At 36.3% G+C, this 115,343-nt stretch carries 92 protein-coding genes (1 of these 92 running past the window's edge); 35 read left to right on the plus strand and 57 right to left on the minus strand.

What is annotated here, in order from left to right; all coding sequences use genetic code 11:
* Positions 1–1,074 precede the first annotated feature (1,074 nt).
* The 4 genes from WH188_RS20545 (at position 1,075) to WH188_RS20560 (ending at position 6,245) form a co-directional block, all read left to right on the plus strand.
* Positions 1,075–2,580, plus strand: coding sequence for an ankyrin repeat domain-containing protein (locus WH188_RS20545; RefSeq protein WP_168128453.1), 1,506 nt, complete (start codon positions 1,075–1,077; stop codon positions 2,578–2,580).
* Positions 2,581–2,674: 94 nt separating this feature from the next.
* Positions 2,675–3,070 carry a DUF2271 domain-containing protein gene (locus WH188_RS20550; protein ID WP_021190236.1) on the plus strand — a complete coding sequence of 132 codons (396 nt, stop codon included), beginning with the start codon at positions 2,675–2,677 and terminating at the stop codon, positions 3,068–3,070.
* Between the two features lie 5 nt (positions 3,071–3,075).
* A complete protein-coding gene (locus WH188_RS20555) occupies positions 3,076–5,259 on the plus strand; it encodes a PepSY domain-containing protein (RefSeq protein WP_168128452.1) in 2,184 nt (727 codons plus the stop codon).
* Positions 5,260–5,282: 23 nt separating this feature from the next.
* Positions 5,283–6,245, plus strand: coding sequence for an FAD:protein FMN transferase (locus tag WH188_RS20560; protein WP_046792063.1), 963 nt, complete (start codon positions 5,283–5,285; stop codon positions 6,243–6,245).
* Between the two features lie 2 nt (positions 6,246–6,247).
* On the opposite strand, the gene ccoS is transcribed toward WH188_RS20560, so the two are convergent.
* The 7 genes from ccoS to ettA form a co-directional block, all read right to left on the minus strand.
* Positions 6,248–6,427 (minus strand): cbb3-type cytochrome oxidase assembly protein CcoS, encoded by a 180-nt coding sequence (ccoS, locus tag WH188_RS20565; RefSeq protein ID WP_031288414.1) that lies wholly within the window; start codon positions 6,425–6,427, stop codon positions 6,248–6,250.
* A gap of 25 nt (positions 6,428–6,452) precedes the next feature.
* Complete coding sequence (locus WH188_RS20570) at positions 6,453–8,840, minus strand: heavy metal translocating P-type ATPase (RefSeq protein WP_168128451.1); 2,388 nt, start codon at positions 8,838–8,840, stop codon at positions 6,453–6,455.
* A 10-nt stretch (positions 8,841–8,850) separates the two neighbouring features.
* Complete coding sequence (hemN, locus tag WH188_RS20575) at positions 8,851–10,224, minus strand: oxygen-independent coproporphyrinogen III oxidase (RefSeq protein ID WP_168128450.1); 1,374 nt, start codon at positions 10,222–10,224, stop codon at positions 8,851–8,853.
* A gap of 4 nt (positions 10,225–10,228) precedes the next feature.
* Positions 10,229–10,642, minus strand: coding sequence for a hypothetical protein (locus tag WH188_RS20580; protein WP_021190230.1), 414 nt, complete (start codon positions 10,640–10,642; stop codon positions 10,229–10,231).
* A 195-nt stretch (positions 10,643–10,837) separates the two neighbouring features.
* On the minus strand, positions 10,838–11,899 hold the full coding sequence (locus WH188_RS20585; protein ID WP_132772302.1) for a response regulator: 1,062 nt from the start codon (positions 11,897–11,899) through the stop codon (positions 10,838–10,840).
* 6 nt (positions 11,900–11,905) lie between these two features.
* Positions 11,906–13,096, minus strand: coding sequence for a PAS domain-containing sensor histidine kinase (locus WH188_RS20590; RefSeq protein WP_132772300.1), 1,191 nt, complete (start codon positions 13,094–13,096; stop codon positions 11,906–11,908).
* 3 nt (positions 13,097–13,099) lie between these two features.
* Positions 13,100–14,782, minus strand: coding sequence for an energy-dependent translational throttle protein EttA (ettA, locus tag WH188_RS20595; protein ID WP_132772298.1), 1,683 nt, complete (start codon positions 14,780–14,782; stop codon positions 13,100–13,102).
* Between the two features lie 182 nt (positions 14,783–14,964).
* On the opposite strand from ettA, the gene WH188_RS20600 reads away from it, so the two are divergent.
* Complete coding sequence (locus tag WH188_RS20600; RefSeq protein WP_132845910.1) at positions 14,965–17,499, plus strand: ATP-dependent Clp protease ATP-binding subunit; 2,535 nt, start codon at positions 14,965–14,967, stop codon at positions 17,497–17,499.
* A 126-nt stretch (positions 17,500–17,625) separates the two neighbouring features.
* Positions 17,626–18,039 carry a hypothetical protein gene (locus tag WH188_RS20605; RefSeq protein ID WP_168128449.1) on the plus strand — a complete coding sequence of 138 codons (414 nt, stop codon included), beginning with the start codon at positions 17,626–17,628 and terminating at the stop codon, positions 18,037–18,039.
* 843 nt (positions 18,040–18,882) lie between these two features.
* Here the strand turns inward: WH188_RS20605 and WH188_RS20610 are convergent.
* From WH188_RS20610 to WH188_RS20630, 5 genes are all read right to left on the minus strand, one after another.
* Positions 18,883–19,134, minus strand: a complete 252-nt coding sequence (locus WH188_RS20610) for a hypothetical protein (RefSeq protein WP_206368708.1) — start codon at positions 19,132–19,134, stop codon at positions 18,883–18,885.
* Positions 19,135–19,338: 204 nt separating this feature from the next.
* Entirely contained in the window at positions 19,339–19,977 is a 639-nt protein-coding gene (locus WH188_RS20615) for a hypothetical protein (protein ID WP_206368706.1), read from the minus strand.
* Between the two features lie 15 nt (positions 19,978–19,992).
* Positions 19,993–20,802: a sigma factor-like helix-turn-helix DNA-binding protein gene (locus WH188_RS20620; RefSeq protein ID WP_168128448.1), complete on the minus strand. Its 810-nt coding sequence runs from the start codon at positions 20,800–20,802 to the stop codon at positions 19,993–19,995.
* A 911-nt stretch (positions 20,803–21,713) separates the two neighbouring features.
* Complete coding sequence (locus WH188_RS20625; protein ID WP_168128447.1) at positions 21,714–22,049, minus strand: type II toxin-antitoxin system RelE/ParE family toxin; 336 nt, start codon at positions 22,047–22,049, stop codon at positions 21,714–21,716.
* A complete protein-coding gene (locus WH188_RS20630; RefSeq protein ID WP_132845921.1) occupies positions 22,039–22,254 on the minus strand; it encodes a hypothetical protein in 216 nt (71 codons plus the stop codon). The genes WH188_RS20625 and WH188_RS20630 overlap by 11 nt, the downstream gene beginning before the upstream one ends.
* A gap of 1,005 nt (positions 22,255–23,259) precedes the next feature.
* Here WH188_RS20630 and WH188_RS20635 point away from each other — a divergent pair.
* Positions 23,260–23,727: a helix-turn-helix domain-containing protein gene (locus tag WH188_RS20635; RefSeq protein ID WP_168128446.1), complete on the plus strand. Its 468-nt coding sequence runs from the start codon at positions 23,260–23,262 to the stop codon at positions 23,725–23,727.
* Positions 23,728–23,930: 203 nt separating this feature from the next.
* Here the strand turns inward: WH188_RS20635 and recN are convergent, their stop codons facing one another.
* Both recN and WH188_RS20645 read right to left on the minus strand, forming a co-directional pair.
* Entirely contained in the window at positions 23,931–25,598 is a 1,668-nt protein-coding gene (gene recN, locus WH188_RS20640) for a DNA repair protein RecN (RefSeq protein ID WP_339424590.1), read from the minus strand.
* A gap of 497 nt (positions 25,599–26,095) precedes the next feature.
* Positions 26,096–26,989 carry an alkaline phosphatase family protein gene (locus WH188_RS20645; RefSeq protein WP_168128444.1) on the minus strand — a complete coding sequence of 298 codons (894 nt, stop codon included), beginning with the start codon at positions 26,987–26,989 and terminating at the stop codon, positions 26,096–26,098.
* Positions 26,990–27,348: 359 nt separating this feature from the next.
* Here WH188_RS20645 and WH188_RS20650 point away from each other — a divergent pair, with 359 nt between their 5' ends.
* From WH188_RS20650 to WH188_RS20665, 4 genes are all read left to right on the plus strand, one after another.
* Positions 27,349–28,959 (plus strand): DUF4139 domain-containing protein, encoded by a 1,611-nt coding sequence (locus tag WH188_RS20650; RefSeq protein ID WP_339424591.1) that lies wholly within the window; start codon positions 27,349–27,351, stop codon positions 28,957–28,959.
* 101 nt (positions 28,960–29,060) lie between these two features.
* Positions 29,061–29,699, plus strand: coding sequence for a SprT-like domain-containing protein (locus WH188_RS20655; RefSeq protein ID WP_339424592.1), 639 nt, complete (start codon positions 29,061–29,063; stop codon positions 29,697–29,699).
* The gene (locus tag WH188_RS20660) at positions 29,683–31,332 is read left to right on the plus strand and encodes a M28 family metallopeptidase (RefSeq protein WP_339424593.1); all 1,650 of its coding nucleotides are present in this window, start codon (positions 29,683–29,685) and stop codon (positions 31,330–31,332) included. Before WH188_RS20655 ends, WH188_RS20660 begins: the two co-directional genes overlap by 17 nt.
* A gap of 45 nt (positions 31,333–31,377) precedes the next feature.
* A complete protein-coding gene (locus tag WH188_RS20665; RefSeq protein ID WP_021187768.1) occupies positions 31,378–31,791 on the plus strand; it encodes a hypothetical protein in 414 nt (137 codons plus the stop codon).
* 254 nt (positions 31,792–32,045) lie between these two features.
* Here WH188_RS20665 and WH188_RS20670 read toward each other — a convergent pair whose 3' ends face one another.
* Complete coding sequence (locus tag WH188_RS20670; protein ID WP_021187767.1) at positions 32,046–32,303, minus strand: hypothetical protein; 258 nt, start codon at positions 32,301–32,303, stop codon at positions 32,046–32,048.
* Between the two features lie 309 nt (positions 32,304–32,612).
* On the opposite strand from WH188_RS20670, the gene WH188_RS20675 reads away from it, so the two are divergent.
* Positions 32,613–33,140, plus strand: a complete 528-nt coding sequence (locus WH188_RS20675; protein WP_132772284.1) for a hypothetical protein — start codon at positions 32,613–32,615, stop codon at positions 33,138–33,140.
* Here WH188_RS20675 and tamL read toward each other — a convergent pair.
* A complete protein-coding gene (gene tamL, locus WH188_RS20680; RefSeq protein WP_168128440.1) occupies positions 33,137–35,482 on the minus strand; it encodes a translocation and assembly module lipoprotein TamL in 2,346 nt (781 codons plus the stop codon). The genes WH188_RS20675 and tamL overlap by 4 nt on opposite strands.
* Positions 35,483–35,488: 6 nt before the next feature.
* Between tamL and WH188_RS20685 the strand changes: the two genes are divergently transcribed.
* The 3 genes from WH188_RS20685 (at position 35,489) to WH188_RS20695 (ending at position 38,723) form a co-directional block, all read left to right on the plus strand.
* Complete coding sequence (locus WH188_RS20685; protein ID WP_168128439.1) at positions 35,489–36,238, plus strand: TrmH family RNA methyltransferase; 750 nt, start codon at positions 35,489–35,491, stop codon at positions 36,236–36,238.
* Between the two features lie 63 nt (positions 36,239–36,301).
* The gene (locus WH188_RS20690) at positions 36,302–37,480 is read left to right on the plus strand and encodes an MFS transporter (RefSeq protein WP_168128438.1); all 1,179 of its coding nucleotides are present in this window, start codon (positions 36,302–36,304) and stop codon (positions 37,478–37,480) included.
* Positions 37,481–37,526: 46 nt separating this feature from the next.
* Complete coding sequence (locus tag WH188_RS20695; protein ID WP_168128437.1) at positions 37,527–38,723, plus strand: AI-2E family transporter; 1,197 nt, start codon at positions 37,527–37,529, stop codon at positions 38,721–38,723.
* 136 nt (positions 38,724–38,859) lie between these two features.
* Here the strand turns inward: WH188_RS20695 and WH188_RS20700 are convergent, their stop codons facing one another.
* Positions 38,860–39,561: a sterol desaturase family protein gene (locus WH188_RS20700; protein ID WP_168128436.1), complete on the minus strand. Its 702-nt coding sequence runs from the start codon at positions 39,559–39,561 to the stop codon at positions 38,860–38,862.
* 78 nt (positions 39,562–39,639) lie between these two features.
* Between WH188_RS20700 and WH188_RS20705 the strand changes: the two genes are divergently transcribed.
* Both WH188_RS20705 and WH188_RS20710 read left to right on the plus strand, forming a co-directional pair.
* Entirely contained in the window at positions 39,640–40,179 is a 540-nt protein-coding gene (locus tag WH188_RS20705) for a GNAT family N-acetyltransferase (RefSeq protein ID WP_168128435.1), read from the plus strand.
* A 175-nt stretch (positions 40,180–40,354) separates the two neighbouring features.
* On the plus strand, positions 40,355–43,054 hold the full coding sequence (locus WH188_RS20710; protein WP_168128434.1) for a DNA gyrase/topoisomerase IV subunit A: 2,700 nt from the start codon (positions 40,355–40,357) through the stop codon (positions 43,052–43,054).
* 82 nt (positions 43,055–43,136) lie between these two features.
* Here the strand turns inward: WH188_RS20710 and msrA are convergent, their stop codons facing one another.
* The gene (gene msrA, locus WH188_RS20715; protein ID WP_132772269.1) at positions 43,137–43,652 is read right to left on the minus strand and encodes a peptide-methionine (S)-S-oxide reductase MsrA; all 516 of its coding nucleotides are present in this window, start codon (positions 43,650–43,652) and stop codon (positions 43,137–43,139) included.
* A 163-nt stretch (positions 43,653–43,815) separates the two neighbouring features.
* On the minus strand, positions 43,816–44,841 hold the full coding sequence (locus WH188_RS20720) for an isoaspartyl peptidase/L-asparaginase family protein (RefSeq protein ID WP_168128433.1): 1,026 nt from the start codon (positions 44,839–44,841) through the stop codon (positions 43,816–43,818).
* Positions 44,842–45,023: 182 nt separating this feature from the next.
* Between WH188_RS20720 and WH188_RS20725 the strand changes: the two genes are divergently transcribed.
* The 4 genes from WH188_RS20725 (at position 45,024) to WH188_RS20740 (ending at position 52,243) form a co-directional block, all read left to right on the plus strand.
* Positions 45,024–46,250 (plus strand): C40 family peptidase, encoded by a 1,227-nt coding sequence (locus WH188_RS20725; protein ID WP_168128432.1) that lies wholly within the window; start codon positions 45,024–45,026, stop codon positions 46,248–46,250.
* 15 nt (positions 46,251–46,265) lie between these two features.
* Positions 46,266–47,321, plus strand: a complete 1,056-nt coding sequence (locus WH188_RS20730; RefSeq protein ID WP_168128431.1) for a dipeptide epimerase — start codon at positions 46,266–46,268, stop codon at positions 47,319–47,321.
* Positions 47,322–47,443: 122 nt separating this feature from the next.
* On the plus strand, positions 47,444–50,641 hold the full coding sequence (locus WH188_RS20735) for a SusC/RagA family TonB-linked outer membrane protein (RefSeq protein WP_339424594.1): 3,198 nt from the start codon (positions 47,444–47,446) through the stop codon (positions 50,639–50,641).
* Positions 50,642–50,773: 132 nt separating this feature from the next.
* Positions 50,774–52,243, plus strand: coding sequence for a RagB/SusD family nutrient uptake outer membrane protein (locus tag WH188_RS20740; protein WP_168128429.1), 1,470 nt, complete (start codon positions 50,774–50,776; stop codon positions 52,241–52,243).
* 72 nt (positions 52,244–52,315) lie between these two features.
* Here WH188_RS20740 and WH188_RS20745 read toward each other — a convergent pair whose 3' ends face one another.
* The 7 genes from WH188_RS20745 to alaS form a co-directional block, all read right to left on the minus strand.
* Positions 52,316–52,804 carry a GNAT family N-acetyltransferase gene (locus WH188_RS20745; RefSeq protein WP_168128428.1) on the minus strand — a complete coding sequence of 163 codons (489 nt, stop codon included), beginning with the start codon at positions 52,802–52,804 and terminating at the stop codon, positions 52,316–52,318.
* 208 nt (positions 52,805–53,012) lie between these two features.
* On the minus strand, positions 53,013–54,491 hold the full coding sequence (locus WH188_RS20750) for a M14 family zinc carboxypeptidase (protein ID WP_339424595.1): 1,479 nt from the start codon (positions 54,489–54,491) through the stop codon (positions 53,013–53,015).
* Positions 54,492–54,495: 4 nt separating this feature from the next.
* The gene (locus WH188_RS20755) at positions 54,496–55,548 is read right to left on the minus strand and encodes a S66 peptidase family protein (RefSeq protein ID WP_339424596.1); all 1,053 of its coding nucleotides are present in this window, start codon (positions 55,546–55,548) and stop codon (positions 54,496–54,498) included.
* A gap of 18 nt (positions 55,549–55,566) precedes the next feature.
* Positions 55,567–56,904 carry a dihydroorotase gene (locus WH188_RS20760; protein ID WP_339424597.1) on the minus strand — a complete coding sequence of 446 codons (1,338 nt, stop codon included), beginning with the start codon at positions 56,902–56,904 and terminating at the stop codon, positions 55,567–55,569.
* A gap of 267 nt (positions 56,905–57,171) precedes the next feature.
* Positions 57,172–57,864 (minus strand): response regulator transcription factor, encoded by a 693-nt coding sequence (locus WH188_RS20765; protein WP_132844447.1) that lies wholly within the window; start codon positions 57,862–57,864, stop codon positions 57,172–57,174.
* A gap of 100 nt (positions 57,865–57,964) precedes the next feature.
* Positions 57,965–59,065, minus strand: a complete 1,101-nt coding sequence (locus WH188_RS20770; protein WP_237682888.1) for a TlpA family protein disulfide reductase — start codon at positions 59,063–59,065, stop codon at positions 57,965–57,967.
* Between the two features lie 7 nt (positions 59,066–59,072).
* Positions 59,073–61,688 carry an alanine--tRNA ligase gene (gene alaS / locus WH188_RS20775; RefSeq protein WP_339424598.1) on the minus strand — a complete coding sequence of 872 codons (2,616 nt, stop codon included), beginning with the start codon at positions 61,686–61,688 and terminating at the stop codon, positions 59,073–59,075.
* 383 nt (positions 61,689–62,071) lie between these two features.
* On the opposite strand from alaS, the gene WH188_RS20780 reads away from it, so the two are divergent.
* The 4 genes from WH188_RS20780 to WH188_RS20795 all read left to right on the plus strand — a co-directional run bounded on the left by WH188_RS20780 (position 62,072) and on the right by WH188_RS20795 (position 66,853).
* A complete protein-coding gene (locus tag WH188_RS20780; RefSeq protein ID WP_021191118.1) occupies positions 62,072–62,914 on the plus strand; it encodes a universal stress protein in 843 nt (280 codons plus the stop codon).
* A gap of 5 nt (positions 62,915–62,919) precedes the next feature.
* A complete protein-coding gene (locus WH188_RS20785) occupies positions 62,920–63,795 on the plus strand; it encodes a universal stress protein (RefSeq protein ID WP_132772250.1) in 876 nt (291 codons plus the stop codon).
* 192 nt (positions 63,796–63,987) lie between these two features.
* On the plus strand, positions 63,988–65,325 hold the full coding sequence (locus tag WH188_RS20790) for an OmpA family protein (RefSeq protein WP_132772249.1): 1,338 nt from the start codon (positions 63,988–63,990) through the stop codon (positions 65,323–65,325).
* A 184-nt stretch (positions 65,326–65,509) separates the two neighbouring features.
* Positions 65,510–66,853: a S41 family peptidase gene (locus tag WH188_RS20795; RefSeq protein WP_339424599.1), complete on the plus strand. Its 1,344-nt coding sequence runs from the start codon at positions 65,510–65,512 to the stop codon at positions 66,851–66,853.
* Between the two features lie 29 nt (positions 66,854–66,882).
* Here WH188_RS20795 and WH188_RS20800 read toward each other — a convergent pair whose 3' ends face one another.
* From WH188_RS20800 to WH188_RS20825, 6 genes are all read right to left on the minus strand, one after another.
* Positions 66,883–67,197 (minus strand): hypothetical protein, encoded by a 315-nt coding sequence (locus WH188_RS20800; protein ID WP_339424600.1) that lies wholly within the window; start codon positions 67,195–67,197, stop codon positions 66,883–66,885.
* Positions 67,198–67,271: 74 nt separating this feature from the next.
* Complete coding sequence (locus WH188_RS20805; RefSeq protein ID WP_339424601.1) at positions 67,272–68,075, minus strand: hypothetical protein; 804 nt, start codon at positions 68,073–68,075, stop codon at positions 67,272–67,274.
* A gap of 53 nt (positions 68,076–68,128) precedes the next feature.
* Positions 68,129–69,484, minus strand: coding sequence for a hypothetical protein (locus WH188_RS20810; RefSeq protein ID WP_339424602.1), 1,356 nt, complete (start codon positions 69,482–69,484; stop codon positions 68,129–68,131).
* 217 nt (positions 69,485–69,701) lie between these two features.
* A complete protein-coding gene (locus WH188_RS20815) occupies positions 69,702–73,106 on the minus strand; it encodes a TonB-dependent receptor (protein ID WP_339424603.1) in 3,405 nt (1,134 codons plus the stop codon).
* A gap of 121 nt (positions 73,107–73,227) precedes the next feature.
* Positions 73,228–74,190: a FecR family protein gene (locus WH188_RS20820; RefSeq protein WP_339424604.1), complete on the minus strand. Its 963-nt coding sequence runs from the start codon at positions 74,188–74,190 to the stop codon at positions 73,228–73,230.
* Positions 74,191–74,318: 128 nt separating this feature from the next.
* Positions 74,319–74,933, minus strand: a complete 615-nt coding sequence (locus WH188_RS20825; protein ID WP_021187940.1) for an RNA polymerase sigma factor — start codon at positions 74,931–74,933, stop codon at positions 74,319–74,321.
* Positions 74,934–75,192: 259 nt separating this feature from the next.
* On the opposite strand from WH188_RS20825, the gene WH188_RS20830 reads away from it, so the two are divergent.
* Positions 75,193–77,073 (plus strand): DEAD/DEAH box helicase, encoded by a 1,881-nt coding sequence (locus tag WH188_RS20830; protein WP_021187941.1) that lies wholly within the window; start codon positions 75,193–75,195, stop codon positions 77,071–77,073.
* Positions 77,074–77,235: 162 nt separating this feature from the next.
* Here WH188_RS20830 and rlmB read toward each other — a convergent pair whose 3' ends face one another.
* The 3 genes from rlmB to WH188_RS20845 all read right to left on the minus strand — a co-directional run bounded on the left by rlmB (position 77,236) and on the right by WH188_RS20845 (position 80,803).
* Positions 77,236–78,009: a 23S rRNA (guanosine(2251)-2'-O)-methyltransferase RlmB gene (gene rlmB / locus WH188_RS20835; protein ID WP_132772237.1), complete on the minus strand. Its 774-nt coding sequence runs from the start codon at positions 78,007–78,009 to the stop codon at positions 77,236–77,238.
* 108 nt (positions 78,010–78,117) lie between these two features.
* Positions 78,118–79,929 (minus strand): DNA polymerase III subunit gamma/tau, encoded by a 1,812-nt coding sequence (locus WH188_RS20840; RefSeq protein WP_339424605.1) that lies wholly within the window; start codon positions 79,927–79,929, stop codon positions 78,118–78,120.
* 154 nt (positions 79,930–80,083) lie between these two features.
* Entirely contained in the window at positions 80,084–80,803 is a 720-nt protein-coding gene (locus WH188_RS20845) for an MIP family channel protein (RefSeq protein WP_339424606.1), read from the minus strand.
* A gap of 878 nt (positions 80,804–81,681) precedes the next feature.
* Between WH188_RS20845 and WH188_RS20850 the strand changes: the two genes are divergently transcribed.
* Both WH188_RS20850 and WH188_RS20855 read left to right on the plus strand, forming a co-directional pair.
* Positions 81,682–82,311, plus strand: a complete 630-nt coding sequence (locus WH188_RS20850; protein WP_339424607.1) for a hypothetical protein — start codon at positions 81,682–81,684, stop codon at positions 82,309–82,311.
* 208 nt (positions 82,312–82,519) lie between these two features.
* Positions 82,520–83,677 carry a hypothetical protein gene (locus tag WH188_RS20855; RefSeq protein WP_168128416.1) on the plus strand — a complete coding sequence of 386 codons (1,158 nt, stop codon included), beginning with the start codon at positions 82,520–82,522 and terminating at the stop codon, positions 83,675–83,677.
* 47 nt (positions 83,678–83,724) lie between these two features.
* Here WH188_RS20855 and WH188_RS20860 read toward each other — a convergent pair whose 3' ends face one another.
* Positions 83,725–86,553 carry a TonB-dependent receptor gene (locus WH188_RS20860; RefSeq protein WP_168128415.1) on the minus strand — a complete coding sequence of 943 codons (2,829 nt, stop codon included), beginning with the start codon at positions 86,551–86,553 and terminating at the stop codon, positions 83,725–83,727.
* A gap of 93 nt (positions 86,554–86,646) precedes the next feature.
* Entirely contained in the window at positions 86,647–87,894 is a 1,248-nt protein-coding gene (locus WH188_RS20865; RefSeq protein WP_168128414.1) for a hypothetical protein, read from the minus strand.
* Between the two features lie 266 nt (positions 87,895–88,160).
* Between WH188_RS20865 and WH188_RS20870 the strand changes: the two genes are divergently transcribed.
* The 3 genes from WH188_RS20870 to WH188_RS20880 all read left to right on the plus strand — a co-directional run bounded on the left by WH188_RS20870 (position 88,161) and on the right by WH188_RS20880 (position 90,821).
* Entirely contained in the window at positions 88,161–88,823 is a 663-nt protein-coding gene (locus WH188_RS20870; RefSeq protein WP_339424608.1) for an ABC transporter ATP-binding protein, read from the plus strand.
* A gap of 1 nt (position 88,824) precedes the next feature.
* Positions 88,825–90,168: an ABC transporter permease gene (locus WH188_RS20875; RefSeq protein WP_339424609.1), complete on the plus strand. Its 1,344-nt coding sequence runs from the start codon at positions 88,825–88,827 to the stop codon at positions 90,166–90,168.
* A 176-nt stretch (positions 90,169–90,344) separates the two neighbouring features.
* The gene (locus tag WH188_RS20880; protein WP_132844481.1) at positions 90,345–90,821 is read left to right on the plus strand and encodes a hypothetical protein; all 477 of its coding nucleotides are present in this window, start codon (positions 90,345–90,347) and stop codon (positions 90,819–90,821) included.
* A 21-nt stretch (positions 90,822–90,842) separates the two neighbouring features.
* Here the strand turns inward: WH188_RS20880 and WH188_RS20885 are convergent, their stop codons facing one another.
* From WH188_RS20885 to WH188_RS20925, 9 genes are all read right to left on the minus strand, one after another.
* Positions 90,843–91,562, minus strand: a complete 720-nt coding sequence (locus WH188_RS20885; protein ID WP_168128411.1) for a 16S rRNA (uracil(1498)-N(3))-methyltransferase — start codon at positions 91,560–91,562, stop codon at positions 90,843–90,845.
* A 5-nt stretch (positions 91,563–91,567) separates the two neighbouring features.
* On the minus strand, positions 91,568–92,881 hold the full coding sequence (locus WH188_RS20890) for a hemolysin family protein (protein ID WP_132772221.1): 1,314 nt from the start codon (positions 92,879–92,881) through the stop codon (positions 91,568–91,570).
* Positions 92,882–92,889: 8 nt separating this feature from the next.
* Entirely contained in the window at positions 92,890–93,432 is a 543-nt protein-coding gene (locus WH188_RS20895) for an inorganic diphosphatase (protein WP_021188159.1), read from the minus strand.
* A 5-nt stretch (positions 93,433–93,437) separates the two neighbouring features.
* Entirely contained in the window at positions 93,438–94,088 is a 651-nt protein-coding gene (locus tag WH188_RS20900; protein ID WP_132772219.1) for a DedA family protein, read from the minus strand.
* A gap of 176 nt (positions 94,089–94,264) precedes the next feature.
* Entirely contained in the window at positions 94,265–94,678 is a 414-nt protein-coding gene (locus tag WH188_RS20905) for an HIT family protein (protein WP_132772218.1), read from the minus strand.
* 117 nt (positions 94,679–94,795) lie between these two features.
* Positions 94,796–95,269, minus strand: a complete 474-nt coding sequence (gene greA / locus WH188_RS20910) for a transcription elongation factor GreA (RefSeq protein WP_021188161.1) — start codon at positions 95,267–95,269, stop codon at positions 94,796–94,798.
* Between the two features lie 142 nt (positions 95,270–95,411).
* Positions 95,412–96,110, minus strand: a complete 699-nt coding sequence (locus WH188_RS20915; RefSeq protein WP_132772215.1) for a response regulator transcription factor — start codon at positions 96,108–96,110, stop codon at positions 95,412–95,414.
* A gap of 13 nt (positions 96,111–96,123) precedes the next feature.
* The gene (locus tag WH188_RS20920; RefSeq protein WP_339424610.1) at positions 96,124–97,782 is read right to left on the minus strand and encodes a sensor histidine kinase; all 1,659 of its coding nucleotides are present in this window, start codon (positions 97,780–97,782) and stop codon (positions 96,124–96,126) included.
* 7 nt (positions 97,783–97,789) lie between these two features.
* Positions 97,790–99,679: an alpha/beta hydrolase family protein gene (locus WH188_RS20925; RefSeq protein WP_168128409.1), complete on the minus strand. Its 1,890-nt coding sequence runs from the start codon at positions 99,677–99,679 to the stop codon at positions 97,790–97,792.
* 160 nt (positions 99,680–99,839) lie between these two features.
* Here WH188_RS20925 and WH188_RS20930 point away from each other — a divergent pair, with 160 nt between their 5' ends.
* The gene (locus WH188_RS20930) at positions 99,840–100,124 is read left to right on the plus strand and encodes a DUF4286 family protein (RefSeq protein ID WP_132844490.1); all 285 of its coding nucleotides are present in this window, start codon (positions 99,840–99,842) and stop codon (positions 100,122–100,124) included.
* 14 nt (positions 100,125–100,138) lie between these two features.
* Here WH188_RS20930 and WH188_RS20935 read toward each other — a convergent pair whose 3' ends face one another.
* The 6 genes from WH188_RS20935 to WH188_RS20960 form a co-directional block, all read right to left on the minus strand.
* Positions 100,139–100,549 carry a DUF983 domain-containing protein gene (locus WH188_RS20935; protein ID WP_031287100.1) on the minus strand — a complete coding sequence of 137 codons (411 nt, stop codon included), beginning with the start codon at positions 100,547–100,549 and terminating at the stop codon, positions 100,139–100,141.
* Between the two features lie 12 nt (positions 100,550–100,561).
* A complete protein-coding gene (locus WH188_RS20940) occupies positions 100,562–100,831 on the minus strand; it encodes a hypothetical protein (RefSeq protein ID WP_021188167.1) in 270 nt (89 codons plus the stop codon).
* Between the two features lie 43 nt (positions 100,832–100,874).
* Positions 100,875–101,570, minus strand: coding sequence for an RluA family pseudouridine synthase (locus WH188_RS20945; RefSeq protein ID WP_168128408.1), 696 nt, complete (start codon positions 101,568–101,570; stop codon positions 100,875–100,877).
* A 153-nt stretch (positions 101,571–101,723) separates the two neighbouring features.
* Positions 101,724–102,728 carry an MlaD family protein gene (locus tag WH188_RS20950; RefSeq protein ID WP_132772207.1) on the minus strand — a complete coding sequence of 335 codons (1,005 nt, stop codon included), beginning with the start codon at positions 102,726–102,728 and terminating at the stop codon, positions 101,724–101,726.
* Positions 102,729–102,732: 4 nt separating this feature from the next.
* The gene (locus WH188_RS20955) at positions 102,733–103,506 is read right to left on the minus strand and encodes an ABC transporter ATP-binding protein (RefSeq protein WP_132772206.1); all 774 of its coding nucleotides are present in this window, start codon (positions 103,504–103,506) and stop codon (positions 102,733–102,735) included.
* Positions 103,507–103,508: 2 nt separating this feature from the next.
* Positions 103,509–104,267, minus strand: coding sequence for an MlaE family ABC transporter permease (locus WH188_RS20960; protein WP_132772204.1), 759 nt, complete (start codon positions 104,265–104,267; stop codon positions 103,509–103,511).
* 258 nt (positions 104,268–104,525) lie between these two features.
* Between WH188_RS20960 and WH188_RS20965 the strand changes: the two genes are divergently transcribed.
* From WH188_RS20965 to WH188_RS20975, 3 genes are all read left to right on the plus strand, one after another.
* A complete protein-coding gene (locus WH188_RS20965) occupies positions 104,526–106,016 on the plus strand; it encodes a DUF6600 domain-containing protein (RefSeq protein ID WP_339424611.1) in 1,491 nt (496 codons plus the stop codon).
* 148 nt (positions 106,017–106,164) lie between these two features.
* Entirely contained in the window at positions 106,165–107,337 is a 1,173-nt protein-coding gene (gene pncB / locus WH188_RS20970; RefSeq protein WP_168128406.1) for a nicotinate phosphoribosyltransferase, read from the plus strand.
* Complete coding sequence (locus WH188_RS20975; RefSeq protein ID WP_021188174.1) at positions 107,330–108,031, plus strand: class I SAM-dependent methyltransferase; 702 nt, start codon at positions 107,330–107,332, stop codon at positions 108,029–108,031. The genes pncB and WH188_RS20975 overlap by 8 nt, the downstream gene beginning before the upstream one ends.
* A gap of 109 nt (positions 108,032–108,140) precedes the next feature.
* Here the strand turns inward: WH188_RS20975 and WH188_RS20980 are convergent, their stop codons facing one another.
* From WH188_RS20980 to WH188_RS21000, 5 genes are all read right to left on the minus strand, one after another.
* Positions 108,141–108,614, minus strand: a complete 474-nt coding sequence (locus tag WH188_RS20980; protein ID WP_168128405.1) for a hypothetical protein — start codon at positions 108,612–108,614, stop codon at positions 108,141–108,143.
* A gap of 67 nt (positions 108,615–108,681) precedes the next feature.
* Positions 108,682–110,280: a SusD/RagB family nutrient-binding outer membrane lipoprotein gene (locus WH188_RS20985; protein ID WP_339424612.1), complete on the minus strand. Its 1,599-nt coding sequence runs from the start codon at positions 110,278–110,280 to the stop codon at positions 108,682–108,684.
* Positions 110,281–110,291: 11 nt separating this feature from the next.
* Entirely contained in the window at positions 110,292–113,648 is a 3,357-nt protein-coding gene (locus tag WH188_RS20990; protein WP_237682886.1) for a SusC/RagA family TonB-linked outer membrane protein, read from the minus strand.
* A gap of 111 nt (positions 113,649–113,759) precedes the next feature.
* Positions 113,760–114,848, minus strand: coding sequence for a FecR family protein (locus WH188_RS20995; protein WP_339424613.1), 1,089 nt, complete (start codon positions 114,846–114,848; stop codon positions 113,760–113,762).
* Positions 114,849–114,962: 114 nt separating this feature from the next.
* A protein-coding gene (locus tag WH188_RS21000; RefSeq protein ID WP_132772195.1) for an RNA polymerase sigma factor crosses the window boundary here: on the minus strand, positions 114,963–115,343 show its 3' portion. It continues 177 nt past the right edge of the window; only the last 381 of its 558 coding nucleotides appear in the window; its start codon lies beyond the right edge, outside the window — the gene reads right to left on this strand; the stop codon is at positions 114,963–114,965.

A 115,343-nucleotide genomic window follows, 5' to 3' on the forward strand; every position in this document is an offset into this window, starting at 1 on the left:
CGAGAAATAGTTTACCATAAACCGGTAAAGGGCTTATAACGTGGCGGATAAATTTACCTATAACCTATTACAGGGACGGAGAAACGGACAATCCTGACTTTAAACAGTAAAAAAGCGTATACGGGGGAACTGTTCGTCCTGGGCCGTCTTTTATGGATACCGTATACTTTTAGGAAATGGTCTGCAGAAATTATATCTTTTTCGGTACAGCAGAATCATCGACACTATTACTATTACTATTACTATTACTATTACTATTACTATTACTATAGCTGATAAGGTGATTCATGCCTATTCATGCTGCCCGCAGGGCCGACATCTTTACTTTATACTATATAGTATATACGACAAAAGGGGTTCAGAGAATTTGTTGTCTTAATATAGTCAAGCTATCCTCGTTGGAATAGTCCGGAATAAGGCATATTATAACCTGATAGGGACCTGATTATTACTTAAGACGGGATTTATACAGAGATTATTGGGATTTCATAGGGGGTTTATAGGGTTTTACCCCTACTACCCCCCTATAAACCCCCTCTTATCCCCCTGTTATATCTCTATTATACTAGAATAAGATACCCAGTTGCTTATAATATGGTATCATCCTGATAACAGCGGTAGTTTTCTCGAGATTCTATTGGTTTATTGACCTATCTTATATTCATACCAGTGTGACTAAATTTCCTTACTCTATAATACTGCAATCCTAATAGTATGATATCCTACTCTTCTTAACAACACAAACTATAGAAGTTTGATAAATTTCAAATTCAAACAAGAGAGGGGGCTAATTACTAAAAATTACCAAAAGGAAGAAGCTTAATGGCAGTAATCAAATTCATTTTAATGCTCCAAATTTCTCATATATCAAAACTGCTTTTGCAAAAAAGCAGTAAAAGCTAAATGTAAAAAATGAGATTATGAAGCATTATTTTAACATAATCACTGCAATGCCTTTAAATAGTGTAATTTTCAATAAATAATATTTTTTTTCTATAATTAAATTTAATAGATTTGCCTTCTATTTAGATTTAGTATAAATAAATTCCAAACTCAAGATATTCCAATCATAACATGAAAAAGATTTTTCTAGCAGCTTTATTACTATCGGCTTTATACGGAAAAGCCCAAAATAACAATACCTTGATGAATGCGGATTTTTGGAAAGGTTCGCCAAATTTAGCTACTGTTAAAACTGAAATCGCAAAAGGAAATAGCCCTTCAAAACCAAATGCGGCTTCATTCGATCCTGTTACTACCGCTATTTTAAATAAAGCTCCTAATGATATTATCGAATATCTAATTGAACAAGAAGGAAATAGTGTTACTAAAAAAACACACCATAGCCGCAGTTATTTACATTGGGCTGCTTCTACAGGAAATCTTGAGCTTGTCAAATATTTAATAGCTAAAGGTTCCGACGTCAATTATCAAGATAGTCATGGCTTTCCTATTGCAGCCTATGCGGCATCAACAGGGAACAAAAATACAGCTGTTTATGATCTTCTATTCAAAGCAGGGGTAGATCCAAAGCAAAAATATGAAGATGGGGCGACCTTACTTTTATTGTCAGTCGCATCAGATAATGATTTAAGCATTACTGATTATTTTGTATCGAAAGGGTTATCGCTAACAGATAAGGATAACTTTGGACGTACTGCAGTCGACTATGCGGCTAAACTTGGTCATATTGAACTTATCGAAAAACTGATAAAAAGAGGCGTTAAACCAACAAATAATGCTCTTTTCTTCGCTACTCAAGGATCTAGACAGGTTACTAATGGTATTGAAACATATAAATACTTGGTAGAAACTCTAAAGTTAGATCCAAAAGCAACAAATAAAGATGGTGCTACAATTCTACATCCATTAGTACGTAGACCCAATATGGAAGTAATCAACTATTTCCTGGCAAAGGACGTTGCGATCAACAAAGCTGACAATGAAGGAAATACCGTACTTATGGTCGCAGCTGCCGGTAAAGATGCGAAGTTGGTCGAGCTTCTATTATCAAAAACAACAAATATTAACGCTGTAAATGATAAAGGAGAATCTGCATTGACAAAAGCAATTGCAAATGGCTCTTCAGAAGTAGCAGCTTTATTACTTAAAAATGGTGCTGACATCAAAGTGCTGAATAAAGATGGAAACAATCTTGCTTATTATTGGTTAAATTCATACACAGAACCTAATCCTCAAACACAAGGTGGCCAGCAACGCAATCCACAAGGAGATAGTTTTGAAGAAAAATTAACCTTATTAAAGAATAATGGCTTAACAGTCACTGATCTTCAAAAAAATAAAAGCTCTTTATTACACTTAGCTGTTGCAAAAGAGAACATAAACCTTATTAAAAGAGTCGCTGCCTTAGGAACTGATATTAATGCTCAGGACAATGATGGCATGAGCGCTTTACATAAAGCGGCTTTAATAGCAAAAGATGATACTATTCTTAAAGAATTGATTTCAATCGGTGCTAAAAAAGACCTGCTAACATCACTTGATGAAACAGCTTACGACATTGCAAAGGAAAATGACTTTTTAGCAAAAAATAATGTATCTATCGATTTCTTAAAATAACGGCATGAAAACCTCTTTAAAATTTACTGTACTTATATTTCTTATTACACTATTTAGCTCAAATTCATTTGCACAATCAAGTAAATTCAAGTGCATGATTCAAATGAATAGCTATGAGGGTGAGGGAGCATATATCATTATATCATTAATCAATCCAAAAGGCGCTTACGAAAAAACGCTTTCTGTATTAGGCCCGGATAAACAATGGTATAATACGCTTAAAGAATGGCATAAGTTTCAAACAAAATCCAACAACAAACTTAGTGCAATTACAGGTGCCTCTGTTGGTGGTGGTGACCGTGCAATGAGAACAATAGAAATTGACGATACAAAATTGAACAAAGGTTATAAATTACGTTTCGAATCGGCTGTTGAAGAACAAAAGTATCATGTCACTGACGTAGAAATTCCCTTGACAACAGAAGCATTAGCGGAGCGTGCTAGCGGCAAAGGATATATTAAATTTGTAAAATTAAGTAAAGTTCAATAATTAAAATGACCTTATCCATATGGAGGTATGCACATTTAGCTCTTGCGATCGTATCATCCCTATTTTTACTCATACTTTCCGTAACAGGAATTATATTGGCGATAGATGCAGTTAACGAAAAAACACAAGCATACCGAGCAGAAGATTCCAATACCATAACCCTTGCGCAATCCATAACGGCCTTGCGCAAGGTTTACCCTGAAATCATTGAAATAGCAGTCGATCACAATCAATTTGTCAGTATAGATGCTTTAGATGAAGAGGGTAATACCATTAAAGCTTATATCAATCCGACCACAGGGAAAGTATTAGGTGAAATCAAACCCAAAAGCCAGTTCATCCAGTGGACAACCGCCTTACACCGTTCCTTATTTCTACACGAAACAGGACGTATATTAGTCGGCCTGGTTTCCTTCATATTGCTATTGATTACCATTAGTGGACTCATCTTGATCCTTAAACGTCAGCAGGGTCTTCGCAATTTCTTTTCTAAAATAAACCGTGATTTTTTTGCTCAATATTTTCATGTTGTCAGTGGACGATTGTTCCTCATTCCTATTTTGATCATTGCTTTATCAGGCACATATTTATTTATGGCACGAATGGAACTGATCAAGAAATCGAACGAAGAGCTTGAACATCAGGATACGCAAACTGAGAATCAAAAGGATTTCAAGGAATTTGCGATTTTTCAACAGCACACTTTAGGTACAATTGAAAAGATTGAATTTCCTTTCATGGATGATGATCCTGAAGAATTTTACACGATCAAATTTAAGGATCGTGCTGTTACAGTTAATCAGTTTAATGGCGAAATCGTTAAAGAAACAAAATATCCTTATACTTCAGCACTAGAGAAATTAAGTCTCGATATCCATACAGGCCGAACAAATGTGATTTGGGCTATTATTCTAGGTCTTGCTTCTTTAAACATTGTATTCTTTATTTATACTGGCTTTGTCATCACATTCCGAAGAACAAAAACTAAGATTAAAAATAAATATAAAGCCAACGAAGCTGAATTTATTATTTTAGTTGGCTCAGAAAATGGCAGTACTTTATTTTTTGCAAATCAGATTCATAAGCAACTACTGGCAGATGGTAAATGTTCGTTTGTTACAGCGATGAACCAATACCAAAACTATCCAAATGCGACACATATTTTAATATTCACTTCGACATATGGGATCGGGACAGCACCGACTGGAGCATCAAATTTTGAAGAGCTACTTGAGAAATTTCCTCAAGAACAGACAGTCCAATACAGTGTAATTGGATTCGGATCGAAAGCTTACCCAGATTATTGTGCCTACGCAGAACATATAGATAAACTTCTTGCGACCAAAGAATGGGCTACCCGCTTCTTAGATCTTCATAAAATTAATGATCGATCTGCTCATGAATTTACAAATTGGGTACATCACTGGAGTGAAAAATCGTGCATTGCTCTAGCTACTGCTCCATCTTTATACCAGTCAAAAGTTGCCAATCTGCAGCAACTTCAGGTTGTTAAAAAAACAAGCCAAGATCACTCGACATTCACTGTTGTATTTAAACCTCTCAGAAAGTTAAAATTTCAATCGGGCGATCTTTTAGCGATATATCCTGCACATGATAATAGGGAACGCTTTTATTCCATTGGTGAAAATAATGGAACGATTCAACTGGAAGTTAAGCTGCATCCCAATGGATTGGGATCAAATTTTCTATATGAATTAAAGGAAAATGACCATATTGATGCCCGGGTGATGACGAATCCTGACTTCCACTTTCCTAAAGCTCCTGCTGTTATTATGATTGCAAACGGAACAGGAATTGCACCTTTTTTAGGTATGATTCAAAACAATGTAAAAACACCTCTTCGTTTATATGCTGGTTTTAGATACAACAATACACTCACACAGCGCTATCAACAATTTGCACAAGAGGAAATTATAAAAAAACATTTAACAGCCTATCAGTTTGCATATTCAAGAGAATCAACAGCACAATATGTGATGGATCTAATCAAACATGACGTACAACTATTTGTAGAACATTTAGAGAATGACGGTGTCATTATGATCTGTGGATCGCTTCAAATGCAACGTGACGTCGAAAAGGTCCTTGAAGAAATGACCCTATCGCAAAAAGGTAAAGCACTGCTTTATTATAAGGAGAAGAAACAGATTCTAACCGATTGTTATTAAAAGACAAATCAATACTACTGCTCATGAGACTTCTTTGTACGGTCACCTTCCTATTTATTATAACGCTTAGTCAGGCACAGGTATTACAAAAAAAGCAAGTGACTTTAATGGGCTCTGTCTTTGAAATCACTATTGTAGACCGGGATACCGCATCTGCCCGAAATCATATTGATCTTGTAATAGCAGAGGTTACACGTATTGAGAATCTGATTTCAGAATGGAGACCGGAAACCCAGATTTCGGAAGTAAACCGCAATGCAGGTATTAAACCTGTAAAAGTAGATCGTGAAGTTTTTGATCTGACCAAAAGAGCAATCGCGTATTCCCGCAATTCAAATGGAGCTTTTGATATCAGTATTGTTGCTTTAGACAAAATCTGGAAATTTGATGGCAGTATGACCGAATTACCTACGGAAGAAGCTATTCGTAAGTCAGTTGAAAAAGTGGGTTATCAGCATATTATCTTAGATAGTGTCAATTGCAGTATTTACTTAGCACTCCCGGGTATGAAAATAGGTTTTGGATCAATTGGAAAAGGTTATGCGGCAGATCGTGGAAGAGCTTTGATGCAAGAAAAATATGTTTTAGCTGGCATCGTTAATGCATCCGGAGATCTATCGACCTGGGGGCTTCAACCAAATAATAAGCCTTGGTTAATAGGCATAAAAAACCCTTTCAAAGCTTATAAAACGATTAAAATATTAAAAATGCAGGAAAATTCTGTTGCGACATCGGGCAATTATGAGAAGTATGCTGAAATTGACAACAGACGATATGCACATATCATCAACCCTAAAACTGGCTATCCTTCTACTGGACTGACCAGTGTTACGATCTACGGCCCTTCTGCTGAGTTTGCGAATGCTCTAAGCACCTCGATTATGGTTCTAGGTCAAGAAGAAGGTATTTTATTAGCAAAAAGATTTCCCCTCTATCATTATCTTCTGATAACTGACAACGGAACTGTTATAAAAAGCCAAAGATAAACCTAGCGCTTCTTCTTTTCTGGTTCCGGTTCAATTTCTTCCACATCATCGTCAAACAGGATTCGAACAGAAGGCGTATAGGTATCATCATTTTGTCCCGTTTTATTAGCCCAAAAAAAAGCACCTAAAAACAATAACGCAACAAATACACTACAGCCAATCAACATAAAGATGATACTCATAACACTATTTTAATATAAAAATCTTCTATAATCCCCTTCTTTTTGCAAACCATCTTGTCAAAATACTGGTGAATGATATAATCGTTACCGTACTTATAGGCATCAGTATTGCTGCAAACAAGGGAGACATTTCTCCTTGAACAGCAAAACTCAGTCCAATCACATTATAAAAAATAGAGATACAGAAACTTAAGTGAATAACACGGACTGCATCTTTACTAAAAGCAAAAAACTTAGGTAATTTATCAAAAGATTCGCCATCCAAGATTGCATCACAACCTGGAGAAAAATTATTGATATCATCACTGACCGCGATCCCTAGATCGGCAGTTTTCAGCGCTCCAGCATCATTAAGCCCATCTCCTACCATACAGACACGATGTCCATTCTCTTTGAATAAATTGATAATATCCAATTTATTCTGTGGAGATTGATTAAACAGCAATCGTGTTGTTGAAGGAAAAATCTCCTTTAATAAATCTTTTTTTCGATCATTATCGCCCGATATCAAGTGAAGATCATAATGTTTTAAATCATGAATAATACCGGAAAGCCCGGCACGCCAGGACTGTTCCATTGCAAAACTACCCTTTACTTCACCATTAATAGAAACAAATACATAAGAAGCTTCTGCTGCTCTAGTAGGCACATCTACAAAACGGGCACTACCGATCTTGATTGTATATTGGCCAATATGAGTTACTGACCCTTCTCCAATTTTTTCTTCATACCGATTAACCGGTACAGCATCTACTCCTTCTAACCATTTTACAATCTCCCGGCTCAATGGATGACTTGAATTTCGACAAGAAGAATACACCAATATTTTTTCTTCTTCTGTTAAATATCCGTCAAAAACAATTCCATTAACAGTAGGTGACGAGATTGTCCCTGTTTTATCAAATATTATCGTGTCAATTGATGCCATCTGCTCAATGGCATCTGTGTTTTTAACGTAGAATTTGTTTCGGTCAAATACACTTAAAGCTGCAGACAATGTAAATGGAGAACTCAATGCTAAAGCACAAGGGCAGGCGATGATCAATACTGCTGTAAATGCACCCCAAGCTTTATCGGTATCTGCGTCCATCATCCAAAAAACTGTTGCAGATAGGGCAATAACCAATAAAGCAACCGTAAAATATTTACTGATATAACTTATAAATGTCTGAAACTGTTTATCATATTGTTTAAAATTTTCATTATTCCAAAGCTTGGTTAAATAAGACTGCGAAACCGATTTGACCACTTCAAGCTCAATCGCTTCAGCCATTTGACGTCCTCCAGCATAAATCACTTCGCCTAGTGTTTTAGTCACAGGTTTTGACTCTCCAGTCACAAAGCTAAAATCTATACAGGCATCCCCGCGGAGCAACACCGCATCTGCTGGTATGATTTCATTATTTCGGACTAAAATCCGATCCCCAACTTTTAAATCGGCCAGCTGAATCGGTTTTTCCTTTTCATCGTGTATCGTTGTTACAGCTACAGGAAAATAACTTCTATAATCACGTTCAAAAGAAATGTGATAATATGTTCTTTCCTGAACCCATTTCCCAATCAATATAAAAAAGACCAAACTACAAAGTGTATCCCCAAAGCCAGCCCCGGTCTGCGAGATCACTTCATATGCGGTACGTACAAATAAGATAAATATTCCCAATGCCAATGGTACATCTAAGTTCAGTCTTTTTTGACGGATACTTAAAAATGCCGATTTAAAATAATCTGAAGCACTATACAGTAAAACAGGCAGTGTAAATAAAAGATTTGCATACCCAAAAAACACCGAATAGTTTTTTTCAAAACCTGCCAGTCCAAAGTATTCAGGGAAGCTCAACATCATCGAATTTCCAAAACAAAAACCTGCTACCGCTATTTTTGCTATCAATGGATTAGCATTAATTTTTTTGCCCGCCTTAACCACATCCTGCAAGGTAATCTTTGGTTCATAACCGATACTTCGCAGTAACTGTACAAGATCACGGAGTGATAATTCCGTATGCTTAAATGTGATACTTGCTTGTCTTTTCATGAAATCAACTTTCGAGACAAGTACATTTGGGTTTAATCTATACAGGTTCTCTAATAACCAGATACAAGAGCTACAGTGAATTACAGGAATGTAAAATGTTATGATCGTGATCTGCTCATCTTTATAGTCAATCAGTTTATCGGTAATAATAGCTTCATCCAAATAAGACAAATCAGCAGTTTTATCAAGGTTTGATTTTCCTGGATGCTGGTTATAGCGATAATAACTTTGCATATTATTATCATGTAAAATCTGGTATACTGTTTGGCAGCCTAAACAGCAGAAATCATGGTTATCAAATTGATAGCCACTGGAGACAACTGCATCACCACAATGAAAACAATGCTGGTCTATTTGAGTTTGTTTGATATCCACCATTACAGATTATTTAAATAGCTTGACTAAATAATTCTTTTTCGTTTTTGGAGTTTTGTAATTTCAGATCAAAAGCCATACAGATATTGCGTAGAAAAGATCTTCCTAATTGGGTTATAAGAACACGATCCTCATGAATAAGAACCAAACCCTCTTCTACCATTTTTTCTAAACGCTTTATAATAGACTCATTTTCAAACAAACCAACCGCTAAGTTTGTTTCTCCTTTACACATCAGATCTAAAATGTTGCGTCTAATAATCAGATCTTCGTCATCAAGTAAATGCCCTTTCACAACCGGCAACCGATTGTTTTCAATCATCTTTTGATATTCCTCCACACTTTTAACATTTTGTGCAAAAGCATCCCACGAATCACTGATAGAAGATACTCCGAGACCAATCAATAAAGGACGATAACGATCTGCATATCCCATAAAATTGCGATGAAGCCTTTGCTGTTGAAATGCAATAAACAATTCATCGCCAGGTTTAGCAAAGTGATCCATTCCAACATCTCTATATCCGGCATCTTGAATAAATTGCTTTCCCAGTGTATAAAGCGCAAGCTTTTCTTCACCTTGAGGTAAGTCTAATTCAGTGTAATGACGCTGTCCAGGCTTTAACCATGGCACGTGCGCATAGCTATAAAAAGAAATACGATCCGGATCAAGCAACAGCGATTCTTTGATCGTTTCTGTTATTGTTTTCAAACTTTGTTTGGGCAGTCCGTAAATCAGATCAAAATTAATAGAAGTATATCCGATAGCACGAGCTTCTTGCATAACGCGGCGTACATCTTCCACATCCTGCTTTCTATTTATAGTAAACTGCACAAGCGGATCGAAATCCTGAATTCCCAAGCTTAATCTTCGAAATCCCAACTGATATAAATCGGCTAAGTGTTCATAAGTCGTATTGCCAGGATGTGCTTCGAAAGAAAATGATGCATCGTCTGCGACCTGAGCTTTCGATAAAATACCCGCCAGTAATTTTGCTAAATTCTCTGGAGCAAAAAAGGTAGGGGTTCCACCACCAAGGTGAATTTCAGAAATCAAAGGCGCACCTTCCTTTAATATTGCTGTGTACATCCCCCACTCTTTTAGCAAACTGTCGATATAAGGTATTTCAACTTTATGATTTTTCGTAATTCGGGTATTGCAACCACAATATGTGCACAGACTTTCACAGAATGGCAAATGAATATAGAGGCTTATCCCTGCTTTTTTTGATTTTTGATAGGTATGATATACGCGACTAGACCATTCCTTCTCAGAGAATTGGTCGCTATTCCAAAATGGAACAGTTGGGTAACTCGTATATCTAGGGGCTGCAACATTGTACTTCCGTACTAAAGACTGCAAATCTATTCCATTGTTCGAATTCATGAGATTATAATTTTACAGGACATACTTTTAAACAACAACAAGCAGTGCCCACACATTTGCCAGCACCCCACAAATTCAAATTGCGAATTGTCTGTTCGGCAATACCTTTTGGACTTTGGTCCTCATAAGGTGTATTAGCAACTTGTATATCCAACTTTCCGGCTTCAACTAAGTCGATGTGTTCTGTCCCTAAAGTACGTGTCAGAATACGGCCTACACCCATATCTTTTAACACTCGGAGCATGGAAGCTTCTAGAATATCCTGTGCCGAAATCACAACAACATCTTTCCCTGTAGCATAAACTTTTGTTTCTTCATTTAGCCCATTAGAAATTAATGTCAAATCATGCATTTTACCATTAGCTAATGCTAATAACTCCTTTTCATAGGTCTGAATACTGTAAACAACTACTTTCATGCTATCTTTTTTGATATTCTAAATCCGAACTAGAACAAAAGTAAATAGTCTTCAAATACTTACACATGAAGTTCATCAGCTTAAAAAGTGATCTACGTCACATTTTTAAGCTTAAAAATGCTCTGAAAACGAAAAAGGGTCGCATCCTTACTGGATGCGACCCTTCTGATCAAAATATCGTGGTAATAAAAGACCTTATTGCTTTACCTTACGAAGTTTTTTAACTGAGAAAATACGAATGGCACTTTTCTCTTTTGCAATTAAATTTTCCTCTCTAAAATCGGCTAAAACACGTGAGATCGTTTCATTTGCAGTACCTGCAATTGTTGCGATTCCCTCTCTTGATATTTGAATAACACATTCATCTTCAATTGCTGTATTCACCGTTTTCTCAGCGACACTAATTAATGCATTGGCAATACGTTTACGTACTGTATCATAAGCAAATCCCAACAATTGCTCTTCTTTCTCTCTAATATTTCCCGATAGCAACTGGATAAATTTACCTGCAATCAGTGGTTTGCGATAAATTAATTCAAAAAAGTCTTCTTTACTGATCAGTGCTATTTCCGATTTTTCAATAGCTTCAACATTATCAGAATAATTTTCGTTCAACAGCATCGCTTCATAGCCTATATATGTACCTGCAATCTGAATATCTGTCGAAAGCTCCCGTCCATCATTATAACATAGAAAACTGCGGACCTGTCCACTCAACACAAAATAGACGAATACGGGTACATCACCCTCTTCGTAAATACTTTGTTTCTTTTTGAATACTTTAACACGAGATTTTTCAATGAGTTCTTTCAACAAAAAATCTTGTTCTTCAGGACTTAAATACAAGGAGTTTTTAACTGTTATGGCCTCGCCTATCTGTCCCCGCTTTTTAAAGCGCACATCAATGGCATTTAACAACTCAACATCATCAAAAGGTTTTGTTAAATAATCATCTGCTCCTAGCTCCATTGCTTTTCGCATATCAGACCGTTCAACTTTAGCCGTAAGGAAAATAAAAGGTATGTGTGCCGTTTCTTCGTTCTTACTTAGAATATATAAAACGCCATAGCCATCTAACTCAGGCATCATAATATCACAGAGAATTAAATCGGGCAAATGAGTTGTTGCTAAATCAACACCATCACGGCCATTTTCCGCTGCAAGTACATGATAACGTCCTGTTAACTCCAAAATCTCTGTCGTTCCTTCCCGTATATCTGTATTATCCTCTATAATTAATATTGTCTTCTTTTCCACCTACAATTATTTATTTTGGGTAAATATCATCTTAAAAAAAGCTCCTTCGTTGATAGCAGATTTGTATTCCAATAATCCGTCCATAAGATGAACATAGCGCTTTACAATGTTCAACCCTAGACCTGTACCTGGTATATTGCCTGTATTATGAGCTCTAAAAAACGGTTCAAATAAATTGATCTGATCTTCCTCCGGAATTCCTATTCCATTATCACGGACTGTGATGATGCAAATATTATCCTCGATTATAGTATTAAACTCAATGAAGGTATCTTCACCAGAATATTTTATGGCGTTTGAAATCAAATTAACCACCGTATTTTTAAGTAAATTAGAATCCATCATAAACAGTCCAACCTCACCTGTGTGCTGATAAACAATATGTTGATTCTTTTTACAGATCAATTGCATCTCTTCGGTAATTTCTTCTGCTAATCCAACCACATTGATCATTTGCTTATTGACCGTAACAACACCTGCTTCCAACTTTTCCAGTGATAGAAAATCATTTAAGATGCTTGTTAGCAATTGAACAGAGCTCTTAATTTTACCGGTGTGTTTCAATACACTTGCAAAATCTGGTTTTTCAATATACTTATCGATCAATGAAGCTGATAACTGTACAGAGCTCAAGGGAGTTCTAAATTCATGCGAAGCCATGGAAACAAATCGCGATTTTAGCTGACCAAGTTCTTTCTCCTTCTCAAGCGATTTCGAAACTTCAGCCTTTGTTTTCTCCAGTTCCGAAACAAGCATAATCAAATCTTTCGTTCTTTCGCTCACTTTCTGTTCAAGCTCGACAGCATGTTTTTTCAATCGGTTTTCCGCGGCTTTTTCTCTTGTAAGATCATGAATAAAGCCAGTAAAAATATTTCTATTTTTATACCACACCTCACTCACTGCCAAACGAAAAGGAAAGGTGGTTCCATCTTTCTTTCTTCCAAGAACCTCCCTTCCTATTCCAATTATCTTTTTGTGCCCTGTTCTTTTATAATTATCAATATAGCTATCATGGCGACTATGATCCGGTTCAGGCATTAACATCGAAACATTATTACCGATAACTTCATGATCTGAATAACCAAATAAACTTGACGCTGCCGGATTAATAGATTCGATCAATCCCCGATTGTCGATCGTAATAATTCCATCAATAGCATGATCAATAATTGCTTCTAAAAGCTTCGCACTATCCATTTACTATTTCACTAGTTTTTTATACTTAAGACGGTGTGGAGTGACATCGCCAATTCTTTTCTTTCTATTTTCTTCATATTCTGAATAGTTCCCTTCGAAGAAATATACCTGAGAATCACCTTCAAATGCTAAAATATGCGTACAGATACGATCTAAGAACCATCTATCGTGGGAAATGACAACTGCACAACCACCGAAATTCTCCAAACCTTCTTCCAAAGCACGTAAAGTATTCACGTCAATATCATTGGTAGGCTCATCCAGAAGAAGTACGTTCGAACTTTTCTTCAATGTAATGGCCAAGTGTACACGGTTACGCTCACCTCCAGATAACACACCAACTTTTTTCTGCTGATCTGCTCCATTAAAGTTAAATTTTGAAACATACGCTCTCGAATTTGATGAGCGGTTGCCCAACATGATATTCTCGTTTCCATCGGTAATATTTTCCCATACTGATTTCTCCGGATCCAAGTCATCATGGTTTTGATCCACATAACCAAGAGCTACCGTTTCGCCCACTTTAAATGTCCCCGTATCAGGCTGTTCCTGTCCTGTAATCAAGCGGAACAAAGTTGTCTTACCGGCACCATTGGGACCAATAATACCCACAATACCTGCAGGAGGAAGTGAGAAACTTAAGTTTTCAAATAAGATACGGTCACCGTAAGATTTTGAAATATTATCTGCTTCAATCACGACATTACCTAAGCGTGGTCCCGGTGGAATGAATAATTCTAATTTCTCTTCACGGTCTTTCGTTTCCTCTGAAGCTAATTTCTCATAATTATGAAGACGTGCTTTAGATTTGGCATGTCTAGCTTTAGGAGCCATACGTACCCATTCCAATTCACGTTCTAATGTTTTTTGACGTTTTGACTCTGTTTTTTCCTCTTGCGCTAAGCGTTTAGATTTTTGATCTAACCAAGAAGAATAGTTTCCTTTCCAAGGAAGACCTTCACCGCGATCCAATTCCAGAATCCATCCAGCGACATTATCCAAGAAGTAACGATCGTGGGTTACAGCGATAACTGTACCTTTATATTGTTTTAAATGTTGTTCTAACCAATCGATAGACTCAGCATCCAAGTGGTTGGTTGGCTCATCTAATAATAAAACATCCGGTTCTTGTAGCAAAAGACGACACATTGCCACGCGACGGCGCTCCCCTCCTGACAAATTGGCAATCTTAGCATCAGGCTCTGGACAACGTAAAGCATCCATGGCACGTTCTAATTTTGAGTCAATTTCCCAAGCATTGGTTGCATCAATAATATCCTGAAGTTCACCCTGTCTAGCCAAAAGCTTATCCATTTCATCTGCATTTTCATAAACTTCAGGTAAGCCAAATTTTTCATTAATTTCTTCGTACTCTTTTAGAATACCCGTGATCTCGGCAACACCTTCTTGAACAATTTCAAGTACTGTTTTTTCCGGATCTAAAATAGGTTCCTGCGCTAAATAACCCACAGAATAACCTGGTGAGAAAACTACTTCACCTTGAAAAGATTTATCTAAACCAGCAATTATCTTTAACAGTGAAGATTTTCCGGAACCGTTAAGACCGATTACACCAATCTTTGCACCGTAGAAAAAAGAAAGGTAAATATTTTTTAAAACTTGTTTTTGAGGAGGGTAGATTTTGTTGACACCCGCCATTGAAAAGATTATTTTTTCGTCTGACATACTAATCAATTATTCTTTGTTTGGACAATAAATACACACAAATGTAAACTTTTATACTGACATTTTGATCGATTTAATAGCATGGCTTAATTGTTGATAAATATTACTAAAATATTAAGGATTGATAAAGTAAATTTATTACATTTATATCATTCTTGGTCATTAAAAGAAAGGTAAATTACATGGAAGCAAAATTTTCACCGCGCGTAAAAGATGTCATATCGTACAGTAGAGAAGAGGCTTTGAGGTTGCGTCACGATTATATTGGCACAGAACACTTGTTGTTAGGTTTGATTCGTGAAGGTGATGGCATGGCAATTAAGATTTTGAAAAATATCGGAATTGACACTGCGGCTTTACGTCAGTCTGTAGAGGAGGCCGTGAAAAGCTCAGCTGTATCTCGCGCTCCAATTGGCAATATGCCACTTACTAAACAAGCAGAAAAAGTACTTAAAATCACATATTTAGAAGCTAAAATTTTTAAAAGTGAAATCATAGGAACAGAGCATTTGTTATTAGCTATTTTGAGAGATGAGGATAATATCGCTTCTCAAATACTACAACAATATCAAGTGAGTTATGATATCTTCAAAGCGGAAGTAGAACAAAATAAAACAACTATCCGAGATGAAGCTCCAGGTTCGTCCACTGGTGATGACGATTATCCTGAAGAAGAGCAATTCATCCAACCTAAGAAGGTTTCTGACATTAAATCTAAAACTCCGGTTTTGGATAACTTTGGTCGCGATTTAACAAAAGCTGCGGAAGAAGGTCGTCTTGATCCTATTGTAGGTCGTGAAAAAGAAATTGAACGTGTTTCTCAGATTTTATCACGTCGTAAGAAAAACAATCCGTTGTTAATCGGAGAGCCGGGAGTTGGTAAATCTGCGATTGCAGAAGGATTAGCATTACGTATTGTACAACGTAAAGTATCGCGTGTACTGTTTAACAAACGCGTCGTTACGCTTGATCTCGCATCTTTAGTGGCTGGTACAAAATACCGTGGCCAATTTGAAGAGCGTATGAAAGCTGTGATGAACGAATTGGAGAAATCTCCAGATGTGATTTTATTCATTGATGAGATTCATACGATTGTAGGTGCTGGTGGAGCTTCGGGTTCATTGGATGCATCCAACATGTTCAAACCTGCTTTAGCAAGAGGTGAGATTCAATGTATCGGTGCAACTACATTAGATGAGTACCGTCAGTACATCGAGAAAGATGGAGCTTTGGATCGTCGTTTTCAACGCGTCACCATTGAACCTGCAACTCGTGATGAGACTATTGAGATTTTAAATCGTATTAAAGAAAAATACGAAGAACACCATAATGTCAACTATACTCCTGAAGCTATCGAAGCTTGTGTAAGTTTAACGACTCGTTATATTACCGATCGTTTCTTACCGGATAAAGCTATCGATGCGCTAGATGAAGCTGGTTCACGTGTGCATTTAACAAACATACATGTTCCACAATCCATCATTGATATCGAAGAGAAAATCGAAGAGATCAAATTGGAGAAAAATCGTGTTGTTCGCAGTCAAAAATATGAAGAAGCTGCAAAACTACGTGATACTGAGAAAAAACTGTTAGAGGAACTTGACCGTGAAAAATTAGCATGGGAAGAGGAAACGAAAGCAAAACGTTATGTCGTAACTGAAGATAATGTTGCAGAAGTTGTTTCGATGATGACAGGGATTCCTGTACAGCGCGTTAGCCAGACAGACAGTCAAAAACTGTTGAACATGGGTGATCTGATGAAAAATAGAATCATCGGTCAAGATGATGCTGTTCAGAAATTAGTGAAAGCTATTCAACGGACACGTGCCGGTCTTAAAGATCCGAAGAAACCAATTGGTTCATTCATCTTCTTAGGCCCTACCGGTGTTGGTAAAACTGAGTTGGCAAAAGAGTTAGCACGCTTTATGTTTGATTCTGAAGATGCATTGATTCAGATTGACATGAGTGAGTATATGGAGAAATTTGCGATATCACGTTTAGTGGGAGCGCCTCCAGGATATGTTGGCTATGAAGAAGGTGGACAGTTAACAGAAAAAGTTCGTCGCAAACCATATGCTGTAGTCTTATTGGATGAGATTGAAAAAGCACATCCGGATGTTTTCAACTTGTTATTACAAGTGTTGGACGAAGGCCAATTGACAGATAGTTTAGGTCGTAAAGTTGATTTTAGAAATACCATCATCATCATGACTTCTAATATCGGAGCACGTCAATTGAAAGAATTTGGTCAAGGTGTTGGTTTTACAACTGCGGCAAAAACAACACAAGCAGATTCACATTCAAGAACTGTTATCGAAACAGCGTTGAAACGTGCTTTTGCTCCTGAATTCTTGAACCGTATCGACGATGTGATTGTTTTCAATTCGTTATCGAAAGAGAATATCTTCAAAATCATTGATATTGAGTTGAGATCTCTATTCGGTAGAATCACAGATTTAGGTTACACAATAGATTTGACTGAAACAGCAAAAGAGTTTATCGCAGAGAAAGGATACGACACTAATTTTGGAGCCCGTCCATTAAAACGAGCAATTCAGAAATATTTAGAAGATCCAATCGCTGAAGAAATCTTAAAAGGTGATGTCAAAGCCGGCGATCGTTTAAAAGTTGATTTAAACGCTGAAACTAAAGAAATAGAAGTCACTGCTGATCGTTCTGAAAGACCGATTGAGCCAGCAGATAAAAAAGAAGATTAATAGAATTTGATTTATTTAAGAAAATGCACCAGAAATGGTGCATTTTTTGTTAGAAGTGTTAAAAGATTGTTAAACTATTTTAGTTACAAACAGTCTTACAAATTAAGGAACAAAAAAACTACAGATATGAAAAGAATTTTATTAGCCTTATTAATAGGTGGTGCAACCTTAACTTCACTTAGTTCTTGCACGAAAGAGTATATAACTCAAGAAGTTAATGTATTAGATGGAGTTAGTTATGTTTATCCAGTTAACTCCAATCAATGGACAAAAAATGGCAATATGTATAGTATTGAGATTGCTGTGAAGGACTTAGATGCACAATATTACGAAGATGGCCATGTAAGTGTAGCTGTAAACTTTGTAAATTCTAAAACATACGAACTAATTCCTTCTATAATATTTGGTCATGACTACTCTTCTAACTATTCAATTGGTAAAGTACGTATTTTCGCGAGGGATGTAAGTGGTTTAACTCCAAAAGCTCCCGACGATATGGACATCAAAATTGTTTTAACAGATGCTACTGCTGGCAATTAATTTTTGTTAATAGAAAACAAGTAAATTTAACCATTTAAATTTACTTGTTTTCTATTAAAGCTTAACTTAAAATAGGCTATCCTAACACGCCTTAACATCAGCCAATACCACTGAGGTAGATTATTTTAAACCGCTCAACATCTCAGTAATTTACTTGATTCGTTCTTCTTGATTCAATAAATCAATATTATACTTCGTCTTATCTCCCTCATCATTTTTGCATACTTTAAAATGACATCTACTTTTTGATGCGATCTGAGGTGAATGAGAAATCGAAATAACTTGCATGCTATTCGCTAATCATGCTCCCAGACCTAATACTTTCTGATTATATCCAGTTACCAAACACAAGCTTATTCCGAATGAGACCTAGAAATAAAGAAGAAAGTATAAGAAAGAATATTAAAAAAAATAAAAATATTTTATTGACTTCTTTCTTAATGTTACATTATCCTTATATTTTTCATAAATATTCATGTATCGTTTATTCCAGAAAAAAATAAAATAAGTGGTGGAAAAACTAAGGATTACCATCAAGTATTCTAAAGTATCTGTCGGGCCTTGACGAGCATTCACATCCTGATATATAATATAGGAATAGCAAAAAAACATATAAATTCCAAAGAACATACAAAAAAATAGCCCCCCTACTGTGAGCGGTAGGTTATCATTTTTAAATTCATTATCCTTATAATAACTGTTGAAGATTACAAAAAATAATTTATCCATACTTTATTCCTATATAACTAATAACGAGCTTCTGTTGCCTTGATAAGAATTATAACTTCTCTATTTAAGTTATCTGCGCCAAATTTAATTTACTTCGATTTACAATCCTAAAAATTATTCTACAATAACATTAATCCCAGCCATATTGGCTTTGTATTTAATCTTTTCAATCAGGCCATAATAGCTCCAATTCCGTAATAGAAATTCATCCTCTTTAGCAAACTCTTCTTTGGTCGTCTGATTGACTAATAATAATGTTCCTGCTTCAGATTTCACACATATATCAATCAGCCTTCGACTATATAGATGGAGACGACTATCTACATACTGCTTCTCCTTTTCGTTATACTGATCCAAACTTTTCATTTTTTTCTTACGACCATGACCACCTTTATTGAATGTAGCAGCTTTTTGCAATCGTTGCCTAGCAGCCTGAATAGCTAACCGTCGGTATAGAAATTCTTCTTTATTTCCGATTTGATAACTATCCTTATCAATAGAAACTGTAATCGGATGCTCGACAGATAAGGATGCTTCAGCAATGATATGATCTTTCAGTTGGTGTTGCTTTTATGGCAGTTCCAGTGCCAGCAATAGAAATATTTTCCCTTTCACGATCCGGATAGAACTTGTACAAATCTTTATCTCTCCGACCAATGCTCGCTGTAATAAAACCCTTTTGTCTGATCGGTCTTTCCCTAAATATGTACGGAAAGGAATTTTAAAAAGCTTCAATTTGAAATCCCATCCTTTCTCATCATTACTAAGTTTCACCTGATTTCCACCGAAGGGAATTGGCATATCTTTTTTATAGTTTCGCAATGATTTTTCACCTTTCCAATAAGCCACCCGATCAGTACTAAAAGCCCTATTCAAGGTCATATTCATTGATGAGAGAATATCCGAAGGCAGTTTTCCTTTAAAATATAAAGACAATATGCGATAAGTTGTATGCATCTTTGAGGATGTAAATATGCCTTCCGGATCCTTTTTAAAATCTCCCAATTTAACTTTAACGTCATCACGCAGATAAATGAGATCTTTCATCTGCTCTTGAATAAACTGGTGCGTCATCACCATATTCGATCCGCGGTACACAATATCCTGCCATTCGAATAATTTCTTATAATACTCAGATCGTTGTTCTTTATCATCACAGTCCAAATAAAGCTGAACTTTTCGAGTTAAAATTAGGGTATCTTTTTCCATAACGGACTATTTTAATTAAGCTTTTTTTGCAGTTTTGATCTTAGCATGAGCCTGCACGAACAGCTGTTTCACCCTCGATGGATTCAAATTCAGCGCTTCAGATATTTGTTCAAATGACAGTTGAAGTTCATAGCGCATATGAAAAATTTCTGTCTGATGGTCATTGAATTCACCATCAAGGACAATTTTAGATGATCTATTCAGCAGCTCCATTTGTTGCGTATTATTGAATACAGAACGGAGTATCTCAATGGTTTTTTCAACCTGCAAGCTGACTTCATAATCAGATATACCGCCCAAATAATGGGCAATGCGCTCGTAGTTAAAGCTATATTTTAGACAAAGTTTGATGAATAGCTGCTGTTGATTGTTAAGGCTTGGCAATAGTTTGTTAAGTTGGTCCAATCGTTCTTGCTTTTCTTCCTCAAGTTTCTCCAAATAGACTAGATCCATTTCATGCTCTTCTTCTGTTTCATAACCGAGTAAAAACTCTTGATAATCTTCAATTCCATCTAGCCGCAATAGACTTTTATGAAATCTATTTCGGGTTGTATTAAAGAATGCATATATAGCCGACTTAACCTGTGCCTTTAAAAAATTTAAGGTATCGTCAATATCCTTCACCTGTTTTCGGTATAGCCATAGTCTCAATAAAGCTTCCTGAGCTATACTCTCAGCTGCACAATCATCTTTTGTCACCCGAAATGATTTCACAAAAAGATAGCTGTAAAAGCGATTATAGCAATAATTTAAGCCACGTTCATCTCCATCTTGAAGCAGGGAAATATACTTTTCGGCTTTTAGTACTTGTAAAGTTTTATTCATAATCATCGTTTTAGTCAAGGCATTCGAGCATGCCAATTCTTTGGTTATTCACCTCAACAGATCACAGCCGGCCTGGCGGATTTATTGGAAACTGAGATCATGTTAGAGGTATACTAGTACGACTTAGAACGTTCATATCATATTGGAATTGATCGGAAATTAGTAGCTTTATCAAGAGAATGCCTATCTATTGTGAATACTAAGCATAAAATAATCCACTTATATCTATTTTTTTAGTGAAAAATTATTTTCAAACTGTGTTCGATTAAAAAATGTTATATTAATACGCTAATTCTGGCGCAGTTGTATATACCTTCCAAATTATAGTCAATAACGACCAATGCTATTTTCGGTACTCAGTGAGTGGCAAAACCCTCACCCTAAGGCGTAACAAGAAGCCTCAATTATTTTATATGGTGAACTAGAAACTAACCTGCTAACCCCTTAATTTTCTAACTATTTTTAAACGCTCTTTTAAACAGTGAACCGTAACAACTATCTTCTAAAATTATAAATAGCGAGTCTGTTGTACATACCATTCAAATTCTGATCAGCAACAACTTGGATGACCCTGATCCTGGATGTTGTAAATACCTTACAAATTATGGTCAATTACAACTCATACATTTTTGATATTCAGTGAGTGGCAAAACCCTCACCCTAAGGCGTAACAAGAAGCCTCAATTATTTTATATGTTAAACTAGAAACTAACCTTCTAACCTGTTAGCTTTCTAACTATTTTAAACTAACATTCAAGTTTGAAATTATATGCAATATCTTTTTGATTGCTTTAAATCGTTTCATCAGCTGTAAACACCACTAATGGTCTTCGTGATTGATTGCACATACCATTAAATTATGATCAATAACAATACTGTTATCTTCGGTATTCAGTGAGTGGCAATGACCCTCACCCTACGGCTTCACAAGCAGCCTCAAGAATTATTTGTGTGTGAGGATATTTTTGCGGAGTTTGTGCGGTATGAAAAACCGCTTTGATTATGATCATCTTTTTCTCCTCATCTAACGTATAAAAAATGATATATGGAAATTTCGTTAGCATCCTGCCACGAAAGTTAAGATAAAATACCCGGAAGTATCGGACTTTCAAAATATCAGCAACAGCTTTGTTAAAGTCCTGAAGAAATTTTAAGGCAACTTTTTTAGAGGCGTGCTCCAAATAATATGCGGTAGCATCTTCCATTTGCTTTCTTGCTGCAGGAGTTATAAGTATGCTATAGGCCATATTTGACCTTCAACTCTTCGAAAACTAAACTAGCAGGCTGGCAATCTTCGAGCGGCACATCATTCTGCGATAGAAGGAACTGCTCTTGTTCATGAGTGAGTTTGAAATCAGTCTCTTTCGCTTCGTACGTAGCCCCTATAAGTTCGAGTACTTCGAGGAAAAAAGAAGTCTTGTCTTCTGGAACAGATACTTTAAATGTAGTCATAACCAAATTTAGCAATAAATATTATAAGTTCCTAACTGGCAATAGTTTGAAATGACCATATCAAGAGAGCCTCAATTTTGTCTAATTTTAGTATTTCCAATATAGAGCTACCTTTTATATGTGAATATTTTTAGATTAAAGAATACGACCAGAAAAAATTGACAGCTTATTTTCTAATTTTATTAACGAGTAAGCGGACGCATTGTGTATATAACTTAAACCTAAACAATGAAGTGTTACTGCCAAGAACATTTTATAAATTTCAGATTATTGATAAATATTCAGTGAGTGGTAAAAAACCCTCACCCTACGGCGTCACAAGAAGCCTCAATTATTTTATATAATTTCTTAAAAAACCTAACTATCTAGTCCTCAAAGCATTTATTTCGACTTCTATTCAAATTGATTGAGCAGTAAATAGAAATGGTAAAAAGCTGAAATTAACCTATATTGCAAATACCTTTCGAATCCGATCAGTAAGAACCAATGCTATTTTCGGTATTCAGTGAGTGGCACCTACCCTCACCCTACGGCGTCACAAGAAGCCTCAATTATTTTATATGGTGAACTAGAAACTAACCGTCCAATCTCTAAACTTTCTAAATATTTTAAGCACTCTTTCAAATCGTGGTTAGAAACAATAAAACTTGTTCTTTAAAAATTGAAATGGGCGAACGTTGTATATACCTTTCAAATTTTGGTCAATAACAACCAATGTTATTAAGGTATTCAGTGAGTGGCACCTACCCTCACCCTACGGCGTCACAAGAAGCCTCATTATTAAATATCTTCAAATCGTAGATTAAATCCCGATCAATACCAATATGTCAAAGAACTAAGTAGTTTAATCTGGTTTATAATTCCTCTTGCAGAGGAACACATTACAATTTTGTCTTTACCAACAAACTTTCGTAATTTTAATCAAATTTATACTTTGTCAACCATAATCATTCATGGTATCCTACCGATTTACCGGTAAAGTACCGATCCATAAAATCATAGCATATGAACACTATTTTTGAAGAAAAAAAAGAAACCATGCACATCGGTAACAACATAAAACGGATAAGGGAAATTCAGGGAATAAAACAAGAAGCTCTAGGGCAATTATGCAAAAGCAAATACTCTCAACAACGTATTTCTGATTTTGAAAACATGGTTGCTTTTGATGAACCTCTTTTAAAAGAATTGGCAGATGCACTTGGGGTAACACCAGATTTTGTCAAATCGTTTAAAGACGAAAATGTTATCTATAATATACAAAACAATAATAATTCTACATTTAGCGATAATTCAGTTGGTCAAAATGCACAACCCATTTTTAACAATGATGGCTCAGACAAACTATTGGCACTACTGGAAAAATTCATTGAGGAAGACCGTATCAAAACACAATCTATTGCAGCATTAAGTAAAGCGGTTTTAGATCTTGCCAGTGAAGTGAAAAAATTGAAAGAGGATAGAAATAATTAATTGATCAACATGTTTAATATATCATACTATATTTTATGAGCGATCTCAGCTTATGCAAGACCTTTGCATAAGTTGAGAAGCCAAAAACTTATAGTAGTTCAAAATTCAAGTAATCTATCAGGGATCATGTTGTTAGCTCTTTATCTATCTTAAACATACCTGCACACCAAAATTGACCAGATGATTTTTAGTACTGACACGTACTAATCAACAATATTTAACAAGGCCTTAGCATGCGCTAGTGCTGCAGAGGTAGGTTTTATTCCACTCAACATCTGAGCAATTTCTTTGATACGCTCTTCTTGATTTAAAAGCACAATATTAGATTTTGTTTTATCACCTTCATCAATTTTGTAGACTTTAAAATGAGATCTTCCTTTCGATGCGATCTGAGGTAAATGAGAAATCGCAATAACCTGCATATCTCCGGCTAAGCGCTCCATAATCTCCCCAACTTTCAATGCTACTTCACCAGAAATACCGGTATCAATTTCATCAAAAATAATCGTCGGTAATGCTGAACTCTTTGCAATCAAAGATTTAATCGCAAGCATAACACGCGATAACTCTCCACCTGAAGCAACCTTATGAATTGTCTGTAATTCCTGTCCTTTATTTGCCGAAAATAGAAATTGGATACTGTTCATTCCATTTTCTTTCAGTTCATTTTCCGCTAAATCCTCCAGCTTCACTTCCAGTTTGGCATTGGGCATGCCTACTTCCGCTAAGATTGAAACGACATGCTTTTCAATTTGAGGTAAAGCTTTTTTCCGCAATTCTGTTAATGCTTTTCCTTTTTCCAAAGCCTGCTGATAAGTCTCGGTCAACTCTTTCTCTAAGGCAATAATTCGCTCATCCTGACTATTAACATCCAGTAGTTTTTGTTCTAAAGCATCTTTGATTGCTATTAAGTCTTCAACTGTATCGACATGATGCTTCTTTTGAAGGTTATAAATCAAACTCAGACGTTCATTGATCAACAATAATTTGTCCTGATCCAAATTTGTTCCCTGCTCCAGATAACCAATTTCTGTAGCAATGTCCTTAGCCTCTATCCAGACACTCCGAAGTCGATTGACCAGATCGGGCAAAGCTGTAAGATAAGAAGCGACAGACTCTAACTGACCTAAAGATTCTTTCACCTGTAAGATTACGTTCTGCTCCTGCTCCTCTAAGATATGTACGGCACCAAGTAAGCCTCTTTTTATCTCTTCTGCATTCTCAAGTTGTTGCTGCTCGGCCTCCAAATTTACCTGCTCATCTGCAGTTAGCGATGCTTGATGAAGCTCATCAAACTGAAATTGATTAAAATCTGCTTCAATATGAGCCTGCTTGGCTTGTTCCTTTATCTTTCTTAATTCGTTTTTAACTTTTTTATACATCAAAAATGAGGTTAGGTAACCCGCTTTTAAAGCAGTGGACTTTGCGACATTATCCACGACCAAAAACTGAAATTCTTCCGTATTGATCTGCAAGGTGGCATGCTGTGAATGAATATCAATCAACTTTTCACCTAAACTTTTAAGGATAGCTAAGGTAACTGGTGAATCGTTCACAAAAGCACGCGACTTACCATCTACACTAATTTCACGACGAATAATGGTTTCATTTTCATAATCCAGATCATGTTCCTGAAAAAAACCTTTCAGATCGTATGCTTCAATTTGAAAAAAACCTTCAATGCTGCATTTCTTATTTTGATTAAAAAAATATTTTCCTTCTACCCTACTTCCTAAAATAAGGGATAGCGCACCCATGATAATTGACTTACCCGCACCGGTTTCACCTGTGATGATATTCAATCCTTTATCAAATTGAATTGATAATTCGTCAATCAATGCGTAATTCTTAATATCTAATCTCGCTAGCATATTTTTTTATGTGTCTATTTTTTGACTTAATTTATATGAGATTAATCTTGAACGCTATCAAATTTAAACGAATATATCGCTCTCTCCGTTACCATCAAGAATTATTTAATATCGGAAAGATAATAAATATTATCTTTTTATAAGCTAACTGAAAACGAGCTAACTATAAAAATTTCCAGCACTAAGATAAAACAATAAATGATAATTTACTAATATAAATAGCTGAAAATCTATTTATATTAGTATAAATAAGCGGTATGTGGAAGAAAAACAAACCTATATAACCATATAGCAGTACAAAAATATATGTAAGGGAGACAAGGTAAATAAGCGAATGTATACGAAGTGCGCGCGTTAATTTGTATTAGCACAAAAGGGAAAAGAACACTTCGGCAAGTATCATCAGTAAAAGTATTTTCAATAAAAAAAGACAGGCACGATAAATTTTCGTATACCTGTCTTTCAGATCTCTGCCTAGCGAAAGCAGAAACTTATCGTTATTTAAAAATCACAGTTGGCGCAATTCCCGTCCAGGATTTTGGAATATTCTTCAAGCCAAATAGCTTAGCGAGTACCAAAGAGGTATTTTTATTACTATTAAAAAACTGATCAGTAAGCCCTAGATTTTTAATTTTTGGACCGGTAATCGCCCATGGAATCTGCATTTCATTCATAGTCACGCCACCATGACCTTTTTTTATACCGCCATGATCTGTAATAAACAAAAAGTAGGTGTCATCGTAAAGCTTTTGTTCTTTAAGCTTATCAATGAAATTACCGATTTCTACATCCACCTCTTCAATTGCTGTAATATACTGCGGCGACATCCATCCATATTCATGTCCTGCATGGTCTGTATGCACACTATACAAAAAGACTAAAGTAGGATCATTTTTATTTTTCTCTATAAATTTCAATGCCTTTGCATAATTATCTTTATACCTGTCCCCTTCCTCAAAGGAGACTTCATCCAAATATTTTTTGTTAATTGGATTGATTAATTCGGCCCAGTTGTAGTAAAATGCTGTTTTTGCATTGTTTTTTTTATCTTTTAATACCTTGAAGATAGACGGACTATATCCCTGCTCATCTGTTTCTATGGCTTTTAATGTATGGTTTTCCATTGTCCAGTTGTTGGCTGTTATACCGTGTTCTTCCGGTCCCTGTCCCGTTAAATGACTTGTCCAATTGGGCAATGTGATCGATGGCATTACGGGCCTATTTGTCAACGTAATCAGTCCTTTTTCAAATAACCGATCAATATTAGGGTGTTTAGAACCGTTGAACCCTTCAGTACTAAAACCATCAAGGCCAATTATAACTACCCTTTGTGCGTTTACATTAACGTAAACCAGTATAAACAATGCTACTATTAATACTCTTATTTTCATGGTATTATATATTATATTTTTTAACAGAATTTCACTCACTGCATCACCAGAACAATTCGGTCCCATTACATTGGTAAAACTAAAGTTAGAAAATATCTTTTGTTTAGCAAACATAAACTTTGTTTATTAAAACTAAAATTACAATTTCTTAAACCACCGTTTACCTACTGATAATCAGCCTTTTATTAAATACCTACTCTTTCTTTTAAAACAAAATTCATCTCTAGCATATTGTATCCATACTAGCAGTTCCCAATCTATTATTCCAGGTACATGGGGCAACATTATTCCTGCGCCAAATTATTTTTATGAAATAAAACTAATTACCGCATCTTTATATAAATTACTAAATGAACAAGATGGAGATAACAAAGATTTCATTAACAATTGGTAGCATCATCATCAGTGGCAGTTTATTTGCACAGAGCCCCAAAATTATTAAGACGGATTTAAAAGAGGTTATGCTGTATACCAATGCGGCTGAACTGAATCATCATGCTAACGTAAACCTGCCCACAGGAACTACTGAACTTGTATTTACACATGTTGCAAATGGCATCGATGAAAACAGTATTCAGATCGGAAGCTCTCCTAACGTAACGGTGATGTCCGTACGGTCAGCCGTCAATTATATTGGAGCGGATGTCAAAAGTGATGCATTTGTACAAGCAGAGAATTTATACAAAAAGGAGGCTAACGCTTTAAAAGCTTTTGAAAATCAAAAGGCAACGGAAGAAAGTATCTTAAAACTACTGGAAAACAATCAAAAAATAGCTGGAACAAATGGTAGTACTACTGTTGCTGAACTTGCTAAAATGGCCGATTATTATAAGACTAAATACCTGGAGGTGAAAAGTAATATTACGATATTAGAAGATAAAATCGTTAGCCAGCAAGATGTCGTTAACAGAGCAAAAGTCCAGCTAGAAGAGGTACAGGGACAAACAACAGGTTCAGGGGGACAACTGATTGTTCAGGTTATCAATAACCAAGCTGGAAATCAACCTTTCGACATTACGTACACATCTTCACAGGCATCCTGGAATGCATCATATGATCTACGATCCGCTAGTACTACTGCACCGTTGGAAATCATTTACAAAGCGAATGTCACGCAAGAAACCGGGATCGACTGGAAACAGGTTCATCTGACCTTGTCAACAGGTGCTCCGTCTCAATACGGAATAGCGCCAACGCTAGTTCCTTGGCAACTGTATTATAATCAGCCCACGCTTCCTCAAGCTTTGCAAAATAAGGCTTCAGGCCTTGTGCTTGATGAGGTCGTTACCATAAGTGACAAAAAAAATATCCGCATTCGGGGAACAAATGGTATCAATGCTTATACGCAGCAAAACGAAAATCAGCTGAATACGACATTTGATATTACTATCCCATACGATATTGCATCCAACGGCAAGCCACATAGTGTATCGTTAAAAGAATACAAGCATCCGGCAAATTACAATTATGTAGCGATACCTCGCTTAGATCCTAGCGTTTATCTCATGGCGGAATTAACAGATTACGAAAAACTAAATCTGATGCCCGGAATTGCAAATGTCATGTTTGAAAATATGCTGGTTGGCAAGACCTTTATTGATCCAAATATGTCTACCGATACGCTCAAAATGAGCATGGGGAGAGACAAGATGATCAGCATTAAGCGTGACAAGGTGAATGATCTATCTCAAACCAAAATATTGGGCGGAAGCAAAAAACAAAGCTTGGTGTATGAGATCACCATAAAAAATAATAAGAAGAGCAGTGTAACCATCAACCTGCAGGACCAGATACCAATTTCGACAGACAAATCGATGGAAATCACAGTCGATGACCATGACGGTGCCGAATTAACAAAAGAGACCGGTATACTGAAATGGAATGTCACAGTTCCTGCTGGCGCTAGTAAAAAGATCCGATTTGGCTATAGTTTAAAATATCCAAAAGATAAACAGGTAAACATTTATTAAAGTATTCTTTTTTTAAAGCCGCACTAGTTATAGTGCGGCTTTTATTTTTTAATTTCTTTTTGCATAAGTGCTATAATAATAAAAAAAGTTATGTTTGTGTTATGCAGGATTATAGTGCTACATTGAAAAGATTTATGCCCGAAGAGGCTGCTCCCATTATCTCCAGATGGATCAATGATACGGGCTGTTTATTCAAAATATCTAAAACCCGAAGTACAAAACTTGGTGATTATCGTGCACCTTTTCGTACGGCTGGCCATCGCATTTCGGTGAATCATGATCTCAACCCCTATTCCTTCTTGATCACCACCATTCATGAGTTTGCACATCTGCAGACTTGGCAACAGCATAAACATGCTGTGAAGCCGCATGGTAGTGAATGGAAGTCTAATTTTCAAAATTTAATGAATCCATTTTTAGGGCTTCAGATTTTTCCTGCTGAAATTGCCACGGCTGTAGCGCAATATTTAGCAAATCCGGCAGCATCCAGTTGTACTGATCTTCATCTTTTTCGTACCCTTAAAAAATTTGACAAACATGCCGATCAGATATTAACTGTTGAAATGTTACCTGAAAAAAGTCATTTCAAATTACAGAATGGCCGGGTATTTCAAAAGCAGGAAAAAGTGAGAAAGCGCTACAAATGCGTAGAATTGAGCAGTAACAAAATTTATCTTTTCCATCCTATTGCGGAGATTTATCCTATTGAAACAACACATCAACATGAAAAAACAATTTAAATACATAGCGTTAGGTATAGCATGCATGGGTATGCTGCATCTTGTATCAGCGCAAACGAAGCAAAATACCCTCGATCAAAAAGCTCTCAGCAGCATCACTGAAAAAAGCTATAAGAGCACCATCCTCAAACTTTCATCGGATGAATTTATGGGTAGAAAACCCTTTACAAAAGGGGATACTTTGGCGACCAACTATATCGCGGCTCAATTTAAAGCACTAGGACTAAAACCAGGTAATGGCAACAGTTACTTTCAGGAAGTTCCGATGGTAGAGATTACCTCCACTCCCAATGTAAGCCTATCTTTAAAATCTTCGCAAGACGAGCTCACACTAAATAATCTTACAGATTATGTGGTAACAAGCCGTCGTCTGCAGGATCATGTGGAATTGAAAAATACAGAGCTCGTTTTTGTAGGATTTGGTATCGTTGCTCCGGAATATCAGTGGAATGATTATCAAGATCTTGATGTAAAGGGAAAGACTGTCGTTGTCATGGTCAATGATCCCGGACATTATGATAAGTCTCTATTTAAAGGCGATACAATGACCTATTATGGAAGATGGACATACAAATATGAAGAAGCAGCACGTCAAGGTGCCGCAGGCGTTATGATAATCCATCAGACAAAGGCAGCTAGTTACGGTTGGAATGTGATCCGTACAGGCTGGGGAAATGCGCCACAGATGGACTTAGATAATGTGGGAGACCCTCATAAATATGCACAAGTGGAAGGATGGTTATCGACAGAAAGTACATCCAAGCTTTTTAAACTAGCAGGTTATGATGACTCACTAATGGAAAATGCGAAGAAAAAAGGCTTCAAAGCAGTTCCTTTGGGAATAACATCAAATTTTGAGGTCAGCAATAAAATAAAAAGATCAAAGTCAAATAATGTCATCGCCAGACTTGAAGGTAAAAGCCGTAAAGATGAAAATATTATCTACACCGCACATTGGGATCATCTCGGCATTGGTGAAGCAGTCAATGGAGACTCAATCTATAATGGTGCCATTGATAATGCTGCTGGGGTAGCGGCACTATTTGAGATTGCAAAAGCTTTTAAAGCCGCTAAAAAAGCTCCCGAACGTTCCATTGTATTTCTTGCTGTGACTTCGGAAGAAGACGGATTACTGGGATCGGATTATTATGTTCGAAATCCGATTTACCCTTTAAATAAAACAGTTGCTAATATCAATATGGATGCCTTCAGTGCTGCGGGTGCTACCAAAGATGTATCTATTGTTGGAAAAGGGCAATCGGATATGGATGACTACGCCGAACGTTCTGCTCTCAAATTTGACCGCTATACGAAATCAGAGGGCAATCCTGGATCCGGAGGCTTCTATCGTTCTGATCATTTCAATTTTGCGAAGGTTGGTGTTCCTGCATTTTATGCTGGTAGTGGAAATGATTATCTGGAAAAAGATCGGTCCATTACTAAAAAACGAAAAAAAGCATTGGAGGGCCGTTATCATGCTGTCAACGATGAAGTGATTCCGGAGTGGAATTTTGAAGGTATGTTAGCCGATATTCGACTATTTTTTGATATTGGTTATACCTTAAGTCAAGAAGCGACTTTCCCGAAATGGAAAGAAAAATCTGAATTTAAAGAAATAGGCGAAAAGCGTTAGTTATTTTATACTTTTGTATTCAAAGAATTAATTAAAGAAGAAATTATGTTACACTTACACTCGACATTAGCAATTATCTTATTGTTAGCTCTGATTGTTTCAATCATCATTACCTTTGTAAACTTCTCAGGTAACAAACCGTATAATAGAAAAATTGCGCTGTTAGGTTTTATCGCCTCTCACTTGCAATTATTAATTGGATTGATTTTATTCTTCGTATTAAAATACCCATCCATGATCTCAGGTTCTATTATGAAAGACCCTACGATGCGTTTTAAAATTATCGAGCATCCGCTTACGATGATTATCGCGATTGTGTTAATTTCTATTGGTTATATAAAAGCTAAAAAATTGACTGATGCCAAACAAGCTAACAAAACTGTTTTGATTTTTTACATTCTTGGATTAATCTTAATCTTAGCTCGTATTCCTTGGGGAACTTGGTCATTATTTGCATAATTAATTGCTATTCGTACTATAAAAAAATACGCTGTTTCTCTTACGGGAAACAGCGTATTTTTTTTTCGACATTTTATCTTGGCGCGGGTAAGTAAATATTTAAAACTTTTAACCCTATGCTTTGTTATATCTTAACCTCCAAAAGGGGGTTACCTGTCATCTAGATGGAACCGTACCAAGGCAATTCGAAGAAAAACAGCGTAAAAAAAACGTCAATTCTTTCGAATTGACGTTTACTATATTTTTATAAAGACTTATTTATTTTTTCCGAATCCTAAAATTCCAAAAACTGTTCTAAAAGCGATAAGAGATGCTACTACAAGGCTAATGTTAGCTATTGCTGAAAACATCGATACATGTTGATCAAAGTTTGTGCAAACATCTGGTACAAATCTAATGAATACTCCTATAAGACCCAAAACGATAGCTATTGTTAAAGTCTTGTAATAATGAGTTTGATTTGCGTTATTATCAGTCTTTTTTGGTTCTCTATGTTGTACTGTTTCTGCCATTTCGATTTAATTTTTTTACAAGACAAAGGTACAAATTATTCATTGTTTCGGAAATAAAATAACAAAAACATTTATTGAATTATTAAGGCTATCTATTTTATAAAGAGATAGAAAATGTCTAAAATTGCAACGCAAACAATTTTTAATGAAACATCATGAACTAAATCAGTTCAAATCTTGAAGAATACTGGATTTATGATTGCTTCATTATTGATAAAAAACAAATTTAATAATGAAACCATCATGATCTTACAGATAGCTAAGTGCAGATCATGATCGCTTGATATCCGTTAAAAAACAAATTTAATAATGAAAAAACTATTGTTTCTCCTGCTGTTAATTCCATTTTTAGGGCATGCACAAATGCAAAAAATAGAGAATTTTATAGTAAAAGAAAATTTATCAGGCAATGGGAAACTTGCCATTATAGCTGTAGATTCGGCAGAGAAGACAAATGAACGTATCAACGGTACGTATAAGTTTAGCATTAATGGGTTTACCCAGGACTTACAGTTCCACGATGGAATTGGGGTTCCAAATGATAAAATTGAATCCTCAACATTTGTATTCTTCAAACATAAGAATCAAGACAGATCAAAAGGTCGACTATTTTATATCTATAAATCTGACAAAGGATTGTCAGCATTTGCAATCAGCGGACTTATGTTTCTCATTATCCCGGCAGTGATCTTACTTATTGCTTATGCATTTAAGAAACTATTATTAACGGCAATTGTACTGGCTGTATGTTTCTTTTTCTTCAATCACTCGCAGGGCCTAAATATCTCGTCTATTATAGAATCTATTTTTGCAAGTTTAAAAAACTTAATTTTCTAAAAAGGCAATCCAATACCAAAGTTATACTGAATAAAATTATAACGGTCAGGTCTATGTGTCTGGTAATACTGATCCTTAAATTCTTTGGAATCGAAAAAATGTTTTAAAACCCATTGATCGCTTCCTGAGAATTGCGGATCTTTAACTTTAAGTCCTGCATCCAATCGGATAATAAAATAGTCGGAATCAAAACGAAGTCCAAAACCTGTTCCTATTGCAATCTGACTTAAAAATTTATTAAACTTAAACTCTCCTCCTGGATTTAATTCATTTTCTTTTAATCGCCAGACATTTCCAAAGTCAACGAAGGTAGCACCATTCATCTTAGCTCCTAATACGCTATTTAATATGCGGAAACGATATTCAGCATTTCCTTCAATTTTGATTTCCCCCAATTGATCTAAGTTCCGAAGGTTCAACCGTAAGTCTTCATTGACACTTTCGCGATTATAATTTCCGGGACCCAATGTCCGAGCTTGCCAGGCACGCATGCCATTCATTCCGCCACCGTAAAAGCTTTTTTCGAAAATCATGAGCGTCGAATTGTTTCCATAAGGAATAGCAATACCTGGATTGATTCTAAAAACAAATTGTCTATTGCCCCCTAGATTACGATAAAGACGATAGTCTAATTCCGTTTTGGCATACTGCAAATAAGGTACTCCAAGAACCTTTTTTTCGCCATCCGCCGTCCGGTCAAACTTAACTACCCGGCTTACAAGATCTAAAATATTACCACTTAAATCTACTGAGCCTTTGAAATAATTAAAATTTTCCTTCTTGGTCAGCTTCTTGGCGTTATAAGTGAATGCGTACTGGGATCCCAGACCAAAATACTCGCGGTTATTACTTCGTACATATAATAAGTACCCCTGATCTATCAGGTTCTGAGCAAAATTATCATTTAAACGTCCTTGTCTATATTCTAACACAATTGGCGTAAAGCTGTGGAATTTATTTGCAGATTCGTGCCAGGAGTAATTTAATGTATTGATAAAGTAACGGTTTGAATAGGTGGCATCCTGATTGAAGATTTGTAAGCTCGTCGAAAAAGTCGTTTTGGCTAAACCATACTGTGCGGTATTGCTAACAGGAAAAGGTGTCATCATACGTGGGACAATCAGATTTACACCGATCTGAATATCATTATTAAAGATTTTGTTAGAAATGCTACCACTAAGTCTAGGGTCAAACAAAATACCATAACGTAATTTTACTTCCAATAGTTCGGCTCCGCCAAAGATATTACGATGTGAAAATGTATTTCCGATATTAAAACCGCTCATACCTGAACTCAGTGTAAATTCACCTTCAATCTGATTTCCCATCAACGGACGAGGTACCATCTCATAGAATGCATCCAATTTGTTTGAATCTGTCTTTTGATAATGAATTTTAACACTACGAAATCCATTCATTTCGTACAAACGATCGTAAGAAAGATTTTCTTTCGTCAGATTGTAAGGATTCCCAGATTTGATATACATATATCGGGTCAATGGTTTCAGACGAAAATTGTTTGTCTCATCTTTGAAATGGATATTGTTGATGCTGTCGAATGTCTGTTTAATTTCTTTCTTTGCAGTTCCAAAATTTCGAATAGTAACAAAGATATTATCGATGGTATATGCCTGATGTTTTGTTGAATCGCTTGGATTTTCAACCTGCACTTCTAAATTTAATTGATTTTTCTTTGACATCGAATCTACAGCGACACGCATGTATTGACGGATATAATCAAAATAGCCATGATCACGCATAGCCATATACAATTTTTCTCTTTCTGTGATCAGGTTTACCGCATCATATTGATCTCCTTCTTTGATAACTGTAGCTGGTTTTACTTCTTTTTTATAAAGGTCGGCAACTATAGGATCTGCAAAGTTGTACGTAATTTTACTCATGTAGTAGGGATCGCCCTGAGTAACATTAAAATGAATGGTCGCTCTTTTCTTCTTAACTGCTATTTCAGGTGTTACGCTAGCACCAAAATAACCTTTTGTAAATAAAAATCGTTTTATCTGTGTCGCAGATAAATCAACTAAACCAGAATCTAATAAATGGGGGGCTTCACCGACATTTCTGATATTACGTTTCTTATATTTTCCATCTTTTGTATTAAAAAGATTATAGATAAATAAGTTAACCCGCGAATTGACCTTAATCTCATTCGAGATATAGAGTGAGGTTGTTTCTTTGAGTTCAGGTTTTACGCCATGGATATCCACATGATCTACCAAAGCTTGGTCCTCATTTAAGAAACGTGCTGTACGGCAAGATGTGAAAATTAGCAACAAAAGCGTTATACTTGTAAAAGCTAAAAGGCGTTGATTATTTATCATTAAAAAATGTTGTCAAAAGCACAAATTACTCTAATATCATCACTTCAAAATAAAAAGTTTCGCAAACAACATGGTCTTTTTATTGTCGAAGGAATAAAATCTGTTATCGAATTTCTATCTTCCTCTTATCAAGTTGACAGCTTATTTTATACAGAAGATGTACTCGCAAAAGTGGGTAAAATATCGGGAAAAATAAAATCTTATGTGCTGACTGAAAACGAATTTCAAAAAATCAGCGGCTTAAAATCTCCGCAGGGTATACTAGCTCTAGTACATATACCGAAACAGGAGGCTTTAGCCATAAAAGATTTCAAAGGACAGCACACCTTACTATTGGATGACATCCAGGATCCTGGAAATCTCGGCACCATTATCCGCACAGCTGAATGGTTTGGTTTTCAACGGATCCTTTGTTCGATCGGTACTGTCGATGCTTATAACCCTAAAGTCGTCCAGGCTACAATGGGTTCTCTTTCACGTATCGAGATCCATTATCTCGATTTAAAGGCTTTTATTCAAGACGCTAAATTACCTGTTTTTGGTGCTTTACTCAACGGCGATAGTATTTACGAAACCGACTGGAGAGATGAAGGTCTCCTTGTTCTTGGAAATGAGGGAAATGGGATTTCGGATGAGCTCATCGAATTGGTCGACAAACCTGTCACGATTCCGAGGATCGGTGAGGCAGAATCTTTAAATGTCGCTGTAGCAACCACGATCTTTTGTTCGGAAATAGCGCGAACAAAAAAATTATAAGACATCGCCTTCTCTTCAAAAAGAAGGCGATTCATTTTTTACACAAACAAGAGTCCGTTTACCATGACTGAAAATAAATCCATTTATACATTACAATTTGCCCTTCTCTGTCTGAGTTCGTTACTTTTCTCTGCAAGTTTCAATATGATTATTCCAGAACTTCCGAACTACCTGAGTCAAATGGGAGGTGCTGAACATAAAGGTCTCATCATAGCTCTATTTACTTTAACAGCTGGTATCTCACGTCCTTTCAGTGGTAAATTGACCGATCGATGGGGACGCGTACCGGTTATGGCCATCGGATCTATTGTTTGTTTTTTATGTGGTTTTCTGTATCCGATACTCACCACAGTCTCCGGTTTTCTTCTTTTGAGATTGATTCATGGTTTTTCGACAGGTTTCAAACCTACTGCTACTTCAGCTTATGTTGCTGATATTATTCCGCGCGAACGGTGGGGTGAGGCTTTGGGGATGCATGGTCTCTGTTTTGCAATTGGTGGTGCAGTAGGTCCCGCTATCGGTAGTGCAATTTTCCAATACTTTGGTATCAATATCATGTTCTATAGCTCATCTCTTTTTGCACTTCTTTCTATTGTTATTGTCATGAATATGAAGGAAACAGTTGCAAAAAAAGAAAAGCTCAATTTATCCATGTTCAAAATCTCGCGTACCGACATCATTGATATCGGTGTATTGCCAGCGGGAATTGTAACGTTTCTATCTTACTCCGCATTCGGAGCCATATTGACATTAATCCCCGATTGGAGTGATCACCTCAACCTGAGCAACAAAGGGATATTCTTTGCTGCATATACGATTGCATCAATTTTGATCCGCTTCATATCTGGAAAAGCATCGGATAAATATGGACGTACCAAAGTAATTATGATCGGTTTACTCATTGTTGGTATTTCATTGTTCCTCATCGGACAGGGAGATTCCTTTAACAAGCTGATGTTAGGTGCAAGTATATACGGTATCGGTACAGGAATCTTATCTCCTGCGATCAATGCCTGGACTATAGACCTTGGTAAGCATAATCAACGTGGACGTGCGGTAGCGACGATGTACATATCGATGGAGGCAGGTATTGGTTTAGGTGCCTTATTTGCAGGGATGTACTATCAGGATATTATCACCCGGATACCGCAAGTGATGTATTTTAACGCTTTGTTTTTAGGTATCGCTTTACTCTATATGTTTTTTTGGCAAGGATTTAGCTATAGAAAGAAAAAAGCTTAATTGTATTCTCAATTAAGATTAACCCTTTATTTGTTAGCAGTCATATATGGAAAGTAAATCAGGAAAAAAACCGTATTCAGTTGAGCTTGCCTCAAGTTTGTTTGCCCTAGCATTAATCATCGGATTTTTATATGTTACTCAAAGTGTTATCGTACCGTTACTTTTTGCGATCATTCTTTCAATGACGCTCTACCCGATTGCATCTTTTTTTGAAAATAAATTGAGATTTGGGAAGGCGGCCGCTTCTATCATGGCTGTTATTATTGCCATCTTAATTATCAGCACTTTGATATGGTTTATTGTACATCAAAGTATTATCATTGGAAAAGATGCTGTAGCGATTCAGGAAAAAGTATTGGCTGCTGTAGAATCGATACAGAACTGGATTCAATCTCAATTCGGATTAGAGCGAAGTGAGGTGATTCAAAAGATGAAAGAGCAAGGAAATAATGCTTTAGAAAATGTGGGTGGTTATATGTCAACAGCTTTTGGTTCAATCGGAAGTACATTAGCTGGTGTTATCTTAGTTCCTATCTTTATTTTCTTTCTCCTTTACTACCGTGATTTTTTTAAAGAGTTTTTCTTTAAATCGTTCAAAAACACGGATAACAAGAAAATTCATGCTGTACTGAGCAAAATCTATGAGGTAGTACAAAGTTATTGTCTGGGGCTTGTAATGGTGATGGGAATTGTCGCTGTGCTGAATACAGTAGGTCTCATGTTGATGGGTATTCAATACGCCTGGTTTTTCGGCTCTATGGCTTCTTTGCTCATGTTATTGCCTTATATCGGTATCGCTATTGGCTCAATCTTACCGGCTTTGTTTGCGTTGGCGACAAAAGATAGCGCTTTATATGCGGTCGGTGTGATTGCCTGGTTCCAGGTGGTCCAATTTTTAGAAGGTAATATTATTACTCCTAATATCGTCGGCAGCAAAGTAAGTATCAATCCCCTGATGGCCATTATTGCTATTCTACTGGGCGGAATGATTTTTGGTTTAGCAGGATTAATTCTAGCGCTACCGATGTTCGCAACCTTAAAGGTGATTTTTGATGCGATCCCTAGCATGGAGCCTTTCGGATATTTAATCGGTGAGCCTGAAAAAGAGCATCTCAAACGAAATGCAACACAGGAACTGCTTCAAAAATGGGGAATTGTACGGAAACCTAAAAAGTTTCTTACACCAACTGTTGTGGAATCGGCTTCGCAGGATGATACAAACAGTACAGATAAAAAACTGTAAATACTCTTTTACTAAGTGATAAAACAATTCGTCCAAGGATCTGAAAGATGATTCTTGGACGAATTGTTTTATATGATCTTTTATTGCAACCGGATTTTTGATGATTGACATTGCTGAATTTAGTGTATTCCTGGTTTCAGGATTCCCGATGAGTTTGGAAGAGTCTATCCCAGATTGAGGTATAAAAACCAAAATTGACATGAATATCATGATGATGATTCATATGAAAAAGACCATTGGTGATCCATCGATTTTTAAACTCTAACAGATTAAACCCAATATGTCCTAATATTCCCCACAAGAGATTGAATCCTAGATAAAAACCAACTGTAAAAATATCGCAGGGAATTAACATAAAGGTGATGATCAGAATAGCTCCGAACATCACATTTTCTAGTGGATGCATCACAAAGAGACTCAATGCATTTGTACGTTCGAAGGTATGGTGCCTATAATGAAAATAACGATATAAAATGGATTTGTGAACAAGCCAGTGCAGTATAAACATCAAAAAATCCACAAGAAACAAAACGCCTAAAAATTTGATTGGAAATACCTTCCAATCAAGATCAACTATTTTAATCCATCCAATTCTTAACATATAAATGCCCGCAATGGCAACAACCGCATTAAGGGAGATATTTAAAATTGCATTTCCAATATCTGCTTTCAATATGGGATGACGCTCAACCAACTCCTGCTTGCTGTTATACAGATAGTGCGCCACAGCATAAAATGTAATGGATAAGAAAAATAGCAGAAAATTCCCTAGAAATGCTAGTTGTACGACTGCCGAAAAATCTGCCTGATGTAAGTAATCAACAATTTCTCTCCCCATTGTATCCATTTTCTTCACTAAGCTTTAAATAGTTGAAGATAATTAATTTCTATTAACTTTACTTTAAATAATATTTTTATGAAATACGTACCTACACTCGAAACGGAGAGACTACTTATTCGTCCGATAACTTTAGATGATGTTGAAGAATTCTATGCGATGGATTCGCAACCGGAAGTTCATCTCTATTTAAACAGATCTCCTTTAAAATCGAGTGAAGAGGCAAAAGATTATATTCTTAGTTTGCTGCAGCAATATGAAGCATATGGTACAGGACGTGTTGCTGTTATTGAAAAAGCAACAAATCAATTTATAGGCTGGACCGGATTTAAATTTATCGACGAACCGATGAATGATCGGGTCAATTTTCTAGACTTTGGCTATCGCTACCGTAAAGAGTCCTGGGGTAAAGGTTATGCCACAGAAGCGGCATTGGCCTGTATTGCCTTTTACTATGAAAACATGACGCATATACCTCTCCATGCCATTACGCACGTCGATAATCAAGGCTCGCGAAATGTATTGGAGAAGGCTGGATTTAAGATTACGGATACTTTTAAGTTTACCATCTGGGACATGGACTGTTATTGGTATGATCGGGTTGAAGATGCTAAATAAGACCTGAATGCATCTTTTCTGAATTTAGAATGCCACTTTTGAATGTTGAAATTTTCAATGTAAATCTATTTGTATATCCTTTGGATAAAACGAAATGCTTTTCGTATTTTTACGCTTGCAAAAAACGATGCTTTCTTGCAGCAAATTAGAATAAAAACACCATATTATTGATTACATGAGTGAAGAAACAAACTATCCTGCAGACGATAATCAAGAAGAATTAAATAACGAACAGACAAATAACAGTAAAACAATTCCACTTTCGGGTTTGTATGAAAACTGGTTTTTGGACTATGCATCTTATGTTATTTTAGATCGCGCTGTACCTCATATCAATGATGGTTTTAAACCTGTACAACGACGTATCCTGCATTCATTGAAAGAGATGGATGACGGAAGATATAACAAAGCCGCAAATGTGATCGGTAACACGATGAAATATCATCCTCATGGTGATGCTTCAATCGGCGATGCTATGGTTCAGATCGGTCAAAAAAACCTACTGATTGACTGTCAGGGGAACTGGGGTGATCCTATTACCGGAGATGCTTCTGCTGCTCCTCGTTATATCGAAGGACGTCTATCGAAGTTTGCTCTGGATGTTGTCTTCAATCCAGAAACAACAAACTGGCAATTGAGTTATGACGGCCGTAATAAAGAACCGGTTACGTTACCTGTCAAATTCCCGCTATTGTTGGCTCAGGGTGCCGAAGGTATTGCTGTAGGTTTGGCTACTAAAATTATGCCTCATAACTTCCTGGAGTTAATTGATGGTTCCATCCAGGTTTTGAATGGCGAAAGACCACATATCCTTCCTGATTTTCCAACGGGAGGAATGGCAGATTGCTCAGCTTACAATGAAGGCCAACGCGGTGGCAAGATCCGTGTCCGTGCAAAAATTGAGGAGCGTGATAAGAAAACATTAGCGATTACTGAAATTCCTTTTGGAACAACTACCGGTGGATTAATAGACAGCGTTGTTGCAGCGAATGATAAGGGGAAAATCAAAATCAAGAAAATCGAAGATAATACGGCAGAGTTTGTGGAGATTATAGTGCATCTAGCTCCGGGAATATCTCCTGATGTTACGATTGATGCTTTATTTGCTTTCACAGCCTGTGAGGTGTCCATTTCACCAAATACCTGTGTGATCAAAGAAGATAAACCGCACTTTTTGAGTGTTAATGATATCTTGATTGAAAACACCATCAATACAAAGAACTTATTAAAACAAGAACTTGAAATCAAATTACATGATCTCTTAGAGAAGATATTCTTTAGCAGTTTACTGAAAATCTTCATTCAAGAGGGTATGTATAAGCATCCTCAATACGAAAATGCTGGAGATTTCGATACGGTTGTTGAAGTGCTAAATGGTCTTTTCGAACCGTTTTTCTCCCAGTTCTACCGTCCTATCGTCCCTGAAGATTATAAGCGATTGATCGATAAACCGATGAGTAGCATCACGCGCTTTGATGTGAAAAAGGCTGATGATCAGATGGCTTCTCTAGAGGATGAAATCAAGAATGTTAAACGCCATCTTAAACATTTGACTGACTATGCAATTGCATGGTATGAAAGATTGCGTGATAAATATGGTAAAGGTCGTGGCCGCAAGACTGAATTAAGAGCTTTTGATCGCGTTGAAGCTACACAGGTCGCTTTGGCCAATGCAAAACTATATGTCAACCGCGAAGAGGGTTTCATCGGCTCGGGCATGAAGAAAGATGAATTTGTATGTGACTGTTCGGACATCGATGACATCATTGTTTTCCGTGCAGATGGCAAATATGTAGTCACCAAAATTCAGGACAAAGTATTTGTCGGAAAAGATATCATCCATGTCGCTGTCTTTAAAAAGGGCGATGAGCGAACAATTTACAATGCCATCTATAAAGAAGGAGACACGGGTACAAGTTTCATCAAACGTTTTGCTGTTGTCGGCGTGACGCGTGATAAAGAATATGACATCAGCAAAGGATCAAAGGGTTCTAAAGTAACTTACTTCACTGCAAATCCGAATGGAGAGGCAGAGGTAGTCAATATTCAACTGAAGCCACATACGAAATTAAGAAAGCTTAATTTCGACATGAATTTTGCTGAAATAGCCATCAAAGGCCGTGCATCTCAAGGAAATATTGTTTCGAAATATCCGGTTAAAAAGATCACGTTCAAAAGCGCTGGGGTTTCGACCTTAGCTGGCCGTAAGATCTGGTTTGATAAAATCACCAAACGTTTAAATGCTGATGAAAGAGGTCAATATTTAGGGGAGTTTGATGGTGACGACAAAATCTTGATCGTCATGTCGGACGGTACTTACGAGCTGTCTAATTTTGATCTGAGCAATTATTTCGATGATAAGATGATTCGCATCGAGAAATACTTCCCTGATCATGTTTATACTGCAATCCATCAAGATGGTAAATCGGGCACCTACTATGTGAAGCGATTTAAATTTGATGATATTCCTGTCGGTAAAAGTGTGTCATTTATTAATGACGAACCTGGATCAAAACTTATCGTGCTGACAAACAGTACAGATCCTGTGGTACACCTGGAAGTTCTGAAAGGAAAATCGCAGACAGAGGAGAGTTTAGATCAACCTTTGAATGAAATTATTGATGTCAAAGGTTTGAAAGCGCAAGGTAACCGCCTATCCTTTCATACGGTGAAGAGTGTTAAACTGACTACTGATGAAATTGATCTGGCCGTGAATGCCAAGGAAGAGGTGACAGCTCCTACTGAAACTTCTGAATCTGGTGAGGAAACGGAAAAGACAGCTGAAGCAACGAATAGCCAAAGTGATATTAAATTGGAAATAACAAATCCTGACGATATCCAAACGGATAATGGCGGACAGATTGAGTTATTTTAAAGCTTAGAAGCAAATAACTTTACAGCTATATTAGAACATAAAAAAACCGCTATTAAGCGGTTTTTTTATGTTCTAAAATCTTTTAATCTTTAAACTCTTTGATGAATTTTTGAAGTTTTGGTGCAATAACAACAGAACAGAAAGGATTTTCAGGATGCGTATTGAAATAATTGTGATGATAGTTTTCTGCTACCCAAAAAGTAACCGCTGGCTCTACAGTAGTCACAATAGGATCTTCAAAAACATCCTCACTATCTAACTCATCAATAAAATTCTTAGCGAGTATTTCCTGTTCCTCATCGTGGAAAAATACGACCGATCTATATTGCGTACCGACATCATTACCTTGACGGTTTAACGTCGTTGGGTTATGCGTTTTAAAGAAGATCTTCAATAATTCTTCGTAATTAACAAGATCTTCATCGTATTCAATCTGTACCACTTCAACATGTTCTGTGGTACCTGTACATACCTGCTCATAGGTAGGATTATCATTTAGCCCGCCCATATATCCTGGTAAAACGGATTTTACACCTTCAGTATTTTGAAAAATAACTTCCGTACACCAAAAACAGCCGCCTCCAAATGTTGCTTTCATATTTTAATATATTTTATATTCAAACTTAGATAAATTTGTTTAGTAAAATTACAAACTTTCAAATTTATCGATCTCTCCTCCACCATCAAAAAATAAATAATTGAGGAAACTTAGAAATTAAATGACAGAAAAAGCGTCATAATAGTTTACTGATTTTGAAAAATTATGATTTGTAGTAATAGGAACCTGGAATCAGCAGATCCTGCTTTTCGTTATGACATACAGCGTATGAGAATCCTTTTTGCAAAGCATAAGATCCATATTCACCTTTTTTATTCAATGCTAAAAATCCTACCTGAATATCTTTTGCAATATTAGGTTTCTTCTTAACAATACGTTTTACAGCTTCTTTGCAGGCATCTTCCGGTGAATATCCCTGACGCATCAATTCGACCACTAAAAAACTACCTACTGTACGAATGACTTCCTCTCCTACTCCTGTAGAAGTGGCCCCGCCTACTTCATTGTCTACATAAAGTCCAGCTCCGATAATCGGGCTATCTCCTACCCGGCCATGCATCTTAAAAGCCATACCGCTTGTTGTACATGCACCAGATAGATTTCCTTGAGCATCCAATGCAAGCATACCTATTGTATCATGATTATACTGATTACCTGGCAAACGCTCGACCGCGAATGACTTGTTCTCAATATTCATAACCGGTTTATATTTCTTTTCTTTTAACCATTCTTTCCATGCTTTTTCTCCTTCTGGGGTAAGCAGGTCTTCTTTTTCAAAACCATTCTCCAGCGCAAACTGCAATGCACCATCTCCTGCAAGCATCACATGTGGTGTTTTATCCATTACCAGACGAGCTACAGAAATTGGATGTGCGATATGCTCTAAGGCCGCTACGGAACCACAGTTTCCTTCTGAATCCATGATACAGGCATCTAAGGTAACGATACCATCGCGATCTGGATATCCACCTTTTCCTACTGTCATATTTTTTAAATCAGCTTCCGGTACACGCACTCCCTGCTCTACGGCATCAATTGCTTTTCCGCCTTTTTTTAGCACTTCCCATGCCGCCTGATTTGCCGCGATACCAAAGTCCCAAGTTGAAATAACGATCGGTTTCATTCCCGACCGCTTCTGCGGAATTGAAAAACTTGATAACGTCTCTACAGTACCTATAGCTGTTGCTCCAATAATACCTTGTCTAATAAATTGGCGTCTTGAACTCATATTTTAATCGATTTAGCAATACAAGTATACACAATTGCATTTTTCTTTTTAAGAATTTTTTAATTCTGCCAAGGCCCCGCATTCGTATTTATGCAAAAGAATCGATCATTAATTCACAAATCGTCAACATTTCTTGTGAAAACATACAATTTAGACTATCTTTAAAAACCAAACTAATCAGCATGACAAATAAACTAAAATATGCTATTCTTACCTGTGCAGGCTTTTTTACGATTAACCATGCCTTTTCACAAGCACTAGATTCCACTGTTTATCTTCAGGTTAAAGAACTGCAAGAAACCGTAAGAAAAGCATATGCTCCTGATAAGCGTACAAAGCTATTTGCCTTCTCAAAAACAGATGTTGTCAAAAATGACTATCTGATAGAAACGACAGAACCAGCCGCCAAAACAGCTTTCGAACAACAATTTAAAAATATTCCGGCAACGGTAGCCATTAACTTATTGCCCGAACAAAACTTAGGCAATAAACTGATCGGTATCGTACATTTATCTGTCGGAAATATGAGAACTAAGCCTGATAATGCGGCTGAAATGGCGAGTCAGGTATTAATGGGAACACAAGTTGATCTCTTACAAAAGGATCATGGTGAATACCGCATCCGTACTCCGGAAGGCTACATTGCCTGGTTACCGACTTCTTCGGTTACAGCGATGACAAAGGAAGAGGCGGCACAATGGAACAGTCAACCTAAAATAATCTATACCGCTGAATTTGGAAAATCATTTTCCGAACCGCATGCGCAAAGCCAACGTGTATCGGATCTTGTATATGGCGATATTCTGGTGCTGACGGGTGAGAAAAATAACTATTTTGAAGTTTCCTATCCTGATAAAAGGAAAGCATACATCAAAAAAGAAGAAGCTTTATCGCTAAAAAAATGGGTTGAATCACGCAATCCTACAGCTGACAACTTGATCTCGAGTGCCAAATCTATGCTCGGACTTCCTTACCTTTGGGGAGGTACTTCTGTAAAGGGAGTCGATTGCAGCGGCTTTACAAAGACAGCTTACTTCATGAACGGTTATGTTATTCCGCGTGATGCTTCTCAACAGGTATTAGCAGGTGAATCTGTGGATATCCTGGATGCTGAAGGTCACTTTGATCCAGAAAAAGCGCTTAAAAATTTAAAACCTGCTGATCTTTTGTTTTTTGCTGCTGGTAAAAACACGAATCCCAATGCCCGTGTTACGCATGTAGCACTTTACATCGGTAACGGAACGTTTATTCATGCAGCGGGATCTGTACGAATCAATAGTATGTTGAAAGATGCTGAAAATTACGATGATTTTCAGACACGCACTGTTGTTGCTGCAAAAAGATATTTGGGATCAAACGATCCACAAATACAGAAAGTACAAAATAACCCTTATTATAGCATCAAATAAAAGATAACAACGATCATGAGTATACATTCAGACTGGATTACTAAAGATTTTGGGGCTTTCAAACTGAGATATAAGCCTTACACTTTAGAAATGCGTTATGTCTTTACTGTTGCATCTTTCAGCAGAACGACAACTCCGGTTGTATTGACACAATTGGAATATGACGGCATTATTGGTTACGGAGAGGCAAGTATGCCTCCATATCTAGGAGAATCGCAGGAAAGCGTTATCAATTTTCTAAACAAAATCGACCTATCCGGATTCAACTCTCCTTTTCAAACGGAGGAGTTATTGGCTTATGTGGATCAAATAAGCGCTAAAAATACGGCTGCAAAAGCTTCAGTTGATATTGCACTTCATGATTTAATAGGAAAAATACTGGGACAGCCATTTTATAAAATTTGGGGATTAAATCCAGCACTAATACCTGCTACTTCTTATACCATCGGTATCGATACAGAAGAGGTGATTCGTAAAAAGGTCATGGAGGCAGATCAGTTTAAAATTCTCAAAGTAAAGTTGGGCCTTGAAACGGATAAAATGATTATCGATACCATTCGCCAATGCACAGATCGTCCATTGTGTGCTGATGTCAACCAAGGATGGAAAACAAAGGAACAGGCACTTGAAATGTCACATTGGCTCGCTGAAAGGGGCGTAGTTTTTTTGGAACAGCCGATGCCAAAAGAACAGATCGATGATAATGCCTGGTTAACAGCACATAGCCCCATACCGACTATTGCCGATGAAGCATGCCAGAGATTGATTGATGTTCCTGCATTGCAGGGGGTTTATTCGGGCATTAATATCAAACTGATGAAATGCACTGGAATGCGTGAAGCAAAACGAATGGCAGAATTAGCGCAGTCATTAAAAATGAAAGTAATGATCGGATGTATGACCGAAACTTCTTGTGCCATATCTGCCGCGGCTCAGTTGGCTCCTTTGGTAGATTGGGCAGACCTGGATGGTGCACTTCTTATCGGAAATGATATTTACGATGGCATGAAAGTCATTGACGGACAATGTATCTTACCAGATCGTCCAGGGATAGGTATCCTAGCAGAATAAAACACATTAAATTTTCATAAGATCATGAATTTTCAGAAAAAATATCATGATCTTATTCTTATCTTGTACCTTACGGGTATAAATAGATCATCTATTAAAAGCAACAACTAACCAATACTCTTATGAATAAAATTTTACTTACCTCGTTATGTACGATGGCTTGCGGGACTCTGCAGGTCGTACATGCGCAACAAATCCAGGTTGCGGGGAAAGTTTCAGATGGAAATGGCGCTGCCATTCCAGATGTGACGATCTCGGTCAAAGGAACAAATACCGCAACATCCACAAATTCCAGTGGATTGTTTACGATAAATGCGAATCAGGATGCAACAGTCATCATCAGTGCTGTCGGTTATCAGAAACAAGAAATCAAACTAAATGGCCGAAAAACATTAACAATAACCTTACAAAAAGAAGAGAATGCACTGGATGAGGTTATGGTAGTCGCTTATGGTACGGCTAAAAAGAGCACCTACACGGGTTCTGCTGCGGTGGTAAAAGAAAGTGATATTAAAGATGTCCCTACGACGTCGTTTGAAAATGCATTGAACGGACGTGTAGCTGGTGTTCAGATCAGTTCCAGCTCCGGCCAGGCGGGCGCAACATCTAGCATCAGGATACGTGGTATCGGTTCTATGAACGCTTCTAATGATCCTTTATATGTGATCGATGGTGTTCCTGTTGTTTCGGGCAATGTGGGACAAATGACTGGCCAGATCAATTCTTCTTCCAATGTCATGAGTACGCTTAATCCATCGGATATAGAATCGATCACCATATTAAAAGATGCTGCCGCATCTTCATTATATGGATCTAGAGCTGCCAATGGCGTTATCGTAATTACAACAAAACGTGGTAAAGAAGGAAAGGCACGCATAAACTTTCGGTCTTCTCTTGGTTTTACCCCATCGTGGGCGACAGATAATTATGAAGTAGCGGATCCGCAGGCACAGATCAATATGGAATATCAGATTTTCCATGACTATAGAACGTCAAATAAAAACAGTGCTACTGGAGTCAATTACACCGATCAGGAGGCAAGTACTTATGCTCTGGGACAAATCAACAACCGATTTAATAAACATGGATATCGCTTTGAAGTAGATGGTCCTGCCCGTATGAATAATGTTAAAATTCTTGGAATAACTGACGGTGTCGAAAACCGGGAAGGTAAATTCTTTGATTGGGAGGATTACTTATTTAGAACCGGTGTTTTTAATACGAACGACATCTCTTTGAGCGGAGGTTCTGAAACAACAAAGTACTTCTCTTCTCTAAACTATACAAAAGATAAAGGACGCGCCACGATCAATGAATATGAAAGAATCTCAGGAAGAATCAACCTGAATCAAAAAGTAAGAAGCAATATTGAATATAATGTAAATTTAAATGTTGCTAATACGGATAAAACTGGGTTCAATGATACCCGAAGTACCGGATCTAATCCTTTCTTTCAATCTAGAAATCTATTGTTTCCTTTCTACTGGCCTACTGACTACAAAACCGGCAATCCATGGACAGCACAATATGGTAGCTTAGCCTATAATTCTGACTATTATAATAAACAATGGGGTAACAGTACAAAAACTCTCAAATTGGGTGCTGTACAATCTCTATCGTGGGAAATTGTTCCTAATCTAACGGCAAAAACAATTTTCTCATTTGATAACACAGAAGTAAAAGATGCCTTGAATTTTTCAGCCTTGCACTTCATTGGTTTGACTGATAAGGGTTCATCGAGCAAATGGAATACAAATATGCGGAAATATGTTTCGTCCAATACATTAACGTATGCCAAAAGTATTGAGCAGCATAACTTCAATATTTTAGCGGGTTATGAAGTTGAAAAGAATGTCACTGATTTTCAGTACAGCAATTCGATTAATCTCGGATCAAGTTCTTTAACATCTATCGGTACGGGAGCAAATTATAAAGCGGACAGCTATCAGTTCGGTAATAATCTGATGTCTTATCTTTCACGTGTCGATTACAACTATAATGAGAAATACTTTTTAGGAGCTTCTATCCGCCGGGACGGTTCGTCACGTTTCAGTGAAGATAATCGTTGGGGTACCTTCTGGTCTGTATCTGGCGCATGGAGTATCCATAAAGAAGAGTTCTTTAAAAATGATATCGTCAATACCTTAAGATTAAGAGCTTCGTATGGTGTTAATGGTACGCTACCGACAGATAATTATGCTTGGAGAACTTTAATGTATTATAAATACAATTACAAAGGTAACCCTGGGGGTGTCGTTGGCGATGGTTCATTAGGGGCTATAGATAGAGGATTAGGAAATACAAAACTAACCTGGGAAAAAAGTAATACCTACGATCTAGCTTTGGAATATGGTTTATTTAACAATAGACTAACGGGTTCCATCGAATACTTTAATAGAGATTCGAAAGACTTGCTTCAAGATGTGCCTACTTCTGGTACGACTGGTTTTACCAAGGTGCTCCAAAACGTGGGTGTCATAAATAATAGTGGAGTCGAAATTGATTTAGGCGGCGATATCATCAGTAAAGAAAACTTCAGATGGTCGGCTCGGGTCAATGGTTCATTTTTAACTTCCAAAGTCAAAACTTTAGATGCTGGTAAAGATATTATCTGGACTGATCCAACAGGTGGTGATGCCCGTGCACAGTTTATCTACCGTGAAAATGAATCGGTATTATCTTTCTATGGTTATGAGTGGGGCGGTGTAGATAAAACCAATGGTAAAAACGTTTGGTATACAAACAATAATCAATCGGATTTCGAATACAATGGCCGAAATGCTTCTTATAGCTATACGAAAGCAGATCAGATCATCTTGGGTTCGGCTACGCCTAAAATTTTCGGAGGAATCAATACAGATGTGGAATATAAAGGTATCTCACTTGGTCTAAACTTTAGTTACAAGATCGGTGGAAAGCTGTATGATGGTGCGGAAAAGGATGTCATGGATGATGGCTACTATTGGGAAAGAATACGTTCACAGTATTACTATGATAATATGTGGTCACCTAGCAATGTAAATGGTACACAACCAAAAATCGATGGTAACGATTTAACTGATGCTATCCAGTTCAGTAGCCGTCATTTATATAATGCTTCGTTTATCCGTCTAAAAAACATCAATGTCGCTTATAAATTGCCTTCACAATGGTTGGAAAAAGTTAAAATCAGTAATGCGCGTTTATTTTTCAATGGTACAAACCTATTCACGGCATCTAAATTTAAACTAGCGGATCCTGAGGTTAACCAATATGGAACGCGTGGATGGGAAACACCATATGGCAAAACATACACATTTGGTATTGAAATCGGCTTCTAGTTTTTCTATTGATCATAGGATAAACGATAACTTATTGCAACAAACCTGATGATCATAATAGCTATTAACCGACATAGGCATTGCTAATGCCATTAATAAACAAATTGATTATTGAATAAACAGCTAATTCTGATGAAAAAATATATAAACTATTTACTTTTCGCATCTGTTCTGAGTACAACTTACTCGTGTAAGAACTTTTTAGATGTGGAACCTACTAATGCGGTTGATGCTGATAAGGCCATTGTAACCGCCAACGATGCTCAGATTGCGATCAACGGTATACAGCGTCAAATGACTTCTTCGAACTATTATGGACGTAATTTCATCGCTTATGGTGATGCTAAAGGTGGCGATGTAACGCTTTACTCCCAAGGTCGTGGGTTGGATGCATTTTATACTTTTAATCATAATGCGCAAACGAACAGTTTTTCGAGCTTTTGGACTTCGATCTATAATATCATCTACCAGACCAATAATCTACTCGAAAATATTGAAAAGTTAAAAGCATCAGGAAGTATTGAGAACTTTGATCTTGCAAAATCGGAAGCATTAACCATCCGTGCATTGGCCAATTTTGATCTGGTTAGACTTTACGGTAAATCTTACACCGATGATAAAAATGCCTTTGGAATTCCTAACGTGACCAAAACACTGGCTTTCAATGAGCAAAGTTTACGTGCTACGGTTGATGAAAACTATAAACAGATTCTTTCGGATTTAAAAACTGCGGAAACTGGTCTTCCAAAGACCAAAAGAGATGGCTACTTAAATTACTATGCCAACAAAGCCATACAGGCACGTGTGTACCTCACGATGGCTGACTATAATAATGCTTTATTGGCAGCGGAGGAAGTGATCAATAATAATCCTATTTATTCTCTTTATACCAATGCAGCTTGGGTCACTTCGTGGCAATCCCAGTTTGGATCGGAATCTATATATGAACTTGTAATCGAACCTAATCAAGCGGATCTCGCTCGAAATTCATTAGGTTTCTATTTTATGAGAAGAAATCACCAAACAGGTGCTTTAGGAAATTTCCTAGCAAGTACACCTTTCTTAAATGCACTTAATGCTGATCCCTCTGATGTAAGAAGAGGTGTGATGGCTAGAGATGAATCATCTGCTGATCGTCTTGGCTCTTGCTATAAGTACCTTGGTTCTACGACATTTTCTGGGGATAAAGGAACTTCTAATTATACTGCTGTCAATATTAAAGTGATCCGTCTTTCTGAACTTTATCTGATTGCGGCGGAAGCAGCATTGAAGGCCAGTACACCTAATCCGGCCAAGGCGGCAACTTATTTGCAGGCGATCCATAAACGTGCTGCAGGATTACCGGCTATTGATGCCGCGTCTGTTTCGGAAGCACTGATCTTAGCAGAGAAAAGTAAGGAGTTTTTTGGTGAAGGCATTCGCTATTTTGATATGATCAGACTAAATAAGACAATCAATTTTGATGATGCATTTGCCGGTATCAGCGTACCTACTCGAGAACATGCGATCAATAGATCATTCTTCAAAACGATTTTGCCTATATCTCAAGAAGAGATTAATGCTAATCCTCCGATAAAAGCACAACAAAATCCGGGATATTAGTCTCCATGATTGACGCAATAAAAAATGGCTTCTGATGTTGATCGGAAGCCATTTTTTGTGAGGTTATCTTTTTTATGAATCTATCTTTTGAAAGGCTACCCGAGGTGTCCCATCGCCGACATAGATAATGCCACAACGTATGTATCCTAGTTTTGTGAGTACTTTTTGCATCGGGGTATTTGTTTCATGGGTATCGACCCGGATGTTGTGACATTGTTCAAAGCACCATTGAAAGCAATGTGCCGCTACCCCTTTTACTTGACCATTGGAAGCCAGACGATGTACTACACCATATGGCTCTTCATTCAACCACTGCCCATCTTCAATTATGGTATAATTTGGATCAGGTTCTAGTGAGAAACAGAAGGTGGCTACTATTGAATCATCTTCTATACAGACATAATTCTCTCCGATATCTATTGTTGACTGGATATATTCCCGAGAGGGATAGCCATTTGTCCACTGAATGGTATTGCCACTAGCACGCATTAGACCTCGTGCAATGTCAATAATAGCCATCACCTGATCTAAATCTTCTAATTTTGTTTTTCTAATATCCATATTTACAATAAACTTTTATTTTATCAGTAACGCAGTGACCAAGTAACGAAGTAACGAAGTGACTAGTGACATAGTAACGAATGGTATAACTTACTAACCATCTCACTTTATTACCGACTTATCAGTTACAAAGTGACTAGTGACGAAGTAACGAAAGGTATAACTTACTAACCATCTCACTTTATTACCTTCTAACTATCTAACCAAACTACCGAACAATCTGTTTCATATTTCGTGGCAACTCTTGATTCAAATCAATGAGATAACCATTGATAACAGCGTATTGAATTTCTTCATTCTTCTTTAAGAAAAAATTTGCTTCTTTACCAAGACTTAATGTTCTGATCGTATTCAACTTGCTTTTAGATAGTACATTGATGGGTAAATAATGTAGTACTTTGGGCTCAGATGCATTTATCTTTACACCGGCATATCCTTGCTTCAGTAATGCTTTTATATCAACGTTTTCAAGATCACTTAGGCGATAAAATTCCTTTTCGTAAACTTTAGCTTCTACAAATTCGAAATCTGTCAGATCCAGATCATCGTACCCATAAAAGTCATGAAGATCTCCAATGTCTTCAATATATCCTTTTGTATAGTAATCTTCCCCCTCGGTAATCTCATCTCTTCGGATAGCAATATCTATTTTCAGAGGAAGACCATGTGATATTGTGGTCACCCGACGAAGGATCACATCGTGCAGCTGCGAGGCGTTGAATGGTATGTGCTGGTATTCTGAGATTGAAAATTGCTGATAACTGTCCTGGGCGATTTGCAGTAAGGAATTAAGAATCAGAATAAAATTCAATTTTCTAATTTCCTGTTTTTCCGGATCTCCAGCAAAAGCTCCTGATTCGATCAGTATGGTGCTTGCACCCCATTTCTGAAAGCTATCTCCAAAAGCTCTTGGGGAGTGTTCATCATCATATTTGGCAATGGCTCCTGGGATATAGTCTTGAAGCAGCTGATTCATCCCAGCTATGATCTTCATTGCATTACCACGCACTTCATTGACTTCGCGCTCCCAATTATATGCTGGTGCTAAAAGGGAAATGGTAACCGGAGTTTTAGTTCCCGGAACGTTATAATAGATATTCTGATCGTGTAGATTAAAACCAAATTGTGGTTTGATCAGTTCTGCCTGATTTCTTAATAGCTTACCTTCTGGTGTTGCGGTATCTCTGGCATCCCGATTCAGATCAATGTGCTGCGCATTTCTTCTTGTATAGATTTCGGCTCCATCTGGGTTGAGCATAGGGATAAAATGCACTTCTAAGTTTGATTTTAATATTTCCCTTAAGCTTTGAAATCTGCTATCTTTTCCTTCTAGGAAATTAAACAGGTCAAAAAGGGCCATGGTTGCGGTCGGTTCATCGCCATGCATCTGCGACCACAGCATTACTTTCTTTTTTCCCTGACCGTAGGTTAATTTATAGATCGATCTTTTTTGAACTGACAGTCCGATCTGATCAATCTTTAGGGTTGATTCCTCCTGATGCTTATTGATGAGATCGACTACAGTCGAATGTTTAAATCTACGTTTTGTTAACGTGGTTTCTTTATAGGATGAATAGGCTTCATCAAAATCATTTTTATTTAAATTCATGGTTTGGGCAGAAATTGTAATTCCCGAAGTAACGAAGATCAAAAAGAAGATAATTTTCATCAGGGAGATAATTTTCATCGATTTAATCTTTTAGTACTTTCTCTAAAAGTGTAATGGTTCCTTTGTCGGCATCTATTTTGACCTGTGCTCCTACCGGTAATATAAATTGATTGGCAATATGTCCGATCATGGCTCCTGAATATGCAGGAATCCCGAGCGGTTTGATATAATCGTTCAATACCTGTTCGAGCGTAAGAGAACCATAACCTCCTGCTGGCCCACAGTCCGTACACTTACCAAAGACGAAACCTTTGATCTGATCCAAAATTCCTGCTAATTTTAATTGACAGAACATCCGGTCCACGCGCTCTATATTTTCATCTACTTCTTCTAGGAAGAGTATGGCATTTTTAAAATCTGGCAAATAGGCTGACCCGCATAACCCACTGAGCAATGTCAGGTTTCCTCCTAGTAGTGTACCTGTTGCTTGTCCTGAGTTTAAGGTCGTGATCCGCTCTTTGTACTGGATAAAGTTATCGCCTTTTTCTGTTGGGTTTGCAAATTGTGCCGGCTGATTAAGGAAAAATTGATTTTCAAAATTTTTAGCAACGGTATTACTCCATGTACTGATACCGACTGCGCCGTGAAAGGATATTAAACCGGTCTTTTTATAGAAGGCCATGATCAGTGCAGTAATATCGCTATAACCTAATAATACTTTGGGGTTATTGGCGATGAGTTGATAATCAATATGTGGTAATAAACGGGATGCTCCTGCTCCTCCGCGTATACAGACAATCGCTTTCACTTCTTTGTCTGCAAACATGCTGTGGATATCGGCTAGGCGCTCTTCATCTTTTCCTGCAAAATTACCATATCTACTTCGGATATGTTTTCCTTCTTTGATTTTGAAACCAAAGTTTTCAAAAATTTCGCGGGTCATAACAATGGCTTCTTCGGTATCAATAACTCCCGCAGGAGCTATTAATCCGATGGTATCTCCTTTGCGCAATACTTGAGCAAATAATTTCTTTTGATCTGCTTTTGTTTCAAAGAAATCTTCCTGTGCAAATGACAGTGCAGGTATTCCTGTTGCGACTAAGCCTAAGGATTTTAAAAATGTTCTTTTATCCATAGTCCTGGATGATCATGATTATCTGTTAAATAATAAACGTCTACCAGAGCCGTACTCGATCAAGCTCCCTTTGGAATAGGCTAATTGTCCTGATACAATGGTGTGCTCGATAGAAGATTTAAAGGTATGATCTTCAAATGGAGACCAGCCACATTTTGACAGTATATTTGATTTTGTAACCGTATAAGGTTTATTTAAATCTACCAGTACTAAATCTGCCCAATAGCCTTCACGAATAAATCCACGTTCCTCAATCTGGAAGCAAATTGCTGTATTGTGTGCTGACTTTTGAACGATCTGCTCTAAAGTAATCTTGCCCTCATGGTACATGTCCAATAAAGCTTGTAATGCATGCTGTACCAATGGCCCTCCAGATGGTGCGGCGCTATAAGCTTGTGTCTTTTCAGCAAAGGTATGTGGGGCATGATCGGTAGCAATTACATCGATATGTCCATCCAATACCGCTTTTACAATGGTATCTCTATCATCTGCTGTTTTAACAGCTGGATTCCATTTGATAAAATTACCTTTTGTCTTGTAATCGACGTCGGAGAACCACATATGGTGAATACATGCTTCAGCTGTAATTAATTTTTCTGCCAATGGAATGTCATTTCTGAATAGCCCGATTTCTTTAGCAGTAGAGATGTGCAGAATATGTAAGCGGGTATTGTTCTTTTTCGCTAATTCTACAGCTTTGGAGGATGAGATGTAGCAAGCTTCTGCCGAACGAATAAGGGGATGCATATCTATTGTCAATCCTGCTTCGCCATATTTCTCTTTATATATAGCAAGGTTTTCCTGGATAGTGGCTTCATCTTCGCAGTGTGTGGCTACTAATGTGGGCGAGTTAGCAAATATCTGTTCCAATGCACGCTCATTGTCTACCAACATATTACCAGTTGATGATCCCATGAATACTTTGACACCACAGACATCACGAGGGTTTGTTTTGAGTACTTCTTCCAGATTATCATTGGCTGCACCCATAAAAAATGAGTAGTTGGCTAAAGCATTTTGAGAGGCGATATCGTACTTATCTTGTAACAAAGATTGTGTTAAAGTATTGGGTACTGTATTGGGCATCTCCATAAATGATGTTGTACCTCCCGCCACTGCGGCACGGCTTTCATGCCAGATATCAGCTTTGTGCGTCAATCCTGGTTCACGAAAGTGTACTTGATCGTCAATTAATCCGGGTAAAAGGTGTAATCCTTCGGCATTAATCTCTCTATCGGCAGGGTGGTTAATCTCTGCGGCGATCATCTCGATACGGCCATTACTGATATAAACATCTGAAGTGGTAATTTTCCCTTCATTAACGATTTGTGCAGATTTTATAAGTATTGTTGACATGGATGATGGTAATGTTTAATATGATATACAAATATAAGCATTTGAATATTTACAGCCTAAAAATACACAATTGGATGCTTGCTTACATACTTTATGAGTTTGAAAATTTGGTCTTTTAAATCTGTTGCATTAAGCCTGCTTGTTTTATATTTAATTGGATGACTTAAAACTGAAGTTGATCAAGATGTTATCGATTTTATACCTCTACAAACAAAAAAGCAGTAATGGGATCCATTACTGCTTTTAATTATAATTATATCTTGTCAATTAGGCAACATCAAATTTGTATCCAACACCTTTAACGGTGGTTACATAATCTTCACCAATTTTTTCTCTAAGCTTTCTGATGTGTACATCTATTGTTCTGTTGGTAACAACAACTGAATCTTCCCAAATGCTTTTCAAAATTTGTTCTCTTGTAAAAACTTTATTTGGTTTTGATGCCAATAAGTACATCAATTCAAATTCTTTTTTTGCAAGTACAATTTTTTGTTCTCCACGGTACACTAAAAAAGAATCACGATCAATCACCAGATCCATAATCTCTAATTTATCTTGTGATCGTGCTGCTTCTTCCGAGACATTTCTTCTTAGAATGGCATTAATACGGCTCATCAAAGCACGAGGCTTGATAGGCTTTGCAATATAATCATCGGCTCCAACATGGAAACCTGCAATTTCAGAATACTCCTCACTTCTAGCCGTTAAAAACACCATAAATGTATTTTTAAACTCTGGCATGGCACGCATTAGTCGGCAAGCTTCGATACCATCCATTTTAGGCATCATAACATCCAAAATAATAAGATCTGGATTAATATCCTTTGCTACATTGATAGCTTCGTGACCATTTGAGGCAGTTGATACTTGATATCCTTCGCGCTTTAAATTAAAAGCAATTAATTCTAGAATATCCTGCTCGTCATCAACTACTAATATTTTTTGCTTTGCAATGCTCATCTTTTTTTTTTGCTAAATTATGAACAAAATGACAACAAAACATTAACGAAGTGTTATTAAATTGTTAAGTAACATTCCGAAAGTTAATATTTAATTTGCGCTATTTTAAAGTTTTCTTTAAAAAATCTTCCAATTCTTTACCGCGTAGGTTTTTAGCAATGATCAAGCCTTCTGGATTTAAGACATAAGAGGCCGGTATTCCTGTTATTCGATACAGACCAACAACAACGGATCCCCATGCTTTTAAATCAGATGCCTGCGTCCATTGTAACTGATCGTCTGCTATGGCACGCATCCATGGTCCGGGATTATCATCAAGAGATACTCCAAAAACGTCAAACCCTTTTCCTTTGTACTGATTATATAATTTGACAATATTCGGATTTTCTTGACGACAAGGCATACACCATGACGCCCAAAAATCCAACAGCACATATTTACCTTTGAAATCTGATAACTTTATCGATTTATTGTTAGGTGTGAACGATTCAAAGTCTGGAGCTGGTTGACCTACAGCCAACTTTCTCAGTTTATTTGTTTCTTCTTTAAACTGGGTAACATAGCCATTATCTAAGAACTTATCTTTTATCTTATCGGCATAGGTTATAATTTCAGCTTCTGCAATTTCCGGATCAAGTGTACTGATGGCATAAAATCCAGCGATATCATCGTGCTGTTCAGCAAAATCTACTGCTGCTTTTGTATAGTACTGCAATTGCTCTGTAAACTTTTGTTTGTACTCACTACGCAGATTTTCAATATCATCCACATCAGCTGTGATGGATTTCTTCGCAAAATCTGCCTGTAAGGAATCGCGAACTGCATCACGTCGATTTCTCATTTTTGAGAAACTCTGAATCGATGATGACAACTCAGAGCCCTCTAATTGATAATCGTTAACATCTTTCTGAAGATCTGCCTTGAAAACAATGTCCTCTCCTGGTGAAGCAATTAAATCATAACGATTTTTACCTACACGAAGTGATAATAGACGCGCCTGACTTGTAGGTCTTTTAAATTGAAAGGCATTTTTGTCTCCAAAAAACATGGAGTCCAATTTTCTTTCGCCTTCGTATAAGGATATTACTTTAATATTTCCTGGATTTTCAATTTGGCCAGAAATTGTAAACTCATCTTTATTTTTACATCCGATTAGAAATAAAAATAAACAACCCACCACTAGCAACGTCTGCTTCATCATATTCGTTTTATTTTATAAATTCTATTGCTCTATCTATCGCTGTTTGTAATCCGGCACTATTTTTTCCTCCGGCTGTCGCAAAGAACGGCTGTCCTCCACCACCACCTTGGATGTCTTTTGCCAAATCCCGGATAATATTTCCAGCATTCAAGCCTTTTGATTTTGCTAATTCATCTGAGATGACAACGGTCAAACTTGGTTTACCGTCAAAGTCAGCTCCTATTACTAAGAATAAGTTATTAACGGCTCCTTTTAATGCGTAAGCTAAGGTCTTTACAGCCTCTGCGTTTGGCAAATCAACAACTGTGGCTAAAAAATTAACATCACCTACTTGTTGTAATTTGCTTTCTAGGTCTGATTTTAACGCTAATGATTTTTCAATAATCGTTTTTTCAATTTCCTTTTTCAAAGCACTGTTTTCGTCCACAATTTTACCCATTGCAGCAACAAAGTCTTTTGGATTATTTAATAACCCTTTGATTTGGTCAACTAATTCAAAATGTTCACGGATCACTGCTGCAGATTTCGTTCCTGTAATCGCTTCGATACGACGTACACCTGCTGCAACGGCAGACTCTGATGTAATCTTAAAGAAACCGATCTGACCGGTAGCTTTAACATGTGTACCACCACATAGTTCTTTTGAAAATTGATCATCAAAAGTAATGACACGCACATAATCGCCATATTTTTCACCAAACAACGCAGTTACTCCTGAATCTAATGCTTGTTGGTAAGGAATATTGCGTTCTTCTTTCAATGCAATATTTTCACGAATCTTAGCATTGACAATATCTTCGACTTGTTTGATTTCCTCTTCTGTTACTTTAGAGAAGTGAGAAACATCAAAACGTAAAATATCATCATTTACTAAGGAACCTTTTTGATTCACATGATCGCCTAAGACCTGCTTTAATGCAGCGTGCAATAGATGCGTCGCAGAGTGGTTATTCTCTGTATCTTGTCTTTTTGCCTGATCGACTTGAGCTAAAAAAAGGCCTTCAAAACTTTGTGGGAGGGTATCTATAAAATGTACGAACAACCCATTTTCCTTTTTTGTATCGGTTACAAATATCTTTTCACCTGTAGCTTCAGAAATCAAAACACCGGTATCTCCTACCTGACCACCACCTTCTGCATAAAAAGGTGTTACCGATAAAACCAATTGAAATTGGTCTTTTCCTTTTGCTGAAACTTTACGGTATTTTACAATTTCTGTTTTTGCACTTAGTGTATCGTATCCAACAAATTCAAAACCTTCATCTTCATTGACTAAAATCCAGTCTCCTGTATCAATGGCAGTTGCTGCACGTGAACGGTCTTTTTGGATCTGCAATGCTTGATTAAAACCGACCATATCAACGGAAAGATTTTTCTCTCTCGCCAGTAACTCGGTCAAGTCTATTGGAAAGCCATAAGTATCATATAATTCAAATGCAAAATTACCATCAACAGTTGTATTTGCTTCAGCATAATTTTCGAAACGCTGTACTCCTGTGACTAGAGTTCTTAAGAAAGATACTTCCTCCTCTAAGATTACTTTTTGAACAAAACTTTCCTGTGCTTTCAATTCGTTAAATACACCATCAAACTGTGCCGCCAACAAAGGGACTAGCTCATTGATGAATGGTGTTTTGAAATTTAAGAAGGTATACGCATAACGCACTGCACGACGTAAAATACGACGGATTACATAACCTGCTTTATTATTAGAAGGTAGCTGACCATCGGCAATGGCAAAACTAATCGCCCGAATATGGTCTGCAACTACACGCATTGCAATATCTGTTTTCTCATCCGCACCATAAGCTATCCCGGCTTTTTGAGAGATGAACTGAATAGTAGGCTGAAAAACATCGGTATCGTAGTTAGATGTTTTCCCTTGAATAGAACGTACCAAACGCTCAAAACCCATTCCTGTATCCACATGTTTTGCTGGTAAAGGTTGCAATGAACCATCTTTTAGACGGTTGAACTGCATGAAAACCAAATTCCATACTTCAATTACCTGCGGATGATCGGCATTAACAAGTGACTGTCCAGCTACTTCTTGACGTTCTTCTTGCGTACGCATATCGTAATGGATTTCGGAACATGGACCACATGGTCCTGTCTCTCCCATTTCCCAAAAATTATCTTTTTTATTTCCTAATAGAATACGATCTTCAGCGATTAAAGCTTTCCAAAAATCATAGGCTTCAGTATCCTTTGCTAGTCCTTCTGAATCGTCACCTTCGAAAATCGTTACGTAAAGACGGTCTTTATCTAATTTGTATACATCAGTAAATAACTCCCAAGCCCACTGAATAGCCTCTTTTTTGAAATAATCGCCAAAGCTCCAATTGCCCAACATTTCAAATAAGGTATGGTGGTAGGTATCAATACCTACTTCTTCCAAATCATTATGCTTACCAGAAACACGTAAACAACGCTGTGTATCGGCGACACGTGGAAATTTAATGGCGGCTTCGCCTAAAAATAAATCTTTAAACTGATTCATTCCCGCGTTTGTAAACATCAATGTGGGGTCATTTTTCACCACAACTGGTGCAGATGGTACGATTTGGTGTCCTTTACTTTTGAAAAAATCCAAAAAAGCCTGACGAATTTCTCTACTTGTCATTGAAAATCTAATTGTCTAATTATGATGTTGCAAACTTACTTAAAATTGCCTCGTTATGCAATTAGACGGATGTCTTTTAGTTCATAATAATGTACTAAAAGTGTCATGAAATAAAATAAATTTTGACTATTTTTAGGAATAATTCAATTTCACTCTACAATAGGAATAAGGAAAATTAATGGTCGTGATACGTCTTATTTAAATTTGTGCTTAAAATCACTTTATTTCATTAAATTAAGCACATGTTTAGATCATTGGAAAAAATATCTTTACAACAGTCAAAAACAAACTTAACCGATACAAAATGTGTTAAGCTACAATGATGAAATTATATCATTATTAATTAAAGAAAGTGTACGTAATAAAACTAATTACCAAACAACATGAGCAATAAAATTTTAGTCCCGATTGATTTTTCAGAGAACGCCAACACGGCTGTTCAATTTGCAATTGATTTGGCAAAAAAGAGAGGGTTTGATATTCATTTATATCATAACTATACCGTTTCGTCCAGTACTTTTGATGATGTAAACAGTGATAGTTCTGATGATAATTTCAAAGCAGATGTTTTAATGGCTGATTTAATCGAGAAACTAAAGGCCAATAATCCTACTATCGTTTTCACGTCAAAATGTGAGCGCGGCATTATTACGGAGTCCCTGTTGAAAGAAACGAAAAATACTACTTATTCGGCTATTATCATGGGTACTAAGGGTAAAACAGATGATACCAGTGTGATAGTGGGCAGTACAACATATGCTGTTAGTCAGAAAAGTAATATTCCCGTTATTGCGATCCCCTTTAATTACCAAACAAAAGATATTAAGAAAATAGGTTTATTGTCCAATTTTAAATATGCTGAATTGGATACGTTAAATGAATACATCAAAATATTCGGATCTGATGTCAAAGTACAGATTATTCACGTACACTACCATTCGGAGTCTGAATCTGACATTGAGGATAAATTAGAAATTTGGAAATATCAAATCAAAAAGCACACGGAAATAACCGATGTGGATATAGAAGTAGATTCTATACAAACTGATGTAGAAGAATTGGACACTATCCCTGAGGTAATCAATGATATCATCAAAGATGAAGAAATAGATGTTGTATTGATCACGAAAACACGTAAGTCATTTTTTGAAAGATTGTTCAAAAAATCTGTCGCCAAACAAATCATTCATCATCCTATTATTCCAACATTTTTTTCTAAAGCTTAATTATTATGGGCAAAATATTAGTTCCGATCGACTTTTCTGAAAACTCGATTATTGCTGCACGATACGCAAGAGAAATTGCTCTTGAAAATCAAGATGAACTTGTTTTCTTACATGTTTACACCCGACATGTAAACAAATACGCCAATTTTATGGTCCATGGGGAACACATTGTTGATCCAACTATAAAGGAATCTGAGGAACAACTCAATCAACTTGTCGGCGTGGTAAAAGAAAAATGGCCTACTTTGGTCATAAGCCAACTTTTCGATGAAGGGATTCTTGCTGAAGTTATTAGTAAAGAAACGGCAAGAAATCAGTATAAAGTTGTTGTTATGGGTACAAAGGGTGCCTCTGGATTAGAGTCTGTATTAATAGGGAGTAATACTTATGATGTAATCCGTGATTCACAAACTCCAATTTTAGCCATACCTGCTAATGCAACCGCATATAAAAAGGATACGATTGCTTTGTTAACGAATTTTAAACCAGGTGAATTAGAGGTGTTAAAACAGGCGATTCCTGTCTTTGGCAGTAAATTTCATTTATTATTGATTCATATTAACAAAGAGGAGGTTGATATTAAAATACTGGATAAAAAGCTTACGGAATGGATAGACAATATCATTACAGAAACGGGCATTGACGACATTTCCTATACCGTAAAAAATAGAAGTCATTTTGCAAATTCTGCTGAGAAAATTGCGAATGGAATACAAACGATGATTCGCGATGAAAATATTGATATTATTTTAATAACAAAGAGCCGTAAAACATTTTTTCAGAACTTGTTTAATGAAAATATAATCAAAGAAATGGCTATGGGGATTGTTATTCCTAACTTTTTTGGCAAAACGAATCCGAATAGCACGATTCCTAAATAAAGTACACACAAACGCTGTAATGTTACTAATAGTATACATTATGGCGTTTTTTTTAAAAATTAAGAAAATAGCAAAGTAGACAATTGTCTACAAGAGGGGATAAATGTAACTCTGATTGTAGCAGACGTCCAATATTTGGCAACATTATTGTCTAGAGCACTATAAAGAAATTTAAAATCAAATTTAAATAATATGAAGATTAACCTTAAGAAAAGTGGATTATTAGTAGCAGCTGGATTATTGGCATCTGCTTCATTTGCACAAAATGCAAAAGTTGGTTCTATAGAGGGCACTACACCACTAGGACCATCTACTCAATACAGAACTTGGTCTATCGGTATTGGTGCTGGGGTTTTAAATCAAACTAATATTTTTGGTTTCAACCGTAAAGATTACAATGATTTAGATCACAATGTTGGTTATTCGGCATACATTAAGAAACAAATATCTCCTTCTTTTGGATTTAAAGCTTCTTATTTAGGCGGTAAAGTTGGTGGAGCATATGATGATGGTTCACAATCTTTCGAAACTAAAACACCTTGGTCGGCAGCTTTATCTGGAGAGTGGACAATGGCTAACACCAATTGGAGATTTTTCAACAGTTTTATCAAACCTTATGTATCATTAGGTATTGGGGTATTAAATTCTGAAGCAACGGTAACGATGGGTTCAACAAGTACTACATATGATTCTCAATCGAAGTTATTTGTCCCTGCTGATTTCGGATTGAAATTCGCTATTGCAAAAGGGATTAATTTAGATTTAGGATACCAGTTGAACTGGGCGAATCAGAAATTTGATGGATCTATACCGGGTGCTACTCCTGCTCCAACATTCAAAAATGATTTATTCTCGTATGCACATGCTGGTTTAGAGATTGCTTTAGGAGATGGTTCGAAACCTACTTTGAATAATTCAAATCCTGTTGCTACGTTAGTAAATGATTATACTGCAAAATATGATGATTTAAAAGCACAACGTGATGCATTGGATGCTGCTAATAAAGCATTACAATCTAAAGTAGAGTCATTGAACGCTGACTTACAAGATGATGATGGCGATGGTGTTGCTAACAAATTTGACAAATGTCCAGGTACGCCTTCAGGTGTTCAAGTAGATGGTGCTGGTTGTCCAATTCTTGTTAAAAATGAAACTAAAATTGTAGAGAAAGTTATCACTGAGACGGATAGAAGAACTGTTGATGAAGCGATTAAAAACTTAGAATTCGAAACTGGTAAATCAGTTATCCGTTCTACTTCATACAATTCCTTAGATCGAGTTGCTGCTTTATTAATTGAAAAAGATTTCAGTTTAAAATTAGCTGGTCACACGGATAACACTGGTTCATTACAATTGAACTTAAGATTATCTAAAGAGCGTGCTGAGTCAGTAAAAGCTTATTTAGTATCTAAAGGCGCTAATCCTTCTCGTATAGAAGCTACTGGTTACGGTCCAAACCAACCTATTGCATCTAACAAAACTGCAGAAGGTCGCCAGCAAAACCGTCGTGTTGAGTTTACAATATATTAGTAGATTTTAACATCAGGCATATAAAGGCTACTCCATATAGAGTAGCCTTTTTTTATGAAATAAAAACATCACAATATGAATGCTTTGATAAGTTGTTTAAACCAAATAAACATTTGAACAACATAAAGATAACGCCAATATCATTTCCATAATACGTATTTTTATGTCGTTAAGATTTTAAAAAATGTGGAAATCAAATCGTATTGTTTTAACCCTTTTTTCAGTGATTCTCTTCTCCTGTGAAAAAGAAGAATCGTTGAAAGAGCCCGGCTCAAACGAGGCCATCAACCACTGGACTCTGGATCAAATGCGACAGTATTATTACTGGAATACTAAAATCAGAACAACAAACGATTATCAGCAACGTCCGGATCTATTCTTCAAAAGTATTTTGTTTCAAGATGACCATTATTCAATGATAATGCAGACCCTGAACAGCGACACCTACGGTAATACCTTGACAAATACTTTTGGCTTCGACATGGTGCAGATGCAGGCTGCAAGGGGTACTATACAAGTCGTAACTCAGGTGGTTCCATTTAGCGAAGCAGATTTACTGGGTCTAAAACGTGGTGATACTTTATCCTATATGAACAACGAACTTTTGGATAAGAGTAATATGAAAGCTCTGATAAATAAATCCTTTCATTTACCTGCAATCAATCTGAAGCGGATAGATGGGAAAATATTTATTCTACCCTCCTCCTATATTTCACAACCTGTTGTTTATATGTCTAGGATTATCTCGTCGTCTCCCACAGTAGGCTACATTTTTTTAAGTCAATTTGACTTCAGCGGTGCTTATTCATTATTGGAAGCTGTACAAAATTTTAAATCCAAACAGGTAAAGGATCTTATTGTCGATTTGCGTTACAACCCGGGAGGACAGGTTGCTTTTGCTTCATTTTGTGCGCTGCTGTTCGCTAATATTAAGGAAAATGACATCTTTGCAAAATATCAGGGAAACAAAAATTTCAACAATATGGAAGACACCTTTGCTGCTGCCCTGCAACGGCAGCCAGACGGTTATTCTTTTGTTGCTAAAGAAGTTTTAAAAGAGGGATTACACTTAAAAAAAATGTATATCCTGACAGGCCCAAATACCGCTTCGGCTTCCGAAATGTTAATCAATGGCTTACGTCCTTACGTACAAGTTATTCAAGTTGGCGATAAAACCTATGGAAAAGATATGGCCTCTACCACGATATCTACACCAGGGGAAATCCACGGTCCTGAGCGCGCCTGGCATCTGATCCCCATGGTGTATAAAATTTATAACAAACTAAATCAAGGAAATTACAGCGGGGGAATTATGCCAGAAAAGCCTATAAATGAATTTGCATTTCTACCACTGGTGCCCATAGGAAATATGCAAGATCCACTTATTCAAGAAGTGTTGAATACGATCAATGGTCATAAACCGCAAGCTAAAAATGCTTCCGATAAAAAACACAAAGCCAATTCAAATGTTCATAAATATCTGGGCAGCAGTTATGAGACGATTCCTATAGAAATAAGTCCACGCTAGAAAAACTGGAATAAATACCTATTCGTCCTTCAGCGTGCGCAGGAATTGAATGAATTGATCACGGTACGGAGATCAACTCCGGTTTGTCCTTCTCTAACGAGCTTACGGAGGGAACGTGATAATATGCCAGAACGAATATTGCGCTCTTTTACTTCATATTCCTTGACCAATATTTCCAACTGTTGTAATACTTCTTGATATTGACTATAAAGTTGATTCAGGTCATCAAGCTCTTTACCCAAGGCAAAAAGAACGGTTGCATCTATATCATGCTTAATTTCTCCCTGAAAATTCAGGGAGAGCGCCAGTAGTTTTCGATGTTTTAAATCATTGATTCCTTTCATAATGACTCTCTTATAATAATATTAGTTGACCTTTTCGCTAACAATAGACAGATCTTCATCCTTTCAAATGGGATTTATTTTTTTAGCCAGATATTATCCAGACTATAACCTATTCCGCCAATTTCTGAGACTGCGTCAGAATCAAAAGCAACATCGGATTCTTTTTGAGGCAAGTAGACAATACCTATGTCTACCGCAAAATAAAAAAACAAATAGACTTTTTGTCCATCAATAAGGATTGGTTTTGAATCCATATCCAATACCTGCGCCTTTGGCACAAAAATGGGGTCCACTGGTATTTTGGTAAACTTTTCAGGGATTTTATCCGATATCAAGTCTGTAATCAAGATAGGAGGATCATTATATTTGACCAAATCCTGTCCCCAACTTTCATCATAAACAGGCGTTCCTTTATAAATCGCCAATCGAATTGGCTCACCATTTGGTGAAATCGTTTTATTATAATTTAATATCTTTACTTGCATTACACCCGGAATCGGCAGAACCCTATCACCCAAAGGATTTTCCCCTACAATTAGTGAAGGATCAATGGGACTTTTACTATGTACACCAAAGGTATTTAGCCCAGGTTTGATAGCTAGGCGTTGCTCTAGAACTACCTGATCCTTCCCATCGTAAGCAACGATCAATGAAGAATCGGCATCTTTATTTCTCATAAATATGAAGTTGCTCTTATCACTGTTCGCAATTTTCCCATCAACCATCACTTTTTTTATATCTGCTGATACAGCACTATATGTTTTAAAAGCAATCCTCGCTAATTCTTCCTGTTCTTGAACCAACTCACCTTTTTGACAGGAATACAACATACATCCACCCCAAAGGGCAACAAAATATATAAATAGATTTTTAATCATACATAAAGAATTAAGAAGTGAGCCATAAAAATGGCTCACTCAAGTAATAAATATTAATAAGTTTTTGGCACAAATTGCGTCCAAGTTGCTGTCCAAGGAGCAGTTGTTGGATGGAAAGCACCACTATAAGTAGTAGTTCCATTACCATATGCCGGTGAAGTCGACAGTGGTCTTAATAAAGCTGGATTGAAAGTAGTTGCTATTGGATAAAAAATATTAGCACCGCCGGCCAATTTCAAATAAGTTGCTGCATCAGTTGACACGTTTGTTTGGTTTCCTGCCGGAGTAGCACCACTGAAAGCTACCGTATATGCATGTACGACATTACCTGTAAATGTACCTGCCGCGCCATCTTGGAATGCAGCACCTGTTGCATAACCTGCGATAATCGAGCTTTGAATATCATACTGTGAAGCTCTTCTCCAACGGTTACCAAATTTCAATTTAGTAGTAGCTAAACTAACATCTTTAATACCCAAGAATGTGAAATTTTTCAAAACTGGACGTGTTTTAGGTGTCGCTGCATATGGAGCTGTACCTTCATTATCCGACTCCAAACCATTCGCATCTGAGTTACCACCTGATAAACTGTTTGTTGCATTAGGATCTTTCAATGACAATGCATATTGAATTGTTCCCGTATAACCATGGTCAAAATCAAAATCATCGTCATCATTTGATAATGCTACTAAGTATTTCGCATTGACAGTACCCCCAAAGAACTCAAAACCATCATCCTTACCCCAAGATACCTGAATATTTTCTAGTGTAGTACCCGTACCAACGCCACCTAAAGTCAATCCATTGATTTCATTGTCGGCAGTTAAATTGTAACCCGCAAACTCAATACGCACATATTTTAATGAGCCTGAATTATCTGCCGCATTTGTACCACCATAAGTCACATCTACACCCACGGGTTGAGGAATCCCTTCGATTCTTTTTGTTGCAGCCTGATTTGTCGTCGCGCTACCCAATAATACAACGCCACCAAAATCACCTGGATTACGAGAGTTAGCAGCATTTGGAGAAGTAAATACAATAGGTGCCGCAGCAGTACCATTGGCAATCAATTTGGCCGTTTTCGGAACAACCAAAACCCCTTTGATATTTTGTGTCAATCCAGTAATCTGATCGTTGTATGCTTTAGTCACACCAGAAGTAATGTACGTACCTGGTTGAATAGTTAATGTTGCCCCTGGCTTTACAAAAGCTACACCATCAATTTTCCATACGGTGTCCGCAGAAAGCGTTGTTTTAGTAATAATTCCTGAAGCATCTGTTGGAATAGTTGCTTGAGGTTTGTTTGGCAAACCAGCATTCAAATCTGAATTAGGTCCTACGTTGTCTTTGTTACAAGAAGCCAATGCGATTGCGCATACACTTGCTACTGTTAAGATTTTTTTCATTTTATGTTAAATAATTACTAGTTTTGCCATCACAAGATCATTTTTTAGACTATGCATCCCTATGGGATAGCATTTCATAAGTTTGCATAGTTGTTTTCATTCCCCCCTATTTTGCTTCTATTTTATTTTCCTGTTGTGCGACTTGGACAAACTCGGAACTCATGTGCAATTTTTTTAGGGAGGCATGAAGCTGCCTCGCGCAGTTATTTTTATAATTTTAAAAATTATAGGTCACTGAAAGATTAAATCTTCGACCATCTTTTCTTCGGTAAGTAATGATATCATCGTCCGCCCTATTGTACTTATTATCTCCTTTAACAAGCTCATAAATTATTTCTCCTTTTTCTCCTTGAGAATTACTATACGCTGATTGATTTTGATAATACCTTGTCCATTCATCCAGAAGATTGGCAGCATTAAATTTCACTTCCAATTTCTGTTTCAAAAACCGTTTATACACCTGAAAATCAACCTGTCTTGGCGCAAGTTCATACTCTACCCTATTTGGGTTGAAGGAGGCCGTATTTGTACGATAGCCTCTATGATTATAGCTTGCTGTTATACCAAAACTACCACCCCAATAACCTACACCAAGATTTAACAACCAAGGTGATTGTCCCATTAGTGGACGATCTTGATTAGGCGCTCTTTCTTTTTCGCGTTCTGCAATTGTACGATCATCTACCAACTTATGTCTCCACTGACTTAATGCATTAACTTCAGATTTCAATAATGTCCCATTGGCATTTAGAAAAGCTTTAGATAGCCAATCGGCCTCACCAATAAAACTCAAGTTTTTACGAATTTCAAATTCCAACCCCATGTTTTTTGCTGACTCCATATTATTGAAAACATATGCAGTTCCGGGACTTACATCTTCATTTTCAATCAGTTCCATTGGCTTATCTAAATATTTATAAAATCCGGTTAAGGATATAATTTCACCAGGACTTGGATACCATTCCAATCGCAGATCAACATTATCGATAAAAGTTGATTCGACATTATCCCCTGAAACAATAGCATCCAATTCAAAGTCATAAAATCCAAAAAAACCTGACTCCCTAAAGTCTGGACGAATGGCCGTCTTTGAATAACTTCCTCTCACATTAAAGGTATTGGTCACACTATAAGTTGCATTAATGGACGGTAGAAATTTCCAATTATTTTCACGAATCATCAGTTTATACAATAGTAATTTATTGTTATCTGCATCTGGATCGCCATTCTGCTTTCTAAACATTTCATCCTGACGATTTAACAGATTGTAGTATTCGGCACGGAATCCATAGACTAATCTTAGCTTATTCCAAAATTTCTGATCCAACATTAGATACCCTGCATGTGAACTCATATCACCATCATAAACATTACCACCGATAGGCTCAGGATAATAATAAGCTTGACCAACTCCGTTTCCGATAGTTTCTGGAGAGAACAATATATCATAAGGTTTTTCAATAGCAGGTGCCGATTTAGAAGGATCATCGGGCATGTAAGAGCGGGTAAATGGCAACAAACGAAAAACCGAAAGATTACGATTTTTTTTCCAGCCTTGATATCCAGCCTTAACCAAAGTGCTAACGGATTTTCCTTCACCAAAGACTCGAGAAAATGCCATTGCCCAGTTAAAATCATTTTCATTAATCTCAGTCCACATGCGGGAATCAAAACCCGTTTCGGAATGGTTAGACCAGTTAGAAAGACTTAATAAATTAGGACTTTGAAACATATAATTTCCGTCTAATATTGTCGTTAATCCATATCGCAATTTACGTTCATCCAAAATCTGCTGCTTGATTCTATTATAGGCAAACATACCCTCAGCCTTGATTTTCCACGGCAACTGATATTCACCGCTTAACTGATGCTGCTGCAAAGACATTGTTTCAGGTAATTGATATTGATTTTTGGTCGGAGGATTATTTAAATTTGTAAAGGTTGACCGGATATTTTCACTATAATTATTGTTAAAAGTGCGAGCGTACATATTTTTAAATGCGAGCTTAAAATCCTGTCCTTTTAATCCAAAATTCGCCACCAATCCGCTACTACTATTAAAGCGATAGGAGGTTCCTGCACCATTCTGACCGATCGTATCACTTTCTATCATATGTTGCTTCTCTCCATGTCCATTAATGATACCAGATCCTCGCACATTATTAAAGGCGACAATATTTTGTTCATTTCGAATATTAGCAGAAGCAGAGAAACCGAACAGTAATCCATTTGAAAAATTATACCGCCTTCCCAGTGCAAATCTTAAATTTTGATTAGGATTGGCCTTGTAGCGATATAATTTCATCGCATCTGCGTTAACCTGTTTGGACTGGGCTATTGCATCAATGTCATTATACTTAAGATTTGAACCTGGCATTAAAAATTCTTCATTCAACTTTGGGTCGTTCAATATATATCCTGGAGGGGCATCTAGACGTCTTGCTTCTCCATTCCAAAACCAAGGCTGTATCCCTTCGGGCTGCTTCGAAGAAGAATGATTAAAACCGAAATATTCGCTCGTATGTCGCTCCCCAAGACGATAAAAGTCTTTGCCTGTTGTACGGGAATTTCCTCCTATCCCATATTGTATGGTCGTAAAATCCTTGTCCGGGATATCTAATGTATTCACCGAAACCTGTCCGCCCGAAAATTCAGCGGACACATCCGGTGTTGCCGTTTTATTGACCACCACCGAGCTTACCATCTCTGTTGGGATAATATCAAAGGAAAAATCACGTCTATTCTGCGAAGTACTTGGAATAACGACTCCATCCAGCATGGCTTGATTGTAACGATCGGACATACCACGCACAATCACATTTCTATTATTGACTGTGGTCACTCCGGTTACACGCTTTAATACCTGCCCCATATCATTGTCGGGTGTACGTGCAATCTGCTCTGCCGATATACCATCAGTCACCGAGGCTGAATTTTTTTGCGCAGCATAAAGTCCTGCTACAGATGCTTTTTTAAACGATACACTAACGACTGCCGTTTTCAACTTATTGGTCTGCGTTTTCATAGCAATATTGAGTGCAGTACGTTGTCCTGCCTCTATTTTCACACCTTCTATGCGCTGTGTCTGATAAGATAGATAACTGACTTCCAAGACATAGGTCCCCGATACAGCGGTTAAAATATAACTACCATCAATACTACTCTGTGTTGACTTATTGGTTCCGACCAACTTAATGCTAGCATTAGCTAACAACTGACCTCGATCATCAATTACTTTACCGGAAATGCGTCCTACCTGTTGTATTGGTTTTTTGACCAATGTAATATAGACCCCGTTATCTTGAGGTATCAGATCTGTCCCCCTAAGAAGGTAGCGCACTACTTCTCCTACACTATTATTTTTAAAAGTTTTGGCGTTCACTTTTTCCTTTGACAGATTATGTTTATTGGCATCAAAGGCAATATGTATATTTTGCGATTCCAATTGCTCGAAAGCTGCTGGAATATGAGATTCATTAAAAGAAACTGAAATCTTTCTATTGAGCATCTGGCCGTATGCACCTGATGCTAAAAGCATTTCTGCCGATACGATTAAAAGAAGTAGTCCCACCAATGATGACTTGATCATAAACTTAATATTGTTTTTCGTAACGTATTTCATAAATTTGTATGCGTATATAATAGCTCTGTAAGTTTTTGTATATGTTATTTATAGCACCTTATAGATGCTATAGGATCCAGAGTTGACGATGGCAGTCGTCAGCTCTTTTTTCATTCCTGAATTAATAGATATGCACCGTACTCCCCTCCTTCCTAGACTTGTTATGGTGGACAGCTTTTATACTTTCCAAGGTTGCTGACCAAGAGAGCTGTTTCGATATCGGCATGCTGTAGCGCTGTCGGGCAATCTGATCATCACCGGCTTTCAGATCTACATTGTAGATATTTTTAACTGCTAATGCCAATTCTGCAAAACTGCTTTGCTTTAGGTAAATCTTTCCCTCAATCCAACTATTACGTATAGTGAGGTCAAAAGTCTCTTGGTTACTGCTGTGGTTGTTTTTGGTATAGCGAATCTGTCCGCCGCGCTCCAATGTGCCTAATGACTTGTTGTCCGCCGCTACTTGTACTTTACCTGTAAATACAGATACAGATATTTCATCCGATTCGCGGTAGTTTTTTACCGTAAACGATGTACCCAATACCTTTGTCTGTAATTGCTGTGTATTGACAACAAAAGCTTTTGTGGAATCTTTTTTAACTTCAAAAAATGCTTCTCCGGCAAGTAGCTCTACTACACGGTCCTTTCTGTCGTATGAAACGGTATCCAATTTAATTTTGGAACGTGCATTTAAAATGATCGTTGATCCGTCTGCCAATAATACCTTCTTGCGTTGTGCAACTCCTGTTTCAAAAATCTGGTACCCTGGTTTTACATTCACTTCCTGTTTTACAGTATCCAGAGCGGTTTGGTTTTTCCAAAACAATATGCCAAAGCAAAACAAAAGTGTAGCCGCCACAGATCCAATCCAATAGACCATTTTCCGAATTGATGATTTTTGAGGAGTTGTATTTTCAATCTGCTGTTGTATCCTATTCCATAATTGGACCTCATCAATTGCACTTTCAGGAATTTCTTCCCGATCTAGTGTTTCATACCAGCGATCGACCAATATACGCTCTGCTTTTGTAGCTTTGTTCTGCTGATATCTATAGATCAGGGATTCAAATATTCTTCTTTTCACTTTTTTGCCTGCTGTTTATATATAAGTCTGCAAAAAAGCTATAAAGTACTTCAAGAAATAGTTAATGTTTTATAAAAGAATTGTTAAGTATATTTTTGGTGGCAGTCATTGTCTGCTGTACATAATATTTACTTAGATAGTTGCTCCAGAGCGAGAACAAGAAATACGCTAAGCGTGCTATTTTGAACATTTTGTCTTGCACTTATTGCTTTCCTCATTCTTTTGGAAGCTTCTGTCAGGTTATTTTTCACGGTCTGCTCCGAAAGCCCCATACGCAGGGCGATCTCTCGAATTGGTAGATGCTCCCATTTAAGTAAGAGTGCCTGACGCATATTATGCGGCATAATTTCCAATTCCTCTTCCAGTAATCTTTCTAATGCAAGGTAAGTTTCCAATTCTTCAGGATGCTGTTGTACATAGTCAAAAATATGGTTACTCCAATGATCCAATAGTCTATTTTTAGCTTTATTGGCATTAAAAAAATCTATAATTTTATACTTGAGCATTCCTTTGAGGTAAGCTGGAAGATTCATTTGGATGTCGATCGTATGGCGCTTTTCCCAAAACTGTACAAATAATTCTTGGAGAATATCTTCTACATCCTGAGCGTCCAAAATCCGCCGGGCAGCATGCTGATAAAGATCTTTCCAACAATAGCGATAAAGCTCTCCAAAAGCGTTTGTATCATTTCGCTCTTTAATAGCTTGAAGCCAATGCTGATATATAATTGGTATTTGATCCATACTACTATCAAAAGTAAGGTTGAAATATTAAGTCTACATTAACAAATGATCAAAAAAGCAGAATAGTTATAAAATAGTTTCACAATCCAAATAATTCTTTTCAATGTGGTTTATTTATGTTTAACACGTATAAAAATATTTATTTGTCATTCAAAAAACACATTATATCAAATACTTAGCTTATAAATTAGTTTTGTAAATATTATTTTCCTATATTTGCATCGCCTTAGGCAATAGAGCCTATTGTATAAATTAATTCATGAACCCATTTTTAGAACTGGGAATCCGTGAGGAAATTGTTAATGCCATCTCAGAATTAGGTTTTGAAAAACCTTCTGAAATTCAGGAAAAAGCCATTCCTGTTTTATTGACTGGTAACGACGATTTTGTCGGATTAGCCCAAACCGGCACAGGTAAGACAGCAGCATTTGGTCTTCCATTATTACAGCAATTAGACTTTTCTCAGAAACATCCTCAAGCGTTGGTATTGTGTCCAACACGTGAGCTTTGTTTGCAAATCTCGAAAGATATAGAAAGATATGCTAAAAACCTCGACAACGTACATGTTGTTGCTGTTTATGGAGGTGCAAATATTAGTGACCAACTTCGTCAAATCAGACGTGGTGTGCAAATTGTAGTAGCGACCCCAGGTCGTATGTTAGATATCATTGGCCGTAATGCTATTGATTTCTCTCAAGTGAAATATGTTGTGTTAGATGAAGCAGATGAAATGCTTAACATGGGCTTCAAAGAAGACATCAACAACATCCTGTCAGAAACTCCTGACACTAAAAAAACATGGTTATTCTCTGCAACAATGCCATCTGAAGTACGCCGTATAGCTAAAAACTATATGACTGATCCAGTTGAAATGACTGTAGGTACGAAAAACACTGGTAATGCTAATATTGAACATCAATATTATTTAATTAGAGCTAAAGACAAATACGCTGCTTTCAAACGTATTGTAGATTCAAATCCTGATATCTTTGGTATCGTGTTTTGTCGTACAAAAATTGAAACGCAAGAAATTGCTGAATCTTTAATTAAAGATGGTTACAACGCTGATTCATTACACGGAGATTTATCTCAACAACAACGTGATAAAGTGATGAAACGTTACCGTGACCGTAGTTTACAATTATTAATTGCTACAGACGTTGCAGCCCGTGGTATTGATGTAAACGACGTAACTCACGTGATTAACTTCTCTTTACCTGATGAAATTGAAAACTATACTCACCGTTCTGGCCGTACAGCTCGTGCAGGTAAAACTGGTATTTCAATCTCATTGATCAACATTAAAGAGCAAAGCAAAATCCGTCAACTTGAAAAAGTTATCGGAAAACAATTTGAGCGTAAACAAGTTCCTCAAGGAGCTGATGTTGTTGAAAAACAATTATTAACGATCATCAATAAAGTTCAGAATGTAGAAGTTAATGAGGATCAAATCAATCAATTCCTACCAGCTATTATGGAAGGTTTTGAATCGTTATCGAAAGAAGATATCGTAAAAAGATTTGCTTCATTAGAATTCAATAGATTCTTAGATTATTACAAAGGTGCTCATGATTTAAATATCGAAGCACGTGATATCAGCAGCAATGGCCGCGAACGTGGCGAAAGAGGCGAGCGTGGTGAAAGAGGAGAACGTGGTAGCTCTAAAGGATTTACTCGTTTATTCATGAACCTTGGTTCTGTAGATGAATTCAGCCGTGGAGACATGTTAGGATTTATCTGTAACAACGCTAAAATTTCTGGAAAATCAATTGGTAAAATTGATTTAAAAGGAGTATTCACTTTCTTTGAAGTTGAAGATGCTGAGGTAACAAAAGTATTCGAAGGATTTAAAGACGTTGATTTCAACGGTCGTAACGTACGTATCGAAGTTTCTGGAGACGGAAAAACTGAAAACCGTGGTGGTGGAAACAGAAGCCGTGGTGGAAGTGGCGAACGTAGAAGCTTTGGCGGTGGTGAAAGACGTGAAGGTGGAGGTGGTTACCGCGGTGGTGGTGATCGCAGAAGCGGTGGCGGTGAAAGACGTGAAGGTGGATACCGTGGTGGAGATCGTAGAGAAGGAAATGGTGGTGGTTTTAGAGACTTTTCTGGAAAAAGAAAAGAATCTAGTAACAAATACTAATCGATTCATCTTATAAAATAAGAGCGGCTATCCCAAAGATAGCCGCTCTTGTTATTTATACAACAGTTATGTTATTTCCTAATGTGATTAACATAAAAAAAGAAGAGTGGCTAACCCTAAAGATAGCCACTCTTCTTTTTTTATATAGTATTTATACAAGTATTATTTCACGCGTTGACGAATAGCCTCGTATAATACAACTCCAGCCGAAACAGAAACGTTTAATGATCCTATTTCTCCGAACATAGGTATTTTGGCAAGGTGATCTGCGATACGAATTAAATCGTCTGATACACCTGTATCCTCAGCTCCCATGATGATACATGTTGGTACAGTATAATCAACATCATAGATGCTATCTTTTGTCTTTTCAGTACTTACAACTAACTGTATGCCGGACTCAATAAGAAATTTACCCACTTTAGCCAAACCTTCATGGCGACATACTGGTATTTTATATAATGCACCTGCGGATGTCTTGATTGCATCAGGATTAACCTCTGCAGATCCTTTTTTTGGTACAATGATCGCATGTACACCTGAACATTCTGCTGTACGTGCAATAGCACCAAAGTTGCGCACATCTGTAACCCCATCTAGCATTAAAAATAAAGGCACTTCTCCTTTTTCATAAATTTCAGGAACAATGTCTTCAATTTTTTGATAGATAATCGGGGAAATAACGGCTATAACACCTTGATGGTTTTTGCGTGTGATACGGTTTAGTTTTTCAATTGGAACTTGTTGAAACCCTAAGTCGTGCTCTTTCAAAAGAGCTTTCAATTCTAAAACTAAACTTCCGGCTAAACCTCTTTGTATAAATAATGATTCGATTTCTTTACCACTATCTATCGCTTCTATAACGGCACGAATACCGAAAACCATCTGATTGGCTTCACGATCTGATGATCTATCGTGTCTTTGAAAATTTTGCATGCTTAATATTCTAAATAAGAATTGGTTTCTAGCAATTAGCTAACCAATTTGAAAGGCAAAGATACAAAAAGAAATATGGGTTAGTGCAAGAAAAAGTTGGTCTAAGTTTTAACTTAATCCCAAATTAAGCTCTTTTCTTAACGTTTCTAAAAGTGGATTCTTCTGTACCATAGCTTGATATTTCTCTTGCGAGGTATAAGGTTTACGTACAACATCATGCTCCATAACAATACCACGCAGATCTAGTGAAAAATTATGCAAGGCAGGGCGAAGGTAATTTAATAAATCTACCTTTGCCATATTCAGAACATCCATCTGGACCATATTCTCCACATCTACCTCTATTTGATTTCCAACTAACTTTGGGGGCACAGCTGTCATCAAGGTATACAGATTAATCTTATTTTGCTTTTTTATATCTGTTGCCAACGTTTTCCAGAATTGGATAAATTTTTCATAAGTCACTACTTCCTCTTCAGTACCTTTAACTAAACTCGGCTCATTACTATCTTCTTCTTCAGTTTTAGATTCAAAAATTGAATTTAGATCGGGTAATGACGGCATAGAACTTTTGGAAGCTCCCCACCCACCCTTTTTCACTTTAGGCGGTAAGTTAGAGACTTCTGGGCTTTTCGTTTGTTCTACTACTGGTGTTGCAGGAGGTACTGCAATCGGAGTTATAGCAATATTTTTATCTACTACTGGTAATGAGGGTTTTGCATCAACGACAGCTGTTTCTGTGGCTGGAGCTACATTAGGGAGTTTTTTTTTTAATCCTTCAACAGTATTGGGAGCCTGAAGGGTTCCAATCTGGCTTAACTTAATAGCACTTGATAAGTGACATATTTTTAAAAGTGCTAATTCTACTTGAAGCCGCTGATTCTTACTTGTTTTATAATTAATCTCACATTGATTAGCAATATTCAATGCTGATAATAATAATCCCGTTGAAGATTTACGTGCTTGATCCAAATACTTAGCTCTTATACTTTCACTTACTTCTAACAACTTTAGCGTAGACGGTTCTTTTGCTACCAATAGATTTCTAAAATGCGATGCTAAACCTGAAATAAAATGACTGCCATCAAAACCATTATTTAAAATATCATTTAATATTAATAAGGTATCTGCTGGATTTTCAATCAATATAGCATCTGTCAATTTAAAGAAGTAATCGTAATCTAAAATATTCAGATTATCAATAACTGCTTGATAAGTGACCTGCTTATTTGAAAAACTAACGATCTGATCAAACATCGATAATGCATCACGAAGTCCTCCATCTGCTTTTTGAGCGATGATATGAAGGCCATCTTGATCGTACTGAATACTTTCACGTGTTGCAATGCTAGCCAAGTGATTGGCCATATCTTCAACACGGATGCGGTTAAAATCAAAAATCTGACAACGTGATAAAATTGTAGGTAAGATTTTATGCTTTTCTGTAGTTGCTAAGATAAATATGGCATAGGCAGGTGGTTCTTCCAATGTTTTTAGGAAAGCATTGAATGCCTGCTGCGACAGCATGTGAACCTCATCGATGATATAGATCTTAAACTTACCCACTTGTGGCGGGATACGCACTTGATCAATCAAATTTCGGATATCGTCTACTGAGTTGTTTGATGCTGCATCTAATTCATGAATGCTAAATGAATTACCATTCTGAAAAGATTTACAGCTATCACATACACCACAGGCTTCGCTACTATCTGAAATGTTTTCACAATTTATTGTTTTTGCTAAAATACGCGCGCAAGTTGTTTTACCCACACCTCTTGGTCCACAGAACAAAAATGCTTGTGCTAACTGATTGTTATGAATAGCATTCTTAAGTGTACCGGTGATGTGTTGCTGACCGACAACCGAGTCGAAGGTGACTGGACGATATTTACGAGCAGAAACAATAAAATTTTCCATTGTACGAAGATACAAATTTTGTACCTCCGTCACAAAATTAAAAAGCGATACTTCAAAAAAGTGTGCTCTTAAAATTGTTCTATCATCGAAATAAGAAGATAAAAAAATAGCTTCATTTTTCAATGAAGCTATCCAATATCATGATATAAAAGTTTTAATTCCCTTTTGGTTCAAGAGCACGCCAAACGACAGCGGCAATTATAGCTCCTACTATTGGCGCTACAATAAATAACCAAAGTTGTGAAAGTGCTGGCCCCCCAGCTAATATAGCTGGACCAAAACTACGTGCTGGATTGACTGAAGTACCTGTGATGGGAATAGCAACTAAATGAATCAAGACTAAGGTCAGACCTATGGCCAAACCAGCCATCGTGGAATTTCCAACTTTAGAGGTAGTCGCTAAGATGACAAATAAAAAGATAAAGGTTAAAACAGCCTCTGTTAAAAATGCGGCGGTTGTGCCGTATTCATTCTGATAGCCTTTCCCCCATCCATTCGAACCATATGCCCATTCACCTGGAGAGAAACCCGCTAGCTGTCCTCCTAGAATTTGCTGTAGAACAAAAGCACCTAATAATGCTCCTATTAATTGTGCTACAATATAAACAACAGCATCTTTCGCAGCAATCTTTCCTGCAACAAGTACACCGATTGTTACCGCGGGGTTGATGTGACACCCACTAATGCCGCCTATCGCATAGGCAAAAACAACAACGGATAAACCGAATGCTAGCGCGATCCCCAGTAATCCCAATCCCGACAATCCGCCTAAAGTCGTAGCGCCGGCAACAGCCGCTGCACCACAACCAAATAGTACCAAACCAAAAGTTCCAATTAGTTCAGCAACAAATTTTGTAGAAATATTTGTTTCCATTTCTTTAAGTTATAATATGGTCAAACTTGCGTCAAATATCCCGCCCCTTTTTCAACTGTTTTTCAACGAGTTAAATTAAAGTAAGGATACAGCTACATGTATATTATTTCCTACAGATAATATACAATAGCAACAGGTAAAATTTAATACTAAGATCATGAGATAATAATGCTTTGGGTGAGAAAAAATTTTGTTTTTTTAGTGTGATCTATTTTACTTTTCTACGTAACATGGATTCGAAGAGCAATTGATTTATGTTGCCGAGGGATGACGGTACCATCACATGCTATGGCGCAGCTATATTGTTGTGTCGCAAATCGATGATGCTCTTAAGATGATGCGCTACATTTTCTTGAAATATAAGTCCGCCAAGATTGCTGAACATAGATAAGTCAAAAGAAAATTATCTCCCTGCCTGCAACGAGACAATACAGGAGTTTACTTTTATCTTGACAGGCTGGTGAATGGCTACAAACACTTTCCTTTCAATAAACTTATCACTTCTGTGAGTAAATAAGTATTTCCTTAAAAGCATGTTACGTAGAACTATCTACGAGAGATCGCGCAATATAATCAAGCCGTTGGGAGATATAAGCTTGTTGTAAGAAGAAACCTTCCTGTTCCTCTTCATCATTACAGAGAAACTAGAAGATATCTTTCAAAAGTACGGTATCACTGAATTGCAATGGCGCAAAATGATCTCCCCACTATGCTCAGGGTATCGGAAATAGTGCGGAAGAATTCGGCCTTTCCGTCTGTTAGGAATTCCATCGCGTGAAGAGCCGTTGCATCGCGTATAATCTTTACTATCTATCGTTTCAATTGTGAGGTATAGCAAAAAAGAGTTATTTTAGTGATTAAACCTAGATGATATTCTGATGAAATATATTCGTGCAAAAGCCAATTTTATTCGATATACTGACGAAAAACTACTTGTAAAAGCAAGCTATATTTTATCGTGCATGAAGAATTCTACTGTCTTTATTAATCCGACTTTGCCACTGCCAACTATTGAAGATGCTTACCAAGATTACCAGAAGAAAGTGATCGAGGCTGAAAGCGGAAGCCGAGAAAAGAAGTCTTATAAGCGAGAAAGCAAGCGGAAACTCTGTGAACTGTTGCAACAGCTTGTTACTTATGTCAATTTAGTCAGTGATGGAAAGTTATCTTTACTACGCAGTTCGGGTTTCCCTGTACTCACCAGAAAACGTAAAGGCCAAGTTCCTGATACTCCATCCGCCCCATTTCTTTGTGATGGACGTACAAGTGGTGAAGTCGCCTTTGGATTTAAACCCGTAGGACGGGATATGTTTTATGATTATAGGTTTGCAACAGAGGTTGACTCGTATGGACTCCCACAATGGGGAGAAATATTCTATAAAACAAACTCGTTCAGTGCGTATTATTCAGGATTTACTCCCGGCCACTATATCTATTTTCAAGTTAGAGCGCGCAATAAACATGGTCAAAGTCATTGGACGGCTCCTCTATTATTTATGGTCGGATAAAACATAAAAGCTTCCAAATATTATAGTTCGAAAACTGCATCACAGTACCTTATTGTGAACCTCTAACGTCATTTAGCTGTAAGTAATGAATTTAGGTATTTCTTTTGATGTTATTTTTATGTAACTTCATTATTAATAAATTGTTAAGGAATTGAAATCTCTATCTTCATATTTGGTCGCAAGCGCTCTTTCACTGCTGTTTATCTTTATGCAGAAGCGAGAAAGCTATGCGCAAGAATACAAAGTTGATTTCTATAATGCACCGTTTATATTCTCATTAGATTCCACATTTATTATAAATGTTCCTTCTGAAATCAGCGAGAACAATGTTCTTGATTTTTATAAAAAAATAGAATCATCTCATGATTCTATGGTCGTCAATTCATTACTTGCTTACAAAAAGAAATACAATCTAAATGATTGGATCTACTACCAGCTCGTACGTCAGACAGCGCAAGCAATAAGCCCCAAACAGGAAAACTATAGTCGATATACTTTATATAAATGGTATTTGATGTGTAAATCTGGTTATGATGCACGATTAGGATTAAGAGAAAAGCAAACTATATTTTACATTAAAAGCAAAGACGACATATCAGATCTTCCATTTTTCCATTTAAACGATGACAATTATGTTTGCTTAAATTATCATGATTATAAGAGTATTTTCAACTATCAAGAACCGTATAAGTTAGTTGATGTAAAAATTCCTGAGGCCAAAAACAGCTTTAGTTATAAAGTCACTAGACTCCCGGATTTTAGACCAGATAGTTATGTTGATAAAGAAATTGGGTTTAAGTATAATGGTAAAGCATATCATTTCAAATTAAAGGTCAACTCCGAAGTGAATGATATCTTTGCAAATTATCCAATTGTTGACTTTGAGACATATTTCAATATTCCATTAAGTAAAGAAACTTATGAGTCAATAATCCCTTATTTAAAAGAGTATACATCAAAAATGTCAACAAAAAAGGGAATTGACTATTTAATGCAATTCACCAGGTATTCTTTTCTTTATGAAGATGACCGCGAAATTTACGGGGCTGAAAAACGCTTTGCGCCTGAACAGACATTAATTAATGATATTAGCGATTGTGACGACCGAGCTGCTCTTTTCTTTTATTTAGTCAAGGAAATCTATGACTTACCCATGATAGCACTGCGATATCCAACTCATGTTACTCTTGCTGTTCAATTTGATAAACCTATAGGACAAAGTATTCTTTATAATGGGAACTATTACACTTTATGTGAACCGACACCTCAAGATATCAAACTAGGTATTGGAGAACTGTCACTAAATCACCAACAACAAAAATATGAAATCGTATATCATTACGAACCCGCTTTAATCAAAAAATAAAATCCCGCTAATATTAACTTAGCGGGATTTATATCGAATTTAATGTCTTAAAAATTATAGCTATACCCTACACTGAAATTCCGCCCAGGGATACGTTGCTGATAGATTTGATCTGCTGCTTGAAAAGCTTCATAAACGCTAAGGCGCTTACTGTCTAAAAGATTATCTACTTTTAATGAAATGGTACCTGCTTTAAACTCTTTTCCTATCTTTTTGGATAAATTCAAGTTTAAACTATTAAAGGGTTTTGAATATACATCCGAGTTTCTCGCGAAACCGATGATTTCTAAAGTTTTACCCTGTACATTGTAGAAGACACCTGCCTCGAATCCTTTGCTTGAACTGTTATAAGATAAACCTGTATTGATTAGATAAGGAGACTGGCCTTGTAAGTCCCTCTTTTTTGAAATTTCTTGTCCTTCTCGTGCAAATGACTGTCTTGAAGCATACTCTTCTTCTGTCATATCGATTTCGGATTTAACCACTGTAACATTCAAGTTTAAACTTAAATTTTTCAATTCTTCGGAGATAAATCCAAAGTTCTTACGTCCTTCAAGTTCCAAACCAATCACTGTTGCCGACGGAGCATTTTTGGGAGTAATATCAAAAGGAACAGCATCATTATATGCCTGTAATTCAATTGGATTCTTAAATCCTTTATAGAATCCGCTCAATGCAAACATTTGCGCATCTTTAGCGAAAACTTCATAACGGACATCAATATTATTGATATAAGTAGGAACCAATTGCAAGTTACCCAAAAACCGCATTTCTGTTAATGGATCATAAATCTGAACGACAGATAATTCTTTAAACGATGGTCTTGCCACCGTACGTGAATAAGATGCTCTTAAGTTATGATTAGCATAAGTATTATAGATCAAATTCAGCGATGGGAACAGATCAAATTTATTGATGGTTTTTACCTTATCATATTTCAGTCTATCAATGTTTTCTCCTGTAAAAATTGTTGTATAATTTTCACCACGAAGTCCAACTATTGCTTTAAGCTTTTCTATAGGACGTACCTCTAATGAAGCGTAAGCAGCACCCGTTAGTTGAGATGCTTCAAAGGTATTTGAAGCTTGATAATTACCTCTTACCCAGAAACCACTATCTTCACTTGCATTATAAACATTTTCCGGACTCAAGAATCCATTGGGATCACCATTGGTAACATCTTTGTCGTTGTTACGGTATTCTATACTATAATTGTTAATGCGATAATCTCGTTTTTTATAGCTATACAAACCACCAAATTTAAAAGACGATTCGCGTTCAAATAAATTTAATTTTTTAGTGAAATCTAGTTTGGAAACTCCATTGAATTCGTCTAGGTACCGCCAAAAACGTTTTGGAAGACCTGCATCGGTATTAATAACATAATTACCACTACTATTTAAAACAAAAGTAGTTTGACGCATGTCTTTATCATTTACTTTAACCCATGTTGGTGAAAGTTTCCATTCGGTAATAAAATCTGCATTTTCATTACTATGTTTACCACTTAACAATAGGTTTGTGATTGCTCGTTCTGTATACTCCAAGGTATGACGCATGGTTTCGTTCGAGTTTGAAATCTTCGTTGTCTGATTAAATATAGCAGCTCGTGATTCTCCATTTTGAATACGCAATGCATTTAAAGTATATTTTGATCTTGCTGTTTTATAATTTAAACCCAGCATACCCGATAGCAACACATTTTGTTCTCCTAAATCTCCTGTGGAGATTTTATCCTCCCTAAGTTCAGAACTTACATCGCTTTGATTAGGTTTTTGATAGATTCCATTTTGGAATCCTTTATAAAACATGGTTGTGCGTTTGTAATTAACCAATCCTATTACACCAAGCTTGTTTTCACCTATCTTAAATTGATTGCTATAATCTATCCCCAAGCTTAGATCGGGCATATTATTTGATTGACGACGAGCAGCCATAATAGGGTCAAATGCCTTTGCAACTTGCTCAACAGCATATCTATTTTCAGGAGAAACCGGATTCAAAACTGTATAATCCTTCGTAACGGGAAGATTTCTATCCCCATAGTCATAACCTAAGAAATCCGTCTTGCTTCCTTTGTACCCTACGAAATCATCCTTAAAATGTACATTCGAATTATAACCTAGCGATGCAGAAACACCTAAGTTCTTTTGTGTAGGGATATCTTTTGTGACAATATCAATGACGCCTCCGGTAAAGTCTGCTGGCAATTCAGCAGAAGCTGTTTTCATGACAACAATATTTTCCAACACACCAGTAGGGAATATGTCCATTTGAACCGTATTCTTATCTGGATCTAATCCCGGTATATCGACACCATTTAAAATTGATTTGGTATAGCGGTCACCTAGTCCACGAACATATAAATATTTTCCATCTTGTACCGATACTCCTGGAACTACCCGGACTGCAGAAGCAATATTGCTTGCTCCCGAACGTTGAATAGCCTGTGAGGACAATCCGTCCATCACGACACCCGAGTTTTTCTGCATATTTAAGATTGAAAGTTCGGTATTTTTCCGAGCCGATACGGTAACGACAACTTCGCCAATTTGATTAGATGATGGGGCTAGGGAAACGTCAACAACAGCTGACTTGCCCGCCTCAACTTTAATATCTGTAATTTCTTTGTTTATATAGCCTACATAGCTAAATATGAGTTTATATGTACCTGGAGCTATATCAAAAGAATAGTCTCCTTCAAAATCTGAACTTGTAGCTTGATTTGCAGCTCCAACAATAGATACGCTGACTCCTGATAGGGCTGAGTTGGACCCTTCATCTTTGACAACGCCAGAAATTCTACCTGTTTGTGCAAATAATAAACTTGGCAATACTACTAATACAAATAGTAAAACCGAAAAATGCTTGTTCATTAAAATCTTAGTTTGTTTGGATTAATGTGTTTGTTTTTTTTATTCATCTTTCAGATTGATTGGACAATCTGAAAGATGAATATATGATTTAGATTATTTCAATAAATCACTAGCTTTTGTAAATGTCCAATCGAATGCAGAAATGGTTGCACCAACTGTTTGTGAGCCTGCTGTAACACCGACCGCATTGTTTGTGAATTTAACTACGTCAATAGCTGTTGTTCCTTTAGATGTCAACAAGTTGGCGATTGTTTTACCTGCTGGCAATACCATCTCCCATTTTATCAAATTGATCTTGCCACTATTGAATGTCCCTACTGATTTCTCATCGTTAGCATTCACAACATTTCCGTCAGGATTTATATTATAAACATAAATGTTTTCTAATTTACCAGTAGCACCATCTCGGAAGTCTGCAATTTTGTTACCAGCTAAATTACTCATGTTAATAGTAACATTTTTCAACGTAAATGCTCCTGTTGCATTTCCCTCCGGACCATCTATTTCCAACGCTGAATCCGATTCCTTTGTCTGAATGATAAGTGCATTGTCAATGGTTCCAGCATAAGCCTGATCAATATCCAAACCATCATCTTCTTGGCCATAAATAATTACATTTTTCACATTTACAGTACCACCAAAGAACTCAATTCCATCATCTTTATTTGAGAAAATTTCAATATTCTCGATGGTAGTACCGTTACCTACACCAGCTAAAGTCAATCCTTGGATCTCACTATCTGTAGCGACTGTAGTACCACTATAACGGATAGAAACATATTTCAGCGATCCGGAATTATCAGCAGCATCCGTTCCTCCAAATTCTCCATAGCTTAAACCTGCAGGAACTCCTTCAATATAACCTTTACCTGACGAGGCAGCAACTGAAATAGGAGCTTTTCCCAAAAGGATCACCCCACCCCATTGTCCTGCGTCAGTCGGATTTAGTGTGCTCTTTTTTTCACCAACTTTAATATTATCTTTTACACTCGTAAAAATAATTGGCTTATCAGCCGTTCCGTTTGCAACCAATTTACCTCCCTGATCTACAATTAAAGTTGTAGCGTTAGCCTCTTGGCCATCTTTCGCTTTAACAATAGTACCAGGTTCGATTGTCAATGTTACACCTTCATCTACTACAACACGTCCATCTAACACATAAATGTTATTAGAAGTCCAAGTTTCATTAGATTTTAAGATTCCGGTTTTCACAATATCCTTTCCTGGCTCTGGAGTTGGTATAGGACCAGGTCCGGGGCTGATCGGATCATCACTGCTACAACCTACTGTCGCTAAACTTACTACTAGTGCTCCGAAAATTGGTAAAAATTTCTTTCTCATGATTTCATTTTTATGACTTCACAAAGTAACCTAGCTCATGTTAAGTTTATGTTATTTGAGGATTATTAATACATTACATATATGTTAAGTTAACATACTATGTAAATCATACATATATAAATCAGTGATTTTCAATTTAAATTTATAATTGAAATTGCCACTATATAAAAGAAGTGTAATAAAATTATTAACCGCACAATTTATTAACATATTTAGGCTATTTTTATATTTTATTATTTTTGAATACTTTTTCAATATCTGATTTCATGATCAATCCAATCATAGCAACACAGGAACTTTCCTTCCAATACAAAGGAGGTATACCAATCAAATTTCCCGCTATTCAAATTCAAAAAGGTCAACATACACTGCTTCTTGGAAATTCGGGAACTGGTAAAACTACATTGCTTCACCTTTTGGGGGGACTTTCTAAACCGACAGCAGGAAAAGTCTGGATTAATGAAAAAGATATCTATGCCCTGAGCACATCTGAAATGGATAAATTTAGATCGCAACATATCGGCTTTATTTTTCAAGAAGCCCACTTATTGAAAAACTTAACTATTCTTGAAAACATTCAGCTTGCGCAGTCTTTAGCAAAGAAAACAGTCAATAAAAATGAAGTTTTAAGCGTGCTAGACAAATTACAATTGTCTAATAAAGCCCATGCATATCCACAGGAATTAAGTCGAGGCCAATTACAACGTGCCGCTATTGCACGTGCTGTTATTAATAAGCCTTTACTTTTAATTGCTGACGAACCTACTGCATCATTGGATGATCAAAATACAACTAGGGTATTAACACTATTAATGGAAATTGCCGATCAACAGGGCGCTACCCTACTGATCGCTACGCATGATAAAAGAATTAAAAATAACTTTTCGAATACTTACGATCTAAATACACTCAATCCTAACAGCAAATAGCATGAATACTATTCAATTAGTTTGGAAAAATATTAGTAAACAAATAGGATCAACAGCGCTCAGCATATTACTGACGGCTTTTGGTGTTGCCATACTATGTGTACTTTCTATAACCAGCGATAGCTTTGAAAAGCAACTTGAAAATAATAGTAAGAATATTGATTTAGTAATCGGAGCTAAAGGAAGTCCATTACAATTGATTCTATCGAGTGTTTATCACATCGACAACCCTACAGGCAATATCCCTTTGGCTGAAGCCGAAAAATTGCAGCATAACCCATTAATAAAATTGGCTGTTCCCGTATCATTGGGGGATAACTATAGAGGTCATCGTATCGTAGGCACGGATTCTAGCTTTCTCACTTTGTATGAAACTAAAGTACAACAAGGAAAGCTATTTGATAAAGACTATGAAGTTGTTGTCGGAACTGATGTTGCCCGTAAGCAAAATCTTAAGATTGGAGATCAGATTCATAGCTCCCATGGATTAAGTAAAGGCGGACATAGTCATGATGATCAACCGTTTACTATTGTAGGCATATTGGCATACAACAATAATATTACGGACAATCTCATACTGACTAGTCTAAGTAGTGTCTGGGATGTACATGGAATTGAACACCACGATCATGACCATGAATTAACTCCTGCTGAAGTACAGGCTAAAGAGGATCTTGAAGAGACGAAAAGCGCACATCTCCACCATCATGGTGAAGCAGAAGAGGATGAACATGGTCATGATGATCAACCTGAACCCAATATGATGGTAAAATCAATTGGTGCGGATATGATTCATTCTTCTGGTCTTGAAATTACGGCATTGTTAGTACAGTACCGGTCACCAGCTGCGATTGCGGTATTACCTAAGTATATAGCACAAAATACGCAAATGCAGGCTGCCTCACCTGCCATAGAGAGCACGCGCTTATTCTCTCTTTTAGGGGTAGGGATTGACTCATTAAAGATATTAGCTTATATCATCATGGCAATTGCTGGATTAAGTGTCTTCATCAGCTTATACAATGCCTTAAAACAACGAAAATATGATTTAGCGATCATGCGTACATTAGGTGCTTCCAAGCTCAAACTTTTCTCTCTGGTAATCTGTGAGGGAATGGTCATTACTGTAATTGGGGGTTTCTTAGGATTGATTTTTGCCCATATAGCGCTTTATTATATCAATACACAAACAAGCCAAAGTGCTGACTTTATAGATGCATTTAAGCTTGATCCCATAGAACTGATTTTTGTTTTATTAGCCTGTGTAATTGGTATTATTTCAGCACTAATTCCTGCGATCAAGGCATATAAAACAACAATTTCGCATATTTTATCAAACAATTAATGTAAAATGATATTATCATAAGCTTTTGTATTTTTACAAACTGATCTAAGATTTTTACGCACTATTTCGAAATATTTCTGCATATAAATATGGAATTATAAAACGGGAATTTTCAAGGTGAAAAGTTGAAGAGCCCAGCAAAAAGCAAATTTTAAATGTACAAACAAACAATTATAATGAAAAAGATACTCGCTTTCTTTAGTTTACTGATTACCTTTTGTATTACAGCAAATGCACAGATCGGTCGTGATCCCAATACACCCGATCATACGCCAATGATGAATAAAACCTGGGAAGCTGTTGATAAAATGGCTTATAAAGTTTCTTATAGCGGCAGTAAAAAGATCTATACTCCTTTCTATCCTGCAGAGTTAAAAGCTTTAGAAAATAAGATTGTTGAAATGCCCGGTTATATGGTGCCTTTGACCAGTGGCAGAACACATAAAAACTTTATGATATCGGTACTTCCTGTAGCGCAATGTATGTTTTGCGGTTCTAATGGAATCCCGCCGATGGTGGAGGTATTTCTAAAAGGTGACGCCATAAAATTTACAGAAGAGCCTATCAAATTAAAAGGCAAAATGGTCTTTAACAAGGATCCTTTAAAAGGTAATTCGGAAATTACGATAGTTGATGCAGTAATTATAAAATAAAAGAAGCCGCTATTGCGGCTTTTATTTTGATCTGTTTACGAGAGAAACCTCAACACAAGATGTTATTCCTGCTGTTTCGGTTCGTAAACGTGCTTCTCCTAACGAAATCGGTTGATAGCCCAGGTTTAATGCTTGTTCTATCTCCTGTGTCGAAAAATCTCCTTCAGGACCGATCAATAAGATATAATGCTGTTCTGATTGTAAAACTTCGTTTAGATACTGTTTCTCACTATCTATACAATGTGCGATAACTTTGGTAGCTGTATTCGATTCCTGTTGCTTACAGAATTGAGAAAAAGTAATCGCAGGATTCAATTTTGGAATATAGGCCTTCAACGATTGCTTCATTGCTGCTACAATCACTTTATTAAGACGATCTAATTTCACCTCTTTTCTCTCAGAATGCTCACAGATTAAAGGTGTAATTTCATGAATGCCAATCTCTGTCGCTTTTTCTAAAAACCATTCGAAACGATCGATATTTTTAGTTGGAGCAATTGCAATATGTAAGTGATATGAGGATTGCTGATAGTTTTCTTTGACATTTAAAATAGTCAAAACTGTTCTTTTGGGATGTGGGTCCAAAATTTCAGCTTCATACAATCCGCCTCTTCCATCAATCAAGTGAACTTTATCACCTACTTGAAGTCGAAGCACACGAATGGCATGCTTACTCTCTTCTTCACTTAGAATAAAGTTTTTAAAATCAGGTTTAATCTCTTCTGTAAAAAATAGTTGCATAATCGCTAATTATCTTGATCATCATGCATAGACTCAACAAGTTCTAATTTCACAAATTCTATATTCTGTTGTGTTTTACGAATAATCGTAAAGGTATAACCAAATACTTCTTTATACTCTCCTACTTCAGGAATTTTATCAAACAAATCGCTTACTAGACCTGAAACGGTATCATAATCTTGACTTGCTGGTAATTCTAATGGTAAAAACTCATTCACATCATGAATGCTCGCACCAGCGTCCACCATATATTCTGTTTCAGAAATACGTTCAACAACTGGAGTTTCTTCATCATATTCATCTTGAATTTCACCGACAAGTTCTTCGACAATATCTTCTAAAGTAACCATACCGGCTGTACCTCCAAATTCATCCAATACAATAGCCAACTGAATTCTCTTTAATTGAAATTCGGCCATTAAATCATTGATTTTTTTAGTTTCAGGAATAAAGTAGGGCTTACGCATGATATCCTTTAATACCACCTCTTTACCTTTCATTACGATCGGTAAGATATCTTTTGTGTGTACGATACCGACAATCTGATCGATGCTATCAGCATAAATAGGAATACGGGAATATCCTTCTTCTGTTACTGTATTGATAAAATCAATCGCTACACAATCCTCTTCAACTGCTACGATTTTTGTTCTCGGAACCATGATATTTTTCACGATCCGTTCATTAAAATCGAAAACGTTCTTAATCAGCTCATGCTCTGATGATTCTAATGCACCACTTTCTTTACCTTTGTCCAATAAATATTGAAGCTCCTCTGAGGAGTGTGAAGATTCACTAGGATGTGGTTGAATACCTATTAATCGCAATAAGAAATTAGCAAAACCATTGAATACATATATTAATGGCATCAATAACCAATAAAATATACGCAATGGCACTGCCACTTTCATTGTAGTCGCTACAGGTTTTTGAATAGCAATAGATTTAGGAGCAAGCTCACCTAGTACAACATGCAAGAACGTAATGGTTCCGAATGCAAGTGCAAAACCGGTCCATTTAGCCCAGCTTTGTGAAGTATCTACCTGAAAAAAAGAAAACAGATTAGATACGATTTCGGTCATGACTGCTTCGCCTTTCCAGCCTAAGCCTAGAGATGCTAAAGTAATACCTAGCTGTGTTGCAGCTAGGTATTTATCCAAATGCTCTGTAATATTTTTTGCGATTTTAGCAACATTGCTTCCTGATTTTGCTTGGAGCTCAATTTGTGAAGCTCTTACTTTGACTATAGCAAACTCTGCCGCAACAAAAAAACCATTTGCAACTACTAAAAATATTGTCCAAAAAATATCGAGGGCCATTATGGGGGTTATTTATTACCAAATTCTTTATTGTACAATTCTATACTATCCAATAAAATTTGTTGTGCTACTTCACGGCCTTGTACGCCTTCAACCACAACATTTTTCTTTTCTAACGCTTTATAACTTTCAAAAAACTGAACAATTTCTTTCATACTATGTGGAGAAAGTTGTTCAATATCTGTAATGTAATTGTACACAGGATCATTCTTAGCAACAGCAATAATTTTATCATCTTGCTCACCACCATCAACCATGTTCATCACACCAATGATTTGTGCTTCAACCAATGTTAAAGGAAGAATATCAACAGAACAGATTACTAAAATATCCAATGGATCTTTATCATCACAGTATGTCTGCGGAATAAAACCATAGTTAGCTGGATACACTACAGAAGAACTCAAAACGCGATCTAATAATAAAAGACCAGTTTCTTTGTCTAATTCGTATTTTCCTTTTGAACCATTTGAAATTTCAATAATAGCATTTACTGAATTTGGCACATTTGTACCAGGAGATACTTTATGCCAAGGATTTTGTGTACTCATTTGATTTACTGTATATTTTGTTTGTTTTTATTTTCATTCATTTTACGTTTGATCAAAGCAATGACGATCGGTAAGAAGGCAATCGCAATCAATCCAACAATAATATATTCGACATAATTAATAATCCAAGGAAATTCAATACCTAAGAAATATCCTGATAAAGTTAATAATAGTACCCAAAGCAGTGCTCCTGATATATTAAAGATTACAAACTTTTTAAAATCGAGTTTAACAACGCCTGCAAAAATTGGTGCAAATGTACGCACTATAGGTACAAAGCGACCGATGATCAAAGCTGTACCCCCATATTTATGGTAGAATTCTTCAGCCATAATGACGTATTTACGTTTGAAGATAAGGCTATCCTTCCGTTTGAAAAGCATAGGACCTGCTCGATAACCAAACCAATATCCTGCAAAGTTTCCGAGTACGCCAGCTGCAATTAAACCTGCACAAAGCGTCACGATATCAACTTCAATTTTATTTAATGCACAAAATAGTCCAGCTAAAAATAACAAATAATCTCCCGGTAAAAAGAAACCAAAAAACAAACCCGTTTCAGCAAATACAATGAGTAAAACTAAATAAAAACCGCCAGAGCTTAATAATTCCTCTGGGTTCAGTAATTGTTGAAAAGACAACAAAAGATCTTGCATAATTTCTTTTTTACGTTTTCACTTATTTTGTGAAAAATGTCATTATAATATAATCCCTATCTATGACATTTCATATAGACATATAATTTCTATATAAGACTGCAAAGATATGATATATTATAGTCTTTTTTTATATTTATATTTAAAATACTACTTTTAGATGAGGTTGTTTTCGATTAATTATCAGATGTAACATTGATAATTGACTCTTTAATTGTTTCCGCAATTTGGGTAAATTCTTCATGAGTAAGCGACAATCTAGGTCGAGAAAAATTTAAATCTGAAACATTATTTAACGGGACTAAATGGATATGAGCATGGGCTACTTCTAATCCTATAACAGCAACACCGACTTTCTTACAAGGGAAAACGCGTTTGATACCTTGAGCTACAATTTTTGAAAAAACCCAAAGAGCCATATATTCATCATCATTGATATCAAAGATATAGTCAGTCTCGCGTTTCGGAATGACCAAAACATGCCCCTCGGCTAATGGACTAACATCTAAAAATGCTAAAAAATCATTACTCTCAGCTACTTTATAAGCAGCAATTTCTCCTGACACTATTTTTGAAAAAATCGTAGACATATTTCAATTGTTTATAACCCAAATATAAAAAAAGGCTGCATGTAATGCAACCTTAAATAATGATATAACGTTTTATTAATATGCGGTTATGGCAAAACCGCACATAACCGATATAATTTATCTTGTAATTTCTATGATTTCGAATTCAATCTGACCTGCAGGAACGTCTATTACAGCTACATCACCTTTAGATTTACCTAGTAAACCCTTGGCAATAGGAGACTTAACAGAAATCTTTCCTAATTTCATATCAGCTTCAGTTTCGGACACCAATTGATACGTCATTTCAGCGCCATTTTTCTTATTCTTGATCTTTACGATAGATAAAGCCAATACTTTTGATGAATCTAGTTTGGATTCGTCAATTAAACGAGCTCCAGCTAGCGTGTTTTCCAAGTTTGCAATCTTTGCTTCATGCATACCCTGTGCCTCTTTTGCAGCATCATATTCTGCATTCTCAGACAAATCACCTTTATCTCTTGCTTCAGCTATTGCATTCGAGATATTAGTTCTTCCTTCAGTTTTAAGATAGTGCAACTCTTCCTTGAGCTTTTGTAATCCCTCTGCGGTGTAATAAGTTACTTCTGCCATAATTATTGTTATTTGTTTTATCTTAATTATTCAAAAATGAAACAAGACCATGTTATCCTTGTCGGATAACATGGTCTCGCTGTCTATAATACGAAGGTAAGAATTGTTTTTAACAAAACAAATTCAAACCCATTAATTCATTTTAATTCTCTTCCTCATCAACAAATCGATACCCTAAACCCCTAACAGTCTGCAAGTAATAGGGTTTATCAGGATTCTTTTCAATCTTCTTCCTCAATCTAACCACATGCATATCTAAGGTACGTGTATTGACATTTGAACTGTAGCCCCACACAACTTCCATCAACTCTTCACGCGTTATTTCTTTACCGACATTTTGCAGAAAATGCAATAAAATACGATTCTCTAAAATGGTAAGTTCTATTTTCTTACCATCTCTCACAAGTGAGTGAATATTTGGTTGATGCTCAGTTTTACCAAAATGATAGATCTCAGGTGTATTTTTAGGTAAAAAGAAACGAACCTTATTCTCAATCATAGCGATCAATACATCCATATTGAATGGCTTACTTATGTAATCTGTCACGCCAAAGCTGTAAGCTTCGATCTTATCGATATCTTGTGATTTAGCAGTCATCATGATAACAATGTTTTCAAATCCTGCTTTACGTATATTTTCACAAATCTCGTTACCTTCCTTACCTGGCAACATCCAATCTAGCAATACAACATCTGGTTTCTTTTCTAAAATCAACTTTTCAGCCTCATTTCCATCCCCCGTTTGAACAACATTGTATCCTTCCGTTTCTAATCTGTGACGAACTAAAAACCGTAGATTTTCATCATCTTCAATAACAGCTACAGTTATTTCTTTGCTCATAATTAATTATATTTTAAACTGAAAAAATGATAGTAAAGGTAGTTCCTTTACCGATTTCACTTTTAACAGAAATTTCTCCCCCCATAAATTCTGTTATCTCTTTACAAAAGGCTAAACCTAAACCAATACTTCCTTGTTGATTGTATTGACTTTTGATCCGATAGAACTTCTTAAATATATTTGAAAACTCATTTTTATTTATACCTATTCCTTCGTCTCTAAAGATAATAACAAAATTCTTTTTATTTTGTTGTATTTTAATATCTAATACTTTCCTCTTTTGATCCGAATATTTATAGGCATTATCAATTAAATTTTGAAACACACTTGTTAATAATACAGGATCTGCAAGTAGACTGGATTTGACGTTAATTTCTTTTGTTATTTTAAAATCTGAATGTTTTAATTGTGTGGATGCCACAATATTATCGACAAATGTATTTAAGTCAATTTCTTCTCGTTTTAGCTTGATTGTTTTATTTTCAATCTGACTAAATGACAATAATTTGTTCATCAAATTGTTCAGCCGATCTGACTCTTGATCCAATATGTTTCCATACATTATACGCTCTTCATCGGATAGATATTGTGCACTTTTAATATTATTACCAGCAATTTTTATTACGCTAACAGGTGTTTTAAACTCATGTGTCAAATTATTGATAAAATCATATTGCAATTTAAACAACCTACCATTAATTTCTAAATTACGGTAAATCAAATATAAAATGACCAATAAAATCAAATAAACTAAAGAGATCCCCAGCACAACAGGTAAAAAACTGCGATTCACCTCTTTAGAGATGAATGATTCACTGGAATGGAATAACAATTTATAATCTGCCAAAGCTCCGGGTAAAAGCATTTCGGTCACATATTCTTTAACATCCGAGGTGACGGGAGCACGTACTATAGGTACTACCTCAATTCTTTCGTAAAGATTGGGATATATGTTCTTGACATCCAATAAGGTCGGGTCAACGCTAAAAACAAACATATCCTGTTCATAGTTCACAATATGATCTAATTTTGTATCCATGATATCTTTATATACCAATAGATCATTAATGCGCGGAATATTGAGATAAGTAATACGTCCCGGTTGCGTGGAGTAGAAAACACGAAGAATATCGCGATCTGTTAGTTTTGAGCTGGACTGCAACTTATCAATATAACTTGCCACCTTAATCCCCATACTATTCAATTCCTCGTTAAAAGGTCCCATTTCTTCACGTTTGGTGATGTACCTTTTATTTAAACCGCGATTATTAATTGTAAATATGGATAATGTTTTAGGTCTTATATTTAATCCGTTGATAGAAAATCCCGCAAGCATTCTATTATCATTACTAAAAAGCATATCGTAAAATGCGATCTCTTTAACGAATGGATAAGAGCTTAAGACACTGTAAGCATATTTCCCAGCTTCCAAAGAATCCAAGTATCCCTGATAAAAAGAAACTTCGGGAACACGATTTTGAAAAAAATCATTGAAGGGTACCAATGTCAAATCAAAGACCTCCGATTTGCGATTCGTAAATTCGTTATTAACGAGATTTACAGTATAGTTTCTAGCTGCAAATATGACAACAAAATACAATAACGTAACGAAAGCAAAGAAGACAAAAAGCAAACCAAAATTCTTACGATAATTATAACCTGTTCCTCTCATCGCCCCACTATTTACCGATATATTTATCTAAAAATTTCTCCAGCTCCTGATAATATTGAATGACATTTTCATCCTTTTTAAAAGTTCTACCCTCTTCTTCTTTCAATATATATTGTACAGGAATATTATTATTTTTAAGTTTCTGCACAAATTGATTGGCATCTGTTACCGAACTTAATCGATCCTTTCCCCCTTGTGCTATTAAAACTGGAATTTTGACACGATTAGAATGAAATACTGGAGAAATCTGCTTAAACATGCTCGATTCGCGAATGGGATTTCCAATAATCTGATAGTATTTTTGCAAATAAGGTTTTACATATGGCGGTATGTCTCTAAAATATGTAAACAAGTTTGTGTACCCCGAATATGATACTGCACAGGCATACATATCAGAATTAAAACAAGCCGCATGCAATGCTGAATATCCGCCAAAGCCTTTTCCAACAATAGCTATTCTATCTTTATCCGCGATACCTTCTCTGATTAACCATTTTACGCCGTCAGTAATATCATCTTGAATCTTACCTCCCCACTCTTTAAAACCTGCCGACCAAAATTCTTTACCAAAGCCTACTGAACCACGATAGTTCATCTGAAATACAACATACCCTCGATTGGCTAAGAACTGTGCTTCGTGATCAAAACCCCAAATTTCTCGCTGATTAGGTCCATCATGTGGCATTACAACAACAGGAAGATTCTTCCTATCTTCATGCAAAGGGTAGGTAATAAAACCTGTAATGATCTTGCCATCGCGGGCTTGATATTTCACAGATTCTGTTTGCGATAACTCACGATCTTTTAAATTAGGATTGTTATCGGTCAGTTTATGTAATTCGTTATCCTGGCAATCAAAATAATAAATTGCACCAGGATTGGTATCTGTATATGTTCTTATGATGATTTTATTGAAGGAAGAGTCTGAGTCAATGATATCAAATTCAGATCCCTTTGCTTTTTCAGATATTTTTTTAAATATTCCTGCAATCTTATCGTTGAAAAAAAATCTTTTCTTTTTTGAAAGAGTATAAGAGGCATAGAGCATTTCATTGGTATAAGAAGAATATCCACCCCAATCGAGATCTACTTCCTTATTATTAAAAACTTCATACACTTCCTTCTTCTGCTCTAAATCATACTCAACTAACGACAGCTTATCTCTGCCGATATTTGAAAGTGCGTAAATATTTGTTGTCGAGTTTTTAACGAAACCCATCGGTATAATGGTAGAACTGAAATCATTTTTTAAAACCTGATGAAAAGGTTGTTCGTTATCTGCCCTATACATCATTGATTCTTCCACACTATCATTAGCCATGACAAGTCTTACTTGACCATCCTGAGAAAGATACCAAGAATTGATGTTTCCTGAGTTTTGAAGAATCATCTCGGATTTGCGTCCATCAATAAATAATTTATGAAGATCGAACGTTGAAGAATCTCGATCATTGATAGCTACTATAATTCCATTATCATATAATCTTGCCGGCTGTACCCAACGAAATTTTGCTTTCATGGGTTTAATCAATGGTTGAAGGGCGTCCGTAAAAATATTAACAGCATATAATCTTAGGCTGTCATTAGAGGTTTGTTCTATTGAAAATATAATCTCTTCATTATCTCCCCAAACAAAACTATTAACGTTCATATCATTTTGATACGTCAATTGCTTGGAACTGTCCTGATTAGTCAAGTTTAATAAAAAAATATTCTTACAATGATTATCTAAACCGATATAAGCGATAAAATTACCATCGGGAGAAATTTTAAATGATGTCTTTTCAGGAGTTGAAAAAAAACTTTCAATAGGTATACGTTCCGTCTTATTATTCGAACAGCTAATGCCTAGAAACAGCAAGGTAATTAATATAGAAAATGTAATATATGCGCGCATAAACAAACTCATTCGTCAACCTACTCAAAGATTAAAATTAATTAGCAATAACAAATCATGTGCAACTTTATTTTTACAAGAACAGCTAACATTTATTGTACCACGATAATATACAGATATATATTTCAATAAGGCAATTAAAGTTCATATTTTTGCACTTATGTATTTATATAACATATCCATCATATCAGAAGAATCTGTACATCAGGAAATAGTTTCCTGGATAAAAGAAAATCTTCTAAGCAGTACTAATTTCAATCCTCGTTTTTTGGAAATGCTTAATTCTCCTCATGAAGGAGTAACATACTGTATTCAGATACAGGTTTCCAGCGAAGAGGACATTGCACAATTTCAACAAGATCATCTTAGCCATTTACAGCATGAAATTTCATCCAATTATAAGGATAAAGCTTTCATCTTTGACAGTACAATGAAATACTTGTAAAAATAAGAGCGATACTAAATATCGCTCTTATTTTTATTTTCTTCTAAAAGTTCCCACTTGGGATCATAAACAATTTTTGGAGTCATGTAATGCAATAAGACCAATCTTGAATAACGAAAGTTAAATGGAGAAAAGATAATAATTGTTGCAAAAAGGACTACCATATACGTCCACGGGGACTCACTTCCTGTTAATACTGCTGTTGCCAAAGCAAATGTTACCACTTCAGCCACCGACATCGCGTAACTGACATACATGGCCGCATAAAAATAACCTGGCTCGATTTCGAAAGTCAAATTACAAACGGGACATACATCATTTGTTTTTTGTTTACGTAAACCATAGGCAGGTCCGACAAACATATTTCCGACATGACATCTTGGACATTTTGAATGCACAAGCGCATGAATTTTAGATGTTGGCATATCTTATTAATTTTAAAGAATTTTTTCCTGAGATTTATTCGACTTTACAGTACGATATTTTTTATACCATAGAAAGCCCAAACCTGCGGCTGCCAAATAAGGAATGACAAGCAAAAATAAGATTCCATCATTTAAGCCTTTACCTTGTGTATTGCCGTTCTGAGTAGAATTTTCAGCATTTAAGGAACACATAGCACACTGGGCATATACTGAACTGATTGGTGTTACCGTAATCGTGCAAAACAGAACAATTGTAACTAGCAAATACTTAAGCGTTTTCATAATACAAAGATACTTAAAAAATTAAGATTATTTTACAACTACTCTAGTCATTAAACTTAGAAAACTTCTCCCAGAAACCGTCATGCTGTAATGGAGCCTTTAATGTAATCGCCTCTTTTTTGATTGGGTGAACAAAAGTAAGTGATCTGGAATGGAGACAGATACTACCCTTTGAGCTGCCCCGAGGGTACCCGTATTTATTGTCCCCCACTATAGGGCACCCCATCGTGGATAATTGCACCCGAATCTGATGAGTACGTCCTGTTAATGGCTCAACTTTTAATAAATGAAAACCATTCAGTTCACCGATCAAAGTATAATCCAATTCGGCATAGCTGCTTTCTTTCACTTCCTTATTAAAAGCTTTTGTTACCATTTTTTCACGATTTCGCACAAGCCAATTGATCAATTTACCGGCAGGTTCTTGTGGTCGTTGTCTCACAACTGCAAGGTAAGTTTTTTTTACCTGTCTATCTTTAAACAGTTTATTCATACGTTCTAATGCTTTGCTTGTTTTTGCAAAAACGATTAAACCGCTAACAGGTCTGTCAAGACGATGAATAACTCCTAAAAAGGCTTCATTAGGTTTATTGTATTTATATTTTAAATACTCTTTAACCATATCTTCTAAAGATTTATCACCGGTATCGTCTACCTGAACAATATCTCCTGCCCTTTTATTGATTGCGATGAGGTGGTTATCTTCATAGATAACATCTCTATCTGTAATATTATGCATTTAGTTAAAATAAAATCTTACAATAATTATACATATGCAAGAAATCTTGCCTATGTATAAAGGCAAAGATACACCTAATCAGAATAGCTTAAAAAAGTAAAGGGCGATTTTCGAAGAAAATTGCCCTTTACTTTTTTAAATATATTAAAATTTCTATTTCACTGAATCTTTCAATTCTAATTCAGCTGCCTTTTTTGCTTCCTTGTCTTTCTTCTTAAAGAAACCTCTCAATAAGAAATTACTTTGCAAGGCTTCCATGTTTTGATCCAATTTAGCGGTACTGTTATTTAAGTTACGAACAGCCTCTCTAAGCTCATTGCCAACAGCTGGATCATTAATCAATGTACCAATCGCATTATCTTTACTGCTTAATTTACCTGAAGCAGTATTTAAATTTGTCATCAGTGCATTAGCTGTCTGTGAAACGCCCTGCAGTTGTGCTGCAGAAGCTCTTAAACTAGCAAAAACTGCTGTATCTGTAGTCAGATCGTGAACTAAGCCTTTATTCGAATTTAATTTTTCTGTCAATAGAACAAGGTTAGATGTTGCTTTATTTGTACTGGCCATAACCTGACTGATCGACTGCAAAGACATATGAAGCGAAGATAACATGGCTGTATCTGTCAATAAAGATCCAACTACACCACGCCCTTCAACTAAACCACGTGAAATTTCAACAAAATCTGTTGTAATTTTTGCCAAGTTCTGGTTATTAAGCTGTAGGGTTTCCATCATTGCTTCCATGTCTGCGGCTTTCGCAGAACGAAGAAAATCATTAGCTTCAATCGATGGCGCATTTTGAGAACCACCCGAAATCACAATGATTTTATTACCAATAAGACCATCTGATCCTAATTTGGTAATGGCATCTTTACGGATATATTCAGCTGATTTTTCTTCAATGGTCATAACAACCTCAACATCCTGTAAATTTTTAAAATGAATATTCTTTATAATCCCCACTTTAACACCTGAAAACCAAACATTACTACCTACTTTTAAGCCTGCAACATCAGGGAAAGACGTAGCAATTTCGAAAGTTTTAGTAAATTTTTTCTGTTGACTCCCCAGTATAAATATACCTGCAATCAGAATAGCTAATCCTATAAATACGAATAATCCAACTATTACTGCTCTCTTATTTTCTACTTTGCTCATTTATTTAAACAATAAAATTATAATCATAAAACGCTTTAACTCGCGCATCATCTGTTTCAAATATTTCCTTAAAAGATCCCTGTCTTTCAAATTTACCATCTAGTAACATCACAATACGATCTCCTACCGATCGGGCACAAGCTAAATCATGTGTGATGATAATGGATGATGTTTTATACCTTTCTTGGACTTCGTTAATAAGACTATTAATATCTAAACAGGTTATTGGATCCAATCCTGCTGTTGGCTCATCGTACATCATGATATCCGGTCGTAAGATTAATGTACGCGCGATACCAATTCTTTTACGCTGTCCACCAGATAATTCAGATGGCATTTGATTGATTGCCTGTGATAGTCCCACACCTTCTAGCACATCTTCCACCTCTTTATTGATTTCAGCACGTGTAAGATTTCTTTTATTACGAATCAATGGAAATTCAAGATTTTCACGTACCGTCATACTATCATACAAAGCGCTATTTTGAAATGAAAATCCTATACGCAACCGCAACTTCATCAACTCATGGTTATCCAAATCATTAACAGAATTTCCAAGAACTTCAATACTCCCCACATCAGGCTGTAAAAGTCCAGCAATAAGTTTTATTAATACGGATTTACCAGTACCAGAACGTCCCAAAACCACTAAGTTTTCCCCCCGGTATAAGTCTAAATCAACATTTCTTAATACATGGTTCTCTGCGAATGATTTACTAACACCGCGTATTGTAATGACAGAATCTTGATAATCGATATGTGTTTTTACTTTTTCCATCACTAATTTATTATTGATAAAATTTGTACAATGATAATTTCTTCAATAAAAACTAAAAACATGGAAGCTACAACTGCGGCATTAGCCGCTTTACCAACCCCCTCAGTTCCTTTTGAAGAATAATATCCACAATAACAACTCACTGCACCGATAGTAAAACCAAATACAATAGCTCTAAAAACCATTGCCCATAAATCCTGATAACCAATTGTTTCGAAGACTTGTGTAAAGAAACTTAAAAAGCTTAGATCATCTTTGGATGCCATGCTTAGGTATCCACCAAGAAGTCCGATTCCCGCAACATAAAAACATAAAATAGGAATACCTATTGTTGTCGCTATAATACGACTTACAATTAAAAATTTAAATGGGTTTGTTCCCGAAACTTCCATCGCATCGATTTGTTCGGTAACATTCATCGAACTCAATTCAGCCCCTACCTGCGAACCAATTTTTCCGGATGCAATCAGTGCCGTTACCAAAGGGGCTAACGCCCGAACAATAGCAATGGAAATCAATGAAGGTAACATAGAGGTTGCTCCAAACTCTTCCAATGAAGGTCGTGATTGTTTAGAAAAAACAAATCCCACAATAAAACCCGTTAAACTGATTAAGGGTAATGATTTCCATCCAATTTCAAAACATTGACGTATTATTTCCTTAAATTCATAAGGAGGTGTGACAAGTTCTTTCCAGAATCGAATTAAGAATCGATGGATATTTGCGAATTCAGTAAAAAATGATCGAAGTTTATTTAACATTCAAATAAATATTTCCTGTGTACAATATTTTATGACACGATTGAAGGGATAAAGGTACAAAAAATAGGTAATTATTATCAAACCATAATCACTTAGTTTCCGCTTAAGTTTTCTTAGAGCCCTAGAAAACAACAAAATAATCTGGAATAAGTTTTGCCTACATAAAAAACAAATCACAGATTAAACCATATGTACATTATAGGTGTCATACGTATAAAATAAAGAACTATTTTTCACGATCGATAAAAAAGAAATATCATGAAAAAAATTAAATATATAAAATTAATCGCATTAACAGTTTTTAGTATCCTGTTTTTTGCGACGCCCAAATCTTCGTTAGCACAACGTGGATATTCTAATTATAACAGTGGTGTTTCTTTTCAAACATTTTATGATGAACTAGCGCCTTATGGTGACTGGGTAAATGACCGCAATTATGGTTATATGTGGATACCAGATGTAGGTCCCAACTTCCAGCCTTATTCAACCAATGGATACTGGACCATGACCGAATATGGAAATACATGGGTATCAAATTATTCTTGGGGATGGGCACCATTCCATTATGGTAGATGGGAATACAACAACAATTATGGTTGGGCGTGGATCCCAGATTATGAATGGGGACCAGCCTGGGTCAATTGGAGAGAAGGTTCTGGTTATTATGGATGGGCACCATTAGGAATTAATATTTCGATCAATCTTCCTATGAATTTATGGGTATTTGTTGGATCGTCTAACATCTATAGCAATAGATTAGATCGTTACTATGTTCACCCTCGTAATTATAATAATTTTTATAATAGAACTACAATTATCAATAATACTGTTATCATCAATAATAAAAACTATTATGGTGGTCCAAGAAGATCAGATATTGAAAGAAGTACAGGAAGACGTGTAAGCGTAAGAAGTATTAATAATTCTGATAGACCTGGTGCATCACGTGTAACGCGTAGCAGTGTTGATATCTATCGTCCAAATGTGGATCGTAATTCAAGAACTGATGCAAGACCAAGCCGCGTTGCTGAAGCTTCATCCCGTACACGCAGCAACAATACTTCTTTACAAAATAGAAATGATCGGGTGATATCTACAAGAGATAATATGACCAGTACGAGAGGTAGTCGCGAATTATATATTGACAATAGTGGAAATGCTACTGTTAGATCGAGAGAAAATGGATCAACAGATAGATCAAGAAGTAATAATAGTACAACTGATAGAACAGACGGACGTATAAACAATAATGGTGGTAGCACAAGAAGTAACTCATCTAATACAGATAATGGCTCTTCGAATACCAGAAACACCCGGGAGAGAGTACAATCTATCGATAATAATAATAATAATAATACTTCAGTTCGTACAGAAAGACCTGCAAGAAATACAAATACAGTGGAACAATCTAGAACTGAGCGTCCAGCTAGGGTTCAAACGAGTACAAACAATGAAACTAGAAATAGCAGAACTGCACCAACTAACACGGAGCGACCAGCTAGAGTACAGAAAACTTCAAACAACGAAACTAGAAGTAGCAGAACTGCGCCTACGAACACAGAAAGACCTGCAAGAGTTCAGTCATCTTCAAACAACGAAAGTAGAAGTAGTAGAACTGCCCCTTCATCCAATACGGAACGACCTGCGAGAGCACAGTCAAATAGTGTGGAAAGAAGTAATAAAAGTACCAATGAAAGAAGCTCAACACAGTCGGGAGCTACCAGAAGCGGCAGTACACGTACAAGATAAGAATTGAAATAATTTTATGAAGAGGTTTAGTAATGATACTAAGCCTCTTTTTTATGAATAAGACACAAATTGGATTTTCCGAACAATTACTTTAAATTGATGTTAATTATTAAATTTACATCCTTATTCACTTTATATTAAGAGGCCAATGGCTCAACTAACATCCATACTAGACAACGACTTTTATAAGTTCACGATGCAATATGCTGTTGTCAAGTTATTTCCAAAAGCAAAGGCTCGATACCAATTCATTAATCGCGGTCAACATAAATTTCCGATAGGATTTGATAAAAAATTAAGAGAGGCAATCGATGCGATGGCAAATCTGAAATTGAGCAAAGCTGAAAAAACATTTTTTGCCCAAAACTGCCCATATATTGACCCTACTTATTTTGACTTCCTACAGGGCTATCGCTATGATCCTGATGAAATCAGTATTATTCAAAATGGCGAAGATTTAGAAGTTAAAATTGAAGGATATTGGTACCGTACCATTCTATGGGAAGTTCCGATCATGGCTTTAATATGTGAACTTTATTACGAAATAACTGAACAGAAGCGCTTAACGAATGAACAGGTTATTGATGATGCTAAAACTAAAATTGAAAAATATAAGAAATTAAATATTACAATCGCAGATTTTGGTACAAGGAGAAGACATTCTTTTCAGGTTCACAAACTTGTCGTAGAAACATTAAAAGAATATGGGGCTGGTACTTTTATCGGAACGAGTAATGTTCTTCTTGCTATGCAATATCAAATTAAACCTATTGGCACACATGCTCATGAATGGTTTATGTTTCATGCAGCCAAGTATGGTTATAAAATGGCAAATTTGCTAGGTCTTGAACATTGGGCCGATGTATACAGAGGTGACTTGGGTATCGCGCTATCTGACACGTACACAACAGAAGTATTCTTTAGGCAATTTGACAAAAAACTCACCAAATTATTTGATGGTGTACGACATGACAGCGGAGATCCTATAGAGTTCGCTGAAAAAATCATTTCACATTATGTCAATAAGGGAATCGATCCTTTATCGAAAACCATCATATTTTCGGACGGTTTAGATTATGATAAAGTGGCTCATATAACGCAGTATTGTAAAGGCAAAATTGGACATTCATTTGGAGTAGGTACGAACTTCACTAATGATGTTGGCCTGACACAAATGAATATAGTGATTAAAATGACTGAAACACAACCAGAAGATGATGAATGGACGCAGGTAATTAAATTATCGGATGAACCCAAAAAGAACACTGGAGATCCAGCGACTATCAAATTAGCAAAACAAATATTAATGATACATGACTAGAGATATTTACGGCGAAGCCTTAAACGATTATTACATTCATCAAAAAGAGGTAGCGCCTCTACTGTTACACAGTAGTTATGGTGATATTGAAGAAATGCCCGTTGATATATTTTTTCGCGACGAAGACGAGATTCCTGAACTGGAATTTATTGCGCTTTCCCTATGTGATGGACGTGTTTTAGATGTGGGCGCTGGCGTAGGTTGTCACACGTTGTATTTGCAAAACAAAAACTTTGACGTTGAAGCACTTGAAGTATCGAACATAGCCTGTCAGATCATGCAACAGAGAGGGGTTCAAAAAATACATCATAACGATTTTTATCAATTCAAAGATCATAAATATGATACGCTCTTGTTCTTGATGAATGGAATTGGATTAGCAGGCGATATAGAAGGCTTTAAAAACCTTTTGATTCATGCTGAATCCATATTGACAGATCGTGGACAGCTTATCTTTGATACGTCAAACATCGAGTATCTTTATGAGGAATATAAAATAAAACGACCTGATCACTATTTTGGAGAGATAAATTATCAATATCAATATCAGGGAAATTTTGGGGACAAATTCAAGTGGTTATATCTGGATCAAAAGATGCTCATTAAAATTGCACATGAATTAAACTGGGTAGTACAAATTCTATTTGAAGATGAACACGACCAATATTTAGTTCGTATGGAAAAGAGAAAATAGTGCCCACTTAATGAGATACAACAAAGCCTTTCGGAAATATTGCGAAAGGCTTTGTTTTTTAATAAGTAGCAATTTTAAATACGATTACCAACCTGATAATTAAAATGGGCTATTTAAGCTTGATATAGGTTTCAATTATTATTTGTTTAACACCTAATTCTGGAAGATTTTCTTCACCTTTTTGAATAAGTGTATCTCCTTTTTGAGTTAGCTCAAAATCAAAAGTATTATTTTCCCAGTCGCGCATGCTGCAATACTGTAAATGTTCTTTATATTTATTACCATTTAGTGTATATGTACCTCCTCCCGAGACAAATAATGGTTCTTTTCCTTTCCCTTTCTCTTTATCGTGATTAAAAAAAGAAAAATGATCTCCATTAAACATCTTAAACATCTCTGTTTTTGATGTATCTGTAAAAGCAAGAATCGTGTCTGTTCCTTTTATGGTTTTACTTTCAAGTAAACGATAGGTTCCTGCAATATTTTGTATACTTTCCACAGGTTTATCAGACTTTGGCGCACATGATGAACATGCAGCAACAAATGACAAAATGATTAACTTTTGATTTATTAGGTTTTTCATAAAATGGTTTTTTATTTTAACAGAGATCAAAGTACTTGCATTTGATCTCTGTTAAAGATGCAAGAAATTACTTATCCCACCAAACACGTCCGGTTAATTTATCTCCACCAGTTACTGCATTTGAAGCTGCTTTATAATTTTCTGGATTCTCAGCAGCTTCCATTACCGGATAAGGAAATCTTCTCGGGATAGTTCCTCCTGTTGCATTTCCCGGATAATTACCGATCGAAATTAAAATAGGATATCCTGTTCTTCTCCAATTACTCCAAGTTTCATAAAAATCGAGCATTGTGATAGTATGTGCCCAATATTGGGAATTAATTTGATTAAGTGCATCACTTGTATTCAAAGGGTTTTTAATAACATACTCTTCTGCCTCTGCTTCAGAAATCCCTAATGTAGAACTATACTGATTTAAATATGTAAGTCCCGCTTTAACTCCATTTTTATAATGCTGTGATGCACTACCGCCAATACTCCATCTCTGAGCTGCCTCGGCCCATAGAAGTTCTGTTTCAGCATATGTTAGAATAAATGTAGGTGCCTCTCTTTTGATCATTTCAGGGTGAGCCGAAGAGTATTCATCCATTTTTGTAAAATTCGGGTCACTTGCAATATTGTATTCTGGTTTAGCACCTAAATCTTTACCATTAGGCATTCCTTTCTGTTTTGCTGGATCAGTAATAAAACTTGCATTTTGATCTTTATTCCCGTCAGATAAATATAATTTAGTAACAGCTATTTTAGCCAGTCTTGGATCATTTGATTTTTTCAAGAAATTGATAAAGGTCTTGGACCATTTAGTATAAAAATGCTCTTGCCCTCCATCACCTAATAACACTTGGCTATTTCTATTTTGAGTGACGCGTGCACCAGAAGTTTCATGTTTTAGATAAGCATTGTCATCATTAGACGTCATGGTCTTATTAATAACTTTATTCGCATATTCTTTTGCTTTGTTTTCATCGACCTTAAATAGACGCATTGCTAGACGTAATATAAATGAATTTCCAAACTTCTTCCATTTATTAATATCACCTCTATATATTACATCTCCGACTAAATTCTCACTAGAAGCTGTTAATGCATTGGTAGCTTCATCTACTTCCTTTAAAAGATCATTATAAATATCTTGTTGCTTATCATATTTTGGTGTATATATTTTATCATGATAACCCAGACCTGCTTCTGAATAAGGAATATCTCCATACAAATCTGTCAGTCTTGCAAAAATTAAAGCTTTCCAGATTCTTGCTATTTGATGCAAATTGTTATATTCCGGTTTTCCTTTTGTATTGTATACCAGATCAGCAATATTGCGCACTTGCTCAGAATAAGCGCCGACAGCAGATGTACCCCAATAAGCCGTTGTATATGCTTCATTTAAAATATATTTATCTCCAGCCCAATAACTCACCACTGTAGAAAAACCTTGCATCATTGTAGACGCATAAATTAAATTTGCTCTCCAAGTATCGTAAGCGAAATCGGTACTTCCTGTATAGGTCAACTGTGACGTTGATAACAAATAATTAGGATTAAAATTCTCATTCGTATATGCATTGGGATCCGTGTTGATTTTTTCAAAATCTTTTGTACAACTTCCTGCACTTAGCAATAGTGTAACTGCTAAACCCGATATAATTGGTTTAAATATTTTTCTCATTGTAAACTTCATTAAAATTTAACACTTAAATTAGCACCAAACGTCCGTACTGCAGGTACTCCACCTAACTCCAAACCAGGAAATGTTGCATTGTAACTTGATTCAGGATCAATATTATCCGTTTTCTTCATCAGCACAAATAAGTTACGGCCTACAGCACTAACATTAAGGGATTTAATTCTATTATTGAACATTTTAACAGGGAAATTATAACCAATTACAACTTGTCTCAATTTTATAAAATCTGAACTTTGAACAAAGTTTTTTGAAACGTTATTTGCAACATTCGTATAATAGGCCGCTGCATTTGTCCCTAAAGATTCACGATTATCCAATGTTGCTTGATGTAATCCATTGATATATCCATAATAATTAGTTGCTGAAAACAATTTACCGCCCCATTTTCCATCAATCAAGAACGAAACATTTAAATTTTTATAACTGAATTCATTATTCCAGCCTGCAAACCATTTATTCATAGCAGACCCATAGGCTTCCAAATCACCTCGAGCAGGTGATTTGGCATCATCATCCAGTAAAACGATATTCCCATTTGCATCGTATTTATTATCAAAGGCCATTACCTGATGAATAGATTTACCGACTATTATTGACGTAAAACCTACTCCTGAACGAGAAGTTGCAATCGTTAATGGATTACTCTCATCAATACCATCCGCTAAAGAAAGTACTTTATTATCATTAAAAGATCCATTTAAAGTTGACACCCATTTAAAGTGATCATTCTTAATAATTGTCGCAGAAAGTAAAGCTTCAAATCCCTGATTTTGCATTTCACCAGCATTTAAAACTGCTGCAGAATATCCTGAAGTAGTTGCAACCTTTACATAAGTAATCTCATTTTTCGATTTTTTATTATACCATGTCAAATCCAAATTTACACGATCATTAAAAAGACGTAATTCTGTACCAATTTCAAGTTCTTTTGCTGTAGATGGTAATAGCGAAGAATTTGGAATGTTAACATTTGAAATAATTCCAAGAGGTTTACCCTGTAAAGACTCGCTCCTTAATCCGTAAGTCAACATGGTTTGAAAAGGATCTGTAGCTTGTCCTACTTGTGCAAAACCTGCTCTTAACTTACCGAAACTTAACCATGATGGTTTTAAATATTCAGAAAAAATAAATGATGTAGAGATCGACGGATATACAGAATTTAATTTATTATCCTTGCCAGGGGAAGCCAAAGTTGAGAACCAATCTGACCGCAAACTTCCATTTAAGTAAAGAACATCTTTGTAAGCAAACTCCATTGTACCATAAACCGACTGCATCTCATTTTGATAATAACCCAAAGCGATCGATTTATTTAATGCATTACTTATTGTATAAACAAATGGAACGGCAAAATCTACTCCGTTATTGGTTGTCTGTTGAGATTCAGTATTACGGTATGCAGCTCCAACATTGGGAGTTATCGAATAATCTCCAAATTGAAATGATTTACCAAGTAATATGTCTGTATTAATGTCAACAAATTTTGTATTCTGTTCACTAATCTTACCAGTAGCGTAATAAGCTGTACCTGTAGGCAATACATTTGTATATTGATCGTTATAGCCATCCCTACCTGCGCGTCCTTGGATAAATAAGCCATTAATAAACGTATATTTTGCGGCTATTGAACTTATTGAGCGATCACGCTTTGTATTATTTTGAAATTCATAAGCGGCAAACCATGGATTAGTAGCATATACATTTCCTGTATTGAACGCAACCTCATTACCATGCTCATCTTTCCACGGTTTTAAGTCATCTACATTGACACTTGTTGGAATAAACATTGCATTAAAATTAGCATTCCCTGCACCGTCCGAAAGCATGGGTCTATTTTTCACCTGCTCATAGATCAAATTAACACGAGCGTCAATCGTCAACCTTTTGATCGGCTCAAACATACCTGCCAGATTAAATGACTGCCTATCTAAACCAGAATTAGGAACTACCGATTTATTTTTAACATCAGATGCTGATAAACGGATCGAGCCACCATCGAAGCTCTTGTTTAGAGCAAGCGTATTGGTCCAAGTACTACCTGATCTATAAAAACGATCTAAATTCCCCTTTTGTAAAGAATATGGTCTTTCTTTACCATCAAATTGAACAACAGGTGTACCATCTAATTTTGCTCCCCAACTGGAACTACCGACTTGAGCTGCTGCTTTTTGACTATTTGGTTTTACACCACTAGCCCCTTGCCCATAGATTGTTTGCCAATCAGTTTGGTCAATTATTTGTTCTCCAACAAAGTTACTATTGAAATCAATTGAATTACCTTTTCCAGATTTAGTTGTGATCAAAATTACACCTGCTTTAGCACGTGCACCATACAATGCTGAAGCCGCAGCTCCTTTTAATACGGAAATACTTTCAATATCATCTGGGTTAATATTACTGATCGCGTCCCCTAAATCGGGTGCATTGTCCCACTGGCTTCCAGAATTACCTTTTGAATTGGCATTTCCAACACCTACAGGTTTATTTTCCATGGGAATACCATTAATAACATATAACGGTTGATTCGTCTGACTTATACTGGAAATACCACGAATCGTTACATTCGTCGCAGCTCCCGCTCCCCCAGAAGTACTACCGATATCCAAACCAGCAACCTTCCCAACTAAGGCATTTACAACATTATTTTCACGCGCTTGCGTCAACGATTCACCTTGAACCTGAGTAACCGAATAACCTAAAGAGCGTTTCTCTTTTTTCATACCCAACGCAGTCACAACAACTTCATTGAGCATACGATTATCTTCCGTCAAAACGATTTTAATAGAAGTATCATTACCCAGAACCGGCTCCTCTGAATTGTAACCAGCAAATGAAATGACAAGTGTATTTCCCGTCAGTGCGTTAATGGAGAACTTACCGTTTAAGTCAGTAGCTCTTGCGACTGCAGAACCTTTAACACGAACTGTAGCTCCCACGAGTGGGTTGCCTTTTTCATCTGTTACAATACCTTCATAAACTTTATTCTGTTGCTGGCTGACAACCACCAAACCCTCGTTTGAGATACTATATGTAAGGCCAGTCTTATTAAATAATTTGGCTAAAATATCCGTAACTCGTCCATTCTCAATCTGCATGGAAACCTCCTTATTCAGATTGTCGTTACTTGAGCCATAGACGAAGTAATAGTCACTTTTTTCTTCAATCATTTTAAGTACTCTGCTCAATTTTGTTTTTTGGACATCAAGCGATACTTTTTGTTGGGAATAAACATTAGCCGAAACATTCATTACGACAAATGCACTCATAATCAAGGTTAGTTTCATCCGTATAATGAATCTAAAATGCACAATGTAGCCATTACGCATTTGCAATAAGCAATTTTTTATCATACTTTAGTATTAGGTTTAAAATTCAATAAAGAGCAGCACGTTTTTCCAGAATTGCTGCTTAAGAATTAATCTTTTTTTCAAGGATGGCGTTGGTCCGCCATCCTATTTTTTTTAGTAAATGGTTATTTTTCTTCCATATATCTCATAATTAAAAGGTTCTACTTTTTGTAATGCATTTAATACTTGGTTTATATTTTCTTTTGAAAAAGTCGCTGTAAATCGATAATCTTCAAGATTTCTATTTTTAATCTCTATATCCACATCGTACCATCGTTCTAAGATATGTCGCAATGATTCAAAATCTTGGTCCATGATTTCTAATCGATTATCTTTCCAGGCAATCTCCTTAGAACTGACGGCAGGTTCATCTACTGAAAAATCTTGAATTTTGATTTCCTTAACGTTGCTTTTTAACGCTTCCTTTTTAACGGCGGGGTCTTTTTTAGCCTCAATAAATTGATTTTTATATAAGATAATTTTCTGATTAGGCTTGATAATCATGGAGTTCTCATTAATTCCCTTACTCCGCATCTCAATTAATCCCTCCACTAAAAAAGCTTCAGATGTTCCATCATTAGGATAGGATTTCACATTGAAAGTTGTTCCAAGGACAGAAATATCAAAATCATTCGCGTAAACGACAAAGGGCTTCTCTTTATCTTTTTTAACTTCAAAAAAGCCTTCTCCAGTTAGATAGACATGTCGTGCATGATCATTAAAATCCTTATCAAGTTCCAGTTTACTATCAGAATTTAATGTTATTGTGGTGCCATCTGGCAAATCAAATGTTTTCTTCTCTCCTTTTTTAGTTTCGAATATCTGGGCAGCTACAAATTGATCCAACGGCTCAATTCTTTTAGAATAAAATTGTGTATACCAAAAGTAAGCGAAACCGAAAAGGGCGAGAACTGCAGCAATACGAAATAAGTGAGAGAGATGCCAAGAAAAAATAGAAAGTTCATTTTTCTCCTCTTTAAGGCGCGCTTTCATATGCTCTAACCTTTCATTAACAGCAGGTTTGTTGCCTACAAGAACTTGATATAATCTTTTAGCATGTTGAATCGTTTCTAACTGCTCAGGATGATTGACAATATACTGCTCCCAATATTGTATGCAAGATTTATTTTCTCCAGAACAATACTTCTGGAAAGTATCATCTATTAAAAAGTCTTCAATATTGTTGTAATCTTTTTGGCTCATTCTTTAGGTCTTTATTATAGAGTGCAGAGGATTGTACTTTTTTCCTAAAGAAATTTTAAAATAAAACACAAATAACTGTAAATCAATTAAATAAAATACACGTATTATGCTAATTTACAAATCTTTTAATTCTTGACGTAGTACTTTTAAGGCATCGTACAACGTATTATAAGCAGTTTTCACCGTCATCTGAGTGGTTTCTGCTATTTTTTCGTAGGAATATCCTTCAAAAAATTTAAGATGAATGAGTTGTTTTTGCCGAAAACTTAATTTTTCTAGTGCTTCTTTTAATCGGATCTGAATCCATTCATTTGTTTGTACCTTAATAATAAATTCTTCATATGGCATTTCTATCCAATCATCTTCTGCTTTCACATGTCGCAAAGCAGTTTGTATTTTATGTTGTTTTTCTAAGAGTCGAAGAATTTTTCTTTTTAAAAATGTAATGAGGTATGCCTGCACATTTTCTACGCGATCAAGGCGATCTCGTTTTTC

Source organism: Sphingobacterium sp. MYb388, from assembly GCF_037479535.1.
Taxonomy (GTDB): domain Bacteria; phylum Bacteroidota; class Bacteroidia; order Sphingobacteriales; family Sphingobacteriaceae; genus Sphingobacterium; species Sphingobacterium anhuiense.

Coding starts and splice junctions, on each gene's coding strand:
- WH188_RS20755 (WP_339424596.1), bottom strand. CDS start 55,548: ATGGATAAAAGAACATTTTTAAAATCCTTAGGCTTAGTCGCAACAGGA.
- WH188_RS20995 (WP_339424613.1), bottom strand. CDS start 114,848: ATGAGCCAAAAAGATTACAACAATATTGAAGACTTTTTAATAGATGAT.
- WH188_RS20690 (WP_168128438.1), top strand. CDS start 36,302: ATGACTGAAAATAAATCCATTTATACATTACAATTTGCCCTTCTCTGT.
- WH188_RS20925 (WP_168128409.1), bottom strand. CDS start 99,679: ATGCGCGCATATATTACATTTTCTATATTAATTACCTTGCTGTTTCTA.
- WH188_RS20670 (WP_021187767.1), bottom strand. CDS start 32,303: ATGGCAGAAACAGTACAACATAGAGAACCAAAAAAGACTGATAATAAC.
- WH188_RS20660 (WP_339424593.1), top strand. CDS start 29,683: ATGAAAAAACAATTTAAATACATAGCGTTAGGTATAGCATGCATGGGT.
- WH188_RS20750 (WP_339424595.1), bottom strand. CDS start 54,491: ATGAAAATTATCTCCCTGATGAAAATTATCTTCTTTTTGATCTTCGTT.
- WH188_RS20940 (WP_021188167.1), bottom strand. CDS start 100,831: ATGAAAACGCTTAAGTATTTGCTAGTTACAATTGTTCTGTTTTGCACG.
- WH188_RS20730 (WP_168128431.1), top strand. CDS start 46,266: ATGAGTATACATTCAGACTGGATTACTAAAGATTTTGGGGCTTTCAAA.
- ccoS (WP_031288414.1), bottom strand. CDS start 6,427: ATGAGTATCATCTTTATGTTGATTGGCTGTAGTGTATTTGTTGCGTTA.
- WH188_RS20630 (WP_132845921.1), bottom strand. CDS start 22,254: ATGACTACATTTAAAGTATCTGTTCCAGAAGACAAGACTTCTTTTTTC.
- WH188_RS20840 (WP_339424605.1), bottom strand. CDS start 79,929: ATGGAAAATTTTATTGTTTCTGCTCGTAAATATCGTCCAGTCACCTTC.
- WH188_RS20965 (WP_339424611.1), top strand. CDS start 104,526: ATGAAAAAAATTAAATATATAAAATTAATCGCATTAACAGTTTTTAGT.
- WH188_RS20800 (WP_339424600.1), bottom strand. CDS start 67,197: ATGAAAGGAATCAATGATTTAAAACATCGAAAACTACTGGCGCTCTCC.
- WH188_RS20975 (WP_021188174.1), top strand. CDS start 107,330: ATGACTAGAGATATTTACGGCGAAGCCTTAAACGATTATTACATTCAT.
- rlmB (WP_132772237.1), bottom strand. CDS start 78,009: ATGCAAAATTTTCAAAGACACGATAGATCATCAGATCGTGAAGCCAAT.
- WH188_RS20610 (WP_206368708.1), bottom strand. CDS start 19,134: ATGAAAAGTTTGGATCAGTATAACGAAAAGGAGAAGCAGTATGTAGAT.
- WH188_RS20875 (WP_339424609.1), top strand. CDS start 88,825: ATGAATACTATTCAATTAGTTTGGAAAAATATTAGTAAACAAATAGGA.
- ettA (WP_132772298.1), bottom strand. CDS start 14,782: ATGTCAGACGAAAAAATAATCTTTTCAATGGCGGGTGTCAACAAAATC.
- hemN (WP_168128450.1), bottom strand. CDS start 10,224: ATGAATTCGAACAATGGAATAGATTTGCAGTCTTTAGTACGGAAGTAC.
- WH188_RS20555 (WP_168128452.1), top strand. CDS start 3,076: ATGACCTTATCCATATGGAGGTATGCACATTTAGCTCTTGCGATCGTA.
- WH188_RS20850 (WP_339424607.1), top strand. CDS start 81,682: ATGAAATATATTCGTGCAAAAGCCAATTTTATTCGATATACTGACGAA.
- WH188_RS20960 (WP_132772204.1), bottom strand. CDS start 104,267: ATGTTAAATAAACTTCGATCATTTTTTACTGAATTCGCAAATATCCAT.
- WH188_RS20905 (WP_132772218.1), bottom strand. CDS start 94,678: ATGTCTACGATTTTTTCAAAAATAGTGTCAGGAGAAATTGCTGCTTAT.
- WH188_RS20675 (WP_132772284.1), top strand. CDS start 32,613: ATGAAAAAACTATTGTTTCTCCTGCTGTTAATTCCATTTTTAGGGCAT.
- WH188_RS20945 (WP_168128408.1), bottom strand. CDS start 101,570: ATGCATAATATTACAGATAGAGATGTTATCTATGAAGATAACCACCTC.
- WH188_RS20950 (WP_132772207.1), bottom strand. CDS start 102,728: ATGAGCAAAGTAGAAAATAAGAGAGCAGTAATAGTTGGATTATTCGTA.
- WH188_RS20695 (WP_168128437.1), top strand. CDS start 37,527: ATGGAAAGTAAATCAGGAAAAAAACCGTATTCAGTTGAGCTTGCCTCA.
- WH188_RS20980 (WP_168128405.1), bottom strand. CDS start 108,614: ATGAAAAACCTAATAAATCAAAAGTTAATCATTTTGTCATTTGTTGCT.
- WH188_RS20890 (WP_132772221.1), bottom strand. CDS start 92,881: ATGGCCCTCGATATTTTTTGGACAATATTTTTAGTAGTTGCAAATGGT.
- WH188_RS20930 (WP_132844490.1), top strand. CDS start 99,840: ATGTATTTATATAACATATCCATCATATCAGAAGAATCTGTACATCAG.
- WH188_RS20655 (WP_339424592.1), top strand. CDS start 29,061: ATGCAGGATTATAGTGCTACATTGAAAAGATTTATGCCCGAAGAGGCT.
- WH188_RS20805 (WP_339424601.1), bottom strand. CDS start 68,075: ATGATTAAAAATCTATTTATATATTTTGTTGCCCTTTGGGGTGGATGT.
- alaS (WP_339424598.1), bottom strand. CDS start 61,688: ATGACAAGTAGAGAAATTCGTCAGGCTTTTTTGGATTTTTTCAAAAGT.
- WH188_RS20955 (WP_132772206.1), bottom strand. CDS start 103,506: ATGGAAAAAGTAAAAACACATATCGATTATCAAGATTCTGTCATTACA.
- WH188_RS20870 (WP_339424608.1), top strand. CDS start 88,161: ATGATCAATCCAATCATAGCAACACAGGAACTTTCCTTCCAATACAAA.
- WH188_RS20545 (WP_168128453.1), top strand. CDS start 1,075: ATGAAAAAGATTTTTCTAGCAGCTTTATTACTATCGGCTTTATACGGA.
- WH188_RS20785 (WP_132772250.1), top strand. CDS start 62,920: ATGGGCAAAATATTAGTTCCGATCGACTTTTCTGAAAACTCGATTATT.
- WH188_RS20845 (WP_339424606.1), bottom strand. CDS start 80,803: ATGGAAACAAATATTTCTACAAAATTTGTTGCTGAACTAATTGGAACT.
- WH188_RS20810 (WP_339424602.1), bottom strand. CDS start 69,484: ATGAAAAAAATCTTAACAGTAGCAAGTGTATGCGCAATCGCATTGGCT.
- WH188_RS20720 (WP_168128433.1), bottom strand. CDS start 44,841: ATGAGTTCAAGACGCCAATTTATTAGACAAGGTATTATTGGAGCAACA.
- WH188_RS20625 (WP_168128447.1), bottom strand. CDS start 22,049: ATGGCCTATAGCATACTTATAACTCCTGCAGCAAGAAAGCAAATGGAA.
- WH188_RS20765 (WP_132844447.1), bottom strand. CDS start 57,864: ATGAGCATTGCAAAGCAAAAAATATTAGTAGTTGATGACGAGCAGGAT.
- WH188_RS20985 (WP_339424612.1), bottom strand. CDS start 110,280: ATGAGAAAAATATTTAAACCAATTATATCGGGTTTAGCAGTTACACTA.
- WH188_RS20770 (WP_237682888.1), bottom strand. CDS start 59,065: ATGATGAAGCAGACGTTGCTAGTGGTGGGTTGTTTATTTTTATTTCTA.
- WH188_RS20790 (WP_132772249.1), top strand. CDS start 63,988: ATGAAGATTAACCTTAAGAAAAGTGGATTATTAGTAGCAGCTGGATTA.
- WH188_RS20855 (WP_168128416.1), top strand. CDS start 82,520: ATGCAGAAGCGAGAAAGCTATGCGCAAGAATACAAAGTTGATTTCTAT.
- WH188_RS20780 (WP_021191118.1), top strand. CDS start 62,072: ATGAGCAATAAAATTTTAGTCCCGATTGATTTTTCAGAGAACGCCAAC.
- recN (WP_339424590.1), bottom strand. CDS start 25,598: ATGCTAGCGAGATTAGATATTAAGAATTACGCATTGATTGACGAATTA.
- WH188_RS20830 (WP_021187941.1), top strand. CDS start 75,193: ATGAACCCATTTTTAGAACTGGGAATCCGTGAGGAAATTGTTAATGCC.
- WH188_RS20600 (WP_132845910.1), top strand. CDS start 14,965: ATGGAAGCAAAATTTTCACCGCGCGTAAAAGATGTCATATCGTACAGT.
- WH188_RS20880 (WP_132844481.1), top strand. CDS start 90,345: ATGAAAAAGATACTCGCTTTCTTTAGTTTACTGATTACCTTTTGTATT.
- WH188_RS20745 (WP_168128428.1), bottom strand. CDS start 52,804: ATGGATATTAGAAAAACAAAATTAGAAGATTTAGATCAGGTGATGGCT.
- WH188_RS20605 (WP_168128449.1), top strand. CDS start 17,626: ATGAAAAGAATTTTATTAGCCTTATTAATAGGTGGTGCAACCTTAACT.
- WH188_RS20795 (WP_339424599.1), top strand. CDS start 65,510: ATGTGGAAATCAAATCGTATTGTTTTAACCCTTTTTTCAGTGATTCTC.
- WH188_RS20650 (WP_339424591.1), top strand. CDS start 27,349: ATGGAGATAACAAAGATTTCATTAACAATTGGTAGCATCATCATCAGT.
- WH188_RS20560 (WP_046792063.1), top strand. CDS start 5,283: ATGAGACTTCTTTGTACGGTCACCTTCCTATTTATTATAACGCTTAGT.
- WH188_RS20685 (WP_168128439.1), top strand. CDS start 35,489: ATGTTGTCAAAAGCACAAATTACTCTAATATCATCACTTCAAAATAAA.
- WH188_RS20705 (WP_168128435.1), top strand. CDS start 39,640: ATGAAATACGTACCTACACTCGAAACGGAGAGACTACTTATTCGTCCG.
- WH188_RS20620 (WP_168128448.1), bottom strand. CDS start 20,802: ATGAATAAAACTTTACAAGTACTAAAAGCCGAAAAGTATATTTCCCTG.
- msrA (WP_132772269.1), bottom strand. CDS start 43,652: ATGAAAGCAACATTTGGAGGCGGCTGTTTTTGGTGTACGGAAGTTATT.
- pncB (WP_168128406.1), top strand. CDS start 106,165: ATGGCTCAACTAACATCCATACTAGACAACGACTTTTATAAGTTCACG.
- WH188_RS20915 (WP_132772215.1), bottom strand. CDS start 96,110: ATGAGCAAAGAAATAACTGTAGCTGTTATTGAAGATGATGAAAATCTA.
- WH188_RS20700 (WP_168128436.1), bottom strand. CDS start 39,561: ATGGGGAGAGAAATTGTTGATTACTTACATCAGGCAGATTTTTCGGCA.
- WH188_RS20580 (WP_021190230.1), bottom strand. CDS start 10,642: ATGAAAGTAGTTGTTTACAGTATTCAGACCTATGAAAAGGAGTTATTA.
- WH188_RS20815 (WP_339424603.1), bottom strand. CDS start 73,106: ATGAAATACGTTACGAAAAACAATATTAAGTTTATGATCAAGTCATCA.
- WH188_RS20710 (WP_168128434.1), top strand. CDS start 40,355: ATGAGTGAAGAAACAAACTATCCTGCAGACGATAATCAAGAAGAATTA.
- WH188_RS20990 (WP_237682886.1), bottom strand. CDS start 113,648: ATGATAAAAAATTGCTTATTGCAAATGCGTAATGGCTACATTGTGCAT.
- WH188_RS20860 (WP_168128415.1), bottom strand. CDS start 86,553: ATGAACAAGCATTTTTCGGTTTTACTATTTGTATTAGTAGTATTGCCA.
- WH188_RS20645 (WP_168128444.1), bottom strand. CDS start 26,989: ATGAAAATAAGAGTATTAATAGTAGCATTGTTTATACTGGTTTACGTT.
- WH188_RS20865 (WP_168128414.1), bottom strand. CDS start 87,894: ATGAGAAAGAAATTTTTACCAATTTTCGGAGCACTAGTAGTAAGTTTA.
- WH188_RS20550 (WP_021190236.1), top strand. CDS start 2,675: ATGATTCAAATGAATAGCTATGAGGGTGAGGGAGCATATATCATTATA.
- tamL (WP_168128440.1), bottom strand. CDS start 35,482: ATGATAAATAATCAACGCCTTTTAGCTTTTACAAGTATAACGCTTTTG.
- WH188_RS20740 (WP_168128429.1), top strand. CDS start 50,774: ATGAAAAAATATATAAACTATTTACTTTTCGCATCTGTTCTGAGTACA.
- greA (WP_021188161.1), bottom strand. CDS start 95,269: ATGGCAGAAGTAACTTATTACACCGCAGAGGGATTACAAAAGCTCAAG.
- WH188_RS20935 (WP_031287100.1), bottom strand. CDS start 100,549: ATGCCAACATCTAAAATTCATGCGCTTGTGCATTCAAAATGTCCAAGA.
- WH188_RS20920 (WP_339424610.1), bottom strand. CDS start 97,782: ATGAGAGGAACAGGTTATAATTATCGTAAGAATTTTGGTTTGCTTTTT.
- WH188_RS20895 (WP_021188159.1), bottom strand. CDS start 93,432: ATGAGTACACAAAATCCTTGGCATAAAGTATCTCCTGGTACAAATGTG.
- WH188_RS20570 (WP_168128451.1), bottom strand. CDS start 8,840: ATGGTGGATATCAAACAAACTCAAATAGACCAGCATTGTTTTCATTGT.
- WH188_RS20900 (WP_132772219.1), bottom strand. CDS start 94,088: ATGCAAGATCTTTTGTTGTCTTTTCAACAATTACTGAACCCAGAGGAA.
- WH188_RS20615 (WP_206368706.1), bottom strand. CDS start 19,977: ATGGAAAAAGATACCCTAATTTTAACTCGAAAAGTTCAGCTTTATTTG.
- WH188_RS20665 (WP_021187768.1), top strand. CDS start 31,378: ATGTTACACTTACACTCGACATTAGCAATTATCTTATTGTTAGCTCTG.
- WH188_RS20885 (WP_168128411.1), bottom strand. CDS start 91,562: ATGCAACTATTTTTTACAGAAGAGATTAAACCTGATTTTAAAAACTTT.
- WH188_RS20760 (WP_339424597.1), bottom strand. CDS start 56,904: ATGTCAACAATACTTATAAAATCTGCACAAATCGTTAATGAAGGGAAA.
- WH188_RS20635 (WP_168128446.1), top strand. CDS start 23,260: ATGAACACTATTTTTGAAGAAAAAAAAGAAACCATGCACATCGGTAAC.
- WH188_RS20825 (WP_021187940.1), bottom strand. CDS start 74,933: ATGGATCAAATACCAATTATATATCAGCATTGGCTTCAAGCTATTAAA.
- WH188_RS20590 (WP_132772300.1), bottom strand. CDS start 13,096: ATGGATAGTGCGAAGCTTTTAGAAGCAATTATTGATCATGCTATTGAT.
- WH188_RS20735 (WP_339424594.1), top strand. CDS start 47,444: ATGAATAAAATTTTACTTACCTCGTTATGTACGATGGCTTGCGGGACT.
- WH188_RS20725 (WP_168128432.1), top strand. CDS start 45,024: ATGACAAATAAACTAAAATATGCTATTCTTACCTGTGCAGGCTTTTTT.